The sequence below is a fragment of the Peptoniphilus lacydonensis genome (assembly GCF_900106515.1).
Lineage (GTDB): Bacteria > Bacillota > Clostridia > Tissierellales > Peptoniphilaceae > Peptoniphilus_A > Peptoniphilus_A lacydonensis.
This window is the reverse complement of record NZ_FNWF01000003.1, coordinates 461,374-576,716: the sequence shown is the minus strand read 5'-3', so window position 1 is coordinate 576,716 and position 115,343 is coordinate 461,374. Positions and strand designations below refer to the sequence as shown.

Sequence of the window (115,343 nt, the reverse complement as noted above, 5' to 3'; positions counted from 1 at the left end):
AAACTGACATCTTTTTCAATTTTATTTGCGAAGTTAAAGGGAGATATAGGAGAGTATGTAAGTGGTGCTAGTGCAATTAAAAATTTAAAAGAAGATTCCAAAATTTTAATTGCAGAATGTTGCACCCATGCACCAGCAGAAGAGGACATTGGAAGAATAAAAATTCCAAATATGATTAAAAAAAAGTTTGGTGAAAATATAAAAGTTGATGTAAGTAGTGGGGCGGTCTTTCCAGATAATATCTCTGATTACGATTTAATAATACAGTGTGGCGGATGTATGTTAAATTCAAAAAATATAAAAAATAGAATAAAAATTGCAAAAGAAAAAAGCATCCCTATTACAAATTATGGAATTGCAATTGCATATTTTAAAGGGATACTTGATAAAATTGATTTTTAACTGTGGTGTGAATCACAGTTTTTTTTAATTCGTATTATTTTCGATGTTTTCTTCATTTACTGAAAGTGTTCTAATTATATTATTAACCTTTGACGGCATTATAATTTCATGTTCTCCTGGGGCAAAGTTTGTAACTCCTAAATTGTTGCAAGCTGCTACGAAATCTTCAGGAGATTTTATTACTCCAAGGGTTTTTAGTGAATTTGCCACATCATTTGGAGTTGCACCTTCAGAAATATTTATATTGTACTTTTTAAGTTCGGTGTTAGAAATTTTTGCCAATATTTCTCTAACTGTCAAACCTTTTTCAAAGTTGTAAGTTCCTGGTACAATTGAATTTTCTATTTGCATGTCATCAACTAAGTATTTATAGGCATTTACATCTTTTATTAAATTATTTGAAAGCAAAATTTCTCCCAAAGTTTCTACATTTGTACCTTCAGGAATTGTTATTTTATTTACATTTAAATTTTCTTCTTTGTCTTTTTTATTTTCTTTATCTTCATCTAATATGACAATGGGCTTTACTGATTCTTTTTCTTTAAGACCAGTAGTCGCGAAAATTTCATCTCTTATTTTTTTAAATTCGTCAGTTACTCCAATTTTTAAATCTTTATGTGATATTGAATTTAAATAAAGAGAGTCAATTCTCCATTTTACGACAAAGATTAAGGCAAATAAAAATAAAATAGAAAATAGAACTTGCAAAAATTTAATTAAAAAAAGTTTGCCTCTGTTAAAATTTTTCAAAATAAACCTCTTTTCATCTCGTTTTGATATAATTATATCAGTAAAGTTAAAAAATGGAAAGTTTGGAGAGATCAATGAGAGAAATAATTGTTAATAAAAATGACGAGGGAAGAAGACTTGACAGATTTTTGAAAATTTATTTTGAAAAAGCACCGTTATCTTTTATTTATAAAAATTTGAGGAAAAAAAATATTGTCTTAAATGGAAAAAAAGCGAAACCAGAGGATATTATAAATGAAGGAGATATTATAAAACTATTTCTTTCAGAAGATACAATAAATAAATTTAAAAAGAAAATTAAAAAATCAAAGCATTCAAAATTTCCAGATATTTTGTATGAAGATGAAGATATTATTTTAGTAAAAAAACCTGTAAATATGCTCACTCACAATGATAGTAATATATATAAGGATAACGCTCTTGACAGGATGGTGGATTATTTGATTTATAAAAAAGAATATTCCCCAAGACTTGAAAAATCCTTTAGACCTGCTTTTGTAAATCGCCTTGACAGAAATACCTCGGGAATTTTAATTGGCGCAAAAAATTTAAAAACTTTACAAAATTTAAATGAGGCAATAAAAAATAGAGAGATAAAAAAATATTATCTAACTATTGTGTCTGGAAATGTAAAAGATGATTTTTCTGTGGATATTAATTTAAAAAAAGACAAAAATAATGTTGTGAAAAAGACTACAAAAAATGAAGGGAAGAAATCTTTGACAGAATTCCACTTATTAAAAAATATAAAGGGCTATTCTCTTCTATCTGTAAATTTGATAACGGGAAGGACTCATCAAATTAGAGTATCTCTAAAAGAAAAAGATCTATTTATAATTGGTGACAGAAAATACGGAGATGAAAGGATTAATAAAAAATTTAGGGAATTAGGTTTAGATAGTCAGTACCTTCACAATTATAAAATTGTATTTGAAACAGAAAAATTTCCGAATTTAAAGGGAAGGGAATTTATATATCTGCCTAACAAAAAAATGATGGATATTGCAGAAAATATTTTTGAAATAGATCTAGGTGAAAAATTAAATGAGAAAGATAATTTTTAGAAATCCAAAAAAGAGGCTAGATTTAAAAAAATTGAAGGGAGAGAATACACTTGTTATCTTGCCATCTCAAGCTGCAATAAATTTTTATATAAGAGATATGTTAAAAAATTCCGTTGATATAACTAAGACAGAATTTGAAACATTCGATGGAATTAAAGGAAAAGCTAAGAGAAAAAAACCAGATACGATTTTAAAATACATAGTGCTTTCAAAGATTTTAAAGGAAAGATTTCAAGAAAAAGAAATTTTTCCTGAAACTATTGATATTGTCCTAGATTTTTTTGACGATATAGTTGAAAAAAATTTAGGAAGTGAAGATATCCTAAAAATAGAAGGAGATTTATTTGAAAAACTTTCAGAAGTTTTTTTGCAATATAAAAGATTTTTTGAAAAGAGGTCTTACGAACTATATGATTATGTGGACAAAGAATTTTTAGAAAAAAGTAAATTTGACAGCATTATAATTTCTGGATTTTTGGAATTTAGAAAGAGTGAAATGGATTTAATAGAGGAACTCTCAAATTCTAACAGAAATATTTATGTAGATTTTCCTTTTAATTTCATCAAAAGTGATTTAATAAAAGATACAATAGATAGTCTAAAAAATGTTGGATTTGAAGTCTGTGAGGATAATTTTTTAAATTATCGAGAGTATTTAAAGGATAAAAAAATAGAGGCCATATCTACAAAAGATGATTTTTATAATTTATTTTTTTCTCAGTTAAAATTAACTCTTCTTGAGGAAAAAGTTTCTGATGTAAAAATTTTAACAGGATCCAAAAAACTTGCTGATGGCATAAAAAATCGCGAGAGTTTTGAAAAGCTTGAATTTAATTTTAAGAAAAAGGAAAATTCTCTTTTGTGTAGGGAATTTATAAATTTAATGGATTATTTTGTATTAAAAGACAAAACTAATACAATAAAAAGAGTGAAACTCAATTATTTTAAATTACCTGTGAATGAAAACAAACTGGAATCTGTTCTAATATCCTTTAATTTTAAAAATTTAGATGAAATAAATTTTGACAACATAAAAAATTTAAGCATAGAGGATGAAAATTTAGTCGATTTTTTATATGGTGTAGATTTTTTAAAGTCTGAAAAAATAGAAAAGAAAAATAGCATTGATTATTATACAGAATTTTTTTCTAAATATTTAAAAGATGCAGAAGAGGTTATAAATTCACAGCTTGAAGAAAGTCTAAATTTTATACTTTTCAGAGAATTGAGATTTATAAAAAAACTTAGAGAAAGTTTTGATAAAGTAAAAAGACTTGAGGAATTTTATCGCCAAATAACTTTAGAAGAATTTGTATTGATTATTAAAAAATATATTGAGAATTTCAAGACTGAAGAAGTTCAAAATCTAGAAGGAATAGAAATTTCTGATTACAGGTCAAATTATTTTGGATATTTTAGTAATCTATTTCTAATAGGATTTGACCACAATTTTGAAAATAATATGAAAAGTAATTTTATTTATAAACTAGAAACAGAAGGGTACATGACAAAAATTGGACTTATAAAGGACAATTTCCAAAGAGATTATATTTACTTGATATATGATTTAATTTTAGCTGATAAAATTTTTATATTGAATGAAGATGAAGAAAAGGGATTTTCAAAACTTTTAAATACTTTAATTTTTGATTTAAATTTAGATATAGAAAAAAGAGAGTTAACATATAAAACTTTAAAATTAAAAGAGAAGTTAGAAAATTCAAAGCATGATTATAACTTAGGTGCAGAATATATTAGTAGAATAAATGATAAAATTTGTAGTAGAGTTTATTCTGCGACAGATTTTGATATTTTAAAAGATTGTCCCAGAAAATTTCTTTTTGAGAGAATTTATAAAATTGAGGAATTTAGCAGAAAGTATGATGAAAAATTTTATCTAAACATGGGAGATAAATATCATCATATTTTAGAAAAATATTTTAAAAGAGAAAAAGATTTTAGAGAAAAAACATTGAAGGAAATTATTTTAGAAGAAGAAAATTTGGGAGATTTTGAAAGTCTTAATTTTCTTCAAAAAATTTCTGTAATAAATACTTTTAATATTTTAAAAAGATATATAGAAAAAGACTTAATAGAACAGAGAAAGTACGGATTTGTGCCAAAATATTTTGAAGAAAGTTTTGTAACGGAAGTTTCGGGAATAAAGATAAAGGGAAGAATTGACAGAATTGATGCTAGATCCGATGAAGAAATTTTAATTGATTATAAGAGGTCATCTGTAAAAAATAAAAAAGAAATTGAAGATTTAAAATCTTTTCAGATGCCAATTTATGCTATATCGAGGGTAAAAAAGGGTAAGAAAATAGCGAGTGCAAATTATGGATCTGTGAAAAGAGCAGAAATTGTTACAGTAATAAAGAATTCAGATATACTTCCAAAAGATGATAATAAAAAGTATTATTTTACTGAAGAAGAATTGCAAGACCTGCTAAAGAGAGTAGAAGATGAAATTATTTCCATGGTATCTAATATAAAAAGTGGCAATTATAATTCAGATAGCAAATGTAAAAATTGCAATTATAAAGAAATTTGCGAAAATAAGGAGAATTAAAATGGATAAAAAAGAACTTAGAAAGAAATATACAAAAATAAGATCAAAAATAAAAAATAAGAAAGAAAAAGATGAAAAAATTAGAGAAAATTTAAAGAACTTAGAAATTTATAAGAATGCAAAATCAGTTTTTGTTTTTATTTCTTATAGAACAGAAGTTGACACATTAAAAATAATTGAAATGATAAAAGAAGATGGCAAAAAACTTTTGGTGCCACTTGTTAAGGGAAAAGAAATGATCGCAGTAGAAGTAGAAGGGATTGAAGATCTAGAGCCAAATAAAATGGGAATACTTGAACCAAAGGAAGGAAAAGAAGAAATAGATGTTGATCTTACAATAACACCAGGTCTTGCTTTTGATAAAGAGGGATATCGCCTTGGATATGGCGGAGGATTTTACGACAGGTTTTTTGAAAAAGTAGATACAATAAAAATGGGAATAGGATATTCTGATCAGAAAGTCGATAAAGTAATTCACGAAGATTATGACAAAAAATTAGATTATCTTTTGACAGATGAAGGGTTTGAAAAATTTGACAAATAAAATGAATAGAGTTTATCCTAAAATTGAAGCCAAAACATATAAATGGATTTTAGCACTATTAGTTTCAATTGCATCTTTTTATGGAGTAGGAATAATTTTCTATGTATTTAATATAAAAAGCGAAATATTAGGTGCAGTAGCAGTGAGTGCACTATGTTTATTATCTCTTTTAATTGTAGATAGAGATTTTATAAAGAAAATATTTTTGCCTATGAAAAAAAAGGACATATTTTATATAATTTTGGGTCTTTTGTTTTGTGCAGTAGCTATTGTAATATCGAGCATAGTGATGCAACAATTTGGAATAGAAGGAAATACAAATCCTATTTTTGAAAGCTTAAATCCAGATAACTTTAAAGACTTTTTTGTTTCCACAATTATACAGTTTATTGCAGAAGAAATAATTTTTATAATTCCCTTTCTTTTTGTAATAAATAAAATGAAAACAGAAAATGAAACATTTAAAAATATATGTGCAATAATTTTATCTTCAGTAATTTTTGGAGCAATGCACATTACAACTTATAATTTTAACATTTTGCAAGCGGTTTTGATAATTTCAATAATACGAGCAGGCCTGTCAATGTCTTATGTGTTTTCAAAGAATCTGACAGTGACCTATTTAATTCACATAATATACGATTGGAGTTTAATAGGACTTTATATAACTGCTGGAAATATAATTAACTAAAGATAAAACCAATTGAAAACGATTACTGTGTAAGTAAATTAAAACTAAAAGAAAAGTATTTATAAATAGTTAAACTAAAAGAAAATAAAATTTATTTCTAAATAATTGTGAATATCTATTTGATGAATTTAAATTGAATAATTTACTGTTATAAATTATTTCCTAATTAAAATAATAAAATTATATTTGAAAAATGAAAACATTTTGATATAATATAGATATAAAAATATAAAGAGGTGATATTTATGACAATTGAAATGGACATGATCCAGACAATTGGGTTAGCAGTAATATTATTGCTAATAGGAAGGTATTTGAGAAGCAAAATTTATTTCTTTCAAAAATTTGCTATTCCAGCAGCTGTGATTGGTGGATTTTTATTTGCAATAATTCACTTGATTTTAAGATTAACTAATACAGCAGCGTTTGAGTTTGACACAACACTACAATCGTTTTTCATGACAATATTCTTCACAAGTATTGGTTTTGGGGCAAGTATTAAGATTCTGAAAATTGGTGGACCGAAAGTAATCAAATTTTTACTTTTGGCTAGTATTCTTTGCGTTTTGCAAAATTTCTTAGCTGTAGGATTAGCTAGACCTGTGGGAGTAGAACCAGGTTTGGCACTTATGACAGGATCTACACCTATGACAGGAGGACATGGAACAAGTGCAGGTATAGCACCGCTAGTTGAAGCATCTGGAGTTGTGGGAGCAGAAACAGTGGCTTATTCAGCAGCGACTTTTGGATTGGTAGTAGGTTCGTTGATGGGAGGACCATTAGCTAATAAACTTATACTTAAAAATAATCTTCTTGAAAAGAAGAAGAATGAAGAAGAAGTTGTTGTGGATGAGTCAATTTTAAAAGAAGAAGAAAAGGTTTTAGATGGTAAGAAGATTCAATTAGGGTTTTTTGCTATTTTAGTTGCGATGGGAATTGGAGTTTACATATCAAAGTTCTTTAATGGTCAAATTGCAAAACTCACAGATAAAGCAGCTTTACCAATTTATATTGGACCTATGTTGCTTGGAATACTTTTTAGATATATATCTGATAGAGGTTCGAACTTTCTTCCAAATGAAGAGATTTCAATTGCTGGAGAATTAGGTCTTAACTTGTTTCTATCAATGGCTTTAATGACATTAAAATTATGGGAATTAGTTGAGCTAGCAGTTCCAATGCTTATACTTTTATTAGCACAAACAATTTTAATGGCACTATTTGCTTATTTTGTAACATATAAAGTTATGGGAAATAATTATGACTCTGCTGTAATAGCTGGTGGACACTGTGGATTTGGTATGGGAGCCACACCTAATGGTGTCGCTAATATGGAATCTATTTGTGATAAATTCGTTTATTCAAAGATGGCATTTTTTGTATTACCAATAGTTGGTGGAATGTTTATTGATTTCACAAATGTTTTAATAATAACAATATTCTTAGGAATATTTGCTTAGCTAGAATGAATAAAAAGCATCAGATAATATCTGATGCTTTTTAAAAATTAAGAAGGAGTAAAGATGAAAAAAAAAGATCCGATAGGAGTTTTTGATAGTGGAGTAGGGGGATTATCTGTTCTAAGAGAATTATTAAAAGTATTTCCTAATGAAAATTTTAAGTATATAGGAGATACTCTTAGAATGCCTTATGGAGTGAGAAGCCCAGAAGATGTTAAAGATTCCACTTTTGAATGCTTGAAATTTTTAGGAAAAAATGACGTTAAAGCAGCAGTAATAGCTTGCAATACAGCAACTTGTTATGGACTCAAAAATGCTAAAAAAAATTTAGATTTTCCAGTGATAGGAGTAGTAGAACCAGCTTGTAGGTATGCCACATTGGTTACCAAAAATAATAAAGTTGCTTTAATTGCTACAGAAGGAACAGTAAAATCCAATGTTTATGATGAAACTATTAAAGAATTTAATAAAGACATAGAATTGAAGAGCATAGGTGCCCCGCAATTAGTTTTGGATGTTGAAAATGGAAACTTAAATAATGAAATTGTAGAAAGAACTATATCAAATTATTTAAATGGATTAGAAGATTTTGATTATGATACATTAATATTAGGATGCACACATTTTCCACTTGCTAGAGGAGCTTTCAAGAAGGTCTTAAAAGAGATGAATAAAAGTGTTGAATTAATAGATCCAGCTAAAAGAACAGCAATTGACTTAAAAGAAATATTAGACCAAAAGGATTTATTAAATGAAGAAGAAAGGCCTAGAATTGACTTTTATTCAACTAAAGATATTGACAAATTCAAATCAGTTGTTCAAACTGTTATAGTTAATAAAATTGATAAAACATTTAATGAGGTAAAGTTAAAATAAAAGGAGCTCTTCATGGTATTTTATAAACATAAACGTATATACAAAGTTCAGTAGTCTAGACTGGTTATGTGAAGAGTTTTGTGTATCAGCTCCGCCTGATAGGTTGTGAGCTGATATTTTTTTGTTTTTTTTTAATATACTTTTATTACTAAATTCTGATAGTTCAGATATTTGTAACCTAATTTTGGTACAATTAAACTAGAAGGTCAAAATTTTTCTAAAAATCTTCCTTTTTGCTAATTGTATATCTTCAAATTTTTTATTATGCTAATGGCAAAATTTAGATTCTGCATTCAAAAAATATTTATAGTTGTGATAATATTTGATCTCATCCTCTTATTCTACTTATCTATTTACTTGAAGCATCTACCATCGCTAGATACAAGCTTTTTTGTAGTGCGTAGTCGTTTGGAAATATTGTTTTGTTTTTAGTTACTTTTCTAAGCTGTATATTAAAATTTTCTATGGTAGTTGTTGTATATATTAGTTTTCTTATTCCTTCTGGGTATTTAAAATACGTTGATAATTCAGTCCAGTTGTTTCTCCATGAATTTACGCACGTTGGGTATTTTTTGCCCCATTTTTCTTCAAATATATCTAGATTATTTGGTATTAGTTTTTCTGTTGATGCTTTGTATACTGTTTTTTAAGTTTTTCATTAGTTCTTTTGTATCTCTATATTATATGAACTTTTTGGTTTTCTATGTTTGATATGTCTCTTTGATATTTTTCAATGCTTGTGGTTCAAAGGATCTTCTCTATATCATGAAATGTTTAGGTCTATGTTTCCGTATGATGATTTAACTGTTTTCTTACTTGATCCATTTCTTGTGTTTAATGATAGTAGTTTTTCACCATATTCATAATCTGGATATTCATCTAACTCTGCTTTTAATATTTATTCCATTGTGTCGCCTAGAAGGTCTTCCAAAGCTTTTTATAGGTTCTCAACTGTTTCTGGATGATATTTTTAAGTTAATATCTTGGATATTTTGTTTAATTTGGTTTCTGGTCTTTTTCTTGGCATTTTAAAATCCTCCTGCTTATTATTATACTATCAGGAGGATTATTCATATACAAACTATTCCACAATCCTAGATAATAATATGGCTACTATATTTGTGCTTTTTAATCTGATAGGTTTACTTGATATTTTTCTTTGCAAATAGATTCTTTAAATTCGTCTATACATAATACTTATAGAAGGTCTAGACTTTTCATTGGTTCTAGTAATATATGTTGAAGTATATTTTTTATCCCAACAGTTATTATAGAATCTTTATAAAATTCACTTGTGTTATTTAGTTTCTACTAGTTTTTTGTTTTTTAATATTGTAGTGGTTATGAGGTTTAAAATGATCTTTTTAAGAGTTTTATGCATTAAGTTTTGTTACTATCTGAAATTAAAATAATTAAAAAAAATATGAAAAAAATATAAATAATGAAAATGTAAACAATTAGTTAAAAATAAATTGATGGCTTGAACTTAATAAAAGTATTTGGTATAATTATTGTTGTAAGAAATGGTTATCATGATTATACATAAAGGAGAGTGTTAAAAATGACAGATACTTTAAATCCATTGGTAGCAGCTCAACAAAAAGTTAAGGCTGCATGTGACAAACTAGGTTGTGACCCAGCAGTTTATGAAATTTTAAAAGAACCTGAAAGAGTTATTGAAATTTCTATTCCAGTAAAAATGGATGATGGTTCAGTTAAGTCTTTTAAAGCTTGGAGATCAGCTCACTCAACAGCAGTTGGGCCTTCAAAAGGTGGATGTAGATTCCATCCAAATGTAAACCTTGACGAAGTTAAGGCTCTTTCGCTTTGGATGACATTCAAAGGTGGAGCACTAGGTCTTCCATATGGTGGAGGAAAAGGTGGTATTTGTGTAGACCCATCTGAATTATCCGATAGAGAATTAGAACAACTTTCAAGAGGATATGTAAGAGGTATTTATAAGTATCTTGGAGAAAGAATTGATATTCCAGCACCAGATGTTAATACTAATGGTCAAATTATGTCTTGGTTTATTGACGAATACATCAAATTAAATGGAGATAGACAAGACATAGGAACTTTCACAGGTAAACCAGTTGGACTTGGCGGATCTGAAGGAAGAAACGAAGCAACAGGCTTTGGTGTTGCAGTAGTAACTAGAGAAGCTGCAAAACGTGAAGGAATTGACTTTGCAACAGCAAAAATTGCAGTTCAAGGTTTTGGTAATGTTGGATCTTTCACAGTTAAGAATATTGAAAGACAAGGCGGAAAAGTTTATGCATTAGCTGAATGGGATAAAAAAGAAGGAAACTATGCTCTATATTCTGAAAAAGGATTAGATTTCAAAGAACTTCTTGCTTATAAGAATGAACACAAAACTCTTATTGGATTCCCAGGAGCAGAAAAAATTTCTGAAGAAGATTTTTGGACAGGCGAATGGGATATCTTAATTCCAGCAGCTCTTGAAAATGTAATCACAGGTGACGTTGCTAAAAAACTTAATGTTAAATTAGTTTGTGAAGCAGCAAATGGTCCTACTACTCCAGAAGGAGATAAAGCTCTTATGGAAAGAGGAATTCCTCTAACTCCAGATATCTTAACTAACTCTGGTGGAGTTCTAGTTTCTTATTACGAATGGGTTCAAAATCAATACGGAATGTACTGGACAGAAGCAGATGTAGAAGAAAAACAAGAAGCAGATATGATGAAAGCTATCGAAGGTGTATTTGGAATTTGTGACGAATACGATGTAGTTCCTAGAGAAGGAGTTTACATGTACGCTATTCAATCAATTGACAAAGCAATGAAACTTAGAGGATGGTATTAATCTGTTCTGTAAATAAATTTTACAAAAAATGAAGATAAAAGTCGCAGCTTGTAGTTGCGGCTTTTTATTTATTTTAGAAAAATTTAATGTATGTTACAAAAATAGTTTAAAAATATTTTAGTTTAAACATTAATATAGTAATAATAAATATATTGAGTTTATGATTTTATCAAAGATAAAATACACATATTGAAAGATATTTAAAAGATAAGTTTTTTGAAGAATTTATAACTATATGAAAAAGCTGCATTTCTGCAGCTTAATCTTTATATCTTTAAAGTTTTATTTTAAAATTCCAAATTCATAGCCTCTATCTTTAAAATATTTTATTACATCTCTTAGAGAATCGGCAGTTAGCTGTTTGTTTTTAGCATCGTGTGCTAGAACAACGGCAATTTTTGTATTTTTATTTTGGTTTAAACTTTTGTCGAGGTAGTTTACAAATCCTTCAACTGTAGTTGGTCTAACAGACTTTCTTTCTGCATCGCCGACTAAACAGTTCCAGTCAATCCAGTGAATTCCATTAGATTCTATTAATGAATTGGAAGCAATTGTATTATTCCAAGACATTTCTCCGCCAGGGTATCTAAATACACTGGAATGAAAGTTATCGCCCAAAATATTTTTTAGTCTGCCATTGGTTTTTTCTATTTCTTCATAAACTCTTGTGCCATTTACAGTTCTATTTGGATATAAATAGTCGTAATCATGACTAAAGGAATGAGTTGCAATAGCATTTCCATTAGATAAAATTTCACGTACTCGTTGAGAAGTTTTGTCGCCAATAGATTTTCCAACTAAAAAGAAAGTAGCACGAACATCTTCTTCTTTTAATATATCCAAAATTTGTGGAGTAATTACATTATTTGGACCATCGTCAAAAGTTAAGAATACAATTTTTTTATCACCTTTATAATTATTTTTCTTTATATATTCTCTAATTTCCTTAGCATCGTAAGCATATTTATCGACTTTTTGAAGGTGATTTGATCCTTTTACTATAAATTCTTTTCGAATATCTCTAAAAGGTTCTAGAGCTTGGTTAGAGATATAGTCGCTGTCGTAAAAATATTTTTTCGGTCTATCTGGCCAGATTTCATTTGTATAATACCACATAATAGATGGTGAAATTTCTTTTGCAGGTTTTTTAGAAGAAAGAATTTTTGAAAAAGTAAAAATTATGACAATTGCCAGAAGAGAAAGGGAAATAATTTGTCTAATTCTCTTTCTTCTTCTTGCCTTTTGTCTTCTAATTCTTTTTCTTCTATCGTAGTTTGAATCGTTCATAGTACCTCCCTATGATAATATACATCACAGGAATCTAAGTTGCAATTACAAAAGAATTACAATTTATTTATAGAATCATAGATAATATATAAAACATCTTCAAGATTTGGCTGAGAGTCTGGATCAACATCACAATTTAAAAATCCAAAGCCCTTTGCCACAATATAATATTTTTCGTAATCTTTTAATTCTCCTTTATTTTTAAATAAGTCTTCTTTAAAAATATCTTTGGCTTCTGTAAATTTTTCTAAATCATTATTTATCACAAGGCCCTTTATCACGTCTTTTTGTAAAATATTTTTATTTTTTAAATTTTCTATATCAATGCCAAATCTAGATTTATAATAAATATCTTTTCCCAAGTCTTCCCCTATGAGAGAATAAAATTCTTCATAAGTTACTTTGTCAGATAGATTTTTTCCAATTAATCCAATGCCCATTTCTTTTAAAGAATTTAGAGCTTCTTTATTTTTTGCATTGTCAAAATCTTGGTAATTAATTTGTTCTTTAAAATTAACTATTTCTCCAAAGGAATCTCTCAAAATTCTATCTTTTCCAATGATGGGCTCTATTTTTTTTACGGTTCCATATAAGAGTTTTGGACCTTTGTCAGAAATTTCATATTTTAAGCCAAAATTTTTGGAATTTAAATATATTTGATTTGCCTCTTCTTTTGTTAGATTAATTTCTTCTACCTTTTTAAAGTCATGTTCAGATGAAGTTCTATCATAAGTAGTTACTATTTTTTCATCATCTACAAAAATCCTAGCGCCTTCATCAATTACAGGAATTTTATTTACATATCTAGGGAAAAAGACATTTGTGCCCATTTGAGATTTTTCAACTATAATTTTTTCTAAATTTAATTCGCTCTTGTCGCCATACTTTTCAAGGAAGTTTTTTGCAATTTTTATTGCATCTTTTTCTTTAACATTGTTATTATATTCTTTTTTGTCAGACCAAGTGTCAAGGTTTATTAAATTTAGATTCTCTGCATTTAAAACAATTTGTCCTCCATTTTTTTCTTTTTCAAGATTCATTCTGTAATAATAATCTTTTTTGTCAGAGTAGAGAGAAATATTTGATATTTCGAAATCTTCTCCTACAATCTCAATTGCTTTTTTCTTTGCTGCATTTTTAGATTTAATATTTTTAAGTCCATCAATTTTTTTAATTTCAGTTTTAGTTAAATCACTGGAATCTTTTGCTTCTTCTACTCCTCCATAAGGCATAAAGTTTAAATCTGTTTTTTCTTTTACAATATCTCCTGTTTTTGCGTCAATGTCTGCTACTTTTGTGTGGTAAACTTTTTCTACGCTGTCATCTTTCTCATTAATTTTATAGGAAAGAACAAGGGGAGATTTTTCCAAAAATATTTTTTTAGCTTCATCTAAACTTATTTTATTGTCTTTTTTAAAATCAGAATTTTTTAGAAAAGAGTATGCATTAGAATTTGCTCCCAAAGAATAGATATCACTAACTTCTCCAAAGCGAGAGTCAATATTTACAGTCATAAAGGTATCAGCAAGAGGAACTCCATTTATAACTCTTTGATAAGTAATATTTATGTCATTACTTCCTTTAAAAACTTCATAGTCACAGAAAGTATATTTTTTGTCAAAATCTTTTATTAATTTTTGCAAAAGTTCTTCAGTCATTTTTTGTGCTTCAACCTTAGAAAGAGTCTTTGTACTTTTTTCTGGTTCATTTTTCCATTTTGAGTAAGAAATAAATTCACCGTCACTATTAAATGAAACGTCAATTCCACCTAGATTTTCATCGCTCCATTTATACATTTCAATGTATTTGTCCTTTACAAGTTTGTTTAAATAATCACTTCCAGTGTCGCCATCAACAGGTTCCTTTAAAATTGTGAAATTTTCATAGTTTTCTGTAATATTAAATATTTCTTTTATCTTTTTTACTTTTTCTTTTTCCTTTGCAGTAATTTCAACTGAAATTGCTTCATCAGGCATCGCATTGCTATTTTTATTTAGTTCACTTGCATATACAGGTGATAGAAGTAATAAAACTGATGTAGCAACAATTAAGTTTTTATTTTTCATAATTTCTCCTCGCATATAAAATATGTAAAAAAAGAAGAGGCCAACTGCCTCTTCAAAGTATTAAGCTTCTGCTTCTTCCTTATCATCTTTATTGAGAGCAGCTACTATAATATTAGGATCTATACCATGAACCATAGCAGCTTCTTCAAGAGTTTCCATTTGAGAAGAAGGGCACATTATACATCCCATTCCAAAACTCATAAGAGTGCCAATGGATTCGGGTTTCTTAGAAAGAATTTCTCCGATTAACATATCTTTTTTTATTTCCACTTTAACACCTCCTGTTGACATTATACCCAAAATTATTCGTAATTAAAAGATGAGTATTTAATAAAATTATCTTCTTTTTTTGAACCTAAACTAATTTCAAATTCTTTTGTAGAATCAAAACCCTTTGAAGTTAAAGTTTTTGCAACTTCAAATTCGCCAGAGTATGGGAAAGTTTCAGACTTATCACCTTGAGTAATTTCTATATAAGGTTTATAAGAAAATTTTCCGCTGTACTTAGTTGATTTTGGAATAATTTCTACAATATTTTCTGATTTCACATAAGTGGCCTCAGAAGTAATTTGCCCCTCATTTTGAGTGGCAAGGATGTTGTTTTTAACATTTGAGAAAAATTTATTTATATCTAATTTAGGATTTTTAATTATATCCAGATTGCTTTCATCGTAACTAGTTTTATAATCGACTATTTTGATTTCAACTTGATTGTTTACAAGAGATTTCCCATCTATAGCCTTTGAATCAATTAGAACATTATTATTTTTCTCGTCAAAAGTAACGTCAAACCCAATAGTTTTTCCAAGTTCACGAAGATTAAAGTAATTGTAGCCATCAATAGTGTAGACACTAAAGGAATGTCTAACTCCATTTACAAAAACATTGTGACTAGATTTTTTTATTTCAGAATCAGTGTCTTTAAGTGGAATTAAATCTTTTTCACCTTTTTTGTAATCAGATTTGCTATTAATCATGACAGCAGATCTATTTTCATCATAATTCACACTAAACTCGGCATCTTTGCCATCTAAAAGAGCGGCAACATCACGAAGCTTAAAATAATTGTTGTCCTTTATGTTGTAGCCCTTTATGCCAGTATCTTTACCATCTAGAACAATACTTTGACTAGAAACTTTTGCACTTGCAAAAACATTTACACTTGAAAATAAGATTAGAGAAGTAACAGCAACGCCAATAAATTTTTTCATAATATAACCTCCTATGACTATTGTATTTTAAAACATAGTTCTCGACAAGAGAAAAAGTTTCACATATAATTTTAATAGGTGATTAAATGGAAAATTTACTTATGGGATTTAATATAGTTTCTCCAGTTTTTTTAGTACTTTTGCTGGGATATTTTGCAAAACAAAGAGGACATATAGATGATAATTTTGTAGATAAGGGAACTTGGATAGTGTTTTACTTGGCGCTGCCCTTTAAATTATTTTACGATATAAAAAATGCTAGAATAGAATCTCTTCATCCTAAGTATGTTTTATACATACTTTTGGGAGTAATATTTGTAATTTTTTTATCGTTAATAATAGGAAAAGTAATAGGAATAAAAGACAAGAGAAAACTTTCTGCGTTTGTGCACTGTGCTTATAGATCAAACTTTGTCTATGTTGGTTTTCCTATACTTGATATATTGTATAATGGCGCACCATCAATGGAACATATGATAGTTATAGTTTCCTTTGGTCTAACTCTTTACAATATCTCTGCAATAATACTTTTGACATATTATAGCGAATCAGAAGAAAAAAGAATATCTTTCTTAGATATAATTGTAAAAATTATAAAAAATCCAATGATTATTGGAGTTGTTTTTGGAGCATTATTTAATTTTCTTCACATACCAGTTTATTCTGGCGTTGATAAGGCAATTGAAATGGTTTCAAAAATTTCAACTCCAATGTCTTTAATACTTATAGGAGCAAGTTTAAATTTTGAAAGTTCAAAGAGTGATTTTAAATTGATGTTCTTATCAGCATTTATAAAAACTGTTCTTGCACCATTAATTTTAATTCCAACAGGAAAGTGGCTTGGATTTACAAATATGGAGTTGGGAATAGCTTACGTTTTTTGGGCAACTCCTTGTGCAGCAAACTGTTTTATTTTTACAAGGCAAATGAATTCAGATTATGAATTTGCTTCAAAGATAATAACTCTTAGTTTTATAATGAGTATAGTTACTTATCCTGTTGGGATATCTCTTATGAATTATTTTAATTTGTTGCACTAAAAAATTATAAGTGCTATAATCACATTACAACTAAAAAAAAGAATACCTTATTGAGAGTGGTGGAGTGAATGGGCACTTTGAAACCCAGCAACCTAGTTGGTGCTAAATCCCACAGATTTTTTTATCTGAAAGATGAGGTTTAAGGGTCCTCGCTTTTTTTGTGAGGATTTTTTTATGAATTAAAAATGTTATTGCGTGAATTTTAAATTTTTACAATCTTATAAAAATCATAAAAGTTTAAAATCACAAATAAAAATATAAAAAGTAAAATAAATTCATAAAATTAAATCTAAGGGGTATTATAAAAAATGGAGGAATGAAAAAAATGAAAAAATGGCAATTTAGTTCAGAGTCCGTAACAGAAGGACATCCTGACAAAGTTTGCGATCAGATATCAGATGCCATATTAGATAAAATTTTGGCAGAAGATAAAAACGCAAGAGTAGCTTGTGAAACTATGGCTTCCACAGGCATGATAGTTATAACTGGAGAAATTTCAACAGACACTTATGTAGATTTTGAAAAAACTGCAAGAGAAGTTCTAGATGAAATTGGATATAATAGAGCAAAATATGGTTTTGATGGAAAGACTTGTGCTGTACTATCAGCAATAAAAGAACAATCATCTGATATTGCAATGGGAGTGGACAGATTCAAAGAAGAAGGCATAGATGAACTAGACTCTTTTGGAGCAGGCGATCAAGGTATTATGTTTGGATTTGCTTGTAATGAAACAGAAGAACTTATGCCACTTCCAATTTCACTTGCACATAAACTTGCAATAAGACTTACAGAAGTTAGAAAAGATGGAACGTTGGATTATTTAAGGCCAGATGGAAAGACACAAGTTACTGTTGAATATGAAGAAGACAAACCTGTTAGACTTAAAAATGTAATTGTATCATCACAACATTCAAAAGAAGTTCCAATGGAACAAATAAGAGAAGATATTATAAGAGAAGTTGTGGAAAAAGTTGTTCCAAAGGAATTAATAGATGATAAGACAGAATTCTTTATTAATCCAACTGGCAGATTTGTAATTGGTGGACCAATGGCAGATGCAGGATTAACAGGAAGAAAAATAATTGTAGACACTTATGGTGGATTTGGAAGACATGGCGGTGGAGCTTTTTCTGGTAAAGATCCAACAAAAGTAGATAGATCTGGAGCATATTATGCAAGATATATTGCAAAAAATATTGTAGCAGCAGGTTTAGCAGACAAGGTTGAAATTGGACTTGCTTATGCAATTGGAATAGCAAGACCAACTTCAGTATATGTAGAAACTTTTGGTACAGGTAAACTATCAGATGAAGAAATTGAAAAAATAATTATGGAAAATTTCGATATGAGGCCAGCTGCAATTATACGTGAGCTAGATTTATTAAGACCAATTTATAGACAAACAGCAGCTTATGGTCACTTTGGAAGAACAGATATTGACTTACCATGGGAAAAGACAGATAGGGTAGAAACTCTTAAAAAATATTTAAAATAAATTTATAGTGAATTAAAAGAGCAAAATCGGGTAGAAAATAATTAGCCGAGAAAAAACACTATCTTAATATGTTATAATATATTGAGAAAGTTTTGAGAAATAGAAGAGAAGAGGATGATTATGAGGAAAAGTTTTAATTATTTTAGAGCAAACCCATGTGGTAATATAACTGGATTTGTTGTTGCACCAGTTTATCCAGGATATAGAAAAGCTTACACTGACTGTATAATAAATCAAATTGATAAAGAAGTTGAACAAGTTGGTTTTATATCTCCAGCTTATGAAGGGGCACCACTTAGAATGGATATGATGGGTGGCGAATTTTGTGCAAATGCGACAAGAGCCTATGGACTTTATTCAGCAAGTTTTTATGACACAGATGGTCCTGTTGATATAGAAGTTTATGTAAGCGGAAAAGAAGGAACAACAGATGTAATAGCAGATGTAAAGAATAAAAAAGCTTATGTGGCGATGGAAGAACCTCTAGATAAAAAAACAGTTAAGGTAAAAGATAAGGAATATAAACTTATAGAATTACCAGGCATAAGTCATCTAATTGTAGAAGAAAAGGAAGACGAAGAATTTGTAGAAGAAGCTCTAAAGATTCTAAAAGAAAATTATAAATCTGAAGCCTATGCAGTTATCTTTTTAAATAGAGAAAAATTAGAAATTGTTCCCTATGTATTTGTTGAAGAAACTCAAACACTTTTCAGAGAAGGATCTTGTGGATCAGGGACAGCAGCTGTTGTTAATTTCTTAGAAGAGGATATAAAATCACTTGATGAAGATTACAAAATATCAATAAAGAATCCAGCTGGTGAACTAGAAGTTTTTGTCTATGAATTTGAAGATGGAAAAAAATTATGTGTCGGCGGAGAAATTGAACTATCCGATGTAGAAAAGAAATCAATTGACATTCCACAAGACGTAGTAGAAAAAGTCGTAGCAGAACATGACAAAATCGTTGCAGAAAGAAAAGAAAATGAATCAGAAGAAAAAGACGAGAACGACTTGACAGATGAAGAATTAAAGGTAATGAGAGAAAAATTTGGATTTGATTGATTAAAATATAAAAAAGGGAGGGAAACCTCTCTTTTTTTGTACTCAAAAATAAAAAAATCTACTGACCAAAATCAGTAGATAATTAATTATTATGGAGGCGACAACCGGATTTGAACCGGTGATAAGGGTGTTGCAGACCCGTGCCTTACCACTTGGCTATGTCGCCATAACAACATTAGTATAGCAAAAAATAATAAAAATTACAAGTAAATTTTACAACAATTTTATTTATGTAAAATTTCTAAAATAATAAATTTATTGCAAAAACTCTTTGAATACTGTCTTTACTAAGTTATTATTAGATTAAGATAAGAAATAAAAATTTGGAGGTTCAAATGAAATTATTAATTTTAGTTGACAACAACAATGCAATTGCAAAGGATGGAGAGCAAATTTTATTTGTAAAAAATGATCTTCATATGTTTAAGAATTACACTACTGGAAATATTATCGTAATGGGAAGAACTACTTTTGATTCTATTGGAAAGAAACTTCCAAATAGGATTTCTGTCGTTTTTACTCATTCTGATAGAGAAGATGAAGAAGACTTGTATTATGTTGATTCCATAGAAAAATTAAATAATATTACAAATAGATATAAAGACAAAGAAGTTTTTGTAATTGGCGGAGCTGAAATTGTAAAACTTTTGTGGGATGAAATTGATGAACTTATAGTTACAAGAGTTGACACTGTTGTAGAAGGTGCAGACAAATTTATTCCTAGTTTTGACGATTTTAAACTTATAGATAAGTTTGAAATAGAAGATCCAAATTATAAAGTTTTTCATGAAATTTGGAAGAGGAAGAAATGAAAATTTTAGTTGTTGAAGATGAAGAAAGGCTTTTGGAGTCCATAAGAGAGGGCTTGGTCCACTCTGGCTATGTTGTTGACACAGCCCTTGACGGCGAAGAAGGGTCCTTTATGGCCTTTACCAATGATTACGACCTCATTATTTTAGATATAAATTTGCCTAAAAAGGATGGGTTTGAAATTCTAAAGGAAATAAGAGGGGAAAACAGTGAAGTCAATGTAATTATGCTAACTGCTCTTTCTGATGTGGATGACAGAGTGCGTGGGTTTGACCTTGGTGCAAATGATTATATTATAAAACCCTTCCATTTTGAAGAACTAAAAGCTAGAATCAGATCACTTTTAAGGCGAAAGACAACAATAGAAAATTCCATTATTGAAAAAGAGGGGATTAAATTTGATACTACAAAAAGAATTTTTTATATAAATGATGAGGGATTAAAACTTACTGCAAAGGAAGCGGGGATTTTAGAATATTTATTTTTTAATATTGGAAGGTATGTAACAACAGAAGAGCTACTTGAACATATTTGGAATGACGATGTGGATTTATTTTCTAATGTAGTTAGAGTTCACATGTCTGCACTTAGAAAGAAATTAAAATCAAAACTTGGTAAAAATATTATTGTAAATGAAATTGGAAAGGGTTATATGATTAAATGAAAAAGTTTAAAAATTTTGAAAAAACTATTGTCTTTAAGCTTTTATTTTCTGTAATTTTAATTTTTGTGATTATGACAGCAACATCTAATTTTATTATTGGAAAATATCAAGAGAAGAGAATTCTTGACCTTGGTGAAGATATTATAGAAGAAGAAAAGGTTCATAAAAGTGGAGAAGATCTTTTTATTGTAATTGAAGATGCGAAGCTAAATTCAACAAAAGAGATAAAAAATTTTTCTAAAATTGTAATTGTATCTACAATTTTAATAGGCTCTCTAATTTATTACAGAGTAATTTTAAAAATCATAAGCCCTTTAAATGAATTAAAGGAAAAAGTTATTGAGATTGACATGGACAATTTAAAAGATAGAGAAGAGATTTGTATGAAAGGTGAATCACAGGAAATTGAAGAACTGTCCCTTGCCTTTGAGAAGTCTTTTGACACGATTTATTCTAGTTATTTGAGGGAGAAGTCCATGGCATCTTCTATTGCTCATGAGTTAAATACGCCTGTTGCCGTTATGAAGTCATCTCTTGAAATTTACTTAATGAAAAATAAAGTTAAAGATGAGGATTTGCGTGAACTTTTAGATAATTTCGAAGAAAATACTGATAAAATATCTAGTATAATTGAAACTATTTTATTTTTAAACAGAAGAGAAAATGTGAATTTTAGTGAATTTGATTTAAAGGATTTAATTGATGAGGTTATTTTAGATTTAGAGGACTTGGCAGATGAAAAAAATATAAAAATTATTTCAAATGTGGAAAGTGAGATTATCTATTCCGGTGATATTTTGCTGGAAAGAGTGCTATTTAATGTCGCAAAAAATGGAATAATTTATAATGTTTCTGGCGGAAGTCTTTCCTTTAACTTTAAAGAAAATGAGGAAGATTATTTTATTGAAGTAGTTGACACAGGAATTGGCATAAGTGATGAGGACAAGGAAAAGATTTTTGATTTATTTTACAGAGTAGATGAGTCGAGAAATAAAAAAAGTGGAGGCTATGGCATAGGGCTAAATCTTGTGAAAAATATTATGGAAAAATTAAAGGGAGATGTAAAAGTTTATGACAATAAAAATGCAAACAATGAAAAAATTGGAACTATTGTAGAAATAATTTTGCCCAAAATAAAAGATATTTATTGAGGCTTTTTTCGAAATTTATACATAGTCATTTTTGACATACAAAAAGAGATTCCATGTTGAATCTCTTTTTAAAGTGGCATTTTATGTATTATTTACTACTCCATAAATCCAGAACCATTGCAAATTTTATAGACCTTTAGATCAGAATTCATAGATCTATAATAAGTAAATTTAATTTCATTCATCCCAACGAAATGTAAATTGTCTTTATAATAATTAAATCCATCCTTTGTATAGAATACACCCCAAGGTACAGTTTTTTCTTGGTAGAAATTATAATCTTTTACGACATTATATAGTCCCATTCTAAGAGGAACCTCGTCATTAATATTCTCTTTAATAGAACTTGCTGAAATTTGACAAGGTAAAATTAATAGAGTCATTACTAAAAGTATAAATAAATTTTTTTTATTCATTATTATCAACTCCCATTAATAAATTTTTCTGAATTTAATGGGAATAATCTATAAAAGGGATGAGATCTTATGCTTTTTATATTAATTGGTCCAAAAGCCCTTGAGTCCATTGACCCATTTGGAGTCCGGTTATCTCCTAATACAAATAATTCATTATCTTTCAATACAAATTTATTTGTATTTGAAAGTGTGTAGGGTTTTTCATCAAAGTATTTTTCATCTAATTCTTTACCATCAATATAAATGGTACCATCATAAAATTCTACCACTTCTCCTGGAAGTCCAATAATTCTTTTTATTAAAAGCTTATTTTCATTAACTGATTTAAAAACAATAATATCTCCTCTTTTAAAGTCACCTTTAAATCTGTAAAGTGAACTAGAAAGAATTATATCATTGGGCTTTAATGTAGGATACATTGATGTTTGCTGAACTTTAACGGTATTAAATAAAAAAGTTTTAATGAAAAGAGCAATTAATATTGCAATTATTATAAATTTTAAGTCCGATAAATGTTTTTTCATAATAACTACTACATAAAACACCTATTTTTATAATACTCATTATTTAGTTTTTTATCAACAAAAGTTTCGTGATATAATGTTTTTGGTGAAATTATGATAATTTTAAGAAATATAAAGATTCCCTATGATAAAGACGAAAGTTTTTTGAGGGAAAAAATTGAAAGAGAAATAAATAAAAAGAATTTTAAATATAAAATTTATAAAAAGTCTATTGATGCAAGGAGAGGAATATTTTTTGTATATCAAGTTCTTGTGGATCTAGATTTAAAGGATATTGACAAAAAAATTGTAAAAAAACTTAGAAATAATATTGCAGAATTTCAGGAAGAAAAACTTGAAATTAAAAACAAAAATAATATAAAAACTGCAGTGATAGTTGGGACTGGACCTGCAGGTCTTTTTGCTGCCTATGCACTTTCAAAAAGTGGCGTAGAAGTTACTTTAATTGAGAGAGGTAAGCCAGTTGATGAGAGAGTAAAAGACATTGAAATTCTTCATAAAATTGGAAAGCTTGATGAGAATTCTAATGTGCAGTTTGGAGAAGGTGGTGCTGGGACTTTCTCTGATGGAAAGCTTACATCTAGATCGAAGGATAAAAGAGTTTCGCACATATTTGATATTTTTGTGAAAAATGGTGCACCAGAAGATATTTTATACGAACAAAAGCCTCATATTGGTACAGATATTTTGTGCGATGTTATAAAAAATATGAGAATTGAAATTGAAAAATGTGGTGCAATTTATAAATTTAGCGAAAAGTTAATTGATTTTAAAATAACAGATGGAAATCTAGATAAAATTATAACTGATAAAGGGGAATATCAAGCTGACGTTTATATTTTGGCAATTGGCAATTCTGCGAGAGATACTTTTGTTATGCTCGATAAATATAATTTAGTGGAGCAAAAATCCTTTGCAGTTGGCTTTAGAATTGAGCATAAGAGAAAAAATATTGAACTTTCACAGTATGGAATGATTTCAGAAAAACTTCCATCTGCAACTTATCAGCTAAACGTCACAGATAAAGATGAAGAGCATTCAGTGTATACTTTTTGTATGTGTCCTGGTGGTTATGTTATTAACTCGTCTTCAATGGAAGGAAAATTATGTATCAATGGCATGAGCTATCACGACAGGAGTGGAGAAAATTCAAACTCTGCTATTGTAGCAACAGTGGACTCGAAAATTTTTGGCGAGGGAAATTTAGCTGGAATGAATTTTCAAAATGAAATTGAAAAAAGAGCTTATGAACTTGGATGTGGGAAAGCACCAGTGCAAAGAGTTAAGGACTTTTTGGAAAATAGAGTGACAGAAAAACTTGGAGAAGTAAATCCAACTTTTAAACCAGATTATACTTTTAAAAACTTAAATGATATTTATCCAGATAGCATAAATCACGCTATAAAAAATGCACTAAATGTAATGGACAAAAGAGTTAATGGTTTTTGTGATGATGATGCAATATTAACAGGAGTAGAAACGAGGACATCTTCTCCAATTAGAATTGTGAGAAAAGATTATAGAAGTGAAAGAATTAAAAATTTATATCCCATTGGAGAAGGGGCAGGTTATTCTGGTGGAATAAATTCTTCTGCTCTAGACGGACTTAAATGTGCAATAGAAATTTTGGAAGGAGATAAAAAATGTTAAATATAGTATTTTATGAACCAGAGATTCCCTTTAATACTGGGGCAATCGCAAGAACTTGTGGACTTACTCATACAAGACTTCATTTAATTAAACCACTTGGATTTAAGGTTGATGACAAACATTTAAAGAGGGCAGGACTAGATTATTGGCACTTAGTGGATATAAATTATTATGATTCCTATGATGAACTTTTAGAAAAATATCCAGATAGCAATTTTTATCTTGCAAGTACGAAGGCAAAGAAAAAATATTCTGATGTAAAGTACAAAGATGGTGATTTTATTATTTTTGGGCCAGAAACTAGAGGATTGCCAGAAGACTTAATTTTTTCGAATTATAAAAATGCAATAAGAATCCCCATGCTAAAAGATTATGGAAGAAGTTTAAACTTGTCAAATTCAGCAAATATTATACTTTTTGAAGCTTTAAGACAACTTGATTTTTTAGATTTGGAATAAATTTTTATATTTATAGAGTTTTTGATTTTGTAAAAAGAGAGGGTTTATTGTGAAAGAAGTAAAAATCTCCGTAAGAAATTTAATAGAATTTGTCAAAAGAAGTGGCGATATTGACAGGAGATTTTTTTCCAATAAAAGAGCTATCGAGGGAATAAAGGCACACCAAAAGATTCAAAAGTCTTACACAAAAAATTATCTCACAGAAGTTTTTTTAAGAACTCATGAAGAAATAGAGGATATAAATTTCACAGTAGAGGGTCGTGCTGATGGCATTGAAGTTGCAGAATCTGTAACTATCGATGAAATAAAATCTACCACAAGGGATTTAGAAGAACTTGAAAAAGAAGAAAATCTAATGCATTGGGCACAGGCAAAGTGCTATGCTTACATATATGCAAAGGAAAAGGGACTAGACGACATAAATGTTATGCTCACTTACTATCAACTTGAAACAGAAGAAGTCATTCATATAAAAAGAGCCTTTAGTTTTGGCGAACTTCGAGATTTTTTTATTTCTACTCTTATGGAATATCTGGAATTTTCAAGAAGAATTGTTGAGTGGAAGGAAATAAGAGATGAGTCCATAAAAAGTTTAAAATTCCCATTTAAAAATTTTAGGAAAGGACAGAGAGAACTTTCTGTTGCAGTTTATAACACAATTGATGATAAGAATAAATTATTTGTAGAAGCACCAACAGGAATTGGCAAGTCAATTTCTACAATTTTTCCGACAATAAAGGCAATGGGAGAGGATAAGATTGACAAAGCCTTTTACCTTGTAGCAAGGTCCACTGGAAAAAATGCTGCGAAGGATGCCCTCGAGAAACTTTTAAACAAAAAATTGAAAGTGAAAATTACAATTGTAACTGCAAAAGATAAAATTTGTTTAAATGATAAAGTTTCTTGCAATCCCAAGGACTGTCCCTATGCCAAGGGACATTTTGATAGAGTCAACGATGCAATCATAGACATATTTGATTCCTGCGATAATTTTTCTAGAGAAAATATTGAAAAATTTGCAAAACTTCACATGGTTTGTCCTTTTGAATATCAGTTAGATCTTTTGGACTTTTCAGATTTTATTGTATGTGATTATAATTATATTTTTGATCCGACAGTATATTTAAAGAGATTTTTTGAAAATACAATGCTTAGATTTACCCTACTTGTAGATGAAAGTCACAATCTATTGGAGAGAGGTAGAGAAATGTATTCATCGGAAGTTTTTTTGGATGATTTAATAAATCTATATGAAATTCTTCCTAAAAAGAGAAAGACTGCGAGAAAACACCTTAATAATGCGATAGAAGAGTTTAAAAATTTGGGTGATAAAACTTTTTATTCTTATGAATCCTTTGTAAAGTTTAATGGAGAGATTGAAAAGACAGTTTTTGCTATGAATGATTTTTTGACTAAAGATAAGGAGGTAGAAAATTATGAAAAGGGGCTTGACATTTACTTTTCACTCTTCAAATATATAAAAATTTTGGAGTATTACAACGAAGATTTTGTATCCATAAAAGGTGGAGAGAGCGTGAAAATAAAATCTCTCGACATTGCACCAATTTTTCAAAATATTTTAAAAGTACCAAAGTCTTCTGTATTTTTTTCTGCAACCTTGAGTCCAATAAAATACTACGGTAAACTCCTTGGAGCAGATAATGATACAAATTATTACAAAATAAAATCGCCTTTTGATCCAAAAAATTTAATAGTTTTTCGCAATCAAAATATTTCAACTGTATATAGAGATAGAGAAAATGCAATTAATGAAATAGTAAAAAATTTAGAAATTTTTACAGAGGACGATGGAAATTATATTTTCTTTTTTCCGTCATATTCTTTTATGGAAAGCGTCTATAAAAAATATATAGAGGAAAATAAAGGCGCAATAAAACAAAATAGAGAAATGACAGAAAGGGAAAGAGAAGAATTTTTAAATAATTTTACATTTTCATCTAATACAACAGCCTTTGCAGTTATGGGTGGAGTTTTTTCTGAGGGAATAGATTTAATTGGTGAAAGACTTAAAGGTGTAGCGATAATAACTGTTGGATTGCCAGGACTTTCCTATGAAAGAAATATTTTAAAAGTTCACTTCCAAAAAAAGTACAATAAAGGTTACGAGTATGCCTACATCTATCCAGGCATGATAAAAGTTGTCCAATCTGCAGGAAGAGTTATAAGAACAGAAGATGATAAGGGGAAGGTTCTTTTAATAGATAAGAGATTTTCATATGAACCTTACAAATTTTTACTGCCAAATCACTGGAAAGTTTATGACTTTATGGACTCGGCTGAAATAAGTGAAATCTTAAGAGAATTTGAGGAAGAGAAAGACAAGTAAAGTCACAAAAGGAATAAAGAGGAGTTTTTAAAATGAATTTAGAGAGGAAAAAAATTATAGAAAAAATTGGATATGCAGTAATAGTTTCTTTTATTATTTTTGTTTTTTTGGCATCAGTTAAATTTAAAGGAACTTCATACTCTTTTTTTGTATTTAGGTCTCTTTTAAATCCTATTTCAATTTTTATTGGATTTAGTTGTTTCTTTGGTATCCATATTAGGGATTTTTTTAAAGATTTAATCAAGGGAATAAAAGAAATAAAAGTACAAGAGTTAATTTTATTTTTAAAATATGTTTTTATTTATCAGGGAATTATTATTTTAACAACAAATTTGGATGCTTTACAAGAAATGAGCAATGATTCCACTAGTTCTATTGATTTATATGTAAGCATTACAATGATATTATTTGTCTTATTTGAAGAGTATATCTTTAGATATATAGTACAAAGGAAGTTAATGAACGTCTCAAGAGATTATGGAATCCTAGTTATGGCAATAGTTTTTGGACTATTTCATTACGGAAAATATAAATCAGGTTTTTTATTTGGTATTGCATTAGGAATTATTTACGCAATAACAGAAAATATCTCTTATACCGTAATAATTCACTATTTTTTAAATTCAACAGTATCCATGAGGATTGCAGTATTTTGTCAAAATCTTTTTGCGGTAAATAACATTGAATTAGCCCAAATAAATAAGACTACTGGATTTATAAGTTTACTCTTGGGATTTATTTTAATTATTGGGCAATTTTTATTAAATAAAGATTTTGTAGCTACTTTTAATCAAAGGGAAAAAGAAACTCTTAAAAAAGTACTGCAAGAGATTAAATATTTACCTGAACTTATAAAGGCATTCCCACTTAATATAGGGTTTCTCTTTAGATTTTTTATTTTCTTACAAAAATAAATTTGAAATTTTAATTTTTTTAGCATAAATAAGGAACAAATAAATTTGTTAGAAAATTTTTAATAGGATAAATTGCACAAAAGTAGAGAAAATTATCGCAAATTGCTTTACAAATAGCTACATTTGTGGTAGTATTAGCTAGTAAATCAGAAGGAGCCAATGGCGGCTCTTTTTTTTAGCACTGGAGGTGTTTTTATGGCAGATAGAGTAGTTCTTGAGTGCACACAATGTAAAAACAGAAATTATGTGACATATAAAAACAAAAAGAACACTACTGAAAGATTGGAACTAAAGAAGTATTGTAAATTCTGTAAAGAACATACAACTCACAAAGAAACTAAATAAGGAGGATTTATGGCTACTAAAACTACACCTAAGACTGAAGAGAAAAAAGGCAGTTTAGGTAGATACTTTAGAGGTGTGAAATCTGAATTCAAAAAAGTTGTATGGCCTACAAAGGATACTGTAATCAAATATTCAATAATAGTAATTGTGGCAGTTATTTTGTCATCATTATTGTTATTAGCATATGATAAAATCGTAATGTTTTTATTTGGTTTTATTTTTTGATTGGAGTGTTTTAATTGGATACACAAGAACTTAATAACAATGAAGCTTCAAAATGGTATGTAATTCACACCTATTCTGGTTATGAAAAAAAGGTAAAGGATAATATGGAAGCCATGGTTCATAATCGTGGAATGGAAGATTTGATTTTTGACATTAGAATTCCCATGGAAGAATATGTTGAAAATAAAGAAGGCATTTCAAAGGCAAAGGAGAGAAAGATGTTTCCATCTTATGTCCTTGTAAATATGATTATGAATGATGAAACTTGGTATCTTGTGAGAAACACAAGAGGTGTTACTGGGTTCGTTGGGCCTGCATCCAAACCTGTTCCATTAACTGATGAAGAAGTATTACTTCTTGGAGTTACAGATAATAAGGAATTATTTGATAACTACGAGATAGGTGAAGTTGTTAAAGTTATTAATGGACCATTTAAAGATTTGGTAGGTAAAATTAACAATTTCAATTACGACAAAGCTAAGGTTAAGGTATGTATCTCAATGTTTGGAAGAGATACAATAGTTGAATTGGATTTCAATCAAATTATTAAAGAATAGTAAATGTGTGGGAGGGTAAACCCGCATTACCACAAGGAGGAAATAAAATGGCAAAAAAAGTCATAGCATTAGTAAAATTACAAATTCCTGCAGGAAAAGCGACACCAGCACCACCAGTTGGTACTGCACTAGGACCACATGGTGTAAATATTATGCAATTCACAAAGGAATTTAACGCAAAGACTCAAGATCAAGCAGGTATGATTATTCCTGTTGTTCTTACAGTTTATCAAGATCGTTCTTTCACTTTTATCACTAAGACTCCACCAGCTGCAGTTTTAATTAAGAAAGCTCTTAATATGTCTAAAGCAAGTGGTGAACCTAACAAGAAAAAAGTTGGAAAATTGACAAAATCTCAAGTTGAAGAGATAGCTAAAACAAAGATGCCAGATCTCAATGCAGCAAGCGTTGAAGCTGCTATGGAAATGATCGCAGGCACAGCTAGAAGTATGGGTATAGAAGTAGAAAGATAAGTGGGAGGCTGAGCCGAAAGTACCACGAAGGAGGTAAATATGCCAAAAAGAGGTAAAAAATATCAAGATAGCGTAAAGCTAATCGATAAATCAAATTTATATGATGTAAATGAAGCTCTTGACTTAGTTACAAAGACTGCTAAGGCAAACTTTGATGAAACAGTTGAACTTGCAGTAAGACTTGGTGTAGATCCAAGACATGCTGACCAACAAGTAAGAGGTACTGTAGTACTTCCTAATGGAACAGGTAAAGAAGTTAAAGTCCTTGTTCTTGCAAAGGGAGAAAAAATTAAAGAAGCTGAAGCAGCAGGTGCTGACTATGCAGGTGGAGAAGAATACGTTGAAAAAATTCAAAATGAAAATTGGTTTGATTTTGATGTACTTATTGCAACACCAGACATGATGGGCGTAGTTGGTAAGATTGGTAGAGTTCTTGGACCAAAGGGACTTATGCCAAACCCTAAATCAGGTACAGTTACATTTGATATAGAACAAGCTGTAAAAGAAACTAAAGCAGGTAAAGTTGAATATAGAGTAGACAAAGCTGCAATCATTAATGTTCCAATCGGAAAAGTTTCTTTTGGAGTTGATAAACTTGCTGAAAACTTCAAAGTAATTGCAGATGCTATAATAAAAGCAAAACCAGCAGCTGCAAAGGGTCGTTATTTAAAATCAGTGACAGTTTCATCAACAATGGGTCCTGGCGTTAAAGTTAATGGATCTAAATTAATGGAAAAATAAAAACACCAAAAATAAACCCCTCTTATTTCAAAAATTAAAAGAGGGGTATTTTTATGACCTTTTAAGAAAATCTTAAAGTTTTTTAGTTTTAAAGTTTTTGCAAATCACGTGTTAGAAAATTTTTTAGTAAAAATATAACTAGTACAGTGACTGCAAAATCAATTGATAAGAAAGATGCATTATAAGTTATAGAGTAAGCCCATGAGTTCATACCAGCTGGAGTATATTGCTTAAAGAAGATTACTCCAGATAGAACATGACAAATAAATCTACCTAGTACACCTACAAGTGATCCAAGTAAAATTGTTTTAATGGAATGAGTTTTTTGAAATTCATCCTTAAAAAGTCCTGCAAGGCCTAAAAGACCATATGCCAATGGATAATCTAAAATAGCTTGAACTGGATGGAAAATACTTCCGCCGAGTATCATAGATAATACTCCATAAACTGAACCAACTACAAATCCTTTGGAAGGTCCATACCTAAGAGCAAATATAATTAGAGGAATCATCTTGCCAGGAGAAATAGATCCGCCATTAGGTAGTTCATAAATTTTAATCGTACGAAGAATAAGGGCGAGTGCTATACACACAGAACCTTCAACTAACATTTTTGTTGTCCAATTTTTATTAATTTTTTGCATAAAAAATACCTCCTTTGCACATACTTAAAGAGGTTTAGACACTTCCCTCCACAAGCATTACCTTGATTGGTTTAAGGGTATAATCTCAGCCAAATGGCACCCCTAGTGCAAGTTAATTATAGGTTATTGGTCTTCTTTTGTAAAGTAAGTTACAGATTAAAAAGATAATATAAATTGTATATTTAAATTAGTCACCAAAGAACATAAAAAAATATTGACAAATTAAATAAAAGTATATATAATACTAATGTTACTAAGCCGCAGACAGTAGGTGGCATTGCCATAAGTCCTACCGAGGTTTGAAATTCGGATTTATTTGATTTTCACATCTCACGGCGGCGTGAGATTTTTTTATTTTGGGGGTGACAAATTGAAAGAAGAAAAATTACAATCAAAACAAGCCCTAGTTGATGAAATTAAGGAAAAAATTCAAGGAGCACAATCTATAGTTCTTGTAAATTACAGAGGTCTTACAGTTGAAGAAGTAACTGAACTTAGAAGTAAGTACAGAGAAGCAAATGTTGACTACAAAGTTTACAAAAATACAATGATGAAACGTGCTTTTGAAGAATTAGAAATTACTGGACTTGAAGAATTTTTAAAGGGACCAAGTGCCGTAGCTTTTGGTATGGAAGATCCAGCAAGTGCAGCTAAAATTTCATCAGAATTTGCAGAAGATCATGAAGCTTTAGAAATTAAAGCAGGTTACGTTGATGGAAAAGTATTATCACTTTCTGAAATTGACGATCTTGCTAAATTACCATCTAAAGAAGTTCTTGTTGCACAAGTACTTGGCGGCTTGAATGCACCAATCCAAGGATTCGCAAATGTATTAAATGGAACATTGTCAGGATTTGCTAGAGTTATTGCACAAATTGCTGATAAAAAAGAACAAGAAGCAGCATAATATTATGCTAAAAAATTAGGATTATTAAAATAACGGAGGAATAAAATGTCAGAAAAAGTAGAAAAATTAATTGAAGAAGTTAAAGAACTTACAGTATTAGAATTATCAGAAGTAGTTAAAGCTCTTGAAGAAGAATTCGGAGTTTCAGCAGCAGCACCAGCAGCAGTTGCAGCAGCACCAGCAGCAGGCGGAGCAGCACCAGCAGCAGAAGAAGAAAAATCTGAATTTGATGTAGTAATCACTGAAGCTGGACAAGAAAAAGTTAAAGTAATAAAAGTTGTAAAAGATATTACAGGACTTGGACTTAAAGATGCAAAAGCAGTAGTTGACGGAGCACCTAAAGCAGTTAAAGAAGGCGTTTCAAAAGACGAAGCTGAAGAAATCAAATCTAAGCTTGAAGAAGTTGGAGCAACTGTAGAAGTTAAATAATTAATGTGAAGTTAATTTGTTAAAACTACCTATCAGATGTAGGTAGTTTTTTTATAGATACATAGTAAACTAAAAATATAAATAGGATAACAAATGAAAATTAAGAAAATTACTATTATTCCAATTTTGGCAGTTATAATTATGCTTTCAAGTATAATAAAACTCCCCAGTGTTTTTCTGGGGGCAGAATTTCAAATGTCTGCACCAATTTCTGTATTTATAGCAATGTTATTTGGTCCACAAATTTATATTATTGCAGGAGTACTTGCATCTTTTTTATCCTTTTCCTTAGGTATTTCTAATATTTACGGAATTATTGTAGTTTTAGTTTTTAGATTTGGAGTTATTACATTTATATGGATTATAAAGAATAAAAATATCTGTCTAATTTTTTCAGGTGTCTTTGGATCTATATTATCTAGAATAGTATTGTCAAATTTATTGGGAGTATCTTTTATTAGTTTAATTATACCTGCTTTACCAGGAATGATTTTAACGGGAATATTTGCAAGACTTCTATATGAAAAATTGCATTTGATTTTAAATAATTATATAAAATTGGAGGAAATAAGTTGAAGTACAGTGTAAAAATGAGAGCTTCTAAAAATATTGATGATAAAGATTTGCACATTGGTGGAGCTGAAAAAATTATTGATGAAAGTGAACTTTTAAATGTTGTAAACAAACTTACTTTGCGTGGTTTAAATCATTCAAGGGGAGATGCTGACTTTATAAATTTAAAAATAAATAAAGTGTTTGAAGAAGATATTATAAAAGTTAAAGCTTTAAAAACAAGAACTATAGATGTCAAAGATTCTAATGAAGGACTTAGTGTAGTACGAGATCTTTTAACTTCAATGGGTATAAGTGATGCTCAAAAAGTAATCGACTTATTAGTAAATACAAATAATATGAGGGGAGCTATAATCTTAAATATTTTTGATTTTAAAAGAATGGAAAGTGATCACGAAAAAGGGATTAGAGTAACTAATATGGATTATGATAAAAATAAAGATGTAGAAGTTAAAAATCATAGAAGAGAGGCTTTGTGTTTAGCTACAAAAACATTAAATGCAAAAGCTATAATTGGTGAAGTTTGTATTTCTGATGATCCCAACTATGTAACAGGTTATGTTGCAAGTAAAAATGAGTACATAAGAATTACAAAATTAAAAGAAAAAGGCGACTACAGGGGAGGACGCATTTTTCTTTTTGATCCACGTTTGGATACAATTGAAAATACTATAAATTATTTAGAAAATCAGTTGGTGGTAGTTTATGAATAGATTTGATTTTTTAGAAGAAAAGCTTGATTTACTTGAAAAACAAAACTTAATAAGGGATGAAAGAGTATTTTCAACTCCACAACTTCCAAAAAGTAAAATAGGATCTAAAGAATATCTTTTATTTTCATCAAGCAATTATCTGTCCTTATCGGAAAATGAAGAAATATTGGATATAGTAAAAAGTAAGATGAAAAATATTGGAATGGGAAGTGGGGGATCAAGGTTAACTACTGGTACTCATAAATTACATATTGAACTTGAAAAGATGCTTTCAAGTAGTATTGGTTATGAAAATAGCTTACTCTATTCAAGTGGTTTTATGGGAAATTTAGGGTTTCTCAGTGCAATGTGCGACAAAAATACAATTGTATTTTCAGATGAGAAAAATCACGCTTCAATAATTGACGGTATAAAACTAAGTGGTGCTACTGTTCAGATATACAAACATCTTGATTTTTTAGACCTTGAAAACAAATTAAAAAAGCATCCAAATAATAGAAAAGTTGTTGTTTCAGACGGCGTTTTTAGTATGGATGGAGATATACTTCCTTTAGATAAATTTTGCTTAATTGCTAAGAAGTACGATGCAATAAGCTATGTAGATGATGCACATGGCTTTGGAGTATTGGGAAAAAATGGTTTAGGAATTACGGATATGTATGATACTTTACCTGATGCACTTTTAGTTACTTTCTCAAAAGCAATTGGAACTAGTGGGGCAGCTATTTTATGTTCTGATTTGATTAGAAAATATCTTTATAATAGTAGCAGAGAATTTATATTTTCAACTTCTTTAAGTCCTTTTGATATTTTGATGACAATGGAATCTTTAAATTATATTTTAGAGAATAATAGTAGGATAATAAAATTAATGAAAAATATTGATTATCTTAAAGAAAAATTAAAGGACAATGGATATGATATTTTGAGTAACTCTCATATAATCCCTATTTTTATAGGAAATGAAGAAAAAGCTCAAAAAATTTTTAAAAATTTATTAGAAAGTGGAATTTTTTTATCTATAATTAGATTTCCAGCTGTGCCTAGAAACCAGTCTATACTTAGAGTAACTCCTATGGCAGAACACAGTATTAAAGATTTAGATTTTTTAGTAGAAAAACTTAATGAATGTGTAAGATCTATTAACGACTGATATATTTTTATAGTTTATTTAAAAAAGTCCTTTTTGCTAGTTTTATAGTAAAAAGAACTTTTTTTATTGTTAAGAGTTTTTCAAAACTTTATTTATAATAATCTTATTTTCAAACCACAGGGAAGAAAATATTTATAAACTGTGGTAAAAATACCATTAATACTGTTGCGATTGGTTGAGTTGCAGCATAAAATGATGATACTTTGTCGTCATTTGTTACTTGAAGAAGTGCTCCAAGTGAAGGTGCAGATGTCATTGCACCAGTTGTTGCTCCAAGTGCTGCAAAAAGTGGCAGTTTAAATACTTTATATGAAATTATAAAGGAAATAAGAGCTGGCACTAAAGTCATAATTACTCCGGCAAAGAAAAGTTTTGCTCCGTATTTTGTTACTACTTCTACAAATCCACTTCCTGCACTTACTCCTGATTCTAGTAGGAAAAATGCAAGTCCAAGATCTCTTACAAGTGATAATTTTTCTTTTGAAACTGATAAATTAATTTTTTCAATTTTTCCATGGTGACCAAGAATTAGTCCTGCAATTAGTGATCCTCCTCCTGCACCAAGTGAAAGATTTACACTATCTCCAATAGGAATTTTTATTGATCCCAATAATATTCCCAAAACACATGTGAGTGCAATTGGAAATAGTCCATTTTTTTCAAAGTCAATTAATTTTTTAATTTCAATTTTTTCCCCAGCATTGTCGTTAACTGGAAGAATTAGCTTGTTGTTTTCTTCTTCGACATTTACTTTTAAAATTCGTGGAATAAGTTGAACAATAAGAACAACTCCAACAACTCCAAAAGCATAAGCAATTCCATATCCAACGCCTGGAAGATTTGAAGTAGTAAGACTTTTTACAGTTCCAAGCATTGACGTTGAAGTCATTGCTCCAGTTGCAAGTCCCATAGAAAGTGAAAGTTCGATATTAAATACTTTTGAAATAAATACTATTAAGAAACCACCTATGATTGCAGTTATAAGTGAAATTGCAATAAATGAAATTCCATTTTTCTTAATGTTCGAAGAAAAAGTTGGTCCAGCCATTAAACCTATTGGTGCAAGGAAAAGCACAAGACCAAGACTTGCCAAAAATTTTGGGACTGTATAGCCAAAGTGACCAAAGAAAAGTGCTATAATTAAAATTGCAGAAGCACCAAATCTAATCCCAAAGAAATTGATACGACCAAAGGCATAGCCTAAGACCATAATTAAAAATATAATTAGTAATTCATTCATACTAAACCCCCTTAGAATAAAATATAATAGCACTTTTAAATAATAAAGTAAAGCTTTTTTGCATTTATTTAATACACATAATAAAATAATTTAAACATAAATTTAAAAAATTTTACATATTATATAAAGTTATTACAATTATGAGATGATTTGTAATATAAAAGGTGATGTTGCAGAATAGATGATTCTACTCTGCGACATCATTTTTTTATCAAGTATTTAAGTTTAGCCATTGTGTTTTTTGCTTTTAAAATATTTTCTAGATAAATTTTTCTTGTTTCTCTTAAAAATGAGTGCACTTAATAAAGCTATACTTTTAAAAATTTTTTCTCAAGCAGCTTTGTATTTTATGATTTCTAAATTCTTATTTTCTATTTTTGATGCCAGTTTATTTAAGTTTAGTGCTATTGATAATAGACATATTTCACTTATTATGTTTTCTTTTCCTCTGTGGTGGAATCTGTTATAGTTTAAGTCTGACTTTATTTTGGAAAATGCTCCTTCGGCTTGAATCGATCTATTTAATCTTTCTTCTATTCCTTGGTCGAATATTATGTTTTTTAAGGTTTCTTCTCTATATTTTTGAAATGTTTCTGCTATGTAGATTCCCTTGCTTTTTTGTCCTTCTTTGTTCCAATCGAAACATCTGTAGACTTTTGTTGTTGTTACGTATCCACTTTTTCTTTTTCTGTATCTGTCATTACATCTTATGAATTCTTTGCCCTCTTGTGATATGTATTTGTCTTGTCTTTCATCGTATTTTAAGCTTTTCCTAAATTCTTGTTCTTTTTTGTATTTTCTTGTTTTCGACTTTTCATAGTTTGATGGTTTTATATAGGATGTTAAATTATTTTCTGCTAAGAATACATAGTTTTCTTCGCTTTCGTATCCTGCATCTGCGACTATCCTGTTTAGTTTATTTGGATATTTTTCTAAAAGGTCTTTTAAGAATGGTTTTAGTGTGTACATGTCACTTGGATGATGGGATATGTTTTCTCCTATGATGAAGCCTGATGCACTTGCTAATTGGATATTGTAGGCTGGTTTTAGTTGGCCGTTTTTCATGTGGTCTTCTTTCATTCTCATGAAGGTTGCATCATGGTCTGTTTTTGAATAGGAATTTCTATAGTCTCCCATTATTTCTAGATGTTTCCTGTAGCTTTCTAGTTTTTCTTTCCAGTCTTTTAAAAGTTCATAGTCCCTTTGTTCTTTTGTTTTTCTTTTTCCTTTTCCGTAAACAAATTTTATTTTTTTCTGTTTGCAATATTTTCTCAATTGATTAAAGATTGTTGTTACTGCTTGAAGTACTTGGTCTGGAATTAGACTTTTACTTAATCCTAGTTCTTCTTTCATCCTCTCTATTAATTTTTCTTGCCACTTTTCTATACTTCCTCGCCATACAAAACTATATCTGTTGGCATAGACTTCTATCTTTGTTCCATCTATATAGATACTTGATAGGTCTATCTGATTTTCTTCTATCAGTATTTGAACTATTTGATTTAGTAAATCTGGTGTTAGTTCTACAATTTTTTGTCTAAATCTGTTTATTGTGCTATGGTCTGGTGGTAGTTCTTTATCGAGTAAGTACTTAATTCTTAAATCATATTTACAAGCTTTTTCTATTCCTCTTGATGAAAATATTCCTTCTGAATAGCAGGATATTATTATTTGAAGCATAATTACTGGATTTACAGTAGGTTTTCTTCCAAATGATGAATAGACTTTTTTTAGCTCTGATAAGTTCATCCTCTCTATTATATTTTTTACAAGCCTTAGTTTAACATCATCTTGGATATATATTTCTGTATTAAAGTTTAATCTTAGTTGAATTGTATCATTAACTAGTGTATAGTTAGTTAATGATGATGTATTTGTAGTTGTTTTCATAAATACATTATATCAAAAAAGACGAGGATTTTTATGGTTCCTCGTCTTTTTTCTATATAGGGGACTTTTGCAACAACCTCTTGTTTTTTATAAAACTTTATTTTGATTTTAATTTTTTGTTTTCTTTATAATATTGAAAACATTCAAAGATGATAAATATACATGGAATTATAAAAAATAAATAATTGTCATTTTGAGAATAAGCAATATCCCCTGCAGTAGCTATTGCATCTATGACATTAAATGAAATTAAGATGAGATAGAAATCATGACCTATTATTGATTTTTTTATTAAAAACATTCCCACTATGTTAAATGTAAGTAAGCTTATGAAATAATTAAGAGTATGATTTTTTCCCTCAAATTCATTAAAAACTATGTGACTTCTGCTTGCATAAGATACTTTAAAAAGTAGATAAAGTATTACAAAAATAGCTAGATATTTTAAGACATTTTTTGTTTTGAAATTCATTCTAAATCACCTCTCTACTTTTAGATAGTTACCATTTAGGATAGCCATACCATCTGCTGACAACTATAGTATATCTATTAAGATCATTTCTATCAATTGATTCAATTATAAGACCTGGTAAGTTTTTTTCTTTTAAGTCATATAAAGGTTTTCTAACAGTGTAATCTTGAAGAATCCCAGTTAATCCAAAAGGTGATGAGAATGAACCCATGAGTGAACTAACAATAGATTTCTTTATGTCGGGTGCACTTAAAGCATCATAAAGTTGTGCTACTTCTGATGGAGTTAAATAAGTTTCTCTCATATCTACAGAGTCTTTTCTATATTGTCTTACCTTATTATTAGAACTAGCTCTTAATTGAAATGTTTCAATAGACTTCTGATTATCAGAAGAATCAAAATAGTTGTTTATAATGACATCTTCATACATTTGATATTGTTCTAAAGCATCTTGTTCTAATAATTGAAGTTTTACTAAATTTAAATCATTTAGTAATTCTTCTGGTAAAGTTCCTTTTTCATTTAAATCGGTTGGACTATTGGCATAAACATTTGAAATACTAAATAAAATTAGAAATGTTAATAAAATCTTTAAAAAATTTCTTTTCATAAAATATTACCTTCTATGTAATTCTAAAAAAAATTTGCTTTCACAGTTAAAAAATAATAAAATCACCCTCCTCAAATATAAATTATAAATATATACTATCACATAGTAACGTTATTTAAAAGTACATAAGAAAATTAAATTATATTAATAATTTATAGTAAGAATAAAAATATATTAAGATATGTGGTATACCATATTTTTGGTATAATAAAGAAAGGTGATTATATGTCTTTTAGCGAAGTTAAGAATCTTTGTCTGTTTTTGAATAGAAATTTCTATAGTCTCCCATTATTTCTAGATGTTTCCTGTAGCTTTCTAGTTTTTCTTTCCAGTCTTTTAAAAGTTCATAGTCCCTTTGTTCTTTTGTTTTTCTTTTTCCTTTTCCGTAAACAAATTTTATTTTTTTCTGTTTGCAATATTTTCTCAATTGATTAAAGATTGTTGTTACTGCTTGAAGTACTTGGTCTGGAATTAGACTTTTACTTAATCCTAGTTCTTCTTTCATCCTCTCTATTATATTTTTTACAAGCCTTAGTTTAACATCATCTTGGATATATATTTCTGTATTAAAGTTTAATCTTAGTTGAATTGTATCATTAACTAGTGTATAGTTAGTTAATGATAATGTATTTGTAGTTGTTTTCATAAATACATTGTATCAAAAAAGACGAGAATTTTTATGTTTCCTCGTCTTTTTTCTATATAGGGGACTTTTGCAACAACCCCTAATAATCAAAAATTTATTTCCTAAGATTTTTTAAAAGTTCTATTTCCCTTTTGTGCCCTTCAAGTTCATTTGGTGTTTCTAAATAAAAGGGAAGATTTCTTAATTTTTCGTGATTTATAATTTTTTCTATTGTGTCAAGACCAATTTTACCTTCGCCAATTTTTTCGTGGCGATCTTTTTTTGCACCAATTTTATTTTTGCTGTCATTTAAATGAATTGCGTAGAGTTTATCTAGTCCTATAACCTCATCAAATTCTTTTAAAACTCCATCCAAGTCATTTACTATATCATAGCCTGCTTCGTGAATATGGCAAGTGTCCATGCATACGCCAACTTTTTCTTTTAAGTTTACACCTTCTATTATTTTTGAAATTTCTTCAAAGGTGGAGCCAACTTCTGTGCCTTTGCCTGACATGGTTTCGAGTAAAACTATGGTATTTTGATCTTCGTGAAGGACAAAGTTAAGTTGTGCAGAAATTATTTCAATTGCCTTTTCTATTCCAAGCCCTGTATGTGAACCTGGATGAAGATTGTAGTAAGTGTTTTTAAAATATTTTAGCCTTTCTAAATCTTCTGCCAAAACAATATTTGCAAATTCTCTTACACTTTCTGTTTTTGAACAAGGATTTAGCGTGTAGGGTGCATGGGCAAGAAGTGGACCAAAATTATTTTTCTCTGCTATTTCCATTAATTTATTTATATCACTTTCGTCTAATTTTTTCATTTTTGATCCTCGTGGATTTCGAGTAAAAAATTGAAATGTGTTGGCAGAAATTGAAAGTGCAGTTTTGCCCATATTGGCATAGCCCTTTGATGTGGAAAGATGTGAACCAATTATAAACATATTACCTCCTGAATAAAATTTAGTGAAATTTGTTTTCTTTTGGATCGTGAAACTTCACGACTTTTGCAGGAACTCCAACAGCAGTTGAATTTGGTGGAATATTTTCCAAAACGAGAGCACCTGCTCCTATCTTTGCACCATCGCCAATCACAACTGGTCCAAGTATAGTTGCTCCTGTACCAATTATAACATTATCTCCAACTGTTGGATGTCTTTTCATTTCTTTTTCGTTGCCAGTCCCTCCTAGAGTTATGTTGTGATACATATGGCAATTATTTCCAATTTCTGCCGTTTCTCCAATTACCACAGACATTCCATGATCTATAAAAAGATTTTTTCCAATTTTTGCACCAGGGTGTAATTCTATTCCAGTTTTTTTTCTAGCCCTTTGCGAAATCCATCTGGCAAAAGTTGTGTGGCCTTTTTTATAAAAGTGATGTGCAATTCTATGACTTATCATGCAAGAAACAATAGGGTACATAAAGATTGCTTCAAATAAACTTTTACAGGCAGGATCTTTTTTTAAAATAAATTTTCCATAGGAATGTAATTCTTTAAAAAGATTATTCATTCTTAAATAAGTCTGTTGACATATACCTTTCTGCAGTATCAGGTGCGACTGTTACTATATTTCCACCAATTTCTTTTTGCATTTTTAACGCACCCAAAACATTTGCACCACTAGAAATTCCCACTGAAAGTCCTTCTTCTCTTGAAAGTCTTTTTGCCATTTTTATAGCTTCTTCTGATGGAACTGTAATAGTTTTATCAAGAATTTTTTTGTCTAAAACTTTTGGAATAAAGTTTGCACCGAGTCCTTGGATTTTGTGAGGACCAGCTTCTCCCTTTGTAAGAAGTGGAGATTCTTCTGGTTCAAGACCCCAAATTTTTATATCTTTATTTTGTGACTTCAAATATCTTCCAACACCGGTTACAGTTCCTCCAGTTCCAATTCCAGCAATGAATCCAGAGATATCTTTTAACTCTTTATAAATTTCTGGACCAGTAGTTTCTTCGTGAGCTACTGCGTTATACTTATTTTCAAACTGATTTGGCATAAAATAATTGCCTGTTGCTACAAGTTCTTTTGCTTTATCGACTGCAGTTTGCATTCCACCTTCTCCTGTCAAAATTAAATTTGCACCAAAGGATTCAATTAAATTTCTTCTTTCAACAGACATTGAAGAAGGCATTATAATATTTACTTTGTATCCAAAAGCACTACCAATCATGGCTATTGCAATACCAGTGTTTCCACTTGTAGGTTCCACAATTTCCATTCCTTCTTTAAGAGAGCCATCTTCAATTGCACCTTTAATCATATAAAGTGCGGCTCTATCTTTAACTGAACCTGCTGGATTTGATTTTTCAACCTTTACAAAAACTTTTCCATTTCCAATATTTTTAAGTTGTACAAGTTTTGATTTTCCAATTGTTTCTAATAATTTTGTCATTTTTTTCCTCCTAAATAAAAAAGAGAGTATATGCAATCATATACTCTCTAAATTCTTTTGCCTTAAAAAATTCTAAATATTGATTCGCATTCAAATAAGTTCTATAAAATTTTTTATAGAACAACAACAGAATGCTTGAGTTGTGAAATTTTTAAAGATTTTCATTTCAATACACCTCATTCAATATGACTCGACTATACTATTAAATTTTTGTTTTGTCAAGTCATATGAAAAATTTTTCATAGATAGTATTTGAAATTATATTTTATTTAAAGATAATTTTAGTTAATGAAGATGAAAAACATTATATTAACTAAAAATAAATAAAAAATTAATTTTAAAGTTTCTTTACAAATCAAAATTTTCAAAGGAAACAATGGAATTTTACAAAGGGTTTAAAAATAAATTAATTTGTGAAATTTTCTTGAATATAAAGTGCTTTGTTAGTTATAATGTAATAAGTAAATAAAAAGAGGTGTTTTATGAAAGTTTCAGTTATCCTGGCAGCAGGAGAAGGAACGAGAATGAAGTCCAAAAAACCTAAGGTACTTCATGAAATTCTTGGAAGACCTATGCTTTTTTATGTCCTGAATTCTTGCAAACATTCGCAGATAGAAAAAAATATTGTAGTAGTGGGACACAATAAAGAAAAAGTGCTGGGGGCCTTTGAAGAGGAAGAAAATGTAGAATTTATTGAGCAACCAATTGGTAAGGATGTGCCTTATGGAACTGGATTTGCTGTACTGAATGCTATTAATAAAATAAATGATGAAGATACGGTTATAATTTTAAATGGAGATACTCCTATTATCTCGGACTCAACTATTTCTTGTTTTTTGAAATTTCACGAAGAGAGAAATAATGATGTAACAGTTCTTTCGGCTGATTTAAAAGATCCAACAAATTATGGAAGAATTGTAAGAGATGGAAATGCAAAGGTAGTTGCAATTGTAGAAGAGAAAGATGCAAGTGAAAAACAGAAATTAATAAGAGAAATTAATTCTGGAATTTTTGCTTTTAAGGGAAAATCTCTTAAGTACGCACTTTCACAAATTAAAACAGACAATGCTGCAAATGAAATGTATATTACTGATGCTCTTGGTATTTTAGTAGAAAATGGAGAAAAAGTTGATTCTTTTAAGCTTAGAGATACAAGGGAAATACTAGGTGTAAACTCCAGATATGAGCTTTCCATTGCAGCAGAAATTCTACAAGAAAAAATAAATAAAGAATATATGTTAAAGGGAGTTGGTATTGTAGATCCAAAATCCACATATATTGAATTGGGCGCAGAGATTGAAAAAGATGTTATGATTTATCCTGGCACTTGCATTGACAAAAATTCTGTAATTAAAGAAGGTACAAGTATTTATTCTTCAACTATAATTAATTCGACAATAGAAGAAGATGTAACTATAAAATCTTCTGAAATTGAAGATTCAAAGGTAGGTTCTGGTACAACAGTTGGACCTTATGCACATCTTAGACCAAATTCTAATGTGGGCAAAAATTGTAAAGTTGGAAATTTTGTAGAGATTAAAAATTCTAATATTGGAGATAAATCTAAAATGAGTCATCTTGCTTATGTTGGTGATGCTGATGTGGGAAGTGGCGTTAATATCGGATGCGGTGTTGTTTTTGTAAATTATAATGGCAAAGAAAAATTTAGATCAAAAGTTGGCGACAATGCATTTATTGGTTCAAATGCAAATTTAGTTGCCCCAGTAGAAGTACAAGACAATGGTTATGTTGCAGCAGGCTCTACAATTACTAAAGATGTTTTAAAGGGACAGCTTTCTCTTGAGAGGGCACCTCAAAAAAATATAGATGGTTGGGTAAAACGTAAAGGATTTTTAAAATAGGAGGACATAATGAGTACAGTTAATGGAGATATTGTAGTATTTACAGGAAATTCTAATACTAGTCTTGTAGATAAGATATGTGAGAACTTGGGGATTGACAAGGGAAAGTGTACTGTTTCTACATTTTCAGATGGAGAAATTTCTATTGATATAGGAATTTCTGTAAGAGGTAAGGATGCTTTTATAATTCAATCAACTTCTTCACCAGTAAATGATAATTTAATGGAACTTTTAATTTTAATTGATGCACTTAAAAGAGCATCTGCTGGCAGAATTAATGCAGTGATTCCTTATTATGGTTATGCAAGACAAGATAGAAAAACTAAGGCGAGAGAACCTATTACTTCAAAACTTGTTGCAGATCTTTTGACCAAGGCTGGAGCAGATAGAGTTGTTGCAATGGATCTTCACGCAGGTCAAATTCAAGGATATTTTGATATTCCTGTGGACCACTTGACTGCAGTTCCTTATCTTGCAAGATATTTTAAAGATATTGTAAAAGAAGATGATTTTGTAGTAGTTTCACCTGATCTTGGCGGAGTTACAAGAACAAGGAAGTTTGCAAATGAATTAAATCTTCCAATTGCGATTATTGAAAAGAGAAGACCGAAGGCAAATGTATCTGAAGTTATGAATATTATTGGTGATGTTGATGGAAAATCTGTAATTTTAGTAGATGATATTGCAGACACAGCAGGTACTATTACTCAGGCAGCTGATGCACTAAAGGCTAAGGGTGCAAAATATGTTTATGGTGCAGCAACTCATGGAGTGTTGTCTGGCCCTGCCATAGAAAGAATTAAAAATTCATCTCTAGAAAAGTTTGTAATAACTGATACAATAGAACTTCCAGAAGAAAAAAATATAGATAAAATAGATGTTGTATCTGTTGCACCAATTTTTGCATCAGCAATTAGAAGAATCAACACATCAACATCAGTTAGCGAAATGTTTGAATAAGGTGAGAGAGTGTATATAATAGTAGGTCTAGGAAATCCTGGTAAGAAATATGAGGATACAAGACACAATATTGGTTTTAAAACTATTGATGCACTTGCCGATAAATTAAATATAAAAGTTAATAAGATGAAATTTAAGGGGCTTGTAGGAGAAGGGAGAATAGCTGGAGAAAAAGTTATTCTCTTAAAGCCTCACACTTTTATGAATAATTCAGGTGAGTCCGTAGTTGAAATTTTAAATTTTTATAAATTAAAACCAGAAAATTTATTAGTAGTAGTTGACGATATAGACATTGAATTTGCACAGCTTAAAATAAAAAAGAATGGTTCTGCTGGAACACACAATGGTCTAAAATCAATTGTAAATTTAATAGGAAGTAAAGATTTTGCCAGATTTAAAATTGGTGTTGGTAAAAAACATCCAAATGAAGATTTGGCAAGTTTTGTGTTGTCTAATTTTCCATCTAGGGATAAAAAACATATTGAAGATGCAGTAGATGCTTGTTCTGAATCAATAATAAAAACTGTTACAGATGGAATTGATGTTGCGATGAATTCTTATAATAATAATATTTATTGAGGTGCAAATTGAGTTTTTTAATAAATAGCGTAAAGAACTTGAAATCTTTTAAAGAACTTGAAAATTCAATAGAAAATTTTAAAAACACTGCTGTATTTGGATCTGATGAGGCAGTGATTTCTCTTTTTGCACCAGCTTTTTTATCTCAGGGGAAAAAAGTTTGTGTGATTTCACAAAATAGGGTCACTGCAAGAAAAACTTATGAAGATATACTAAGTATTTTCAATGAAGAATGTGTAATATATCCAGAGAAAGACGTCTTCCTTTATGACAGAGATTCAAAATCAAAGGAAAATACTAAAAAAAGGCTTGAAGCAATGGCAGAAGTTTCCACTGGAAATGCCAAAATTGTTGTGACAACTCTAAATGCTCTTACTGCGAAAGTATCAAATCCAGAAGTTTTTGCAAGTCACAAAATAAATATTAAATTAGGGTCTGTAATTTCAATAGAGGATTTAAAATTAAAATTGATGGAGATGGGGTACGAGAGGTTTCCAGGTGTTGAAGGCGTGGGACAATTTTCTATTAGAGGGTCAATTATTGATATTGCAACTTATGATGAAAATTATAGAATTGAACTCTTTGACGATGAGGTGGATTCAATAAGAAGTTTTGATATTGAAACACAAAGATCAATTGAAAAGTATGATGAGATAAATATTTTTCCGATAGAAGATTTGATCTTAAAAAGTGATGACAAAAACAAAATTCCAAAAAAAGTAAAAAAGGATATTTCAAAGACAAGATTAACTGGTAAGGAAAAGGATAGACTGACAGAAAAGTTTTTAAAATATGTAGATAGGCTTGAAAATGATGAAAGTATTTTAAATAAAGATTTGATTATTCCCTATGTTGAAGAAAGTGATTTGTCATCTTTTTTAGATTATCTTGATAATTTTATTTTTTTAATTGATGAGCCAAGTAGAATAATTGAAAGAGAAGATGAACTTTTTGTCCAAAATGGAGAAAAAATTTCTATGTTAATAGAAAAGGGAGAAGTTACAAAATCTCATGAAAAAACTTTTTATGATTATAAATACATTGTAGAAAGATTAAATGAAAATAAAATTGTAACCTTTAATTCTCTTTTAAAGCCACCGAAGATGTTCAGCCCTCAGGACATAGTGAATATGAAAATAAAAAGTGTCACAAATTATATGTCCAAGATAAAATTATTTAAAGAAGATTTAAATTATTATGGCAATAATAATTTTAAGGTGATTTTACTTGGTGCAACAGAAAAAAGAGCAAAAAGGCTTTTTGAACACTTAGTGGAGCTGGGATATTCTCCAGAATATGCAAGGGAAAAAGATGATTTAAAAAAGTTTTCAAATTTAATTGTAACCACAGGATCCCTAAATAATGGAATTGAATTTTCTGATTCAAAAGTTGTATTTATAAATTATTCAGAAATTTACGGTTCTTTTTCAAATAGAAAGAAAAAGAAAAAACCAAAGAAAAAAGAACTTAATTTTGAAGATTTAAAAATTGGAGATTATGTTGTGCATGAAGCACATGGTGTTGGGAAATATGTGGGCACAACTAGACTTTCTGTTTCGGGAATACAAAAGGACTATATAGTAATAGAATATGGCGGAGAGGACAAGCTATTTCTTCCAATTGAATCATTGGACTCAATTTATAAATATTTACAAGAGGGAAAAAGTGAGCCAAAGGTAAATAAATTAAATTCTTTGGATTGGAAAAAGAAAAAAGCTCGTGCCAAAAAATCTATTGACGATATGGCAGAAGAACTTATAAAACTTTATGCTACAAGAGAAAACACCAAGGGATATGCTTTTAGCGAAGATAATCAGTATCAAAGAGAATTTGAAGATGCCTTTATCTATGAGGAAACAAATGGGCAGTTAGTTTCATCGGAAGAAATAAAAGAAGATATGGAAAAAAATGTGCCTATGGATAGACTTTTATGTGCCGATGTTGGATATGGAAAAACAGAAGTTGCCCTTCGTGCAGCTTTTAAGGCAATTCTTGATGGAAAGCAAGTTGCTTTTTTAGTTCCAACAACAATTTTGGCACAACAACATTATAATACCATGAAAGAGAGATTTAAAAATTTTCCAGTAGGCATAGGTCTTCTATCGAGGTTCAGAAGTAAAAAAGATCAAAAAAATGATCTTGAAGGACTTAAAGATGGAAATATAGATATGATTGTTGGAACTCATAGGCTTCTATCAAAGGATGTTCACTTTAAAGATTTAGGTTTACTTATAATAGATGAAGAGCAAAGGTTTGGTGTTCGTCACAAGGAAAAACTTAGGATGTTAAAAGAAAATGTAGACACTTTGACTTTGACGGCGACACCAATTCCTAGAACTTTGCAAATGTCTATGATTGGAATAAGAGATATGTCTGTGATTGATGAGCCACCAGAAGAGAGATTTCCAGTTGAAACTTATGTGTTGGAATATAATAATTTAATGGTTCGTGAGGCAATTTTAAAAGAAATTGAAAGAGATGGTCAAGTATATTTTCTATATAATAAAGTTTCAAATATGGAAAATAAATTAGCAGAGTTAAAAAAGTTAGTGCCTGAAGCAACCTTTTCTATGGCAAATGGTCAAATGAGTGAAAAAGTTTTGGAAGATACTATGATTGATTTTATAGAAGGAAATATTGATGTATTAGTTTGTTCTACAATTATTGAAACTGGTATGGATGTTCCCAATGCAAATACAATGATTATAACTGATTCAAATAGACTTGGACTTTCACAACTTTATCAGCTTCGTGGAAGAATAGGAAGATCGTCAAGGATTGCTTACGCTTATTTTACCTACGACAGATCTACTTCTATTTCTGAAGTTGCACAAAAAAGACTTGAAGCAATAAAAGAATTTACCGAGTTTGGATCTGGTCACAAAATTGCAGAAAGAGATTTGGAGATAAGAGGATCTGGGTCAATTTTGGGATCAAGACAATCAGGGCATATAGAAAAGATTGGTTATGATCTTTATATGAAATATTTAAAAGACGCTATCATGAAATTGAAGGGAATTGAAGTTGAAGATAAAATTGAAACTACAATTGATTTGAAACTTGACTCTTTTATTCCAAAAGAATATATTGAAGATGACAAAACTAGGCTTGAAATTTATAAAAAGATTTCTGTAATTGATTCTGAAGAAGATTATTCAGATTTAGTTGATGAATTAATTGATAGATTTTCTGATTTTCCTGAAGAAGTTTCTAATTTGATGGATATTGCACTTCTAAAAAATAAAGCACAGATAGCAAGGGTAAGTTCAATTTCTCAAAAAGATAGCGAGTATAGAATAAAAGTTGAAGGTGAAGTTGCAATTGAAACAATTATGGAGTTAAATAATGAATTTGAAAATATTTCTTATTCTATGAGTGATGAAAATGAAATTGTAATTTCAGAATTAAAATATCCTTTAGATGAACTTAAAAAACTTGTAAGTATTTTGTATTTACACAAAAAAGACACAAAAACATCTAGAAATTAGTGTATAATAAAAATATTGACGAAAAATAAATATAATAAAGGAGAGAAAAATGGGTTTTAAAAAATTTGGAAAAGTAGTAGTGGCTGTTGCTCTAGCTGGGTCACTTATTGCTTGTAGTGGTAAAAAAGAAGGAGTAGCTGCAGAAGTTAATGGGACAGATATTCCAATGGAAGATTTTTATAAATCTTATGCAGCAAGAGTAAATCAACTTACTTCAATGTATGGTGAAGATATTCTTAAAAATGAAAATGACAAGCAAAAGAAATCTACTGATGAGCTTTTGAGAGAACAAGCACTTGAAGATTTGACAACAACTGAAGCTATAAAACAAGATGCGGAAAAGTCAAATATTACAGTTACAGATGATGAAGTAAATAAAAAAATATCTGATATAGAAAAACAACTTGGAGGCAAAGAACAATTTGATAGTTTCTTAAAACAAAATGGTCTTCCAAGGGACTATGTAACAGAAAATATGAAAAATCAGATGTTAGTTGGGAAATATACTGACGCAAAACTAAAAGAATTAGAACCGACTGATGAAGAAGTAAAAAAATATTATGAAGACAACAAAGATTCTTTCTTTAAAGCAAAAGCTTCTCATATTTTGGTTAATGATTTAAAAGAAGCAAATGTCCTTAGAAAAAAAATTTTAAAGGGTGAAGATTTTGCAAAAGTAGCTAAAGAAAATTCAAAGGACACAAGTAGCGCAAAAAATGGTGGATCACTTGGCGAATTTACAAATGGTCAAATGGTGGAAGCTTTTGATGAACAAATTGCAAAGATGAAAGAAGGAGAGATTTCTGAACCGATTAACACTCAATTTGGATATCACATTATAAAACTTGATGAAAAGAAAACTCGTGAGTTTGATGAAGTTAAAGATGAAGTAAAAGCCAATCTTCAACAAGAAAAATTCAAAGATTATATTGATAAAGTAAAAAAAGATGCAAAGATTAAAAAATATGTAGATACTAAAAAAGATGTAGAAATTCCTGAAGAATATAAGAACTTTGGAAGGATTGAAAAAGAAGGACAAGAACAAACATCTGAAGCTAAAGAAAATACAAACAAAGATGCAAATAAAAATTCAACAAAAGAAAATACAAAAGATAATAAAAAAACAAAATAATTTGAATATTTAAATTGTTTATCTTATAATTAAGAAGACTTGAGAGATGATAAAACCCTTGGGAACTAAAATTTTAGTAAGCCATCTCTTAGGTCTTTTTATTTTTAGTGTACATAAAATATTATTTTTAAAATAATTATAAAATTAAAGTATTTATCAATAAATCTGATATAATAAAATAAAATGGTTTTGCAGTAGAGGTGATATTATGAGCTTTTCTTCTCAAGTTAAAGATGAGGTTGCAAAGATAAAAGTAGATGATTACGAAATTATTCTCTCAGAACTTGCAGGAATCACGCCTATGTGTGCAGTTTTGAATTTTAAAAATAAAAAGATTTCTATGGAATATATAACTGAAAATGCTCCAGTTGCTAGGAGAATTTTTACATTCTTGAGAAGATCCTTTGGTTTTGATGTTGAAGTAAAAAATGCAAAGTCTGCTCAACTTAAAAAGAATTTATTTATTATATATATATCACAAGATGAGTCTTGCAGGTTGCTACTAGATGAGTTAAAATATATGAAGGGTGCAAGCGTATTTATGATAAATTATTCGCCTGTTGATCTCATAAAAAATAATAGACAGAAGAAGGCTTATATACGTGGTGCCTTTTTAGGTTCAGGCTCTGTTACAAATCCAGAAAAGTCTTATCACTTAGAATTTGTTTCTGAAAACGAATCCAACGCATATTTTTTAAGAGATACAATTAATGAATTTGGATTCTCCTCAAAGATTATTAGGAGAAAAGAAAAACACATAATTTATATCAAGGACTCGGAACAAATTTCTGATTTTTTATCTCTGATAGGTGCTTATAACTCTGTTTTAAAATATGAAAATATTAGAGTTATAAAAGAAATGAGAAATAATGTAAATAGAATTGTAAATTGTGAAACTGCAAATTTAAATAAGATAGTTAAATCAAGTTACAATCAAGTTGAGGACATTAAATTAATAGATAGAGAGATCGGGATAGAAAGTTTAGATGAAGATTTAAGAGATATTGCAACTTTAAGACTTCACAACAGGTCCATGAGTTTAAATGATATTGCAAATTCACTTGAGCCCAAGATATCAAAATCCACTGTTAATTATAGATTTAAAAAACTTAGAAAGATAGCAAATGAGTTGAGGGGTGTATAAAATGACAAATAAAGAAGTTGTACTTAACAATAACGATGGACTCCATGCGAGGGCAGCGGCTCTTTTTGTGAGGGAGGCAAATAAATTTGCAAGTGATGTAAATTTAGAAGCTCATGGGGAAAAAGTAAATGGAAAAAGTATTATAGGCATAATGTCACTAGGTGCATTTAACGGTGAAAAGATAATAATTGAAGCTGATGGTGCAGATGAAGAAGAAGCAGTTGATAAACTTGCTAATTTAGTAGAAAAAGATTTTGTAAATATTTAATGATTTTTTATTTAATAAATAGTTTTTAAAGAGTTTTGGGTTTTATCCAGAACTCTTTTTTCATGTTCTTTTATTTGTTTGATAGCTTTGATAAAATGTACTATATAAGTTATAAGTAAATAATTTTTATTTAAAAAGTTTTAATTAAAGTTATAAATTAAAGGATGATTTTATGAATAATTTTGTGCATCTACATTTGCACAGTGAATATTCTCTTTTGGATGGTTCTACGAGAATATCTCTTCTTCCAAAAAAAGTTAAGGAACTTAATATGGATGCAGTAGCGTTAACTGATCATGGGAATATGTATGGTGCTATTGCTTTTTATAAAGCTTGCAAAGATGAGGGAATAAAACCAATTTTGGGCTGCGAAGTTTATATTTCAAAAAAGGATCTTTCAATAAAAGATAAGTCAAACGAAAGATATCATTTAATTCTTCTTGCAGAAAATAATGAGGGTTTTAAAAATATTATGAAAATTGTATCCATTGGATTTGTGGATGGATATTATTACAAGCCTCGCATAGATAAGGAAGTGTTAAAAAAATATTCTAAGGGGATAATTGCAACTTCTGCTTGTTTAGGTGGCGAAGTGCAAAAATTAATTTTAAATAGAGATATTGAGGCTGCAAAAAAATCGGCCTTAGAATATAGAGGAATTTTTGGGGAAAATAATTTTTTCTTAGAACTTCAAGATCATGGGATGCCAGAGCAAGCTAGGGTAAATAGAGAACTTATAAATTTGTCAAAAGAACTAGAAATACCTCTTACTGTATCAAATGATGTTCACTATTTAAATAAGGATGATGCGAAAAGTCACGATGTGCTACTTTGTATTCAAACGGGGAAAACTGTAAATGATGAAAATAGAATGAAATTTCCTTCAGATGAGTTTTATTTAAAATCTCCCGATGAAATGGCTGCACTTTTTCCAGAAAATAAAGATGCACTTGAAAATACAGTTGAAATTGCAAATAGATGTAATGTGGATATAAAATTTCATGATCTTCACTTGCCAGATTTTTCTGTTCCAAGTGAGTACACCCACGAAGAGTATTTAAAAAAACTTGCTGTTGAAGGGATGTATAATCGCTATGAAAATGTTACAGATGAAATAAAAAATAGATTTGAATTTGAATTTAATACAATTAGAGATATGGGTTACGTAGATTATTTTTTAATTGTATGGGATTTTATAAGATACGCTAGAAAACATGAAATTCAAGTTGGACCGGGAAGAGGATCAGCTGCTGGGAGTGTGATTTCTTTTTGCCTTGGGATAACTGATGTTGATCCTTTAAAATTTGATTTACTTTTCGAAAGATTTTTAAATCCAGAGAGAGTTTCAATGCCAGATATTGATATAGATTTTTGTTACGAAAGACGAGAAGAAGTAATTGAGTATGTAAACAGAAAATATGGAGATTCTCATGTTGCACAAATTGCTACTTTTGGAACTATGGCAGCAAGAAATGCCATAAGAGATGTTGGCAGAGCTCTCGACATGAGTTATGCAAAAGTTGATTATATTGCAAAACAAATTCCTCAGGCACTTAATATGACAATAGAAAAGGCTCTTGAAATATCTGAAAGTTTTAAAAGCATTTACGAAAAGGAGGATGATTCAAAAGAATTAATTGATATGGCTATAAAACTCGAGGGCCTTCCAAGGCATACCTCAACTCACGCAGCTGGCGTTGTTATTTCTAAAGATGAGCTGACAGAATATGTTCCATTAACCAGAAATGATAAAATAATTGCAACGCAGTTTAATATGATTGAACTGGAAGAGTTGGGACTTCTAAAAATGGATTTTTTGGGTCTTAGGACATTAACGGTTATAAGAGATGCCATAAATTTAATAGAAGAAAATTATGGTAAGAAGATTTCTTTTGAGAAATTTGACTATAATGATCCTGATGTTTTAAAGATGTTTGCAAGAGCAGATACTCTTGGGGTTTTTCAATTTGAATCAAGTGGCATGAGAGCCTTTTTAAAAGAATTAAAGCCTGATGAATTTTCTGATCTTGTAGCTGCCAATGCACTTTTTAGACCAGGACCAATGAAGCAAATTCCAAAATTTGTTGGGTCGAAGCACGACAAAAGTAAAATTTCTTATCTCCATCCAAAGCTTGAACCTATACTCAAATCCACTTATGGTTGTATAGTTTATCAAGAGCAGGTAATGCAAATTGTGCAACAAATTGGTGGTTACTCACTTGGTAGGGCAGATATTGTTAGACGTGCCATTTCCAAGAAAAAAATGAAGGTAATGGAAGAGGAGAGAAAAAATTTTATTTATGGAAATGTAGAAGAAGAAGTTTCTGGAGCTATTGCAAATGGAGTAGATGAAAAAACTGCTAATGAAATCTATGATTTGATTATAGATTTTGCAGATTATGCATTTAATAAATCTCACTCTGTTGCTTATTCTGTTGTAGCTTATAGGACAGCTTGGTTAAAATATTATTATCCTAGAGAATTCATGGCTGCACAAACTTCTACCTATACAAATGATATAAAACAAGTAAGTCTTTATATTGAGGAGATAAAAAGACTTGGTATAGAAATTCTTCCGCCAAATATAAATTATTCTTTTAAAAATTTTACTGTTGAAGATGGCAAAATTAGATTTGGGTTAAAAGCAGTTAAAAATGTTGGAAATAATTTAATAGACGTAATTGTAAAAGCTAGAGATAATGGAAAGTTTAAATCTTTAAAAGATTTTGTGGATAGAATTAATGCGATAGATAAGTCTGCCTTAAATAAAAGAGCAGTTGAATCTCTTATAAGATGTGGAGCAATGGATGATTTTAGTGGAAATAGAGCACAGTATCTTGCAATTTATGAAAAAGTAATTTCATCTTCATCAAATACTGCAAAAAATAATGTTGCTGGACAATTTTCTCTTTTTGAAAGCTCAGATGTTCAAGAAGATTTGCCAAGTTTAAAGGACTTTTCACAAAAAGACAAGCTTGATATGGAAAAAGAAGTTGTAGGAATATATATTTCAGGGCATCCACTTGATCCATATAGAGAATTAATTGAAAAAAGTGCAGATACAGATACAAATGAAATTTTTGAAAAGTATAGAGAAAATATGTTGAATAATAGCAAGGTAAAAGTTGGCGGAATTTTAAAAGCAAAAAAGACCATGATTACAAAGACAAATAAAATGATGGCCTTTGCACAATTAGAAGATCTTTTTGGGACAATTGAACTTGTAATTTTTCCAAATGTATTTTCAAAGTATAGAGAACTAATTGAAGATGAAAATGTAGTTTTTGTTGAGGGACATTTTCAGGAATCAGAAATTGAGGAGCCAAAAATTTTGGTAGATAAAGTTTCTAAGATTAAAATGCCAACAAATAAAAAATTATATATTTCAGTAAATTCGATGAGAGATAAAAATTTGAGAGAAATAAGAAATATTTTAAAAGATTATAGTGGAAATACTCCAGTAATATTTTATGAAGAAGAAAGTAAAAAAGCTTTTGGAACGGAGAATAATTTGTGGATAGATGAAAATTTATTTGAAGAACTTAGGGATAAATTAATATTATTTACAGAAAATGATAAAGAGAAAATAATATTAAAGTAAAAGAAGTAGGTGTCTATGAGAATTGCAATTTTAACAAGTGGTGGAGATGCTCCAGGGATGAACGGCGCAATACGTGCAGTAGTTAGGACTTGTATATATGAAGGAATAGAAATTTTTGGAATAAATGGTGGCTACGAAGGGCTAATTGATGGAAAATTTGAAAAATTAAATCTTTCTTCTGTTGCAGATATAATTCAAAGAGGGGGAACAATTCTGTCAACTTCTAGGTCAGAAAGATTTATGACAGAAGAAGGATTTAAGAAGGCATTAATTTCGCTTGAAGTTTTTGAAATTGATGTCTTAATTGTTTTAGGTGGTGATGGAACTCTTAGAGGTGCAAAAAAACTTTGTGATCATGGTATTAATGTAATTGGAATTCCATGCTCCATAGATAATGACCTTGCATATACAGATTTTACTATTGGATTTATGACTGCTGTTGAAACTGTTACAGAGGCAGTAAGTCATATTAGAGATACCACTGAAGCTCATGGTCGTGCAAATGTAGTTGAAGTTATGGGCCGTGAGTGTGGAGATATTGCACTTTATTCTGGTGTTTCGTCGGGTGCAGAGTCAATCCTTATACCAGAAATAGAAACAAATATAAATGAAATTGCAGAAAAGGCAATTATGTGCAAAAACAGAGGTAAAAGACATCACATAATAATTATGACAGAGGGATGTGGTAATGCCTTTGATTTTGCAGAAAAGTTTGAAAAGTTGACAGATATTGACACAAAAGTAACTGTTTTGGGTTATATTCAAAGAGGTGGAGCACCAAGTGTTTTTGATAGAATTTTATCGTCAGAACTTGGCTATTTTGCAGTTAAGGAAGCAAAAAAAGAAAATTCTGTTGCCCTTGGTGTAAAAAATGGATCTGTAATAAAAATGGAGTATGATGAAATTTTTAAATGTAAGAAAGTTTTTAGACACGATCTATTAGATATACTAAAGACAGTTTCTATATGAGGTGTGAAATGAAAAAAACAAAAATTGTAGCAACAATTGGCCCTTCAAGTGAAAGTGAAGAAGTTTTAAGAAGTTTGTTTTTAGAAGGAGTAAACGTTGCAAGGCTAAATTTTTCTCATGGAAGCCATGAGGAGCATAAAATAAAGATTGATAGAATAAAAAAGATTAGAAAAGAACTTGACCTTCCCATTGGTATAATGCTTGATACAAAAGGACCAGAAATTAGACTTGGAGATGTGGAGGGAGAAATTTTTTTAGAAGTTGGAGAAAACTTTACCCTTACAAGTAGAGAAATTGTGGGCGATAAAAATATTGCTACAATATCCTATAAAGAACTTTATAATGATGTAGAAGTTGGCGGTAAAATTTTAATCGATGATGGTCTTGTGGAACTAAAAGTAGTTTCCATTGTAGATGAAGACATAGTGACTGAAGTTTTAAATTCTGGATATATTTCTTCCCACAAAGGAGTAAATGTGCCGGGAGCAAATTTAAATTTGCCTGCTCTTACTAAGAGAGATGTAGAAGATATAAAATTTGGCGTGAAAGAAGATGTTGATTTTATTGCCGCATCCTTTGTTAGAAGTAAAGAAGATGTTCTTAAAATAAGAAAAGTTTTAGAAGAAGAAAGGGACTACACAACAAAAATTATTTCAAAAATAGAATCTCAAGGTGCAGTGGATTTAATTGACGAAATAATTGAAGTATCTGATGGCATAATGGTTGCTAGAGGAGATCTTGGCGTTGAAATAGAAACAGAGAAAGTTCCAATTGTACAAAAAGAGATTATAAAAAAGTGCAATATATCTGGCAAAACTGTAATTACTGCAACGCAAATGCTTGATTCAATGATTAGAAACCCAAGACCAACTAGGGCAGAAACAAATGATGTTGCCAATGCTGTCTTAGATGGAACAAGTGCAGTGATGCTCTCAGGTGAAACTGCAAGTGGAAAGTATCCCTTAGAATCTGTTATAACTATGCGAAAAATTTTGGAGTACACAGAAAATACTATTGATCACGATGAAATTTTAGAAAATATAATTAAAGTTGTGGAAAATTCCATGACTAATTCCATTGGGAGAAGCGCCTGCGTAATAGCGAGAGATTTAGATGCTAAGGCAATTATAACAGCAACAACTTCAGGAAATACATCAAGGGCAATTGCAAAGTTTAGACCAGTTACGCCTATTATTGCATCTACACCTTTTGAAAAAATAAAAAATCAACTTAGTATCGTTTGGGGCATAAATCCAATAAAAGTTTTAAATTTTAAAGATACAGATAATTTAATCGATGCATCAATGGAAGCTTCTGTAAAAAAAAGATATTTAAAATCTGGAGATTTAGTTGTACTTACAGCAGGAGTGCCAACAGGAATTGCTGGATCTACTAATCTTCTAAAAATAGAAAATGTTTCGGAAATCTTGGGACGTGGTACTTCAATTGGAAAAAAGAAAAAGAAGGCTAGAGCCATAGTTGTAAATTCTATAAAGGATTTGGAAGGAAATTTCGAAACAAAGGATATTATTGTGTGCAAGAGTACAAATGAAAAAATGATTCCTTTCATGGAGAGATCTTCAGGATTTGTAACAGAAGAGGCAGGATTCACATCAAATGGAGCAGTTTCTGCAATATCTCTTGATAAAATGGCAATAGTTGGAGTGAAATATATAACTGCGAAAATAAAAACAGGGGATATCATAACAATTGATGGAATAGATGGAACTGTTAGAAGATAAATTTTTATAAGAAGTATTGTTTTTTGCTTAGTTTATAATAAATTTATTTTAAGCCTTTTAGATAATTAATTAGTGGTAAGGTAGAATTTATAGGATTTGGACTTGTTATTATGAAAGAAATAAAGAAAAATTTTGATTATATTTTTGGGGAATTTTTAAAATTTTCAAAAAAGGGAAATATAGCACTTTTAGTTAATGCTATATTTGAGCCTTTTCCCACTTTTTTAATAGCACTTTTAAGTAAGAATATATTGGACTTATTTAAAAGAGGTGCAGGTTTAAGATTTATAACTAGATATTTGTTGTATTTTACAATTTTATTATTTGCAATAAATTTAGTTGTGAATTTTTCTTACAATATTTTTTGGCCAATTGTTGTAAAATTCCGATTTAGCAAACTTACTCATTTGGGAGAACTTGCGATGAAGATGGATTATTCACTGTTAGAAAATTATAGTGTGATGGAAGAGTTTGAAATTGCAAAGTCATCTTCATCTGACAATCAAAAAGGATTTGCAGGGTATGTTTTAAATTCAAATAAGATATTAAAGGGAATAGTTGGATTTTTTTTAAATGGTGCAGTCTTGCTATATTATTTGCCATTTTTAATTGCACCTGCAATTTTTGTATTTGTATTTAGTCTTAAAAAAAGTGTTAAGAATAGCCTTTTTATTCATGAGAAAGAAAATTATATAATTAAAGAATGCGATAGAAAAGAAAATTATTTTAATGATGCAATATGGGACTTTAGCACAGGAAAAGAAATAAGAATTTTTTCAATGGAGTCTATATTAGTCAGAAAGCTTAATTGTATCTTTAAAGAAATTAATTTAAATGTGAAAGATATTCTAACGAAGGAAAATAAACTATTTTTCTCAAATGGGTTAATTTGGTTTATATTTGAAATAGCTACGTATTTATATATTTTTATTTTGCATATAAATGGAAAATTAAGCATTAATTCGATTGTAATGTTAATAATGTTAATCTCTTTATTTAGACAAGCTATGAGCCAGATGATTCACGATTTTAGCAATCTTTATAAAAATAGTATTGAAGTTTCAGATTATTTATCTTTTTTTAATAAATATTCTGAAAAAGAAGGTAAGGGTTGTAATATTAGTAATATAAAAATTAAAGATATATATGAAATAGAATTTAAAGATGTTTGGTTTAGATATTCTGATAGAAGTCCTTTTGTACTTCAAGGAATTAATTTCAAATTATCTAATAAAGAAAAGTTTGCAATTGTCGGTGTAAATGGAAGTGGAAAAAGTACAATTATAAAACTTTTACTTGGATTATATAAAACGAGCAAGGGTCAAATTTTAATAAATGGGTTTGATATAAATAATATTGAGAAAAAGAGTTTATATTCTGCACTTTCTGCAATGTTTCAAAAAACTATTATATATTCTTTTACTGTGGCTCAAAATGTAGCTATGGCATCTGAATTTAATAGAGAACGAGTAATTCTTTCTTTAAAGAGAGCAGATATTTATGATGTGATTAGTGGTTTTGATGAAAATGTAGGTAAGATGATGTTAAAATTAATAGATGACAATGGTTATGTTCCTTCAGGTGGACAAAGTCAAAAAATTAATTTTGCAAGAACGCTTTATAGAGGAAGTCCCTTATTTATTTTAGATGAGCCATCAGCTTTTTTAGACCCTTTTTCAGAAGAGAGAATGTTAAGAACAATAGTCGAAAATTCAATAGATAAAATTACGATTTACATTTCGCACAGACTCACAACAGTAAAATTTTGTGACAAAATAATATTACTTGAAAATGGAAAAATAAAAGAGCAAGGGAATTTTGACGAAATAATGGAAAAACAAGGCGAGTTTTATAATATGTATATGAGCCAGAAGATGCTATATTTAAAAGATTAAGATTACAATTAGGAGAAAAGAATTGTTTAGAAGGATTTACAAAACTATATGGGAAATGTCTAAAAAATATTTATATTTTTCTCTTATTTTAATAATTATAAAGAGTATATTGCCAATAATTACAGTTATATTTCCCAAAATTGTTATAGACAACATAACTTCTGGAAAGGGGTTTAAAGTAGTTGTAAGTACAATTATTTTTATAATCTTTATAAAGTATTTATTAGAAATATTAGTAAATATTTTTGACAATAAATTAGAATATATTGGGACAGAATTAAATCAAAAGTTTGAATTAAATATACTAAAGAAAATAATGCGAGTAGATTATGAAATTTTAGAAAGTCCAAAGATACTTGATATGAAAGATAAGGCACTTGAAGGAATTTCTGTAAATAATGGAAGTATATCTATTTACAATGAAAAAATTATAGAAATTATATCTTCTATTATTTCTATTTTTGGTGTCACATATATAATAACAAGAATTAATATAAGGTATTTATTGGCACTTGTTTTGATTTTAATTTTAGATTTTGTAATTGAAAAACTGATAGCGAATTTTGAAATAAAAAATTGGAATAAATGGATTCCAATTAATAGAAAATTTCGAATGGTATATGATTTGATGTATAATTTTAATAACGGATCTGATATTAGAATCTTTAATACATCTGATTTTTTTGGAAATACTGCAAAAGATACCAATAAAGATATGTATCAAGTTATGAGCGATGAGGCAAAAACTGTTTCTAAATATAATATACTTAATAATTTGTTAGAATCACTTAAAATTTTTTTGGTTTTTTATTTGGGATTAGAGGGTCTTACAAAAAAGAGCCTTTCAATAGCAGATTTTAGTTCATATTTAGTTTCAGTGAACGTGTTTTTGAATTCAGTTAAGACTATTAGTCATGCTATTGTAGATATTAGTAAAATTAATTGCTATGTAGAAAGTTATTTTGTATTTTTAGACTTAGATATTTCAGAAAAAGAAATTATAATTAAAAATAAAAATATTTTAAATTTAGATAAAAAAGGTTCTAAGATTGTATTTGAAAATGTATATTTTAAATATCCATCTCAGGATAAATATACATTAAAGAATTTGAGCTTTAAAATAGGAAAAAACGAGAGAGTTAGCTTGGTAGGTTCAAATGGTGCAGGCAAATCTACAATTATTAAATTACTAATAGGTCTTTATAAGCCAACTGAGGGAAGAATATTAATAGACGGTTGTGACTTAGAGAGCTATAAAAAAGAAGATTTATTTAAAAAATTTGGAGTAGCTTTCCAAGACTTTAATATTTTTCCTCTTTCAGTATCAGAAAATATAGATACGAATTATAAATGTGATGAGGAAAAGATAAATGAATTATTATCTGAGTTTGGCCTTTATGAAAAAATAGAGAGTTTGGAACATGGATTAGAAGAAAATTTGTACAAGGCTTATGATTCTTCATCTACGGATTTATCTTTGGGGCAAAAACAAAAAATTACTTTAATAAGAGCCTTATACAGTGATAGAGAGTTTTTAATATTAGATGAGCCAACTGCTTCTGTTGATGTATATACAGAGGTGGATTTCTATAAAAGTTTAGAAGAGTTCACTCGCAATAAAACTTCGATTTTTATTTCACACAGGCTTATAAGTTCAAAATTTTCTGACAAAATTTTTGTTTTAGAAAATGGCGAGATAATAGAAAGTGGAAGTTTTGAAGATCTTATGAGATAAAATAGTAGATTTAAGGAAATGTTTGACATTCAAAAGAAAAAATTTGTATAAAAAGGATCTCTAGACATTTTGTATTTATGTTTTAGAGATCTTTATTTTTGTGCTATTATTTTTTTTATGTTTTTTTCTCTTTCCTTTAAAATGGAATTAAAGTTTTCTAATTTTACCTTTACATTTTTAGATTCTGACATTAATTTTATTTTAGAAAATTTTTCTGATTCATTTAAGTAGTTGAAATTTTCTTCAATTTTTTGGGATAGAATCTTGTAAATTTTATCTAAAGTTTTAGAGGCTTTAGCTAAATTATTTAGTGTGAGCAGTATATCAATTGCAAATAAAACTCCCAATATAGAGGTGATTAAGTTTATTAATTTGTTGTCTGCAATAGATAAGAAAAAAATCATAATTGGGGTTAATTTTTTTACTATTGCAATATTTCCAAAACCAAAAATTATAAGACCATATAAGCAGACTCTACTTTTGATTTGGAAAGGATAGTTGCTATAATCCCACCATTTCTTGTGGAAGAATCTCTCAAGAAAATATCCTATCATATATTCTACAGTGCAACATAAAAAGGCAGAGTATATAAAAATGGATAGGCTTGATTGAAAACCTTTAAGTGTGAAGTAGGACAGAGTGGCACCTATGCCATAAATAGGGCAACAAGGTCCTAGCAAAAATCCTCTGTTGTGAATTTTATCAAGTTCAACGATAGAACAAGGGAAACTCTCCCATAACCAACCTAAAAATGAATAGATAAAAAATATTAAGTAAAATTCTGATATTTTCATAAATTTTCAAAACTCACTTTCGCAAATCTATGAGATACAGTTTCAACTGTTGACACCCATTTGTCTGCATAAGTTATAATCCATGATTCCAAATATTTTGGTGGAACTACAGTTAAAGGGAACATATGCTTTATTATTATATCTTTTTCAACATTGTTTAGATCAAGTTCACTCCTTGCATTTTTGTAAGCTTCTTTTGGATGAGTAAAGCCATGAAAACTTTTTTTATGTTTTTTGTCATGCCAATCGTATAAAAAGTAATCGTGAAGAAGAGCACCTCTTATTAGAGAATCCATGTCTACATTTAAATTATATTTTTCGGCGATTTCAATAGATTTTTTTGCAACGGAAATAACGTGAGAGTATACAGTTGTATTTCCATGCTGTATATAATTTTTTGTTTTTAAAAATCTAGTATTTTTATTTAATTCTTCTATAATTTCTTTAAGTCTTTTTTCATTATCCATCTTATTCTCCTCGAAAATTATTTTAGATTAAAAATGTAAAAAATTTTCTAAATTTATGTTAAAATTTAAAGAAAATTGCAAAAAAATAAAAGTCAAAAGTCATATTGCTATGACTTTTGACTTTTATTTTCTATTAGAACTTTGATTCAAAATAAATTCTATTTTCAGAAGAAACAAGAGCATCACTTAGTTCTATTAATTTTAAATTTTCTTTAGAAAAGGTCAGCATAGAAGTTGCCTTTTCAAAGTTTTTATCATTTAGTGAATATCTATTTTTTATAATTTCTATTTCACTTTCATTTTTTGTTGTAAATTCGTATACAATTTTGTCTTTTTTATTTAAAACTGTTGGATTTGTTTGAACTTGATTTAAAAATTCAACCAAATTATTTGAATTTATAGAATTTTTAATTTTGTCAATTGAAATATCTTCTAAAAAGTTTTTTTCCTTTGAATCACAAAGATTTGGATAAAGTTCTGTAATTTTTTTAGTCTTGGTATTTTCTTTTTTTATAGAAAATTTTTCTGGTTGTATTTCTTTTGAAGAATTATTTAAAGAATTTATAACATCTTCATATTTTTTATTTGTTGTAGGAGTTTTGTCTTTTTTATTCTCTTCTGAAGATTCATCTTTTTTGGATTCATTGATTATTTTTTTGACATTTTTATCTGTATCAGGACTTTTAATTTCCAAATCGTGAAGCTTTTCTTGGGAAGGTTCATTTCCTTCTTTTTTCAAATTTTTGTCTTGAGATTTTTCTCTATTAAGGTTAGTTTCGTTAGAAATTTTTACATTTTTCTTTGAATCTTCTTTATGTAATCTAGCCGAGCTTTTTGTAGTTTCATTTATATTTTTTTTATTAGCGGGAAGAGCTTTTTTATTACTTTTAGATTTCCACAAATAAAAGATAAGGACAATGACTACAATTAAAATAAAATATAGCATTTCAGCACCTCCAATTATTTATATTATACCACTTAAATATAAAATAACTACTTTAATTAATTAAAAAATTAAAAAGTTTTAAATTAAAAAGAACTCAGTTTCCCAAGTTCTTTTCAAAATATTAATTTTCTAACTTTCTTTGTTTCCTATTTTCTATTTTTCCTTTTAAAATAGGCACAACATCTCTAACTTCGCGAACACCCAAGTAATATAGACAAATTAAATAAATAACAGCGGCAATTGCTACTATAATTATTAAAAGAATCAAACGCAAAAGTGTTTGCATACCACCACTAGCAAAAGAAATAATTAATTTTTCATAAGGGAAGTAGGCAAGCGTAACAAGTCCCATAACAGAAGATGCCATTAATGCTTTAACAAGTGCTTTTATATAGGATTTTACTCCAAGATTTCCAATTTTTTTCTTTAAAAGTATAAATGAAATAAAAACTGCTATCATAGTTGCAATTGAAACTGATGCAGCAAGTCCATTTGTGCCAAAGTGTCTTGCAACTAAGAGGTTTAGCCCAACATTTATTGCCACATTTACAACTCCAACATAAAATGGAGTCTTTGTGTCATCAACGGAATAATAAATTCTATTTAATACATTTATTAATGATATAGAAATAAGTGAGAGTGAATAAAATCTAAGCGTAGAAGTTGCCGCAATCCCATTTTCTGGAGTAAAAGCTCCACGCACAAAGGCAATTTCTATAATTGGTCTTGCCAATACTATTAGCCCCACAGTTGCAGGAACAGTTAAAAATAAAACTGATTTTATTGATGCATTCATAACTTTTTTTCCGTCACGCATATTTCCCTGACCAAGTGTCCTTGTTAGTACTGGAAAAATTGTTGCAGTTATTGCAGTTATAAAAATACCAATAATCATTGTGTTCATTTTATTCGCATAATATAAAATTGAAGCAGCTCCTCTACCCATTCCAGAAGCCAAAGATCTATTTACAAGTGTGTTTATATCATTTATAGATACAGAAACAAAAACAGGAAGAGCAAGAGTTATTGCTTCTTTTACATATTCATCTTTAAAATCCAAGACAAATTTAGGTTTGTAACCGATTTTCATTGCATGAGGAAGTAAAAATAAAAATTCTGCAAGTATTCCTAGTACAGATGAAATTGTAAGCCCTATTATACCAACATGACGAGAAAATAATGCTAAATATATTATATATGTTAAGTTTAGAGGAATTGCTATTGCACCAGCTGCAGCAAATTTGCCACCATGTTGCAAATATCCTTCCATTACCCCAACCCATGATGAAAATAATACTACTGGCATCCCAACTTGAATTAATTTAACAACAATATCATAAGTTTCTTTATCAGCTTGGGATGCTGTTAAGTATGCAATTTGCCTTGGAAAAATTATACCAAGGATGATAAGTACAAAGGATACAAGTGAGGCAATTGATAATAAATTATTAGTAAAATAATTTTTTTGGTTTTTACCATAATCTAGTTCAGCTTTTTGAACTGATGGTATATAAGTTGTTGCAATAGCTTGAGTTACAAAACCTGCAATCATTGCAGTTGCAGCTTGTGCAAGAGAAAAGGCGTCCATTTCAGTTCCTGCACCAAAGACATTTGCAGTTAAAGACTCTCTAAAAAAACCAAAAAGTTTTCCTATTAATGAAAAGATTATTATTGCAAGAGTTGACTTTGCAATTTTTGAGCCTGTATTACTTTTATTTTCCAATTTAAAAACTCCTTTATATCTTCTCAAATTATAATTTGTTTAAAATTTTATGTCAAGTAAAGGGCTTCTTTCTAATTCAAAGAAAAGTTTTTTTGTGTTATTATGAATGTAAAATAGAAAATTAAAAAAATTACAAATAGGAGGAAAAATGAAGAATAGAAATTTAATAAAAAAAGTAATGCCATATTTTTATAAGTATAAATTGACTTTGTTTTTAGATTTATTTTGTGCAGCCTTTACAACTGCAAGTGAAATGATCTTGCCATTAATTCTAAGAGCACTTACAAATAGAGGGATGAAAGATTTAGAATCTATTACTTTTGATTTTGTATTAAAACTTTCTCTTATATATATTGCAATAAAAATTGTGGAAATAATTGCTCAGTATTTTATGACAAGTATTGGGCACATAATGGGTGCGAGAATAGAAACAGATATGAGGCGTGATTTATATTCGCATCTTCAAACTCTTTCTGATACTTTTTACAACGAAACAAAAGTCGGAGTTATAATGTCAAGAATTACAAATGACCTTTTTGACATAACAGAATTTGCACATCACTGTCCAGAAGAATATTTTATTGGGGCAATAAAAATACTAGTATCTTTAATTATTCTTTTAAATATAAATGTGAAGATGACTCTTTTGATTTATATTATGATTCCTCTTATGATATTTTTCTCAGGAAGATTTAGAAAGAAAATGCGTGAAGCACAAAAAGATCAAAGAGTTCACATTGGCCATTTGAACTCTTCCATAGAAGACTCTTTACTAGGAATAAAAGTTGTAAAATCTTTTGCCAATGAAGATGTTGAAAACGAAAAATTTATGAATGAAAATGATAAATTTTTAAACATCAAAAAGAGATATTACAAATCAATGGCAGGATTTAATACAATTAACAGAGTTTTTGATGGTTTGATGTATCTTATCCTGATAGCAAGTGGCGGATATTTCCTTATGAAGAGGGAAATTGGACCAGAAGATTTGATTGTCTATGTAATGTATGTGCAATCACTTCTTGCAACTGTGAGAAGAATTATAGAATTCACAGAACAGTTTCAAAAAGGAATGACTGGAATTGAAAGGTTTGCAGAAATTATGTCTGTTGAATCTGACATAAAGGATAGAAAAAATGCAAAAGAAATAAAAAATGTGAGAGGAGAAATTTCCTTTAAGAATGTTTATTTTAGTTATGGAGAAGGTGGAGAAAAAGTTTTAGAAAACTTTAGTGTTGATATAACTCCTGGAGAAAAGCTTGCAATTGTTGGACCCAGTGGAGCAGGAAAGACTACAATTTGTAATTTAATACCAAGATTTTATGATGTAGACAGTGGTTCTGTAAATGTAGATGGTATTGATGTACGTGATATAAAAATAAAATCATTAAGAGAAAATATTGGAATAGTGCAACAAGATGTATATTTATTTTCAGGAACTGTGAAAGACAATATTGGATATGGAAAAAGTGACGCAAGTGATGGAGAAATAATTGAAGCAGCAAAACTTGCAGGAGCCTATGAATTTATAAAAAATTTACCTGACGGATTTGACACCTATGTTGGAGAGAGGGGTGTAAAATTATCAGGAGGACAAAAACAAAGAATTTCTATTGCAAGAGTTTTTCTAAAAAATCCACCAATATTAATTTTAGATGAAGCAACGTCTGCTCTAGACAATAAAAGTGAAATAATTGTACAAGATTCCATAGAAAAACTTTCCAAAGGAAGGACTACAATTACTATTGCACATAGACTTACAACAGTGCAAAATGCAGATTTAATAATTGTAATGACAAAGGATGGAATTATAGAAAGAGGAAGCCATAAAGAGTTAATGGATAGAAAAGATTATTATTACAACCTTTATACAAAAGGAGGAAGATTAGAGTAAATGAAACTTTTGATATAAAAGTGATGAAGAAAAATTTTATAGATTTTATCAAGCAAAGTAACTGATTTAATTTTTATAAGAGAGATGCTATAAAGGACAAGAAAAAATATTCCACAATACAGAAAATTCTTTAAAATTTTAAAAGTAATTGGATAATTTAAAATAGAAAATATGAATTGATTTCCGAAAGTTGGTTTTTGAAAGTCGATTTTTTATAAAAGATTTATAAATATAGGTATATCTAATAGTATTAAATTAATAAAAGCTAAATAGAAATTAAAAAGCTTTTGCTTAAAATAAAAATTTAGATAAAAAACTACCAGAGATAGTTTATAATTTCTCTGGTAGTTAATCTAAGATTATAGGGCAGCGTAATTATACTGCAACAATTTTATTTTTAATAATACTAAATTATATTAAATTCTTTTAGCATTTCTTCTATATCTGTTCCCTTAATAAGTTTTGCAACTTTCATCTTTTGTAATGGGCTAAGTGGAAGTTCAGGTTTTTTACCATCTGATAAAGAAACCATTCCATTTAGAAGGTATCTTAAATCATATCTTGATGCGAATACTTCCGGTACAGCTTTTTCTACTCCGCAAAGAACATAAACTGCTTCCATAGCTGTTCTTCCAGAATATTCTGTTGTAAATACTGTATCTCTTCCTGGAGCATCAAGAGTTTCTGCAAATTGTCCTAAGAATGCAAAGTTTACTCCACCCTTTGGAACTACATATGGTCTATCTCCAGATTTTCTAGGCATAAATTGTGATGTTATATATGGCATCATAACTGGAACTGCTGTACATGTTTCAGCAAGTGCATCAATTTCATTTACGGGTACACCAATGTGGAATAACCATTCTTTTGTAATTTCTTTACCAGTACAATCTCTCATTTTCTTTTTGATGAAGTCACCTTCTACATCTGTAAATAATCCGTAAATCCAAACACAAACATCATTTTCAGGTTGTTCTGGATATTGGCCTTGTCTATTAATTGTCCAAGACATTAACCAGCTTGAATCAACACAAGTTACAATACCACCTGTTACAGTTTTTCCACCATAAGGGCTTCTCTTTGTAATTTTTTCAATATATTTTGGAACTGATTCATCGTGACAAGTTACTGTACAAGACTCCCAGTTACTCTTTTCTACATCAGAACAGAAAACTTCTGGATGTCCAAAATCATCAGATTTTTTAGCAATATTTTTCCACATTTCCCAACAACCACTTTGTTCATCTGAAAGTTCAGCTGCTGTGTTGTCATCTCCATAACTAGAATTTTCAGTCATAGAACCATTTGTAATGAATAATAAATCATTTTCTGTCAAATCAATTGACTTATCATTTCCATCTTTATCTTCAGCAATTATTTTTGTAGCAACCTTTTTATTTTCTGAAATATCAAAATCAACATCAGTTACCTTAATATTGTATTGGAATTTACATCCGTGATTTTCAAGATATTTAACCATAGGTTTTACAATTGAATTGTATTGGTCATATCTTGTAACTCTAAGTGCTGATAAATCAGTTAGACCGCCTACGTGGTGGATGAAACGATTTAAATATAATTTCATTTCTAAAGCAGAGTGCCAATTTTCAAAAGCAAACATTGTTCTCCATAAAGTCCAGAAATCTGAATTTAGAAGACCATCTGAAAAAATATCTTCAATAGCCTTATCTTCTAGTAGTTCATCTTGAGTCATGCAAAGTTCAGCAATTTCTTTAACTTGATCTTGAGTTAGATTAAATTTACCATCGTCATAACGTTCACCTTGTTTGTGAGTTATACGGCAATTACTAAAGTTTGGATCGTCGTAGTTAGTGTAGAAATAATCGTCTAAAACACTCATTTCTGGGTCTTCTAAGCTTGGGATAGAACTCCAAATATCCCATAGACATTCGAAGTGAGCTCCAGTTTCTCTACCACCACGAGCAACATATCCTCTAGTATCCATGTATTCACCGTCAAGTGAACCACCAGGGATATCTAATTGTTCTAAGAAAGTAATTTTTTTACCGTCCATATGTGCATCTCTAATTAAAAAGCAGGCTGCAGTTAAAGCTGCAATTCCTGTTCCAACTAGATATGCAGATTTTTCTTCAATACCTTCTGGTTTTCTAGCTTTAACTAATCTTTGAAAATCTCCATTAGTTAATTTAAGTCTTTTATCATGAGTTTTAAGTTCCATAACATCCTCCTTATATAGTCCTTTATCTTCCTTCTATATTCATTAAACCATTATTTTGATAAAGTATCATCTCTCAAAAGAGGACATTTGGGGTAATTTTACCCAACATCAAAGTTTTGGGTAAACTCTTTTAGCTTCTCACTTCTCTTTAAAGATAACAAAATATTACCGTCCATTAGCTCTCCTATTCTGCGTGCAATAGCCTTTGGATCTGTCTTCATGTCAGTCGCTACCCATTGAATCAAAGAAGAACTTAGAGCACATTGATAAAAATAAGCAATTAGTTTTATATCAATTTTCTTTGCCTTAGTATCCACAGCAACTCTTCTTACATATTTCCTCATTATTTCTCCTGAAATCGAAAAAATATATTTTTCCAATTCAATCTTATAATCAGATTCATACATATGCTTGACAACTTTTTTGTTATCTAAAATAAATTTAGCAGCTAAAATAAAACTCTCTTCCCATGATAAGGTCTCATTGAACTCCTCAATTACCCTTTCAAGTTCTTCATCAAAAATTTCCTTAATCAATTGAGGTAAATTTTCATAATGATAATAAAAAGTCTTTCTTTCAATTTTACATTGCTTAGCTAGTTCAGTTACAGTAATATTATGTAATTGTTTTTTATTTAAAAGATTTATAAATTCTTTTCGTATTAAATCTTTAGTATAATTTTTTGGCATATAAATTCCCCTTATTAGAATAAAGTTATATATTATATATTTTCCCAATTTATTAATTATTAAAAGAGATAAGATAATAAATAATTTTATAATTTTTAATATAACTATTTCTGTGAGTTAAAATCAATTTCAAATTCCTAGTTTTGAGATATAGGGTATTTTTATATGTATAATTGAAAAGTCAGGAACTTTATTTAACGGATACTCTTATAAATTACTTTATATATTGAACGTGTTCGGTGATATCTTTATAAACATCCATTTTTCTCTCGTTATAAATAACTTTATTTTGCTCGAAGATATTGTTTCCTTTACTATCAATAGAGACTATTAATGGACCAAATTCTTCCACATCGCAAACCCAAAGGGTTTCGGGCATTCCTAAATCTGTCCACTTTGCATCTACAATTTCTTTAACTCTAGTAGCTGCCCATACTGCGTTTCCTGCTGGGATAACAACATGGATTGCTTTATTTTTTTTACAACCTCTGGCAGTACCTTCGCCCATACCACCTTTGCCAATTATTATTTTGACGCCAGTCTTTTCTATAAATTTTTCTTCAAACTTTTCCATTCTCATTGAAGTAGTGGGGCCAACAGAAATCATTTCATATTTTCCATTTTTTTCTGATATTATTGGTCCTGCGTGTAGTATAGCTTTGTCTTTTATATCTACTGGAAGTTCTAGTCCTTCTTCTATTACTCTTCTATGAGCAACATCTCTACAAGTTACCATTCTTCCAGATAAATAAATTATATCTCCAATTTTTAAATGCTTGATATCTTCATATGATATCGGTGTTGTTAAAATTTTTTTACTCATAACTCTATCCCTTCGTGACTTAGTATTTCATAATTCATATCTTTATCTAATAAAATAATTCCTCTTCTGTGGGACCAACAACCTACATTAAGTGCAACTGAAAGAACACTTGGATGTCTAGCTGTATTTACAATATTTACACCCATTACAGAATTTTCACCACCAAAGCCCTGTGGACCGATTCCAATTTTATTAATTCCGTCTTCAAGCCTTTTTTCTAAATCTTTTGCTCTTTCATCATTGTTGTGATCACCAACTTTTTTCATAAGGGCAAGTTTAGAATTTATAGCAGCTGTTTCTATAGATGTTCCAATTCCAATTCCAACGAGAAGTGGAGGGCAAGCATTTAAGCCATAAGAAGTCATTCTATCTAAAACGAATTTAACAACTGCTTCGTACCCTTCGCCAGGCATAAGAGTAATCCCTGCTCCTGGGAGTGAACATCCTCCACCTGCCATATATGTGTAAATTTTTGCGGATGAACCTGGAACTAGTTTTGTAAATATTGTTGGCGTTCCCTTGCCAATGTTTTTGCCAGTATTATATTCTTTAAAAGTTTCAACGCTATTGTGCCTAAGTGGTATTTCTATTGTTGCTTTATAAGTTGCTTTTCTTAGAATGTTTTCTAAATTTGATTTGAAAGGGAAGTCTTCTCCGACTTCACAAAAGAACTGCAATACACCAGTATCTTGACAACTCGGTCTTTTCATTTTCCATGCAAGTTCTTGATTTTTTTTCATTGTTTCAAAAATAGTTTTTGCAAGAGGACTCGTTTCTTTTTCTGAAAGGTCCTTTAATTTGTCTTCAACATCTTTTGGAAGTTTCATGCTGACAATTCCAATAAAAGATGACATTTCATCAATAAATTTCTTTTCTAAATTTTCTTTGTTCATTTTTTACTCCTTTTTAATTTGGAAAGAAAGGAAAGAATATAGGAAGAAGAATAAGAGCAAGTGTTCCACAAATTAATATAAGTGGCAATCCTGACTTTACATAGTCTTTAAATCTATATTTTCCAATGTTATAAACCATAGTATTTGCTGGCATACCAATAGGCGTTGCATAAGCCATTGATCCTCCAATAACTGTTGCCATTAAAACTGCCCTTGGATCTGCTCCTATGGTCTGTGAAATTGAAAGCGAAATTGGGACCATGAGTGCAGTTGTTGCAGTATTTGACATAAAGTTTGTAAGTGTTGCACAAATTATAAAAATTATAATTAGAAGTGTAGTTGGAGATGGATTGTCTCCTAGCTTCGACACAATTGTAGTTGCTATAAGGTCTCCAGTTCCGGTTTCCTTTAATGCAGATGCAAGAGCAAGAGAACCTACATAAAGTAAAATAGTGTTCATATCAATTGATTTAATTGCATCTTTACTAGATATAACTCCCATAACTACAAGAATTAAAGCTCCAACCCAAGCAGAAATAAAAAGTTTAATACCTATTTGTTTTTCAAGAACCATTGAAAGTACTGTTAAAATCAATATTATAAGAGAAGTCCATTGTTTCCATTTTGGAATATCTTCATAGGATTTTTCTTGTGAATAAATGGAATCATTATCTTCATTCTCTGCATTGTCTGGCAAAAGTTTATAACCAATAGTTATAAAAAATATTATACCTATGATTAAAACTGGCAGACCAATTTTTGCGTATTCAAAAAATCCAAATTCAAGTCCAATTGTTTCAAGACCTGACTGAGCAATCATATTACCAGGGGCACCAATTAAACTTAAATTTCCACCCATTGCTGCTGCAAAAACAAGTGGCAGTAAAATTTTTGATTTTGGAAATTTTGTGGATTGTGAAATTCCAATAAGAACAGGAATTAAAACTGCTGCAGTTCCTGTATTTGATAAAATTCCAGACATTAACCCCGTTATAGTCATTACTGCAGCAATAAGTTGCCTTTCGGTTTTAGCAAATTTTGTAACTAGACTACCAACTTGTTGAGCCATTCCAGTTTCAAAAAATGCAGCTCCAATGATAAACATAGCCATAAACAGTAGCACATTTGGGTCTGTAAATCCAGAAAAAGCTTCTTTAGGTTCTAATATTTTTGTAAGTACAAGTCCAACAGCAACAATCATAGCTGTAACCCATAGTGGGATTTTTTCCCATGCAAACATTATTATTGCAAAAAGTAAAAATCCAATTGTGATAGTTTGTGTGTTCATAAAAGCCTCCATATGTAAATTTTGATTTCATTATATGGAAAGGGCTCTAAGAAGTCTATCTCATTATTAAGTAAAAATTTTGTTGTGAAAACAAAAAATCTTATTTATAAGATTATTTTTATTTAAAATTAAGATTAGTAATCTTAAAATATGACAACTTAATTTTTTTGATCTATACTGAAGTAGTAACTTCAAATTTCTAGTGAAATTTTTTATAAAATTCTATCTTAAAAAATAACTAGTCAAGATTTTAAGATATGAAAATTTTCTAATAAAAATATTGATAAACTCACATATTTTTATTAGAAAATTTCATAAAAAGACTTCGGATAGTCCGAAGTTAAATTTAAATAATTTTGTTCATATTTTTTTCTAAGTCGTCAATAATTTTTTTGTAAATTTCAATTTCAAGTTCTTTATGATTTATCTTAGCATCTTTAAAATTATCTTTTTCATTTTCACAATTCCATTCTCTTTTTACCCTTAACCAATGTATATTGTCTTCATTTAAAAAAACTTTTTTAAATTGAGAATCTATGTCGAGGGTTTCTTTATTAAGGCTTTCTCTGTATTCAGAAGGAGATCTTCCAAATTTTTCTCTAAATGCGGAGTTAAAACTTCTAACATTTGAAAAACCGTGATAGAAAGCTATATCAGATATTTTTTTATCACTCTGTTTTAAATCATTTGTAGCTTTAGCAAGTCTCTTCCTTTGCAAATATTCTGTAAAAGAAATTCCAAGAGTTTTTGATATAATTTCTGAGGTGTAATTTGGGTGATAACCTGCAATAGTAGCAATATCGTCTAGAGTTATCTTTTTCATGTAGTTTGCGTCAAGATAATTTATGATAGTTTTTATTATTTCATCTTTATTTGATGTAACATTATTATTTTCACATTTTTCTTCTTTTTTAGTAAAATTTTTGATAGAGTTTAAAATAATTTTATCAGTGGCAATAGATCGTTTAATTTTATTTTCAAAAGAACTATTATAAAAAGATTCGACGATTTCAGACATACTTGTTCTTAATTCAACAGCAAAATTTTTATTACGACTTAATTCATCTGTTGCACCTGACCAATGGTATTTATCTCTAACTACGTCGAATTGGTCTAAAAGCTTGGGACTAAAGTGAAGGACTATGGCTATAGTGTCTTTTTTCTTAGAGAGAGTAGCATGCCCTTCGTTGCTATCAAAAAAAATTATGTCATTTTTAGAAAGTTGAAAGATTTTTCCATTGGCACAGGCCTCTAAAGAACCGTTAATAACAATAAGGCATTCCACATCTTCGTGCCAATTATAATTAAAAGCTCCAATATAGTAGGCATAACATTTTATTTCAAACTTTTTATTTTGAATTTCTCTATAATAAGAATAATTTATTTCCTTCATATAAAGCACCTCTAATTTAATTTTAACAAATAGGAAAGGTAAATGGAAATATAAGGCTTGATTAAATTTCTAAATTTTTAATTAATTTGGAGAATATTATAGATTAAGATAAGAATAATATTATCTATTAATAATCTTGTATAAAGAGAAATTAATTATTATAATAATTATATCAGGGGAGCGTTTGCTGAGATTAGGTTTATCCTTAAACCCTTTGGACCGGGGCAGGTAATGCTGTCGTGGGAAAAGTATGTTCCCGCTATGGGAATTTTTTTATGCAAAAATTTGTACAAATTTATTTTAGGAGGTATATATGAAGATTTCAGTGGCAATACAGGTTTTGCCAACTACAAAAGAAGCTACATCTGAATCAGTAGTTGCTGTGGTTGACAAAGTAATTGAATATATTATTGATGAAAATGTGAATTATGTTGTTACACCTTTTGAAACTGTAATTGAGCTTGATGATTATGATAAGGCTTTTGAAATTTTGAAAAACTGTGTAAAAATTGCAGGCGATTTATCAGAACAGGTTGCTTGTTATAGTAAAATATTTTATTCAGAAAAGGGAATTTTGACAATTGAAGAAAAAACAGGTAAATATCAAGGATAATATCTCAGCAGCTTCTTTGATAATAATTATTTTAGCTCTTTGGCAATTTGTAACAACAAAGGGAATAGTCGGACCGTATCTTTTGCCAAAACCAATTGATGTTATAAAGGCTTTTGTAAATGATTTTTCTACTATATTGTCCCATTTGGGAACTACTCTTACGGAAGCTTTTTGGGGACTTTTTGTTGGTGTTACTCTTGGTTTTATTGTGGCACTTTTGATGGATTTGTCTGAAACAATTTATTCTGCACTTTACCCAATACTTGTAATTACGCAAACAGTTCCGACAGTTGCAATTGCACCACTTTTAGTTTTGTGGATGGGTTATGGGATTGCTCCAAAAATCACTTTGATTGTGATTGTGACATTCTTTCCAGTTGCAATTTCTCTTCTCGAGGCTTTTAAGCAAGTGGATCAAGATAAGATAAAACTTTTAAAGGCAATGGGAGCAAGTAAATACGAAATTTATAAATATATAAAACTTCCAGAAAGTCTTTCTAATTTTTTCTCTGCTTTTAAGATTGCGGTTTCATATTCTGTTGTTGGTGCAGTTATTGCCGAGTGGCTTGGAGGTTTTAAAGGTTTAGGAGTTTATATGATAAGAGTTCAGAAGAACTATTCCTTTGACAAGATGTTTGCAGTTATATTTTTAATTTCGGCAATTTCATTAATTTTGATGAAACTCGTTAGTTTTATTCAAAAGAAAATGATGCCGTGGATGGAGGAAAAATGAAAAATTTAAAAAAAGTACTTATTATATTTTTGGCTTGTGCCATGCTTACTGCTTGTGGAGATGGCGGCGAAAAAAGTAAAAATCAAAATAAAAATGAAAAAGAAGATGTAAAAACAGAAAAAGTTAGTTTCTTGCTAGATTGGGATCCAAATGTAAATCATGCAGGTCTTTACACTGCAATCGAAAAGGGATTTTTTAAGGATGAAGGTATTGAAGTAGAAATTAATCAACCGCCTGCAAATGGGGCAGAAGCTCTTGTGGCATCTGGCAAAGCAGATTTAGGGATTTCTTTCCAAGATACAATTGCACCAGCTTTTGCAAATAAGGATCCACTTCCAGTTACAGCAATTGCTGCAATTATTAATCACAATACTTCTGGTGTGATTTCTTTAAAAGAAAAAAATATTGAAAGACCAAAGGATATGGAAGGTCACAATTATGCAACATGGGGACTTGAAATTGAACAAGCTATTTTAAAACAAGTTGTAGAAGATGATGGAGGAGATTTTTCTAAAGTAGAAATGATTCCTGAAAATGTTACAAATGCAGTGCAAGCGATAAATGGAGATATTGATACAGTTTGGATTTTTTATCAAGTAGATGGAGTTTTGGCAAAAAATCAAAATGTTCCAATAAATTATTTTGCATTTAAAGATATAAGTCCTGTTTTTGATTATTACACACCTATTTTGATTGCAAATAATGATTTCTTAAAAGATAAAGAAGATGTTGCAAAAAGATTTATGAAGGCTTTTGTTAAGGGGTACGAATATGCGATTGAAAACCCTGATGAAGCAGCAGAAATTCTTGTAAAGGCAAATCCTGAACTTGATAAGGATCTTGTAAAAGGTGGAATGGAATATCTAAAAGATAAATATAAAGATGATGCAGAATACTTTGGTCAAATTGATTCAAAAAGATGGAATGATTTCTATACTTGGCTCTTTGAAAATGGACTAATTGAAAATGAAATTCCAAAGGATTTTGGTTTCACCAATGATTTTGTAAATCCAGAAAATTTAAAATGAGTGAAAAATTAGAGATTTTAAGAACAGAAAATATTAACAAATCTTTCGATGATAAGATTATTTTAAAAGATATAAATATTAAACTAAATAAAGGAGAATTAGTGTCTTTCGTTGGAGTATCTGGGAGTGGGAAGACTACGCTATTTAATATAATAGCAGGTCTTCTCGGGCCGGATAGTGGAAAAGTTTTTTTAAGAGGTAAAGAGATTACAAATAAGGCGGGGAAAGTATCTTATATGCTCCAAAAGGATCTTCTACTTCCATATATGACCATTATAGATAATGTATCTCTTCCACTTGTTCTTCGTGGAGATAAGAAAAAAGTTGCAAGAGAAAAAGTGAAAGATTTGTTTAAGGATTTTGGATTAGAGGGTAATGAATATAAATATCCATCACAACTTTCAGGAGGAATGGCACAGCGTGCAGCTCTTTTAAGGACTTATGTTTTTGGAAGTGAAGTTACACTTTTAGATGAACCTTTTAGTGCATTGGATGCGATAACAAAAGCTTCAATTCACAAGTGGTATAAAAATATTATAAATGAAATGAAAATTTCAACTATTTTTATAACTCATGATATAGAAGAAGCAGTGAAACTTGCTGATAGAATTTATATTTTAGGGAAAAATCCTGGTACAATTATTGATGAAATTAATATCAGGGAAAATTTCCATGATAATTTTTTTGAAGACGAAAATTTTATAAAATATAAAAAATACATTATAAATAAATTAGATAATCTATAAAAGTATTGTAAATATTTATATATGATCTGAAAAAGGAGGTGTGGAACCTCTTTTTTTAGCTTGAAACAATATTTTTATATAAAGATGGATAAAAAGTTTAATAATTTAGATTCAATAAAGATGTATAGAGTAGCTTAGAAGATTTATAATCTTTAGTAGTAACTATTGGTACTTTATTATGATTAATAAATAATAAGATATTTTGTGAATATAAATAAACGAGTGAGTTAATAAAACGATAAAGAGAGGAGTTAATATGAGTACAAAAAAAGAAATAAAATATTTCTTATTTATAGTTCTTTTTCTGGATTTTTTGATAGGAATTACATGTAAATATTTTTATAAAGCAGATAATACAGGGGTTATAACACTTGTTATTAGTTTAGTTCCTGCATTTATTGCAATTTTATTAGAAAAAGATTTTAAGTTAAAAGATTTATCTAAAGATAAATTTAGTTTGATATATTTCTTATACTTCATATTATTTATATTTTTTTACATATTGTCATTCTTTTCAGAAAAAGTTTTAAATAATATAAATTTTGTTGTGTATTTGGGTTGGCTAATTAGTCTTTATGTATTAACGATAGATGATAAAAGATTAAGAGGAAAATTTAATTTTTCTTTATTTCTTAAATGGGCTTTTATTGTAATTATAATAGATTTGTTTAGATTGGGAATATTAAATTTTTATTTTCAATCAGAAGTTGATTTTACTGATCTTCTTAATAGATTAGCTGGGACCTTTACAGTAGGATTATTTACTGCAACCTTTAATTTAATATTTACTATGGGTGAAGAATATGGTTGGAGATATTTTTCACAAACAAGACTTCAATCATTATATGGTAATAGAATAGGAGTTTTGTTAACTGGTCTTATGTGGGGCTTGACTCATTTTCCTTTATATTGTATGGTATTTTATTCTGGAACAGAAGGTATATATGCAGGTATAGAAATTACTGTATTTTGTATCGCCATTGGGATAGTGCTTGGACTCATCTACATGGAGAGTAGAAGTGTTATTATGGTAACCTTCATCCATCTTTTGCACAATATGTTTATGACTAATTTCACGAGTGCAGAATACAATCAAGATTTTATTTTTACAAAAGAATTTTTACTTGTATCTGTAATAATTAATATAGTTTTATATACTCCGTTTTTATTAAATAAAAAGTATAATATAAATTACAAGAATAAGTTAGCCACTTCAGGAAGATCTAAAGGACATTTATAATTAAACATCTTTCTAGGGTAATGATTCATCCATGATTCTATATCAGCCACAGCTTTAGAGAAAATATAACTTATAGTAATTTAAAGGTTATGAATGAAGATGAGAAAATAAAAAACATAGCTAATAAATTTAATTTTTTAGATTTAATCAATTCCTATGATAAGAGACTAGATACTCAATTAGGTATGTGGTTTGACGAAGGAATTAATTTATCTATGGGTCAGTGGCAAAAAGTGGCTCTTGCAAGGGCATTTGCAAAAGAAAGTAGTTTATATATATTAGATGAACCAAATGCTTCAATGGATTCTATTACAGAAAGAGAGATTTCAAGTTTATATAAAGATATTTTAGAAAATAAAATTGGAATTATAATTGCTCATAAATTTTTAAATATTGTAGGTTTTGTAGACGAGATTATTATTTTACAAGATGGAAAAATAATTGAGAGAGGAAATCATGAAAGTTTATTAAGAGAAGGAAAATTTTATAAGAAACTTTTAGGAATATAAAGAGCCTCTGTTTTAGAGATGTGGTACTTTTGTGAAAATTCCGTTCATTATAGAAAAAGATTATATAGATGGGATATATATTTAAGTGAAAAATTTTTGCCAAATATTGAATTTACAAGGAAGCGTTAAAGCAAAAAAATCTATAACTTGGATAATTTTAGAAAAAGAAGTATTAATATTATATTTGCATTGTATTCATAATTGACATAACTTGCAAATGCACATTTTGTTTAAGCTTGTTTTAAACCAACATCTATGATCAAAATATACAAACTAAAAACGACAAAAATATTGATATAAATTTTATCTTTATTGTGGATATAATCTATAACATAAATAGATATCGGAGGTTATGAAATATAAGGGTCATAGCCTTTTTAATTGCGACAATAGAATTTGTATTTCCAATGTGATAATGTTTGCAAGTTTTTTATTTTTTTAATATAATTGAATTACGTTATTGCAATAATTTATATGTAACAGGAGGAAGAAATGGAATATTTTGTAGATTTAAATAGTGATATTGGGGAATCTTTTGGTGCTTATAAAATGGGCATGGATTCAGAAATTATAAAATATGTAACAAGTATTAACTGTGCTTGTGGTTATCACGCAGGGGATCCACTTATTATGGATGCTACTTGTGCTGCAGCGGCTGAAAACGGTGTAGAAATTGGCGCTCATCCTGGATATCCTGATTTGACGGGATTTGGAAGAAGAAAAATGGATGTTAAACCTGAAGAAGCTAAAGCTTATATGCTTTACCAAGTTGGAGCTCTTGCTGCTTTTGCCAAGGCTCATGGAAAAAAACTTCAACATATGAAACTTCATGGTGCATTTTATAACACTGCTTGCAATGATGAGAAACTTGCAAATGCAATTTTAGATGCGGTAGAAGAATATGATAAAAATTTAATTTTAATGGTACTTAGTGGTTCTTATATTGCAAAAGAAGGAAAGAGAAGAGGGCTTAGAGTTGCTCAGGAGGTTTTTGCTGATAGAGGTTACAACGAAGATGGAACTCTTGTAAATAGATCCCTTCCAGGAGCTTTTGTAAAAGATCCAAAGGAAGCAATACCAAGAGTTGTAAAAATGATTAAAGAAAATAAAGTTGTCACAGCTGATGGCAAAGAAATTGATATTGTTGCAGATTCAATTTGTGTTCATGGTGATAATCCTGAAGCTCTTGAATTTGTAAAAAATATTAGAGATGGATTAAAAGCTGAAGGTATTATAGTGAAACCTTTAACTAGTTTCTTAAAATAAGGAGATAAAAATGGAAAAAAATAAAAGTAATTTATCTGTCTTATTAGGGGCAGCGTTCTTGATGGCAACATCTGCTATTGGGCCAGGATTTATGACGCAAACCGCTACATTTACGACTAAAATTGGGGCAGATTTTGCAGCAGTAATTTTAATTTCAATAATTTTTTCATACATAGCACAACTTAATGTGTGGAGAGTTATTGCAGTTTCTAAGATGAGAGGACAAGATATTGCAAACAATGTACTTCCAGGGCTTGGATATCTAATTGCACTTTTAGTTGCAATTGGTGGTTTGGCATTTAATATTGGAAATATTGGTGGAGCAGGACTTGGCCTTAATGTAATTTTTGGTATTGATGTAAAGATTGGTGCAGCTATTGGTGGAGTTATAGGTATTATCCTTTTCTCGTCTAAACAAGCAAGTTCAATTATGGATAGAGTTACACAAGTTTTAGGTGCTCTTATGATTATATTAATTGCTTTTGTTGCAGTTAAGACAAAGCCTCCAGTGGGAGAAGCTGTTCACACTGCAGTAGCACCCGTAGGAGGATTTAAAAGTATAGTTCAACCAACTCTTACTTTAATTGGTGGAACTGTTGGTGGATATATTATTTTTTCAGGTGGACACAGACTTATTGATGCTGGAATTACTGGTGAAGAAAATCTATCTCAAGTTAATAAATCAGCTTCATTAGGAATGCTTGTTGCTTTTATTGTGAGAGTTCTTCTTTTCTTAGCAATTCTAGGGGTTACAAAAATGGCAAATGCACAAATTGATCCTGATAATATTGCGGCATCTTCCTTTTTAGCTGCCAGTGGTGTTGTGGGATATAAAATTTTTGGATTTGTATTTGCAGCAGCAGCCTTCACTTCTGTAGTAGGTGCTGCTTATACATCAGTATCTTTCTTGAAAACATTATTTAAATTTGTAGAAGAACATGAAAATATGGTTACTATTTTATTTATTGTAATTTCTACAATTTTATTTATACTAATTGGAAAACCACAAACTTTACTTGTAGTAGTGGGAACATTAAATGGATTTATACTTCCAATTACACTTGCAGTAATTTTAGTTGCATCTCAAAAGAAAAAAATTGTTGGTGATTATGTTCACTCAAAGGTACTTTTTGTACTCGGATGGATTGTTGTTGCAGTTACTGCATTTATGGGAGTTCAAACTTTAATAACTAATATAATTAAGTAATATTTAGGAGTAAAAAATGTATGATAAAATAAAATTTTTAACTGCTGGAGATTCTGCAATAGTAATGGAATTTGGCGATACAATTGAAAAAGAAATAAATTCAAAAATCGCAACAGTTGTGGGAAATTTAAAAAATAAAGAGATTGATGGAGTATTAGATATTTTGCCAACTTACAGATCTATTTTAATTAATTATGATCCTGTAAAGATTTCTTATGGTGAGATGACTGACATTCTAAAGGGACTTAGCAAAGCTGATTCAAGTAAACAAAGTGATGAAGTTAGGTTAATTGAAATTCCTACACTTTATGGTGGTGAGTATGGACCAGATATTGACTTTGTAGCGGAAAATGCAAAATTATCAAAAGATGAAGTTATAAAGATTCATTCTGGTACAGATTATTTAGTTTATATGATGGGGTTTATTCCAGGATTTACTTATCTTGGAGGCCTTGATGAAAGGATTGCAACTCCAAGACTAAAAAGCCCAAGGCTTAAAATTGAGCCAGGTTCTGTTGGAATTGCAGCAAATCAAACTGGAATGTATCCACTTGAATCACCTGGAGGATGGCAATTAATAGGAAGAACTCCACTTAAACTTTTTGATGATACTAAGGAACCACCAGTCTTTATTCAAGCAGGGGATTATATTAGATATGTGCCGATTGATCGAAAAGAATATGATGAAATAGAAAAAGAAGTTGCAAATGATTCTTACAAAGTTTCAATAAAAAGGGTAAAGAGAGGTGAGCTTCATGAGTAGTATTGATGTAATAAATGGTGGGATTCTCACAACGATTCAAGATAGTGGTAGATATGGCTATCAAGAACTAGGGATTCCAACATCAGGTGTCATGGATGATTACAATTATAGACTTGCAAATATTTTAGTTGGAAATAATCTAGATGAAGCTGTGCTTGAGATGACTTATTTTGGACCTACATTTAAATTTAATGAAGAACTTACAATTGCAATAACAGGAAGTGATATGAATCCAAAGATAAATGGTGAAGTTGCTCCAATGTTTGAAACTATAAAAGTAAAATCAGGTGACACTCTTCAATTTGGAAAAGTTAATGAAGGTGTAAGGGGATATATTTCATTTGGAGGTTCTATTGACGTTCCTGTTGTAAATGGTTCTAAATCAACTCACATAAAGACAAAGATGGGTGGAATGAGTGGTAGAGCATTAAAATCTAAGGATGAAATTAACATTAAGAAGTCAAAAGATAAAACTATGAGAAAAATTCCTGATATGTATCTTCCAAAATTTTCTCACTGCAATATTTTGAGAGTAGTTCTTGGACCTCAAGATGATTATTTCACAGAAAAGGGAATACACGATTTGTTTAGATCTGGTGGATATCAAGTTACAAAAGATTTTGACAGAATGGGAATTAGACTTAAGGGGTCTGCAATAGAACACAAAGAAACAGCAGATATTATTTCTGATGGAACAAATTTTGGATCAATACAAGTTCCTGCAAATGGACAGCCAATTATATTAGTAGCGGACAGACAGACAACTGGTGGTTATACAAAAATTGGAAATGTAATAACGGCTGATCTTTATAAACTTGCACAGATGTCTTTTTTGGACAAAGTTTTATTTGAGGAAGTTAGTATTGAAGAAGCTCAAAGACTTGTAGTTGATTATAAAAATAAATTTGAAAAGATGAAGAAGGAGTCTATAATATGAAATTAAGTGAACTTGCAAAGATGCATCCAAAAGATGTAAGAGATCTCATAAGAAAAGGTGAAGTTGATCTTCCAACATCTGGAATGAGTGAGGGATATTTGCAAGCAAATCTTGCAATTCTTCCTAAAAAATACGCTTATGACTTTTTATTATTTGCTCAAAGAAATCCAAAGCCTTGTCCAATTCTTGAAGTTTTAGATGAAGGAAGTCCTATTACAAAAATCATGGCTGATGGAGCTGACATTAGAACGGATGTGCCAAGATATAGGATTTATAAAGATGGAGAATTTGTAGAAGAAGTTAAGGATTTAAAAGACGTGTGGCAAGATGATTTCGTGACTTTTGTAATTGGATGTTCTTTTTCTTTCGAAAAGGCAATGCTTGAGGCAGATGTGCCTGTTAGACATATTGAAGATGAACACAATGTTCCAATGTATATTACAAATATAGAAACAGAACCTGCTGGAATGTTTCATGGGAATACAGTTGTTTCAATGAGGCCTATTCCTTACAAAGATATTGTAAAGGCTACAACTGTAACCGCAAGATTCCCTGCAACGCATGGTGCACCAATTCATATAGGAGATCCATCTGTTATTGGAATAAAAGATATTGACAAGCCAGATTTTGGTGAAAGAAGTGAAATAAAAGAAGGGGAAGTTCCAGTATTTTGGGCTTGTGGGGTAACACCTCAAGCAGTGGCAATGGCATCTAAACCAGAAATTATGATTACTCATGCACCTGGAAATATGTTGATATTAGATAAAAAAGATGCTTACGTTTCAGTTTTTTAGAAATTAATTTTAATATCTGTTGGGGATACCTGACAGATATTTTTTTATCAAAAATTTTTATAATTAATCATCAATCTTTCACAAAACTGAATTAAGATTTAATTGAATATAAAATTGTTAGGAGGAAGATTATGGATAAAGATGAGATAAAAAAAATAAATAAAAAGAATAAAGGAGAAGGCAAGATTATAATTCTTATTGCAATTATTTTTTCTATGATTGGAGGAATTATAGGATCTTGTATCACAAGTTACAAAACGATTCCACAAAAGAGTTCTTCTTCTAGTGATAGTGGAAATAATTCTAATATTACAATTTCTGCAAAAGATAATGTAAGTGTTGCATCTGCTGTTGCCAAGAAATCAATGTCTTCTGTAGTGGGAATTACTACAAAAGGGGTACAACAATCTTTTTTTGGGCAAGTTGAAGTGCAAGGTGTTGGATCTGGTGTAATTGTCGATTCAAAGGGATACATTTTGACTAATGCTCATGTTGTTAAATTAAATAATCAAGTTGTAAAAGATGTTACGGTTAGACTTAACAATGAAAAAGACATTCAAGGTAAGACAATTTGGGCAGATGATATGATTGACCTTGCAATTGTAAAAATAGACACAAATGAAAAATTAAATGTTGCAACCTTAGGAGATTCTGATTCACTTGAAATTGGAGATACAGCAATAGCAATAGGTAATCCGATTTCACTTCAATTTTCACAAACTGTAACTCAAGGCATTATTTCTGGTCTTGATAGATATGTTGGGGCAGTAAGTGGCGGAGGCTATATGACTGGGCTTATTCAAACAGATGCTTCAATCAACGGAGGAAATTCTGGTGGACCACTTTTAAATGCTGAAGGAGAAGTAATAGGTATTAATACAGTAAAAGTTCAATCAGCAGAGGGGCTTGGATTTTCTATTCCAATTAATTTTATAAAGCCAGTTGTAAAACAAGTTATTGAAACTGGGGACTACAAAGAAATGTCTATTGGAATGTTGACAATGAATTTAGATGCAGCTTCTCAAGTGTTTAATGGCAAAGTTGGAACAGAAAAAGGAATCTTTGTTTATAAAGTTTATAATGGCTCACCAGCAGCAAAGGCGGGACTTAAAGCAGGAGATATAGTTACAAGAATCGGAAAGGATCAAGTAACAGACAACAATGCTCTTAAATCAATTTTATATAAGTATCAAGTGGGCGATACTGTTAACATAAGTTACTTGAGAAAGGGAAAAGAAGAGTCTACTGATATTACCTTTACAGATTATTCAATAGAAAACGACAAAGAAGCTCAAAAAGATATTGAGACTCAAGAACAAGAAAGAGCAAAAGAACAACAACAAAGAAGACAACAAGAACAAGAACTTTTCAATAGATTTAGACAAGAGTTTGAAAATGGATTTTAGATTTGATTAAAATATAAAAATTTTGATAAATTTTATCAAAAACTCTTTACAAATAAAAAAACATATATTATAATAAAAACAGTTAATGATAGTTAATGTCATTTAACAAAAATTTGATTTTGGGACACCCCATAACTAACTCCTAAGATTAATAATAAAATTATACCAATCTTCACTCTTTAAGAGAACAAAGGGACTGCTTATAGGCAGTCTTTTTTGTTTTATAAAAAGTTTTGATTTTCTTAAAAATCTTTTATAAAATATTTAATGTAGATTTTTACAGGTGAAAAATTTGTAGTTTTGTTTTATAGATAACATATAGAAGAAATTTTAAAGTGATAATAAAATTTATACAAGATGTATTAAAAAATAGGAGGAAAAATGAGAAAAGTTTCTATAATAGGCTTGGGAAATGTTGGTGCTACTGTTGCACATACAATTGTTGAAAGATCTCTTTGTGACACTCTCTTTTTATTTGACAAAAAAGAAGGTCTTGCAGAAGCTGAAGTAAGTGATTTGTCTGATGGATTTGTTAGAAGAAATGGGCATATAAATATAGTTGCTGGAGATTTGAAAGATCTAGATGAGTCAGATATTATAGTTTTTGCTCCAGGAGATATTTCCATTTTGCAAAAAAATGATGATAGATTAAAGGAGTTTGAATATACAAAAACTTGTGCAGAAGAATGGGGCAAGAAAATAAAAGATTCTAATTTTAAGGGAATAATTGTGAGTATAACAAACCCTTGCGATGTGATAGCGGAGTATTTGCAAAAACTTTCTGGCATTCCTAGAGAAAGAGTAATTGGAACGGGAACTATTTTGGATACGGCTAGGATGAAAAATTCTGTGGCAAGAAAACTAAATATTGATCCAAATTGTGTTGATGGATATGTTATAGCAGAACATGGCAATAGTCAATTTGTTGCATGGTCAAGTGTGTCAATTGCCACAAAACCAATTCTTGAAATTTTTGATAAAAATGTTTGCGATGAAATTGAAGAAGAAACTAAAATACGTGCTTTTGAAACTATAAAAGCCAAGGGATATACTTCTTATGGAATTGCAAATTCGACTTCAATTGTAATTGAGTCAATATTTCAAGATTCCAGAACCATCTTACCAGTATCTTCTTATTCTAAAAAAGACGGATGTTATATTGGACACCCAACAATTGTTGGACGAGAAGGAGTTCTTGGCGATTATGAACTAAAATTAAATGAAGAAGAAAATGTTAAGTGGAATAAGTCTATAAAAACTATAAAGGACACTTTGCCAAAAATTTAAAAGCCTCATAGGGGCTTTTTATTTTGCGATAAATTATTTCAATTAAAATTAAATATATGAATTGTAAAATATTTAATGAATAAATTTACAAAAACTTTTCCAAAAATTTACAAATTATTATATAATGGATTTCTGGAAGGTGATTGTATGTTTAAAAGGAATAAAAATAATAAGAGGAGAAGCTTTAATAAAGTTGATTTTATTTCACATATTGTGCTTGCTTTGATATTGACTTTTACAATGCTTTTATTAGCTCCTGATAATTCGGGATTTTCAAATAAAATTCAAAAAAATGTTTTAGTATTAATTTTAAACTTTATTCCAATTTTTTTAATGGGAATATTTTTTCAAGGTCTTTTTGGAAAGCGAAGATTTTCGATGATATTTAATACGGTTTTTTATTTAATACTCTACACTGTACATAGGACGAAAGTAATATATAGAAATGCACCCTTTAGAGTTTCGGATATTAGTCTTGGACTTGAAGCTGCTACTATGTCAAAAAATTCTTATTTTCCAGATAAATACTCTATTTTTATATTTGTGATTGTTTTGGTTTTGGTCATGACTGTTACTAAATTTTTTATGGATGATAAATTGAGAATAAAAGACAGAATTATTTCCATTTTTTCTGTTGTTATAGCTTGTGGGTTACTCTTTAATTTTGTGTATTCAAAAGATGCTATTTACAACTCTTTACCATTAAATGGAAACACTTATAATTTAATTGATCATTTTAATTCTAAGGGATTTAATTATACTTTTTTATTTAATTTAAAAAAATCCTTTGTGAGAGCTCCAGAGGGTTATGATAAAAAAGAAATGGAAAAGAGGGACAAAGTTAGTCATGGAGAAGAAATTTCTGTAATAAAATACAATGAAAGGCCAAATATTATTTGGATAATGGGAGAAGCCTTTACAGATTTATCTGAAAATCAACATTTTTCCTTTAGCAAAGGGAATGATCCAAATTATAATTTTAAGAAATTAAAGGAAAATTCTATAATCCATGGAAGAATTGTCACTCCTTCCTTTGGGGGAGGTACTGGCGATACGGAGTTTGATGTTTTGACAGGAACTTTAACAGTTGATTGTGCACCAGATGAAAGTTTTTCTTTTAATGCAATAAAGAGAGATATAAAATCAATGCCAAACCTCTTAAAGACAATTGGATATAAGACTTATGGATTTCACCCAGGCTATGCTTGGTTTTATGGAAGACAAGATGTCTATCCAAAGATTGGTCTTGACGATAATTATTTTTATGAAGATATAGAAAAGCCTGATATGAAAGGTGGATATGTGTCTGAAAAACAATTCTCAGAAATTTATAGAGAAAGATTTTTGGAAAAGGCAAAGAATTCTGATGAGCCAATTTTAAGTTATGCAGTTGACATTCAAAATCATGGGCCATATTTTTATGACAAGTATGGAGAAAATTTACCATATAGTTGCGATGTAAATTTGACAGAAGAAGCTGCAAATAATTTTGGATCCTACTTCTTGGGTGTAAAGGACATGGACATAATGATTGGTGAAGTCTATGATATGATGATGAATTTTGACGAACCTACTATTATGGTATTTTATGGAGATCATTTGCCAGGACTTGGGAATGAACCTAGTGCCTTTGATGAAATTGGAATAAATTTGAGTCATGATGATTTGGCAAAAGAAATTGAATTTTACTCAACTCCCTATGTAGTTGTTGCAAATGAAAGGGGAAGAGAGTTTTTAAATAGAGAAAATGTTGAAGTAAGAGATGGAAATGCTATTTCTGCAAATTACTTGTCTTCTATTATTTTGGATATGTTGGGTTACAACAAAGTGGACAATTTCTTTATGTATAATTCAGAACTTAGAAAGGAACTTCCAATTATTTCTAGAAATTTTATTTTTGATGGAGAAAATACTTATTCAAGACTAAACGTAGATGGCAAAACTAAAGATTTGTACGAAGATTATAAAAAGTATGAATATTACAGAATAAATGATTAGATGAAATTAGAATTTTGAAGTAGGGAATTTGCGAAAAGTTTTAAAATAATTCAAAGAAAGTATTAAAGATTATAAAATTATACACCATAATAAATTAAATAAGGATTAACTATTAAAAAACACTTTTGTTCTTGATATAATGTTAGGGATAGAGGTGTTTTTTTTGAAAACAGATATAATTAAGTTTAAAGGAAAGGAAAAAGATAAAGTTTATTTAAAAAAGATAAGTAAAACTTTAAGGGAAGGCGGTCTTGTTGTTCTTCCAACTGAAACTGTGTATGGACTTGGAGGAAATGGTTTAAATAAGAGAACTTGCAAAAAAATTTATGAGGCAAAGGGTAGACCAAGTGACAATCCACTTATATTACATATTGCAGAGAATTCACAACTTGATGATTTAGTAACAGAAATTCCTGAAGTTGCAAAAAAATGTATTGATAAGTTTTGGCCTGGTCCTTTGACTATTATTTTTAAAAGATCAGAAATAATTCCAGATGAAGCTACAGGTGGACTTCCCACAGTTGCAATAAGAGAACCAAGTAATAAAATAGCACACGAAATTTTGAAATCAGTTAATTTTCCAGTGGCAGCACCTTCTGCAAATTTATCTGGACGTCCATCTCCGACAAAGGTTGAACACGTAATAGAAGATTTAAATGGACGAGTGGATATAATTGTAGATGGAGGTCATTCTGTTGTAGGAATTGAATCAACTGTTTTAGATGTAACAGTTGATCCACCAATGATTTTAAGACCTGGAAAAATTACTTTAGAAGATTTACAAGAAATAGATAGGAATATAACTATTGATAGTGCCACAATTGATTCAAAAAGTGGCGAAGTGCCAAAATCTCCAGGACAAAAATATAGACATTATGCTCCAAAAGCAGATGCAATTTGTTTTGGTGGAAGACTTGATAAAGTTATAACTGAAATAAAAAAGAATGTAGAGGAAAATAAAGACAAAAAAATAGCAATACTTGCAACAGATGAAAGCTATGATGAGTATAAAAATCTAGATGTCAAGCTTCTCATAAATTTGGGATCTAGAGAAAACCTGGAAGAAGTTGCACAAAATCTTTTTGACGCACTTAGAAAGTGTGATGAAGAAGAAGTTGACATAATTTTTGCTGAAGGCTTTGAGCTTAGAGGAATGGGACTTAGTATTATGAATAGACTTCTCAAGGCGTGCAGCGGGAAAGTTGTAATGAGAATTTAGGAGGGAAAAATGAAGATAGCAATAGGCTCTGATCATGCAGGTTTTTATTTAAAAGAAGATATTAAAAAATATTTAGATGAAAAAAATATTGAAGTAATTGACATGGGTCCTTTTGATGATAAGCGAGTGGATTACCCAGACTATGGTCACGCAGTAGGTCACGAAGTAATTGACAATAATCTTGATTTTGGAATAGTTATATGCGGTTCAGGAATTGGAATCTCAATCTCTTCTAATAAAGTTAAGGGGATAAGAGCTGCACTTTGTTCTGAACCTTATTCTGCAAAGCTTGCAAGACGTCACAATGATGCAAATGTGCTTGCAATGGGAGCAAGATTAATTGGTCATGATATGGCAATTGAAATAGTAGAAGCCTTTTTGAATGAGAAATTTGAAGGTGGAAGACATATAAGTAGAGTAAAAAAAATCGAGGAGGAATAATATGGCACATACTATAATAAATCATCCCCTTATTGATCACAAAATGACAATAATAAGGAAGAAAGAAACTAGCTCTATGGAATTTAGACAAGTTGTAAATGAAATTTCAACTCTTATGGGTTATGAAGTCACAAGAGATCTTGAAACAGAAGACATTGAAATAGAAACTCCAATTGCAAAAGCGACAGGAAAAATGATTTCGGGTAAAAAAATTGGGATAGTTCCAATATTAAGAGCAGGGCTTGGAATGGTAGAAGGTCTTCTTACAATAGTGCCAGCCGCAAGAGTTGGGCACATTGGAATGTATAGAGATCCAGAAACTTTAAAACCAGTAACTTATTATTCAAAACTTCCAAAAGATATTTCTTCAAGACTTATGATTATAGTTGACCCAATGCTTGCAACAGGTGGATCACTTATAGAAGCAATTGATGAACTCAAGAGAAATGGAGCTACAAATATTAAAGCTATAAATCTATTAGCAGCACCTGAAGGATTAAAAGCAGTTGAAGAAGCTCATCCAGATGTTCATATTTATATTGCAGCATTAGATGAAAAGTTAAATGAAGATGGATACATTGTTCCTGGACTTGGAGATGCAGGAGATAGATTATTTGGAACGAAGTAAGAGGTTAATATGTATAAATTTTTAATTCCTTTTTTTGCAGCATTTGCCTTGACATTTGTTCAAATGCCCTTAACCATAAAACTTGCAAAAAAATGGAGTTTTATAGATGTGCCAAAGGATACAAGAAGAGTTCACAAAAAGCCAATTCCAGTTGGCGGTGGAATTGCCATGGTAATAACTGTGACAATTTTGATGATTGTATTTTTACCTTTGACAAAGGCACTTGTTATGACAATTTTAAGTTCTCTTTTAATTGCATTCTCAGGTCTTTATGACGATAAGCATGATCTAAGTCCAAAACTAAAATTTGTATTTCAAATAATTGCAGCAATATTACTTATAATTGGTGGAATAAAGATAGAATTTTTTACAAATCCCTTTGACTCACATGATGCACTTTTTATATTAAATATTTTGTCAATTCCTGTCACCATATTTTGGGTTTGTGGAATTACCAATACTATTAATTTAATAGATGGTCTTGATGGGCTTGCATCGGGAGTATCTATGATTTGTGCGATTTCTATGTTTTTTATAACTTATGAAATGGGAAGAGTAAATGTTAGTTTAGTTTGTGCACTTGTTGCAGGAGCTTGTCTTGGATTTTTGCCTTTTAATTTTAATCCTGCAAAAATTTTTATGGGAGATACTGGAGCATTATATCTTGGCTTTATGCTTTCATATATAAGTATTTCAGGTTTTTTAAAACAAGCTGCCATACTTACAATATTTGTCCCAGTTTTAATTTTAGGAGTCCCAGTTTTTGACACAGCATTTGCAATGCTAAGACGTAAATTATCTGGAAAGTCTATGGTTGAAGCGGACAAGGGCCATCTTCATCACAGACTTTTAAATATGGGTCTAAATCAAAGACAAACTGTTGTCATTTTATATTCTATATCTGCAATTTTTGGAATACTTGCAAATGTAATTTCAAAATTCCAGTCATCAATTGGTCTTATTATTTCAATAGCTGTTATTGTAATAATATTATTAACTGGAGTAGCAGCGGGAATGTTAAAAAACAAGGAGGAGTAGATTGAAGGTATTATTTGTATTTGGTACAAGACCTGAAGGAATAAAGATGGCACCAATTATAAAGGAAATTGAAAAGAGAAACAATATTGAAAGTTATACCTGCGTCACAGGTCAGCATAGAGAAATGTTAGATCAAGTTCTTGAAATTTTTGACATAAAGCCAGATTATGATTTAAATATTTTTAAAAAGGGTCAATCACTTACAGATGTGACTACAAAAACATTACAGGGTCTTGAAAAAATATTAGATGAATTGAAGCCAGATATTTTACTTGTGCAAGGAGATACCACTACAGTTTTTGCAGCAGCACTTGCAGCTTTTTATAAAAAAATTAAAATTGGGCATGTGGAAGCTGGGCTTAGGTCTGGGAATTTATATTCACCTTATCCAGAAGAGGCAAATAGAAAACTTACAGGTGTAATTGCAAATTATCACTTTGCGCCAACTAATTCAAACAAAGAAAATTTACTTCGAGAAGGCTATGATGAAAAGAATATTTTTATCACAGGGAATACTGTAATCGATGCACTGAAGTATTCTGTTAAAGAAGATTTTGTATTTGACGATGAAATTTTGAATAATTTAGATTATAATAAAGATGTAGTACTTTTAACTGCACATAGGAGGGAAAATTGGGGAGAACCAATGGAAAATATTTTTTCTTCAATAAGGCGTGTTGTTTTAGAAAGAGAAAATCTTGAAGTTGTATTTCCAATTCATTTAAATCCAATTGTGAGAAATACTGCTAAGAAATATTTTTCTGATTTGGACAGAGTTCATATGATAGAACCTCTTTCATATATGCCTTTTTCAAATTTAATGTCTAGAGTAAAATTTGTAGTTACAGATTCTGGAGGAGTTCAAGAAGAAGCTCCAGCGCTAGGAAAGCCTGTTTTGGTTCTTAGAAATGAAACAGAAAGGATGGAAGGTGTAAAAGCGAAAACAGCTAAGCTTGTAGGAACTGATTCAAAAAATGTATATGAAAATATAATAAAATTACTTGATGATAAAAAATTATATGATCAAATGGCAAAAGCTGTAAATCCATATGGCGATGGTCATGCTGCGACAAAAATTGTTGATATTTTAGAAGGTATGAATTAAATTAAAATATTTATTTATCTCACTAAATTATGGGTATATTTTTAATAAGAGGTTTTAGGAGGTATATCTATGGGAAAAACTATTAAGGAAATTAAAATTGGCGATACTGCCGAATTTACAAAGACTATTTCTGAAACAGATGTATATCTTTATGCCGGAATAACAGGCGATTTAAATCCTGCTCATGTTAATGAAGTTGAAGCTGGAAAGGGAAATTTTAAAACTAGAATTGCACATGGAATGCTAACAGCAGGACTTGTTTCTGCAGTTCTTGGAATGAAACTTCCTGGTCCTGGAACTATTTATATGGGTCAAGAGATGAAGTTTACTAAGCCTGTCTATTTTGGGGACACAATCACAGCTAAGGTTGAAGCAGTTGAGATAATTAAAGATAAAATTTTAAAACTCAAGACAACTTGTACAAATCAAAAGGGAGAAATTGTTTTAGACGGAGTGGCAACTGTAATGCCACCACGCGATTAATAAGGAGGAAAAAAATGGAAGATAGAATTGTTATAGCATCAGCGGCAAGAACAGCAGTGGGAAGTTTTGGAGGTCAATTTAAAAATACTTCAGCAGTAGATCTTGGAGTAGTTGCAGTAAAAGAAGCTTTAAAAAGAGCAAATGTAAAACCTGACATGGTTGATGAAGCTTACATTGGCAATGTTCTTCAAGCAGCGCAAGGACAAAATGTTGCAAGACAAGTTGTTCTTGGTGCAGGAATTGACATCAAAACTCCAGCAGTTACTATTAATGTCGTATGTGGATCTGGACTTCGTGCAGTAAGTTTAGCAGCTCAAGTTATTAAAGCTGGAGATGCAGAAATTGTTCTTGCTGGTGGTACTGAATCAATGTCAATGGCACCTTATGCTCTTACTAACGAAAGATGGGGAGCAAGAATGGGTGACAAAAAAGTTGTTGATACAATGATTAATGATGGACTTTGGGATGCCTTTAACGATTACCACATGGGTATTACAGCTGAAAATGTAGCTGAAAAATATGGAATTACTAGAGAAATGCAAGATGAACTTGCAGCAAGATCACAAAATAATGCCGAAAGAGCAAAAAAAGAAGGAAGATTTAAGGACGAAATTGTTCCAGTAGAAGTAAAAGATAGAAAAGGAAATGTAACTGTATACGACACAGACGAATTTATTAGAGATGGTGTTACACCAGAAAGCCTTGCAAAACTAAGACCTGCATTTAAAAAAGATGGCGGTACAGTTACAGCAGGAAATGCATCAGGTATAAATGACGGTGCAGCAATGCTTGTACTAATGAAAGAATCTAAAGCTAAGGAACTTGGTGTAGAACCTCTTGCATATATTATTTCTTATGCAACAGCAGGTGTCGATCCTAAAATAATGGGAACTGGGCCTATTCCATCATCAACTAAGGCTCTTGAAATTGCTGGACTTACAGTTGATGAACTTGATTTAATAGAAGCAAACGAAGCTTTTGCAGCTCAAGCATGTGCAGTTAATCAAGTTATGGGATTTGATATAGATAAAGTAAATGTAAATGGTGGAGCTATTGCAATTGGCCACCCTATTGGAGCAAGTGGTGCTAGAATTTTAACTACACTATTATTTGAAATGAAGAAGAGAGATGCTAAAAAAGGACTTGCAACACTTTGTATAGGTGGAGGAATGGGAACTGCCCTTGTTGTTGGAAGGGACTAATTCAATATGGAATATAAATTTTTAATTGAAGAAAAAAAATCCGATGGTATTGTTCTATTAACTTTAAACAGAGAAAGAAGTTTAAATGCACTTAATTCTGAGATGTTAAATGAACTTCACAAATTTTTTTCTCACATAGATGATGATGTCAGATGTATAATCGTGACAGGTGCAGGAAAATCCTTCGTAGCTGGTGCAGATATTAGTGAAATGGCAAACTTTTCTGCAAGTGAAGCTTATGATTTTGCAAAACTTGGAATGGATACATTTATGGAAATAGAAAAATGTAGAGTTCCTGTAATTGCGGCTGTAAATGGATTTGCACTAGGTGGAGGATGTGAAATCTCCATAGCTTGTGATATTAGAATTGCATCAACAAAGGCAAAATTTGGACAACCAGAAGTTGGACTTGGAATTACACCAGGATTTGGTGGAACTCAAAGACTTTCAAGAACTATTGGACCTGGATATGCTAAAGAATTAATTTATACAACAGAAACTATTGATGCCCAAAAAGCTTTGGAAATTGGTCTTGTAAATAGAGTCTATGAGCCTGATGAGCTAATTGACAAATCCATTGAAATGGCAAAAAAAATTGTGAAAAATGCACCGAAAGCTGTTGAGTATGCTAAACAATCAATTATTAATGGATCTCAAACAGATATAGATACAGCAATGCAAATCGAAAAAACTCACTTTGGGTTATGCTTTGCAACAAACGACCAAAAAGAAGGTATGAAGGCATTTTTAAATAAGGGAAAAACTGAGTTTAAAGGAGAATAAGGTGAAAAAAATGAAAATAGCAGTAGTGGGATCAGGTACTATGGGAGCAGGAATTGCTCAAGTACTTGCACCATATCATAGAGTAATAGTTAGAGATATTGCACCAGAAGCTCTTGAAAAAGCTATGGAAAGAATAAAAAAAGGTTATGAAAAAAATGTTTCTAAAGAAAGAATGACAAAAGAAGAAATGGAAACAGCCCTTTCTAATTTGACAACATCTTCTGATATTAAGGATGTTGCAGATTGTGACCTTATAATAGAGGCAGCAACAGAAAATCCAAAGATAAAAAAAGCAATTTTCACAGAACTTTGCGAAACTTGTGAAGAAAAAACAATTCTTGCATCTAACACATCATCCCTTTCAATTACAGATATTGGAGCAGCAACAAAAAGACCTGAAAAAGTTATCGGAATGCACTTCTTCAATCCAGTTCCAGCAATGAAACTTGTAGAAGTTATTTCAGGAAAGAAAACTGATCCAGAAGTTAAGAATACAATTGTGGAACTTTCAAAGGAAATTGGAAAAACTCCAGTAGAAGTAGAAGAAGCTCCAGGATTTGTTGTAAATAGAATTTTAATTCCAATGATCAATGAAGCAATTGGAATTTATGCAGAGGGAATTGCATCTGTTGAAGATATTGACACAGCAATGAAACTTGGTGCAAACCATCCAATGGGTCCTCTAGCTCTTGGAGATTTAATTGGACTTGATGTTGTGCTTGCGATTATGGAAGTTCTTTATACTGAATTTGGAGATCCAAAATATAGAGCTCATCCACTTCTTAAGAAAATGGTTAGAGCTGGACTTCTTGGAAGAAAAACTGGTGAAGGATTCTATAAATATTAAAATTTTTTTGAAAGCATCTACTATGGTAGGTGCTTTTTTAAGTTAATATTTATTTTTATTAAATACAATTGAATTGAAATAATAAGGTGTTATAATTATAAAATGTAAAATAAATTTTTAAGAGAATATATTGTTATAATAAATTTTAAGAAAATAATTTTTTAGATGATTTTTTAAAATTAAATAGTTTATAATAATTATTATAAATTTTATGCTATAACTTTTGATTAAAAGGGTAAAGATAAAATTGTAGTAATTGTTTTGAGATTTAATTTATTTATATAATTTTCTTTATGAAATATAAGAAATTTATAAAATATACAAAATTGTTATAAAATATCTTTAAAAATTTTTAAAAGTGTAGTAGAATAAGCATATAGGTAAAAATGAACAAAGTTCAGAAGATATAAGTAGAAATATATTTGTAAATTTTCTAATTTAAGTAATTGTAAAATTGAATTTTTATAAGAACTATTTTCATCTTATTAAAGGGTTTGAATTTGTTTATTAAGAAATAATTTTAATCTTTAAATTTAAGAATTTATAATTTTTTTGCATATATACAGTTTGCAGTATACTTTAAATTAATTTTTAAGTTATGAATTTTATGAAGTTTTAAAGAGTTTTGATAAAGTTAATTTTGTGTTAGTTTTATAATTAATACATTTTAATTCAAGGGGGTTTAATGATGAATACTTTACTTAAAGATAAAGAAAGAAATGATGTTTTGTTTTCGATGGCTGTCAACCTGGCGTACAAACGTATTAAGAAAGATCCACAAAAGGGAATGCTTGAAATAGTTAATGTTTTTGACAAATATTTGGTTTCAAATTCAAAGGATTATAACAGTGCCAGAAAGGGTTTGGAAAGAATAAGAGATGAGCTTGCTGATCCTAATTCTAAATGGGTTTCCTTTGGGACTGATATTGTAGAAGGAATTGACGAAAATATCGTAAAAACTTCAATTAAAAATATTGGATATAATGCAGCTTATAAGGGAAATACACTTAGAAATAAATTACAAAAAGAATATAATTGTAATATTCCTTGGACAATTTTATTTGATCCTACATCTGCTTGTAACTTAAAATGTACAGGATGTTGGGCAGCTGAATATGGATATAAAAACAATTTGACTTATGATGAGATGGCAAGTATCGTAAGACAAGGAAATGAACTTGGAGCATATTTCTTTATTTTAACTGGTGGAGAACCTCTTGTTAGAAAAGACGATATATTAAGACTTGCAAATGAATTTAACGACAGTGCATTTCACGTTTTTACCAATGGAACTCTAATTGATGCAGAATTTTGTGAAGAAGTTAGAAAGGCTGGAAATATTTCTTTTGCACTAAGTATTGAAGGTACAGAAGAATCTACTGACCTTAGAAGAGGTGATGGAGTTTTCCAAAAAGTTATGAATGCAATGTCTCTTATGAAAGAACATAAACTTCTATATGGTGCTTCAATTTGTTATACAAGTAAGAATTATGAATATGTAACTGATGATGAGTTTATTAAACTTCTTGTAGATCATGGATGTAAAATTGCATGGTACTTCCACTACATGCCAGTTGGAAAAGATGCGGATGTAAGTTTACTTTTAAATCCTGAACAAAGAGAACATGTATATCACAAAGTAAGAAAAATTAGATCAGGAGAATACCCACAAAATATTTACACAATTGACTTCCAAAATGATGGCGAGTTTATAAATGGTTGTATAGCTGGTGGAAAGAATTATTTCCATATAAATTCAATGGGTGACATGGAACCATGTGTATTTATTCACTATTCCGATTCCAATATTAGAGAAAAAACTATAAAGGAATGTTTACAAAGTCCACTTTTCATGGGATTTCACGAAAACCAACCTTTTAATAAAAATTTATTAAAACCATGCCCAATGCTTGAAAATCCTGGCAGACTTACTAAGATAGTAAATGATTCAGGAGCAAAGAACACTGACATGATTGCACCAGAAAGTGCTGAAGAATTGCAAGAAAAGACTACTCCATATGCAAAAGATTGGAATAAAAAGGCAAATGAATTGTGGAAGAAGAGCCAAGAAGCAAAAAATAAAAATAACTAAAAAATAACTAAAATTTTAGGAGGATGCATTAAATTTGATGCGTCCTCCTTTTATATTTGGGATTTTAAACTTTTACTTTAATTTAAATTAAATTTATAAATTCTAAGTGTCAACTGATTTTATAATTTTTAAGATTATAAAATTTTTAGAATTTCTTCAATGGAATCTATTTTATAGTTGGCGTCTTTGCCTTCCCTAATAGGTCCAAAACCGTAAGTTGCAAAGATGCTTTTTATATTGTTTTCTTTGGCGGCATTTATGTCGTGATATCTGTCGCCGACAAATATAATTTCTTCTTTTATATTTGGTCTAACTTTTTTTAAGATTTCTTTTTTGGGAATGTAGTCAAAACTCTCTGCTACAAAGCATTTTTTAAAATATTTTTTTATATTGTAAACATCTAGTGCTACATCAAGATACCTTTTACGACAATTTGATAAAATATACAGGTCATAATTATTATAAAGAGTTTCCAAAACTTTCGTTGTACCTTTATATAATTCGCCTAGACCTTCTTGCATATTTTTTTCCATATTTTTGCCAACTTGTTGCATTACTTCTTTTTTTAAATTTTCATCAGCATCCTTTGCTATTAAATCGTAGGCATAATTTGGTTTTTCTCCCAAAAATTTGGATACATTTTCTTCGTTTAATTCAAAGTTATTTGCAAAACCTTTAGCTTGCAATGTTTTTACGCCAGATGAAAAAGCTGGATAATAAATTTTTATTGTGTTGTGAAGAGTGCCGTCAAAGTCAAAGATTATGCTTTTTATATTATCCACGAATTTCTCCTAACAAATTTGCCATTTCAATTGCAGTTGTGGCTGCGTCAAATCCCTTGTTGCCAGATTTTGAGCCTGCTCTTTCAATTGCTTGTTCAATGTTTTCTGTAGTTATAACTCCAAATATAATAGGAACTCCAGTTTCGAGAGAAGATGCTGCAATTCCCTTTGCAACTTCAGCAGAAACAAGTTCGTAATGAGTTGTTGCCCCTCTTATGACTGCACCAAGAGCAATTACAGCGTCATATTTTTCTGTAAGAGCAAGGGATTTTGCAGTAAGTGGAATTTCAAAACTTCCAGGGACCCAGATAACCTCAATTTCATCGTCATTTACTCCATGTCTTTTTAGTCCATCTATACAACCATCTAATAGTTTTGAAACTATAAATTCGTTAAATCTTGCCAATACTATTGCATATTTTTTTCCTTCTGATTTTAAATTTGCACTGTAAATTTTCATATTTCCTCCAATTTTTATTTTTTAAATTACTATCATTAACCTTAAAATTTTTATACTAAAATTATTTTTTATTTACTAAATTCAGATAAAATGTGATTCATCTTCTCTGCCTTTGTTCTCAAATAAAATTCATCGTGCTTAGTTGAGTGAATTTCAATTGGGACTCTTTCTTTTATAATCATTCCAAATTCTTGAAGGGAATAGACTTTGTCAGGATTATTAGTTAGAAGTCTAAGTTCCTTTACGCCGAGGTCTTGCAAGATTTGTGCACCAGTTGCGTAATCTCTTGCATCTTCTGGGAAACCAAGGGCTAGGTTTGCTTCCACTGTGTCCATTCCTTCATCTTGAAGTGCGTAAGCTCTAATTTTATTAACAAGACCAATGCCACGACCTTCTTGACGCATATAAAGTAGGATTCCTCGACCTTCTTCATCAATTTGTTTCATTGCAAGGTGGAGTTGATTGCCACAGTCGCATCTTGAAGAGCCAAAACAGTCGCCAGTCAAACATTCAGAGTGAACCCTTGTAAGCACATTCATTCCATCGCCAATTTCGCCTTTGACAAGGGCAATGTGATGTTCTCCAGTGACTTTGTCAATGTAAGCGTGAGCTCTAAAACCCCCAAATTTTGTGGGGAGATTTGCCTCTGCAACTTTTTTTACAATTTTTTCATGTCTTTTTCTGTAAAGCAAAAGTTCTTCAGTAGTAGTTATTTTCATATCAAGTTTTTTGGCAAGAGCAAATAAGTCTTCACCACGCATCATGTGACCATCATCTTGCATAATTTCACAGCAAAGTCCAACTTCTTTAAGTCCTGCAATTTTTAAGAGATCAACAGTTGCTTCAGTGTGACCGTGTCTAACAAAAATTCCATCTTTTTTTGCAACAAGGGGGAACATATGGCCAGGTCTTCTAAAATCTTCTGGTTTGGCATCATCTTCAGTTAATTTTTTTGCAGTCAGTGCCCTTTCCCAGGCAGATATTCCTGTTGTTGTTTCCACATGATCCACAGAAACAGTAAAGGCAGTTTCGTGATTATCTGTATTTTCTGCCACCATTTGATTTAATTTTAATTTTTCTGCGTATTCTTTTGACATAGGCATACATATTAAACCCTTTGCAAGAGATGCCATAGTATTTAAACTTTTTCCAGTTGCAAATTCTGCAGCTTGAATCATGTCGCCTTCATTTTCTCTATCAGGTTCATCAGTTACAATTACTATTTCGCCTTTTTTTAGGGATTCTACAACTTCTTCTATTGTGTTAACTTTCATATTCTCTCCTTATTAAAATCCATTTTCTATTAAAAATTCTCTTGTAATTTTGCTCTTATTTTTTTTATTTACAAAACTATAAATATATCTGCCAATAATATCAGTTTCAATATTTATCTTGTCACCTATTTTTTTATACTTTAAATTTGTTTCAGAAATTGTTGTTGGAATTATTGAAACTTCAAAATAATTTTCATAAACTTTTGAAACTGTGAGGCTTATTCCATCAAGGGCAATAGATCCCTTTTGGACAATGTATTTAAAATTGTCACTTTCAAACTTTATTTTATAGACAATTTCATTTCCACTATTTAGAATATTTATAATTTCTCCAATTCCATCAATGTGACCTTGCACAATGTGACCATCAAGCCTTTTATTTGGACTAAGTGCTCTTTCTAGGTTTAAATTATCAAGTGGTTTTAAATTTTTAAAATTTGTAGAATTTATAGTTTCTACCATGACTTCTGCTTTGTAGAAATCATCTCCAAGTTCTGTTACAGTTAAACAAACTCCATTTGTGGCAATAGAGTCGCCTTTTTTTATATTTTCTAAAACTTTTTTGCAAGAAACTTTTAATGTGTAAAGATCTCTATCTTTTTTTATTTCAGAAAGTTTTCCAACTTCTTCAATTATTCCTGTAAAAATTTCAATCACACCTTCCAGTAACTAATATGTCATCAAATAATTTTTCACATTTCATATCTTTAATTTTTATTGAGTTTTTTAATTTGTCAATTTCTAAATCGCCAATAACAGGGATACCTTGAGAGCCAAGTAAGATTGGAGCTATAAAGAAATAAAATTTATCTACTAAATTATTTTTTAACATCTCTGCATTGAGAGTTCTGCCACCTTCAAGTAAAATCGAAGAAATATTATATTCTTTTAATTTATCCATTAAATCTATTAAGTCGACTCTACCATTTTTTTCCTTGCAAATTAAAACTTCTACATTTTTCTTTGCACTTAATACTTTTAATTTTTCTTTATCGCAATTTTCTGTAGTTGCAATTATAGAAATTGAATCTAAATCATCTCGAAAAAGATTTGACTCGATAGGTATTCTAAGTTTTGAATCTGTGACAATTCTTATAGGATTATTTTTATATTTGCCATGGCGAACATTTAAAGTTGGATTGTCTGATAGAACTGTTCCAATGCCAACCATTATTGCATCTAACTTTCCACGAAGTTCATGTGAGTATGACCTTGAAAATTCTGATGTTATCCACTTAGATTCTCCGCTTTCTGTTGCAATTTTTCCATCAATAGACATTCCAGCTTTTAAAACTACAAAGGGTCTTTTATTTTTCACATAAGTAAAAAATCTCTCATTTAAAATTAAACATTCTTCGCTGCAAACATTTTCTGTAATTTCTATGCCAGCATCTTCTAGAATTTTTATTCCATTTCCAGAAACTTTTTCAAAAGGATCAGCAGTTCCAATTACAACTCTTTTTATGCCTTCTTCGACAATTCTATTTGCACAGGGTGGTGTTTTTCCAAAGTGAGAGCAAGGTTCAAGATTTACATAAAGAGTTGCACCGCTTACGTCTTCTCCTCTATTTTTAGCATCTTCAATTGCATTTATCTCTGCATGATTTTCACCAAACTTTAAATGAGCCCCTTCTCCTATTATTTTTTCATCTTTTACAATTACACAGCCAACTAATGGATTTGTCTTTGTCTTTCCAATTCCTTTTTTTGCAAGCTCAATGGCACGTTCCATGTAAAAGCTGTCGTTAAAATTTTCAATATACATTTAATCACCTATAAAAAAAGAGCCCATGCAGGGCTCCAAAAATTTAAAAATTATCTTCTTTCATCCAGACTATACTGTCGGTATTGGAATTGCACCAATTCAGCTTTCGCTCGCGGACTTTACCGCCGGTGGGGAATTGCACCCCGCCCTGAAGAGTTTTATTAACTTATAAATTTATAATATCACTAAGAAAACATTTGTCAAGTATTTGTCAATCAAAATTTTTATGGAAGTTTTTAATAATTTTAAGAAAATCTTCCAAGACCAAGTCTATATTCTTAGAACCATCGACAATGTAATCGGCATAATCATCTAAATCTTCCATAACAGAAATTCTTTTTTCAATTTCTTTTTTGCTGTCCCTTCTTTTTTTCATTCTGGCAATTAAAATTTCTTTGGAACATTTTAAATAAATAGAAATTGCATTTGGAAAATATTTTTTTATTTCAATTACACCTTCTTTATCTACAATAATTATGCAGTTTTTATTTTTATTGTTGTTTTCTTCTAAATCTTTTTTTAATGTAGAGTAAAAATTTCCAGCATAACAAGTAGTTCCTATAAATAAATTTTTATTTTCAAATTTTTGAAAATTTTCTAAACTAATAAAATTATAATCAACGCCATCTATTTCATTTGGCCTGGGTTCTCTTGTGGTATAAGTTACAATTTTTTTAAGACCATGACTTGTTAAAATATCCCTAATTGTGCTTTTTCCAGAACCAGAGTGACCAAGTATTAAATAAATCATAATTGCTCCTTAAAAATCATTATTACAAGTATAACATAAAAATTGAGATACTTTACAAATTTTAAATTTTGAAGTAAGATTAATTAGATAAAAAATTAGGTGGAGGTCATGATGAAGCATTTAATAGAGCCATTAGATTTTACAATAGAAGAATACGAAGAAATTTTTAGTCTGGTTGATGACATTATTGCAAACCCTGTAAGTTATTCTCATGTTTGCGAAAATAAGTTGTTGGCCAGTCTTTTTTTTGAGCCATCAACGAGGACAAGACTTTCTTTTGAAACTGCAATGCTAAGACTAGGAGGAAGAGTAATTGGATTTTCTGATGCGGGAGTTAGTTCATCTACAAAGGGAGAAACTTTAGTCGATACAATTCGTGTAATAGAAAATTATGCAGATATTTGTGCAATGCGTCATCCAAAGGAAGGAGCAGCACTTTTGGCGTCAAAAGTTGTAACAACTATGCCCATAATAAATGCAGGAGATGGAGGACACCAACATCCAACTCAGACACTTGCCGATTTAATAACAATAAGACATTATAAAAAAAGTTTTGACAATTTAACAATGGGACTCTGCGGAGATTTGAAGTTTGGAAGGACAATTCACTCTCTTGTAAGAGCTTTAAATCGATATGAAAATGTAAAGTTTGTATTTATTTCTCCTGATGAATTAAAAATGCCAGAACAGTTTAAGAGTTTTATAGATGAAAATAATTATTCTGAAACTAGAGATCTCATGAGCGTAATAGATAGTCTAGATATACTTTATATGTCAAGAGTTCAACAGGAGAGGTTTGTTTCATCAGATGAGTACGAAAGACTTAAAGATTATTATATTTTGACAGAAGAAAAATTAAAATTTGCAAAAGACGATATGATAATCTTGCATCCACTTCCAAGAGTAAATGAAATTTCTAAAGAAGTAGATAAAGACCCACGAGCAGTTTATTTTGAACAGACAAAATTTGGAATGTATGGGCGGATGGCACTTATAATGAAACTTTTGGGGGTATCAAAATGATAAATGTTTCAAAAATAAAAAAAGGAATTGTACTAGATCACATTGAAAGTGGTCGTGCAAATGTGCTTTACAGAGCATTAAAATTAGAAGAAGTTACAGATGCAGTTGTACTTATGCAAAATATTTTCTCTACTTCTATGGGGAAAAAAGATTTAATAAAAATAGAAACAGATTATAATTTAGATTTTACAGTTTTAGGACTTATCGCACCTCACACCACAGTCAACTTTATAGAAAATGGCGAGCGAGTTAAAAAAATTAGGATGGAAATGCCAGAAGTTGTGGAAGGAGTTCTCACTTGCAAAAATCCTAGATGTATTACAAATAGCGAGAGAGAAATTGCAGGACACAAATTTCATCTCTATAATAGGGATAAGAAAGAATATAAATGTGAGTATTGTGACACAGTTACAACTTATGGAGAGTGAAAATGGCAAAGATTATTGAAAATATAGATGTTTGCAAAGATTATTTTATTTTGCGAACAGATTTAGACGTAAAAGTTTATCCAGGACAATTTTTTATGCTAAGAGCTTGGGAAAATTATCCAACACTTTCAAGACCAATTTCAGTTTACGACAAAACTGATGGTGTAGATTTTTTAATTGAAAGAAAAGGAGAAGGCACAGAAATTCTTGAAAAATTAGAAAAAGGTGACGATATAAAATTATTTGGACCATTAGGAAATTCCTTTTACGCAAATGTAGATGAAGTTGCACTAGTTGGCGGTGGAGTTGGGGTTGCACCTTTTCACTACTTAATAAAAGAAATTAAAAGATTAAAACCAGATTCAAAAATAACACTATATATTGGAGAAAGAGAAGAACTTGAACTGGAAAATTCATTTTTAGATGTAAATTGCGATATAAAAATAAAAAAAGGAGGATTTATAACAGATATAATAGATTTTGAAAATCATCCATTAATTTATGTTTGTGGGCCAGAAATAATGATGAAAAAAGTTGTGAAACTGGGGAAAGTTTACGATTGTAAAACCTATGTATCTCTTGAAAAGAGAATGGGTTGCGGAGTTGGTGCTTGCCTTTCATGTAGCGTTGATACAAAAAATGGAAGAAGAAGATCATGCAAAGAAGGACCAATTTTTAAGGGGAGTGATTTAATTGACTTCTAGAACAGAAATAAATTTATCGGGAATAAAATTAAAAAATCCAATAATAATGGCAAGCGGCACCTATGGATATGGCGAAGAATTTAAGAATTTTTACGATCCCAAGATTCTTGGAGGAATTGCTTCAAAGGGGATAACTAGATTTCCCAGAAAGGGGAATGAAGGCATAAGAGTTTGGGAAACACCTTCAGGGATTTTAAACTCAATTGGACTTGAAAATCCAGGAGTGGAAGAATTTGTAAAAGAAAAAATAAATTCTATGAATAATCTTGGCACAGAAATTTTTGTAAATCTTGGTGGCAATACAATTGAAGAATACGTAGAGTCTGCAAAGATTTTAAATGACTATGAATTTTCTGCAATTGAACTTAATATATCTTGTCCTAATGTAAAAGAAGGTGGCATGGCATTCGGAATGGAAAAAGATTCTGCCGCAAAAGTTGTAAGAGAAGTTATGAAAGTAACAAATAAAAAAGTTTTTGTAAAACTTTCTCCAAATGCAGGCGATATTGTGGGAATAGCAAAGGCAGTAGAAACAGAAGGAGCAGATGGACTTTCACTAATAAATACAATTCTTGGAATGGCAATTGACTTTGAAAGAGAAGAAATAGTATTCAAAAATACTTATGCAGGACTTTCGGGAGCAGCAGTAAAACCAATAGCACTTAGGATACTTCACCAAGTTGCAAAAAATGTAGAAATTCCAATTATAGGTATGGGTGGCATAACGAATTATAAAGACGTATTAGAATTTTTAATGGCAGGAGCAAGTGCAGTAGAAGTTGGAACTTATAATTTTATGAATCCAAATGCAGGATATGAAATAATTAGAGATCTTGAAAACTATTTAGAAGAAAAGAATAAAAATATAAATGATTACATTAAAAAATTAATTTAATTAAAGTAAAATAATTAAGGGCTTTCCTAGTTTAGGAAGGTCTTTTTTGTGGTATTAATTTATTAGATAAAAGGAGGGGTCATTATGTTTAATCTTTACAAGGATATATACGATGCACAGATGAATTTATTTAAGTCTTTTAATGGAGAAGAGAATAAAAAGGAAAAAATAACATTAGAAGATTATTTTAGAGAAATGGCTAGAATTAACGAAGCGATGATTGATAATGTTTCTGAAATACCAAAAAATTATATGAATATGATGAGTAATTACAATCCATTTTCAATTGATTACACAAAAAATTTTACTAACTTTTTTGAAATGAACCCTTACTTTGAAAATTTTATGGACTTTCAAAAATTTTTTGCAGATAATTTAAAAGAACCAGGAAAAATTTGCAATGAATTTATGAATAATTTTAAAAATTATTTCCCAATGTTAAGTGCAAATGGAAAATTTCTAGAAGATTATAGTGGTGCTATGTATGATTTATTCAATAGTTACAAAAAACAGCAAGAAAATTATATTAACATATTTATGCCAGAATCAATGAGAAGTAAAGCAAAAGATATAATGAATTTTAACGAAAAACTTTTCGACAACTTTAATATCATGAATCCAAATCATGGAAATATGTTTTTTATGACAGATAGCTTCTTTGGTAAAGTAGATTACTTAAAAAGTATGGAAAAATTTTCACAAGATATGTTTAAGAAGTTAGAAGAATATAAAAAGCTATTTGGAGATAATCCTTACCTTGCAAGCACTTCAAAGATATTTGAATATCAAAAAAGCTTTATAGAAAAATCAATTAAATATTATGAAGTTTATATTAGTTATTACAAAGAGATTTATGAAGAAATGGTCAAAATATCTGAGTTTACATTTGAAAAATATCAAAAAGATTTAGAAGAATTATCTCAAAAGAAAAATCCAGAAGAAGTTTACTTGTTCTTTGAAGAAAAAACAAAAGAACAGTACAAAAAATTATTTGACATAGACAAATTTAAAGAAGCTTACAAAAAGGCAGAAGAAGAAACAAAAAAACTTCGAGAAGAATTATTTAAATTAAACATGGATTATATGAATTTTATAGAACCATCAAATAAGGGCGATGTGAGAGATTTAAATGATGAAATAATAAAAATGTCAAATAAAATAGATAGTCTAAATAAGGAAATAGAAAGATTAAAGAGTAGATAAATTTTTAAAATTTATTTAAATCTCGGCTTATTGCCGAGGTTTTTTTATTATAGAGGACTATTAAAAATTAAGAATATAGAAATAGACAAATTCCTAAAAAGTTAATCCAGTCCTTAATTCCTATTTATTATCATATTTTTAAACAATATAATTATGAAAGATTTTTTCCACTTTATAATTTTTTAAAAAGTGTTATAATCATTCGAGAAGACGGTATTATTTTTAAACCGTACTTGAATATTTATTATTAAATATTTCTCTAAAATAATTTATAAGGAGAGAAGAATGAAAATTTTAAGAAATGTTGATGACGCTATGGAATTTACCAAAGGAAATTACCAAAAATCTGTAGGCTTAGTTCCAACTATGGGATTTTTGCACGCAGGTCACAGGTCATTAATAGAAGAAGCGAGAAAGAATAACAATATTGTTGTTGTGTCAATTTTTGTCAATCCAACTCAATTTGGTCCAAATGAGGATTATGAAAAGTATCCAAGAGATGAGGAAAGTGATTTTAAACTTTGTGAAAATGCTGGTGTTGATGCTGTGTTTGTGCCTGATGCCAATGAGTTTTATGATAATCACAAGACTTATGTAACTATTGAGGATTTAAAGGACAATCTTTGTGGAAAGACTAGACCTATTCATTTTAGGGGAGTTCTAACTGTGTTGACAAAATTATTTAATATTTTTAGACCAACTAATGCTTATTTTGGTAAAAAAGATGCTCAACAATTTTTAATTGTTAAAAAGACTGTCAAGGATCTTAATTTTGGTATTAATATTGTTCCCTGTCCTATTAAGAGAGAAGATGATGGACTAGCTATTTCGTCTAGAAATGTTTATCTTTCAGAAGAGGAAAGAAAAGCAGCGCCTGTTTTGTATAGGGCTTTGGAAAAAGGAAGGAGTTCCATAAAAAAAGGAATGAGGTCTGATGATTTAGTTAAAATTATTAGGGATGAGATAGAAAAGGAACAGCTTGCAAAAATTGAATATATACAAGTTGTTGATACTGATGAGATAAAAGATGTAGAAATTATTGATAGAGATGTTCTTGTGGCTTTAGCAGTTCATTTTGGAAATACAAGACTTATTGATAATTTCTTCTACGAAGTTTAATATGCTTAGAAAAATTTCATATTACATTGAAAAGTATTTGATTATCATAATTTTAATTTTGTCTGCTTTTGCTTTGAAATTTCCAAATAATTTTAAATTTATGACAAATTATACTTCTTTATTTTTGGCAGTTGCAATGTTTGGGATGGGAACGAGCATTGAAGTTGAAGACTTTAAAAGTTTACTAAAGGAGCCAAAATTGATGTTTTTGGGTGCTCTTTGTCAATACACTTTTATGCCTCTTTTAGCATTATTTTTGTCTATTTTGTTTAAACTTCCAAAGGATATAAGTTTAGGCTTGATATTAGTTGGTGCTTGCCCAGGGGGAACTGCGTCAAATGTTTTAAGTCATATTTCTGGTGGAGATGTGGCTTATTCAGTTCTTTTGACTATTGCATCTACAATTCTTGCACCTATTGTCACACCACTTATTGTATATTTAATGGCAGGGTCAATTGTTGAAGTTTCTTTCTTTTCAATGTTTATGTCAATAGTTCAAGTTATTGTACTTCCCGTTGGCCTTGGAATTATAGCAAATACTATTTTTAAAAAGGAGATAAAGAAGATCAATTATATTTTTCCTCTTATTTCATCTATTGCAATAGCTCTTATTATTGCTGCAATTGTTGGATTAAATTCAGAGAAGATATTGACATCAGGTCTTTTAGTTTTTGGTGTAGTTATTATTCACAATATTTGTGGAATTCTTTTGGGGCTAGGTGTTGCAAATTTATTTAAGCTAGATTATGATAAAAGTTCAACTCTTTCTATAGAAGTTGGCACGCAAAACTCAGGACTTGCAGTGGTCTTGGCAAATACAAATTTTGCACTAAATCCATTGGCAGCTCTTCCTGGTGCAATTTTTTCTGTAATACAAAATTTAATTGGCTCAATTTTTGCACATATTAGGGCGAATAGGAGAGAGTTAATAGAAAATAATATAGAATACAATGCGTAGTTATATAATTTGAATAAATTTATTAGAAAGTTAAATATGAGGCTGGAGTTTTTCAGCCTTTTAAAATCCAAATTTTTTTAAATTATCTTGAATTAATTTTGTGTTGTCTTCTCCACTAAATTTTATTTTTTCTTTTTCACAATTTATTAGTGATACATTTCTAACTCCCATAAGTGAGTTTGATATAAAACATTCTTCAAAGTCTGATAGTTCTCCAAAATTAATAGCTTTTTCTTTTATTTCATAGGTTTCTAACAAAAAATCTCTCATTGTTCCCTTTAAAATGCCTGAAGAAATAGGTGGAGTATAGATTTTATTTTCTTTTACGAAAAATATATTTGCAAAAGAAGTTTCTGCAACTTCATTTTTTTCATTAAAAAATAAAGAAGAGTCGTAGCCACTTTCATTTGCCAATTTGTGCTCTAATATATTTTCATAGTAGCAAAGGCTTTTGTGGTAAATTATTTTAGAGGTGCTATTTCTTTTTGCATCAGATATTTTAAGTTTAAATTTTTTATAGTTATTTTTGTAATGGTCTTCTCTTGATGTCAAAATAAAATTTTCATCTGAAACAATTATTTTAAGTGCAAAATTTTTTTCCTCTGATTTAGATAGATAATCGTAAATTTTATCGCACTCTATTTTTCTATTTATTCCAAAAAATTTTAAACTTTTTTCAAGTCTTTCTATATGTTCTTTTAAAAATAGAGGTCTTCCATCTACAACTTTTATTGTTTCGAAAGCACCTTTTCCAAAAGAATATCCATCGTCAAATTCTATTTTCATAAAAATCTCTCACATAATTTGAAATTTTTTCGTAAGTTTCATAGTCAATAGTTTGAGCTGCATCACTTTTTGAATCATCTGGGTTTGGATGAACTTCTATCATAACTCCATCAAAATCAAGAGCAAGACTTGCTTTAACCATTGGCTCTATTAATTCTCTTTTACCAGTTCCATGGCTTGGGTCAATAATCACAGGATAACTTGTTTTTTCTTTTAATATATATGCTCCAGCAAGGTCCAAAGTATTTCTTGTTTCTGTTTCAAAAGTTCTAATACCTCTTTCACAAAAAATTATATTTTCATTTCCCTCAAGTTCAATATATTTTGCAGCCATTTCCCATTCTCTTAGAGTTGCAGAAAAACCTCTTTTTAATATAACAGGTTTTTTAGTCTTTCCAACTTTTTTTAAAAGAGAGTAGTTGTACATATTTCGAGAACCTATTTGAAAAATATCTACATAATCTTTCATCATATCAACATGGTCTTCGCTTAGAACTTCTGTAACTATTGGAAGACTTGTCTTTTCTGATGCTTCTTTTAGGTATTCTACACCTTTAAAGCCAAGTCCTTGAAAGTCGTAGGGACTTGTTCTAGGTTTAAAGGCACCTCCTCTTAAAATATCTACGCCCATTTTTTTTAGTGATTTCGCTTCTTTTATTATATGATCGCGAGATTCTATGGAACAAGGACCAGCTATAAGTAGAGGCCTCCCATCGCCAATATTTAAATCTCTAACTTTTATAATTTTTCCTTTACTTAAATTATTTTTCATTTTACCTCTTGACTTCCCTCAATTTCTATTTCGTCAAAATTGTTATAGTAAGACTGAAGTGCCAATAGCGCCCCCTTAGCTTTTAAAACAATTTCGTCAAATTCATCTTCAGCATCAGATAGGAGTATGATTGCACCTCCAACTCCAATTGTAGTCATATCTTTTTCAATTATAGCAGTTCTTATGACAATATTAAAATCCATTGTAGAATTATTTGAAATATATCCAATTGTACCAGAATAAACTCCGCGAGGGACATTTTCCAAATCATCTATAATTTCGAGAGTTCTTTTTTTGGGAGCACCTGTCATGGAACCGCCTGGGAAAGTTTTTTCTAGGACATCAATTACATCAACATTTTCTTTTATTTTTCCAGAAACTGTTGTAACTAATTGGTGAAGAGTTTTGTAGGTTTCTACGTCCATTAATTTTGGGACATTGACAGATCCAATTTCACAGAATTTACCCAAATCATTTCGGAGGAGATCCACTATCATAAGATTTTCAGATTTTGTCTTTTCTTCATTTCTAAGTTCATTTATTAATTTTTGATCTTCTTCTTTTGAATTCCCACGTTTAATTGTACCCTTAATTGGTTTAGTAGTCACAATTTTATTCTCATCTACTTTTAAGAATCTTTCCATAGAAGATGAGGCAATTTTAATTTCATCTAAGGGAAGAAAGGCACTGTATTGTCCAGGACTTTTTTCTCTTAAATTCATATAATATTTTTTCCCATCAATATTGTCTAAAATATCTAATCTATTAGTAAGGCAAACTTCATAGGTTTCTCCTTCGCAAATAAGTTCTTTAATTTTTTTTATGTCGTTTAGATAGGTTTCTTTGTCTTTTACAAATTTTAATTTTGGAAATTCTTTTTTTATTTTATTATCTTTTTCTGTTTCTAATTTTTTATTTAAAATATTTTTGACTTCACTTAACCATTTCTTGTCGTCTTTATAAGAAAGGATATAGAGTTTGCCATCTTTGTGATCGTAGACTAAAGCCCTGTCGCAGTATTTAAAATAGGCATCTGGATATTTATAAGAGTGTTTATTTTTAACTTTTTCTGTATCATTTTTTAGTTCATAACCCAAGTAGCCAATATACCCAAGTTGAAAGTCGAAGGGAAGTGACTTGTCATAATTCCATTTTTTTCTATTTTCTTTTAAAAATGTGAAAATATCCTCATTATATTTTTCTGTTTTTTTAGAGTTTTCATTAATTTTTTCTACAACTTTATCATTAACATTGTATTTTAGATTGTAACCCCTTTTGGGACCACAAATTCCAAAAATAGAAAATCTTGATAGACCTTCTTCAACTTTGCTGCTGTCGAGCCAAAGAGTATTTTTGTCGTAATTATAAAGCTTTTCGTAAATCTCTTTTGTATCAAAAATTTTATCGATTATTTCATAGTAAAGTTCATCTTCATTATAAAAATCTTTACAAATATTTATAAAATTTTCTATTAATTTTTCTCCACATTCACTTGCTATGGATTCAGGGTGAAATTGCACTCCGTAAATTGGTTTATTTTTGTGAGAAATACCCATTACTACGCCATCAGATGTCACTGCATCAATATTTATATTTTCAAGTTCTTTGTTTTCACAAGTTAGTGAATGATATCTTGTGACCTTAAAATTATTTTTTATTCCCTTGAATAAATTTTTTTCGTTGTGATTTACTTCACTTTGTCTTCCATGCATTGGTATTTCTGCTTTTAAAATTTTGCCACCATTGTAATAATAAATTCCTTGATGTCCTAAGCAAATACCTAAAATTGGTTTGTCCAAATTTTCTATAATTTCTTTGCACACGCCAAAATCTTTTTCTTTTTCTGGACTGCCAGGGCCAGGGGATATTATTACATTGTCAAATTCTAAATTTAAGATTTCGTCATAAGTCATTTCATCATTTTTAATTACAATAGGTTCTGTCCCGCTGACTTTTCCAATTAATTGAAAAAGATTATAAGTGTATGAATCGTAATTATCTATTATAAGTGATTTCATTTTTGCTCCTTTAAATAATTCTTTAGATATATTATTGCTTTTTTGTATCCTAAAATTCCGCAACCTTCAAAAGATTTTATAGCAAAATTTCTTATAAAATTTATTTGCCTAAAATCTTCTCTTTCAGATACTTTTGATATGTGCACTTCAACAGTTGGAATGTCAACGGTTTTTAGTGCGTCAAGTATTGCCACACTTGTGTGAGTGTAAGCCGCAGGATTTATAACTATGCCATCAATTTTTTTGTAACTTTTTTGAATAACATCAACTATTTCACCTTCATGATTTGATTGAAAATGTTCAATGTCAATATTTTCAATTTCTGAAATTTCGTCAAAGGATTTTAGTAAGGTTTCATAATTTTCACTGCCATAGATGTCGACTTCTCTTATACCCAACATATTTATATTAGGGCCATCAATTACTAAAATTTTCATATTTTTCAAATTCCTCCAAAATTAATTCCAAAGTTTTTTCCTTGTCTTCGATTACATTTATTTTTATGTCAGAGAGATCACTGTATATTGGATTTCTTTTGTCATACATTTTTTCTAGAGTTTTTAAATTTTTAGATAGAGGTCTGCCAAAGGTTTCAAGTTTTTCAATATTTCTATTCAAATAAATTACTATGGAATTTTGCAAAATCATATCTCTATTTACTTCTTTAATAGGAGTTCCACCCCCAGTTGCAATTACTATGCCATTTTTTTTGCTGACTTCTTCTAAAATTTTTGTTTCTAGATCTCTAAAGTATTTTTCGCCTTTATTTTCAAATATTTCCGATACAGATAAATTTTCTTCCTCTTCAATTAAATTATCTGTGTCAAAAAATTCTCTATTTAATTTTTTTGAAAGAAGTCTTCCCATTGTAGTTTTGCCACTTGAAGGCATGCCAATTAATATAATATTTTCCATATTTCTTTTTATTTTAGAATACATTTCTTCTATTAAATTTTCATCTAATTTTTCATTTAGGAAAATTTCTGCTGCGTAAAAGGCTTGAGCTACTAACATTAATAGTCCAGACATTGTTTTTAGACCGAGCTTTTTTGCATCCAAAATTAATTTTGTGTTTAGAGGATTGTAAATTAAATCTACTACGCTCTCTAAACTTTTAAAAATATTTAAATCCAATTTGCATTCTAAGTTATCTGGATACATTCCAACAGGAGTTGCATTTATTATTACATTATAATCTTTAAACTTATTTAAATTTTCATAATTATTCTTAGAACTTCTGCTTATGACAGTGACATTTTTCGCAAGATTATTTTC

The 115,343-nt window shown here is 29.7% G+C and carries 109 protein-coding genes, 1 tRNA gene, 2 pseudogenes, 3 riboswitches and 1 other annotated feature (2 of these 116 only partly in view); of the genes and pseudogenes, 72 read left to right on the top strand and 40 right to left on the bottom strand.

The window, feature by feature from the left end; genetic code table 11:
• Nucleotides 1-402: the 3' portion of a [FeFe] hydrogenase H-cluster maturation GTPase HydF gene (gene hydF / locus BQ5450_RS04485; RefSeq protein ID WP_234346993.1), read on the top strand. It extends 393 nt beyond the left edge of the window; only the last 402 of its 795 coding nucleotides appear in the window; its start codon lies off the left edge, out of view; its stop codon occupies nt 400-402.
• Nucleotides 403-426: 24 nt separating this feature from the next.
• Here hydF and BQ5450_RS04480 read toward each other — a convergent pair whose 3' ends face one another.
• Nucleotides 427-1,152 (bottom strand): endolytic transglycosylase MltG, encoded by a 726-nt coding sequence (locus BQ5450_RS04480; protein WP_071126108.1) that lies wholly within the window; start codon nt 1,150-1,152, stop codon nt 427-429.
• A gap of 74 nt (nt 1,153-1,226) precedes the next feature.
• On the opposite strand from BQ5450_RS04480, the gene BQ5450_RS04475 reads away from it, so the two are divergent.
• The 6 genes from BQ5450_RS04475 to murI all read left to right on the top strand — a co-directional run bounded on the left by BQ5450_RS04475 (nt 1,227) and on the right by murI (nt 8,359).
• Entirely contained in the window at nt 1,227-2,216 is a 990-nt protein-coding gene (locus tag BQ5450_RS04475) for an RluA family pseudouridine synthase (RefSeq protein ID WP_010242666.1), read from the top strand.
• Nucleotides 2,197-4,788, top strand: a complete 2,592-nt coding sequence (locus tag BQ5450_RS04470) for a PD-(D/E)XK nuclease family protein (RefSeq protein ID WP_071126107.1) — start codon at nt 2,197-2,199, stop codon at nt 4,786-4,788. The genes BQ5450_RS04475 and BQ5450_RS04470 overlap by 20 nt, the downstream gene beginning before the upstream one ends.
• Before the next feature lies 1 nt (nt 4,789).
• The gene (locus BQ5450_RS04465; protein WP_010242664.1) at nt 4,790-5,332 is read left to right on the top strand and encodes a 5-formyltetrahydrofolate cyclo-ligase; all 543 of its coding nucleotides are present in this window, start codon (nt 4,790-4,792) and stop codon (nt 5,330-5,332) included.
• Nucleotides 5,313-6,023: a CPBP family intramembrane glutamic endopeptidase gene (locus BQ5450_RS04460; protein WP_010242662.1), complete on the top strand. Its 711-nt coding sequence runs from the start codon at nt 5,313-5,315 to the stop codon at nt 6,021-6,023. The genes BQ5450_RS04465 and BQ5450_RS04460 overlap by 20 nt, the downstream gene beginning before the upstream one ends.
• A 245-nt stretch (nt 6,024-6,268) precedes the next feature.
• On the top strand, nt 6,269-7,483 hold the full coding sequence (gltS, locus tag BQ5450_RS04455) for a sodium/glutamate symporter (RefSeq protein ID WP_071126106.1): 1,215 nt from the start codon (nt 6,269-6,271) through the stop codon (nt 7,481-7,483).
• Nucleotides 7,484-7,546: 63 nt separating this feature from the next.
• On the top strand, nt 7,547-8,359 hold the full coding sequence (gene murI, locus BQ5450_RS04450) for a glutamate racemase (protein WP_071126105.1): 813 nt from the start codon (nt 7,547-7,549) through the stop codon (nt 8,357-8,359).
• Between the two features lie 349 nt (nt 8,360-8,708).
• Here the strand turns inward: murI and BQ5450_RS08970 are convergent.
• Nucleotides 8,709-8,993: pseudogene (locus BQ5450_RS08970) on the bottom strand (transposase); the annotation flags it as partial.
• Between the two features lie 927 nt (nt 8,994-9,920).
• Between BQ5450_RS08970 and BQ5450_RS04445 the strand changes: the two are divergent.
• On the top strand, nt 9,921-11,186 hold the full coding sequence (locus tag BQ5450_RS04445; RefSeq protein WP_071126104.1) for a Glu/Leu/Phe/Val family dehydrogenase: 1,266 nt from the start codon (nt 9,921-9,923) through the stop codon (nt 11,184-11,186).
• Between the two features lie 282 nt (nt 11,187-11,468).
• Here BQ5450_RS04445 and BQ5450_RS04440 read toward each other — a convergent pair whose 3' ends face one another.
• From BQ5450_RS04440 to BQ5450_RS04425, 4 genes are read right to left on the bottom strand one after another with little or no spacing between them, the layout of a single operon-like run.
• Complete coding sequence (locus BQ5450_RS04440; protein ID WP_071126103.1) at nt 11,469-12,473, bottom strand: polysaccharide deacetylase family protein; 1,005 nt, start codon at nt 12,471-12,473, stop codon at nt 11,469-11,471.
• Nucleotides 12,474-12,529: 56 nt separating this feature from the next.
• Nucleotides 12,530-14,539, bottom strand: a complete 2,010-nt coding sequence (locus BQ5450_RS04435; protein ID WP_071126102.1) for a YcdB/YcdC domain-containing protein — start codon at nt 14,537-14,539, stop codon at nt 12,530-12,532.
• Nucleotides 14,540-14,599: 60 nt separating this feature from the next.
• Nucleotides 14,600-14,809: a DUF1858 domain-containing protein gene (locus tag BQ5450_RS04430; protein WP_010242653.1), complete on the bottom strand. Its 210-nt coding sequence runs from the start codon at nt 14,807-14,809 to the stop codon at nt 14,600-14,602.
• Between the two features lie 32 nt (nt 14,810-14,841).
• Nucleotides 14,842-15,750 (bottom strand): hypothetical protein, encoded by a 909-nt coding sequence (locus tag BQ5450_RS04425; RefSeq protein WP_071126101.1) that lies wholly within the window; start codon nt 15,748-15,750, stop codon nt 14,842-14,844.
• Nucleotides 15,751-15,836: 86 nt separating this feature from the next.
• On the opposite strand from BQ5450_RS04425, the gene BQ5450_RS04420 reads away from it, so the two are divergent.
• From BQ5450_RS04420 to BQ5450_RS04410, 3 genes are all read left to right on the top strand, one after another.
• Nucleotides 15,837-16,790, top strand: a complete 954-nt coding sequence (locus BQ5450_RS04420) for an AEC family transporter (RefSeq protein WP_010242648.1) — start codon at nt 15,837-15,839, stop codon at nt 16,788-16,790.
• A 44-nt stretch (nt 16,791-16,834) separates the two neighbouring features.
• Nucleotides 16,835-16,929: riboswitch (SAM riboswitch) on the top strand.
• A gap of 186 nt (nt 16,930-17,115) precedes the next feature.
• Nucleotides 17,116-18,288 carry a methionine adenosyltransferase gene (gene metK / locus BQ5450_RS04415; protein ID WP_010242646.1) on the top strand — a complete coding sequence of 391 codons (1,173 nt, stop codon included), beginning with the start codon at nt 17,116-17,118 and terminating at the stop codon, nt 18,286-18,288.
• 120 nt (nt 18,289-18,408) lie between these two features.
• Nucleotides 18,409-19,350, top strand: a complete 942-nt coding sequence (locus BQ5450_RS04410) for a histidine racemase CntK family protein (protein WP_010242644.1) — start codon at nt 18,409-18,411, stop codon at nt 19,348-19,350.
• 92 nt (nt 19,351-19,442) lie between these two features.
• Here the strand turns inward: BQ5450_RS04410 and BQ5450_RS04405 are convergent.
• Nucleotides 19,443-19,516: transfer RNA gene (locus BQ5450_RS04405), tRNA-Cys, on the bottom strand.
• Nucleotides 19,517-19,685: 169 nt separating this feature from the next.
• On the opposite strand from BQ5450_RS04405, the gene BQ5450_RS04400 reads away from it, so the two are divergent.
• Genes BQ5450_RS04400 through BQ5450_RS04390 form a run of 3 tightly spaced genes read left to right on the top strand, consistent with a single transcriptional unit; the run spans nt 19,686 to nt 21,975 of the window.
• Entirely contained in the window at nt 19,686-20,162 is a 477-nt protein-coding gene (locus tag BQ5450_RS04400) for a dihydrofolate reductase (protein ID WP_071126100.1), read from the top strand.
• Nucleotides 20,159-20,824 (top strand): response regulator transcription factor, encoded by a 666-nt coding sequence (locus tag BQ5450_RS04395; protein WP_071126099.1) that lies wholly within the window; start codon nt 20,159-20,161, stop codon nt 20,822-20,824. Before BQ5450_RS04400 ends, BQ5450_RS04395 begins: the two co-directional genes overlap by 4 nt.
• Complete coding sequence (locus BQ5450_RS04390) at nt 20,821-21,975, top strand: sensor histidine kinase (RefSeq protein WP_071126098.1); 1,155 nt, start codon at nt 20,821-20,823, stop codon at nt 21,973-21,975. Before BQ5450_RS04395 ends, BQ5450_RS04390 begins: the two co-directional genes overlap by 4 nt.
• Before the next feature lie 95 nt (nt 21,976-22,070).
• Here the strand turns inward: BQ5450_RS04390 and BQ5450_RS04385 are convergent, their stop codons facing one another.
• The gene (locus tag BQ5450_RS04385; RefSeq protein WP_010242636.1) at nt 22,071-22,391 is read right to left on the bottom strand and encodes a hypothetical protein; all 321 of its coding nucleotides are present in this window, start codon (nt 22,389-22,391) and stop codon (nt 22,071-22,073) included.
• Between the two features lie 5 nt (nt 22,392-22,396).
• Nucleotides 22,397-22,915 carry a signal peptidase I gene (gene lepB, locus BQ5450_RS04380; RefSeq protein ID WP_071126097.1) on the bottom strand — a complete coding sequence of 173 codons (519 nt, stop codon included), beginning with the start codon at nt 22,913-22,915 and terminating at the stop codon, nt 22,397-22,399.
• Between the two features lie 93 nt (nt 22,916-23,008).
• Here lepB and BQ5450_RS04375 point away from each other — a divergent pair, with 93 nt between their 5' ends.
• The 9 genes from BQ5450_RS04375 (at nt 23,009) to rplA (ending at nt 30,625) form a co-directional block, all read left to right on the top strand.
• Entirely contained in the window at nt 23,009-24,565 is a 1,557-nt protein-coding gene (locus tag BQ5450_RS04375; protein WP_071126096.1) for an NAD(P)/FAD-dependent oxidoreductase, read from the top strand.
• The gene (locus tag BQ5450_RS04370; protein WP_071126095.1) at nt 24,559-25,023 is read left to right on the top strand and encodes a tRNA (cytidine(34)-2'-O)-methyltransferase; all 465 of its coding nucleotides are present in this window, start codon (nt 24,559-24,561) and stop codon (nt 25,021-25,023) included. Before BQ5450_RS04375 ends, BQ5450_RS04370 begins: the two co-directional genes overlap by 7 nt.
• Nucleotides 25,024-25,072: 49 nt before the next feature.
• Nucleotides 25,073-27,370, top strand: a complete 2,298-nt coding sequence (locus BQ5450_RS04365) for an ATP-dependent DNA helicase (protein WP_010242630.1) — start codon at nt 25,073-25,075, stop codon at nt 27,368-27,370.
• 32 nt (nt 27,371-27,402) lie between these two features.
• A complete protein-coding gene (locus BQ5450_RS04360; RefSeq protein WP_071126094.1) occupies nt 27,403-28,284 on the top strand; it encodes a CPBP family intramembrane glutamic endopeptidase in 882 nt (293 codons plus the stop codon).
• Nucleotides 28,285-28,479: 195 nt separating this feature from the next.
• Nucleotides 28,480-28,629: a 50S ribosomal protein L33 gene (gene rpmG / locus BQ5450_RS04355; RefSeq protein WP_010242627.1), complete on the top strand. Its 150-nt coding sequence runs from the start codon at nt 28,480-28,482 to the stop codon at nt 28,627-28,629.
• A gap of 9 nt (nt 28,630-28,638) precedes the next feature.
• On the top strand, nt 28,639-28,854 hold the full coding sequence (secE, locus tag BQ5450_RS04350; RefSeq protein WP_010242626.1) for a preprotein translocase subunit SecE: 216 nt from the start codon (nt 28,639-28,641) through the stop codon (nt 28,852-28,854).
• 14 nt (nt 28,855-28,868) lie between these two features.
• A complete protein-coding gene (nusG, locus tag BQ5450_RS04345; protein ID WP_071126093.1) occupies nt 28,869-29,411 on the top strand; it encodes a transcription termination/antitermination protein NusG in 543 nt (180 codons plus the stop codon).
• A gap of 47 nt (nt 29,412-29,458) precedes the next feature.
• Nucleotides 29,459-29,884 carry a 50S ribosomal protein L11 gene (rplK, locus tag BQ5450_RS04340; RefSeq protein ID WP_010242624.1) on the top strand — a complete coding sequence of 142 codons (426 nt, stop codon included), beginning with the start codon at nt 29,459-29,461 and terminating at the stop codon, nt 29,882-29,884.
• Between the two features lie 39 nt (nt 29,885-29,923).
• Nucleotides 29,924-30,625 carry a 50S ribosomal protein L1 gene (rplA, locus tag BQ5450_RS04335; RefSeq protein WP_071126092.1) on the top strand — a complete coding sequence of 234 codons (702 nt, stop codon included), beginning with the start codon at nt 29,924-29,926 and terminating at the stop codon, nt 30,623-30,625.
• 88 nt (nt 30,626-30,713) lie between these two features.
• Here rplA and thiT read toward each other — a convergent pair whose 3' ends face one another.
• Nucleotides 30,714-31,268, bottom strand: coding sequence for an energy-coupled thiamine transporter ThiT (gene thiT, locus BQ5450_RS04330; RefSeq protein WP_199820671.1), 555 nt, complete (start codon nt 31,266-31,268; stop codon nt 30,714-30,716).
• 26 nt (nt 31,269-31,294) lie between these two features.
• Nucleotides 31,295-31,382: riboswitch (TPP riboswitch) on the bottom strand.
• Between the two features lie 126 nt (nt 31,383-31,508).
• Nucleotides 31,509-31,630, top strand: a sequence feature (ribosomal protein L10 leader region).
• Nucleotides 31,631-31,638: 8 nt separating this feature from the next.
• Here thiT and rplJ point away from each other — a divergent pair.
• From rplJ to BQ5450_RS04305, 5 genes are all read left to right on the top strand, one after another.
• Nucleotides 31,639-32,175: a 50S ribosomal protein L10 gene (gene rplJ / locus BQ5450_RS04325; protein WP_010242620.1), complete on the top strand. Its 537-nt coding sequence runs from the start codon at nt 31,639-31,641 to the stop codon at nt 32,173-32,175.
• A 45-nt stretch (nt 32,176-32,220) separates the two neighbouring features.
• Nucleotides 32,221-32,604: a 50S ribosomal protein L7/L12 gene (gene rplL, locus BQ5450_RS04320; protein WP_010242618.1), complete on the top strand. Its 384-nt coding sequence runs from the start codon at nt 32,221-32,223 to the stop codon at nt 32,602-32,604.
• A gap of 93 nt (nt 32,605-32,697) precedes the next feature.
• Nucleotides 32,698-33,180, top strand: coding sequence for a hypothetical protein (locus BQ5450_RS04315; RefSeq protein WP_071126091.1), 483 nt, complete (start codon nt 32,698-32,700; stop codon nt 33,178-33,180).
• Nucleotides 33,177-33,890, top strand: coding sequence for a 6-carboxyhexanoate--CoA ligase (locus BQ5450_RS04310; RefSeq protein WP_083379716.1), 714 nt, complete (start codon nt 33,177-33,179; stop codon nt 33,888-33,890). The genes BQ5450_RS04315 and BQ5450_RS04310 overlap by 4 nt, the downstream gene beginning before the upstream one ends.
• The gene (locus BQ5450_RS04305) at nt 33,883-35,043 is read left to right on the top strand and encodes an aminotransferase class I/II-fold pyridoxal phosphate-dependent enzyme (protein WP_071126090.1); all 1,161 of its coding nucleotides are present in this window, start codon (nt 33,883-33,885) and stop codon (nt 35,041-35,043) included. Before BQ5450_RS04310 ends, BQ5450_RS04305 begins: the two co-directional genes overlap by 8 nt.
• 109 nt (nt 35,044-35,152) lie before the next feature.
• Here the strand turns inward: BQ5450_RS04305 and BQ5450_RS04300 are convergent, their stop codons facing one another.
• The 8 genes from BQ5450_RS04300 to cysK form a co-directional block, all read right to left on the bottom strand.
• Nucleotides 35,153-36,283: an aspartate-alanine antiporter-like transporter gene (locus BQ5450_RS04300; protein WP_071126089.1), complete on the bottom strand. Its 1,131-nt coding sequence runs from the start codon at nt 36,281-36,283 to the stop codon at nt 35,153-35,155.
• A gap of 330 nt (nt 36,284-36,613) precedes the next feature.
• Nucleotides 36,614-38,173 (bottom strand): IS1182 family transposase, encoded by a 1,560-nt coding sequence (locus BQ5450_RS04295; RefSeq protein ID WP_071126088.1) that lies wholly within the window; start codon nt 38,171-38,173, stop codon nt 36,614-36,616.
• Nucleotides 38,174-38,270: 97 nt separating this feature from the next.
• Entirely contained in the window at nt 38,271-38,645 is a 375-nt protein-coding gene (locus BQ5450_RS04290) for a hypothetical protein (protein ID WP_071126087.1), read from the bottom strand.
• 28 nt (nt 38,646-38,673) lie between these two features.
• Nucleotides 38,674-39,255 (bottom strand): hypothetical protein, encoded by a 582-nt coding sequence (locus BQ5450_RS04285; RefSeq protein WP_071126086.1) that lies wholly within the window; start codon nt 39,253-39,255, stop codon nt 38,674-38,676.
• Between the two features lie 241 nt (nt 39,256-39,496).
• Complete coding sequence (locus tag BQ5450_RS04280; RefSeq protein ID WP_071126085.1) at nt 39,497-39,901, bottom strand: hypothetical protein; 405 nt, start codon at nt 39,899-39,901, stop codon at nt 39,497-39,499.
• Nucleotides 39,902-39,995: 94 nt separating this feature from the next.
• Complete coding sequence (locus BQ5450_RS04275) at nt 39,996-40,826, bottom strand: deoxyribonuclease IV (RefSeq protein WP_010242590.1); 831 nt, start codon at nt 40,824-40,826, stop codon at nt 39,996-39,998.
• A gap of 19 nt (nt 40,827-40,845) precedes the next feature.
• Complete coding sequence (epsC, locus tag BQ5450_RS04270; RefSeq protein WP_010242588.1) at nt 40,846-41,397, bottom strand: serine O-acetyltransferase EpsC; 552 nt, start codon at nt 41,395-41,397, stop codon at nt 40,846-40,848.
• Entirely contained in the window at nt 41,390-42,280 is an 891-nt protein-coding gene (cysK, locus tag BQ5450_RS04265; RefSeq protein ID WP_071126084.1) for a cysteine synthase A, read from the bottom strand. Before cysK ends, epsC begins: the two co-directional genes overlap by 8 nt.
• 482 nt (nt 42,281-42,762) lie before the next feature.
• Here cysK and glmU point away from each other — a divergent pair, with 482 nt between their 5' ends.
• The 12 genes from glmU (at nt 42,763) to BQ5450_RS04205 (ending at nt 61,655) form a co-directional block, all read left to right on the top strand.
• A complete protein-coding gene (gene glmU / locus BQ5450_RS04260; protein ID WP_010242586.1) occupies nt 42,763-44,142 on the top strand; it encodes a bifunctional UDP-N-acetylglucosamine diphosphorylase/glucosamine-1-phosphate N-acetyltransferase GlmU in 1,380 nt (459 codons plus the stop codon).
• 9 nt (nt 44,143-44,151) lie between these two features.
• Nucleotides 44,152-45,102 (top strand): ribose-phosphate diphosphokinase, encoded by a 951-nt coding sequence (locus tag BQ5450_RS04255; protein WP_010242585.1) that lies wholly within the window; start codon nt 44,152-44,154, stop codon nt 45,100-45,102.
• A 9-nt stretch (nt 45,103-45,111) separates the two neighbouring features.
• Nucleotides 45,112-45,681, top strand: a complete 570-nt coding sequence (pth, locus tag BQ5450_RS04250) for an aminoacyl-tRNA hydrolase (protein ID WP_071126083.1) — start codon at nt 45,112-45,114, stop codon at nt 45,679-45,681.
• 8 nt (nt 45,682-45,689) lie between these two features.
• Complete coding sequence (gene mfd, locus BQ5450_RS04245) at nt 45,690-49,169, top strand: transcription-repair coupling factor (protein WP_071126082.1); 3,480 nt, start codon at nt 45,690-45,692, stop codon at nt 49,167-49,169.
• A gap of 49 nt (nt 49,170-49,218) precedes the next feature.
• Nucleotides 49,219-50,301 carry a peptidylprolyl isomerase gene (locus tag BQ5450_RS04240; RefSeq protein ID WP_071126081.1) on the top strand — a complete coding sequence of 361 codons (1,083 nt, stop codon included), beginning with the start codon at nt 49,219-49,221 and terminating at the stop codon, nt 50,299-50,301.
• A 208-nt stretch (nt 50,302-50,509) separates the two neighbouring features.
• Complete coding sequence (gene whiA / locus BQ5450_RS04235) at nt 50,510-51,445, top strand: DNA-binding protein WhiA (RefSeq protein ID WP_071126080.1); 936 nt, start codon at nt 50,510-50,512, stop codon at nt 51,443-51,445.
• 1 nt (nt 51,446) lies between these two features.
• The gene (locus BQ5450_RS04230) at nt 51,447-51,713 is read left to right on the top strand and encodes an HPr family phosphocarrier protein (RefSeq protein WP_010242578.1); all 267 of its coding nucleotides are present in this window, start codon (nt 51,447-51,449) and stop codon (nt 51,711-51,713) included.
• A 172-nt stretch (nt 51,714-51,885) separates the two neighbouring features.
• Nucleotides 51,886-55,314 carry a DNA polymerase III subunit alpha gene (locus BQ5450_RS04225; protein ID WP_071126079.1) on the top strand — a complete coding sequence of 1,143 codons (3,429 nt, stop codon included), beginning with the start codon at nt 51,886-51,888 and terminating at the stop codon, nt 55,312-55,314.
• A 15-nt stretch (nt 55,315-55,329) separates the two neighbouring features.
• Nucleotides 55,330-56,283: an ATP-dependent 6-phosphofructokinase gene (locus BQ5450_RS04220; RefSeq protein WP_071126078.1), complete on the top strand. Its 954-nt coding sequence runs from the start codon at nt 55,330-55,332 to the stop codon at nt 56,281-56,283.
• Nucleotides 56,284-56,291: 8 nt separating this feature from the next.
• Nucleotides 56,292-58,025, top strand: a complete 1,734-nt coding sequence (gene pyk / locus BQ5450_RS04215; protein WP_071126077.1) for a pyruvate kinase — start codon at nt 56,292-56,294, stop codon at nt 58,023-58,025.
• A gap of 110 nt (nt 58,026-58,135) precedes the next feature.
• A complete protein-coding gene (locus tag BQ5450_RS04210; RefSeq protein ID WP_071126076.1) occupies nt 58,136-59,920 on the top strand; it encodes an ATP-binding cassette domain-containing protein in 1,785 nt (594 codons plus the stop codon).
• Nucleotides 59,921-59,942: 22 nt separating this feature from the next.
• On the top strand, nt 59,943-61,655 hold the full coding sequence (locus BQ5450_RS04205) for an ABC transporter ATP-binding protein (RefSeq protein ID WP_071126075.1): 1,713 nt from the start codon (nt 59,943-59,945) through the stop codon (nt 61,653-61,655).
• Nucleotides 61,656-61,747: 92 nt separating this feature from the next.
• Here BQ5450_RS04205 and BQ5450_RS04200 read toward each other — a convergent pair whose 3' ends face one another.
• The 4 genes from BQ5450_RS04200 to murJ all read right to left on the bottom strand — a co-directional run bounded on the left by BQ5450_RS04200 (nt 61,748) and on the right by murJ (nt 65,585).
• Nucleotides 61,748-62,449, bottom strand: coding sequence for a putative ABC transporter permease (locus tag BQ5450_RS04200; protein ID WP_071126074.1), 702 nt, complete (start codon nt 62,447-62,449; stop codon nt 61,748-61,750).
• A complete protein-coding gene (locus BQ5450_RS04195) occupies nt 62,446-62,916 on the bottom strand; it encodes an HD domain-containing protein (protein ID WP_010242564.1) in 471 nt (156 codons plus the stop codon). The genes BQ5450_RS04200 and BQ5450_RS04195 overlap by 4 nt, the downstream gene beginning before the upstream one ends.
• Nucleotides 62,917-63,049: 133 nt before the next feature.
• Nucleotides 63,050-63,862, bottom strand: coding sequence for a hypothetical protein (locus BQ5450_RS04190; RefSeq protein WP_010242563.1), 813 nt, complete (start codon nt 63,860-63,862; stop codon nt 63,050-63,052).
• A gap of 121 nt (nt 63,863-63,983) precedes the next feature.
• Nucleotides 63,984-65,585: a murein biosynthesis integral membrane protein MurJ gene (gene murJ, locus BQ5450_RS04185; protein ID WP_071126073.1), complete on the bottom strand. Its 1,602-nt coding sequence runs from the start codon at nt 65,583-65,585 to the stop codon at nt 63,984-63,986.
• A gap of 148 nt (nt 65,586-65,733) precedes the next feature.
• Here murJ and BQ5450_RS04180 point away from each other — a divergent pair, with 148 nt between their 5' ends.
• The gene (locus BQ5450_RS04180) at nt 65,734-67,479 is read left to right on the top strand and encodes an ABC transporter ATP-binding protein (RefSeq protein WP_071126072.1); all 1,746 of its coding nucleotides are present in this window, start codon (nt 65,734-65,736) and stop codon (nt 67,477-67,479) included.
• Nucleotides 67,480-67,885: 406 nt separating this feature from the next.
• Here BQ5450_RS04180 and BQ5450_RS04175 read toward each other — a convergent pair whose 3' ends face one another.
• From BQ5450_RS04175 to BQ5450_RS04150, 6 genes are all read right to left on the bottom strand, one after another.
• Nucleotides 67,886-69,679 carry an oleate hydratase gene (locus tag BQ5450_RS04175; protein ID WP_071126071.1) on the bottom strand — a complete coding sequence of 598 codons (1,794 nt, stop codon included), beginning with the start codon at nt 69,677-69,679 and terminating at the stop codon, nt 67,886-67,888.
• Between the two features lie 98 nt (nt 69,680-69,777).
• The gene (locus BQ5450_RS04170) at nt 69,778-70,368 is read right to left on the bottom strand and encodes a TetR-like C-terminal domain-containing protein (protein WP_071126070.1); all 591 of its coding nucleotides are present in this window, start codon (nt 70,366-70,368) and stop codon (nt 69,778-69,780) included.
• A gap of 214 nt (nt 70,369-70,582) precedes the next feature.
• Nucleotides 70,583-71,191 (bottom strand): L(+)-tartrate dehydratase subunit beta, encoded by a 609-nt coding sequence (ttdB, locus tag BQ5450_RS04165; RefSeq protein ID WP_071126069.1) that lies wholly within the window; start codon nt 71,189-71,191, stop codon nt 70,583-70,585.
• The gene (gene ttdA, locus BQ5450_RS04160; protein ID WP_071126068.1) at nt 71,188-72,084 is read right to left on the bottom strand and encodes a L(+)-tartrate dehydratase subunit alpha; all 897 of its coding nucleotides are present in this window, start codon (nt 72,082-72,084) and stop codon (nt 71,188-71,190) included. The genes ttdB and ttdA overlap by 4 nt, the downstream gene beginning before the upstream one ends.
• A 13-nt stretch (nt 72,085-72,097) precedes the next feature.
• Nucleotides 72,098-73,372 carry an SLC13 family permease gene (locus BQ5450_RS04155; RefSeq protein WP_071126067.1) on the bottom strand — a complete coding sequence of 425 codons (1,275 nt, stop codon included), beginning with the start codon at nt 73,370-73,372 and terminating at the stop codon, nt 72,098-72,100.
• A gap of 346 nt (nt 73,373-73,718) precedes the next feature.
• Nucleotides 73,719-74,765, bottom strand: a complete 1,047-nt coding sequence (locus BQ5450_RS04150; protein ID WP_071126066.1) for an AraC family transcriptional regulator — start codon at nt 74,763-74,765, stop codon at nt 73,719-73,721.
• A gap of 313 nt (nt 74,766-75,078) precedes the next feature.
• On the opposite strand from BQ5450_RS04150, the gene BQ5450_RS04145 reads away from it, so the two are divergent.
• From BQ5450_RS04145 to BQ5450_RS04125, 5 genes are all read left to right on the top strand, one after another.
• Nucleotides 75,079-75,378 carry a thiamine-binding protein gene (locus BQ5450_RS04145; RefSeq protein ID WP_010242558.1) on the top strand — a complete coding sequence of 100 codons (300 nt, stop codon included), beginning with the start codon at nt 75,079-75,081 and terminating at the stop codon, nt 75,376-75,378.
• On the top strand, nt 75,347-76,111 hold the full coding sequence (locus BQ5450_RS04140) for an ABC transporter permease (protein ID WP_071126065.1): 765 nt from the start codon (nt 75,347-75,349) through the stop codon (nt 76,109-76,111). Before BQ5450_RS04145 ends, BQ5450_RS04140 begins: the two co-directional genes overlap by 32 nt.
• Nucleotides 76,108-77,139, top strand: a complete 1,032-nt coding sequence (locus BQ5450_RS04135; RefSeq protein WP_010242555.1) for an ABC transporter substrate-binding protein — start codon at nt 76,108-76,110, stop codon at nt 77,137-77,139. Before BQ5450_RS04140 ends, BQ5450_RS04135 begins: the two co-directional genes overlap by 4 nt.
• Nucleotides 77,136-77,885 carry an ABC transporter ATP-binding protein gene (locus BQ5450_RS04130; RefSeq protein ID WP_071126064.1) on the top strand — a complete coding sequence of 250 codons (750 nt, stop codon included), beginning with the start codon at nt 77,136-77,138 and terminating at the stop codon, nt 77,883-77,885. The genes BQ5450_RS04135 and BQ5450_RS04130 overlap by 4 nt, the downstream gene beginning before the upstream one ends.
• A gap of 256 nt (nt 77,886-78,141) precedes the next feature.
• Entirely contained in the window at nt 78,142-79,125 is a 984-nt protein-coding gene (locus tag BQ5450_RS04125) for a CPBP family intramembrane glutamic endopeptidase (RefSeq protein ID WP_071126063.1), read from the top strand.
• On the opposite strand, the pseudogene BQ5450_RS09505 reads toward BQ5450_RS04125, so the two are convergent.
• A pseudogene (locus BQ5450_RS09505) lies at nt 79,077-79,184 on the bottom strand (IS30 family transposase); the annotation flags it as partial. The gene BQ5450_RS04125 and the pseudogene BQ5450_RS09505 sit on opposite strands and share 49 nt — an antisense overlap.
• Between BQ5450_RS09505 and BQ5450_RS04120 the strand changes: the two are divergent.
• The 19 genes from BQ5450_RS04120 (at nt 79,167) to BQ5450_RS04030 (ending at nt 99,130) form a co-directional block, all read left to right on the top strand.
• A complete protein-coding gene (locus BQ5450_RS04120) occupies nt 79,167-79,634 on the top strand; it encodes an ATP-binding cassette domain-containing protein (RefSeq protein ID WP_324609661.1) in 468 nt (155 codons plus the stop codon). The pseudogene BQ5450_RS09505 and the gene BQ5450_RS04120 sit on opposite strands and share 18 nt — an antisense overlap.
• Before the next feature lie 492 nt (nt 79,635-80,126).
• Nucleotides 80,127-80,900: a LamB/YcsF family protein gene (locus BQ5450_RS04115; protein ID WP_071126061.1), complete on the top strand. Its 774-nt coding sequence runs from the start codon at nt 80,127-80,129 to the stop codon at nt 80,898-80,900.
• 10 nt (nt 80,901-80,910) lie between these two features.
• The gene (locus BQ5450_RS04110) at nt 80,911-82,107 is read left to right on the top strand and encodes an NRAMP family divalent metal transporter (protein ID WP_071126060.1); all 1,197 of its coding nucleotides are present in this window, start codon (nt 80,911-80,913) and stop codon (nt 82,105-82,107) included.
• Between the two features lie 16 nt (nt 82,108-82,123).
• The gene (pxpB, locus tag BQ5450_RS04105) at nt 82,124-82,870 is read left to right on the top strand and encodes a 5-oxoprolinase subunit PxpB (RefSeq protein ID WP_071126059.1); all 747 of its coding nucleotides are present in this window, start codon (nt 82,124-82,126) and stop codon (nt 82,868-82,870) included.
• Nucleotides 82,863-83,807, top strand: a complete 945-nt coding sequence (locus BQ5450_RS04100) for a 5-oxoprolinase subunit C family protein (RefSeq protein ID WP_071126058.1) — start codon at nt 82,863-82,865, stop codon at nt 83,805-83,807. The genes pxpB and BQ5450_RS04100 overlap by 8 nt, the downstream gene beginning before the upstream one ends.
• Nucleotides 83,804-84,601 (top strand): putative hydro-lyase, encoded by a 798-nt coding sequence (locus tag BQ5450_RS04095; protein ID WP_071126057.1) that lies wholly within the window; start codon nt 83,804-83,806, stop codon nt 84,599-84,601. The genes BQ5450_RS04100 and BQ5450_RS04095 overlap by 4 nt, the downstream gene beginning before the upstream one ends.
• 131 nt (nt 84,602-84,732) lie before the next feature.
• The gene (locus tag BQ5450_RS04090) at nt 84,733-86,007 is read left to right on the top strand and encodes a S1C family serine protease (RefSeq protein WP_071126056.1); all 1,275 of its coding nucleotides are present in this window, start codon (nt 84,733-84,735) and stop codon (nt 86,005-86,007) included.
• A 381-nt stretch (nt 86,008-86,388) separates the two neighbouring features.
• Nucleotides 86,389-87,294, top strand: coding sequence for a lactate/malate family dehydrogenase (locus BQ5450_RS04085; RefSeq protein WP_071126055.1), 906 nt, complete (start codon nt 86,389-86,391; stop codon nt 87,292-87,294).
• Nucleotides 87,295-87,441: 147 nt separating this feature from the next.
• On the top strand, nt 87,442-89,292 hold the full coding sequence (locus BQ5450_RS04080; RefSeq protein WP_071126054.1) for an LTA synthase family protein: 1,851 nt from the start codon (nt 87,442-87,444) through the stop codon (nt 89,290-89,292).
• A 163-nt stretch (nt 89,293-89,455) separates the two neighbouring features.
• Nucleotides 89,456-90,511 (top strand): L-threonylcarbamoyladenylate synthase, encoded by a 1,056-nt coding sequence (locus BQ5450_RS04075; RefSeq protein ID WP_010248153.1) that lies wholly within the window; start codon nt 89,456-89,458, stop codon nt 90,509-90,511.
• 9 nt (nt 90,512-90,520) lie between these two features.
• Nucleotides 90,521-90,952, top strand: a complete 432-nt coding sequence (gene rpiB, locus BQ5450_RS04070) for a ribose 5-phosphate isomerase B (protein ID WP_010248150.1) — start codon at nt 90,521-90,523, stop codon at nt 90,950-90,952.
• A gap of 1 nt (nt 90,953) precedes the next feature.
• Nucleotides 90,954-91,580, top strand: coding sequence for a uracil phosphoribosyltransferase (upp, locus tag BQ5450_RS04065; protein WP_010248147.1), 627 nt, complete (start codon nt 90,954-90,956; stop codon nt 91,578-91,580).
• Nucleotides 91,581-91,589: 9 nt separating this feature from the next.
• Complete coding sequence (locus tag BQ5450_RS04060; protein WP_071126053.1) at nt 91,590-92,618, top strand: glycosyltransferase family 4 protein; 1,029 nt, start codon at nt 91,590-91,592, stop codon at nt 92,616-92,618.
• A gap of 1 nt (nt 92,619) precedes the next feature.
• Nucleotides 92,620-93,723 carry a non-hydrolyzing UDP-N-acetylglucosamine 2-epimerase gene (gene wecB / locus BQ5450_RS04055; RefSeq protein ID WP_010248141.1) on the top strand — a complete coding sequence of 368 codons (1,104 nt, stop codon included), beginning with the start codon at nt 92,620-92,622 and terminating at the stop codon, nt 93,721-93,723.
• A gap of 69 nt (nt 93,724-93,792) precedes the next feature.
• Entirely contained in the window at nt 93,793-94,206 is a 414-nt protein-coding gene (locus BQ5450_RS04050) for a MaoC family dehydratase (RefSeq protein ID WP_010248138.1), read from the top strand.
• Between the two features lie 14 nt (nt 94,207-94,220).
• Nucleotides 94,221-95,408 carry an acetyl-CoA C-acetyltransferase gene (locus tag BQ5450_RS04045; protein ID WP_071126052.1) on the top strand — a complete coding sequence of 396 codons (1,188 nt, stop codon included), beginning with the start codon at nt 94,221-94,223 and terminating at the stop codon, nt 95,406-95,408.
• 6 nt (nt 95,409-95,414) lie between these two features.
• Entirely contained in the window at nt 95,415-96,191 is a 777-nt protein-coding gene (locus BQ5450_RS04040) for an enoyl-CoA hydratase-related protein (protein WP_010248133.1), read from the top strand.
• Between the two features lie 10 nt (nt 96,192-96,201).
• Nucleotides 96,202-97,038, top strand: a complete 837-nt coding sequence (locus BQ5450_RS04035; protein ID WP_071126584.1) for a 3-hydroxybutyryl-CoA dehydrogenase — start codon at nt 96,202-96,204, stop codon at nt 97,036-97,038.
• A 685-nt stretch (nt 97,039-97,723) separates the two neighbouring features.
• Nucleotides 97,724-99,130 carry a radical SAM/SPASM domain-containing protein gene (locus tag BQ5450_RS04030; protein ID WP_234346992.1) on the top strand — a complete coding sequence of 469 codons (1,407 nt, stop codon included), beginning with the start codon at nt 97,724-97,726 and terminating at the stop codon, nt 99,128-99,130.
• A 134-nt stretch (nt 99,131-99,264) separates the two neighbouring features.
• Here the strand turns inward: BQ5450_RS04030 and BQ5450_RS04025 are convergent, their stop codons facing one another.
• The 6 genes from BQ5450_RS04025 to BQ5450_RS04000 form a co-directional block, all read right to left on the bottom strand.
• The gene (locus BQ5450_RS04025; RefSeq protein ID WP_071126050.1) at nt 99,265-99,912 is read right to left on the bottom strand and encodes an HAD family hydrolase; all 648 of its coding nucleotides are present in this window, start codon (nt 99,910-99,912) and stop codon (nt 99,265-99,267) included.
• A complete protein-coding gene (gene ribH / locus BQ5450_RS04020) occupies nt 99,905-100,372 on the bottom strand; it encodes a 6,7-dimethyl-8-ribityllumazine synthase (protein WP_071126049.1) in 468 nt (155 codons plus the stop codon). The genes BQ5450_RS04025 and ribH overlap by 8 nt, the downstream gene beginning before the upstream one ends.
• Nucleotides 100,373-100,440: 68 nt before the next feature.
• Nucleotides 100,441-101,646 (bottom strand): bifunctional 3,4-dihydroxy-2-butanone-4-phosphate synthase/GTP cyclohydrolase II, encoded by a 1,206-nt coding sequence (locus BQ5450_RS04015; protein WP_071126048.1) that lies wholly within the window; start codon nt 101,644-101,646, stop codon nt 100,441-100,443.
• Between the two features lie 12 nt (nt 101,647-101,658).
• Nucleotides 101,659-102,303 carry a riboflavin synthase gene (gene ribE / locus BQ5450_RS04010; protein WP_199820669.1) on the bottom strand — a complete coding sequence of 215 codons (645 nt, stop codon included), beginning with the start codon at nt 102,301-102,303 and terminating at the stop codon, nt 101,659-101,661.
• Nucleotides 102,296-103,411: a bifunctional diaminohydroxyphosphoribosylaminopyrimidine deaminase/5-amino-6-(5-phosphoribosylamino)uracil reductase RibD gene (ribD, locus tag BQ5450_RS04005; RefSeq protein ID WP_071126047.1), complete on the bottom strand. Its 1,116-nt coding sequence runs from the start codon at nt 103,409-103,411 to the stop codon at nt 102,296-102,298. Before ribD ends, ribE begins: the two co-directional genes overlap by 8 nt.
• 48 nt (nt 103,412-103,459) lie before the next feature.
• A riboswitch (FMN riboswitch) is annotated at nt 103,460-103,571 on the bottom strand.
• 51 nt (nt 103,572-103,622) lie between these two features.
• Nucleotides 103,623-104,162 (bottom strand): guanylate kinase, encoded by a 540-nt coding sequence (locus tag BQ5450_RS04000; RefSeq protein WP_071126046.1) that lies wholly within the window; start codon nt 104,160-104,162, stop codon nt 103,623-103,625.
• 111 nt (nt 104,163-104,273) lie between these two features.
• Here BQ5450_RS04000 and pyrB point away from each other — a divergent pair, with 111 nt between their 5' ends.
• From pyrB to BQ5450_RS03965, 7 genes are all read left to right on the top strand, one after another.
• Nucleotides 104,274-105,185: an aspartate carbamoyltransferase gene (pyrB, locus tag BQ5450_RS03995; protein WP_071126045.1), complete on the top strand. Its 912-nt coding sequence runs from the start codon at nt 104,274-104,276 to the stop codon at nt 105,183-105,185.
• The gene (locus BQ5450_RS03990) at nt 105,182-105,613 is read left to right on the top strand and encodes an aspartate carbamoyltransferase regulatory subunit (protein WP_010248372.1); all 432 of its coding nucleotides are present in this window, start codon (nt 105,182-105,184) and stop codon (nt 105,611-105,613) included. The genes pyrB and BQ5450_RS03990 overlap by 4 nt, the downstream gene beginning before the upstream one ends.
• A gap of 2 nt (nt 105,614-105,615) precedes the next feature.
• A complete protein-coding gene (locus BQ5450_RS03985) occupies nt 105,616-106,317 on the top strand; it encodes a dihydroorotate dehydrogenase electron transfer subunit (protein WP_071126044.1) in 702 nt (233 codons plus the stop codon).
• On the top strand, nt 106,307-107,212 hold the full coding sequence (locus tag BQ5450_RS03980) for a dihydroorotate dehydrogenase (RefSeq protein ID WP_083379714.1): 906 nt from the start codon (nt 106,307-106,309) through the stop codon (nt 107,210-107,212). The genes BQ5450_RS03985 and BQ5450_RS03980 overlap by 11 nt, the downstream gene beginning before the upstream one ends.
• 84 nt (nt 107,213-107,296) lie before the next feature.
• Nucleotides 107,297-108,415 (top strand): hypothetical protein, encoded by a 1,119-nt coding sequence (locus tag BQ5450_RS03975; protein WP_071126043.1) that lies wholly within the window; start codon nt 107,297-107,299, stop codon nt 108,413-108,415.
• 285 nt (nt 108,416-108,700) lie between these two features.
• Nucleotides 108,701-109,534 carry a pantoate--beta-alanine ligase gene (gene panC / locus BQ5450_RS03970; protein WP_071126042.1) on the top strand — a complete coding sequence of 278 codons (834 nt, stop codon included), beginning with the start codon at nt 108,701-108,703 and terminating at the stop codon, nt 109,532-109,534.
• Between the two features lies 1 nt (nt 109,535).
• Entirely contained in the window at nt 109,536-110,492 is a 957-nt protein-coding gene (locus BQ5450_RS03965; protein WP_071126581.1) for a bile acid:sodium symporter family protein, read from the top strand.
• Nucleotides 110,493-110,552: 60 nt separating this feature from the next.
• On the opposite strand, the gene BQ5450_RS03960 is transcribed toward BQ5450_RS03965, so the two are convergent.
• The 5 genes in view from BQ5450_RS03960 to BQ5450_RS03940 are tightly spaced (each overlapping or abutting the next) and all read right to left on the bottom strand, a layout consistent with a single transcriptional unit that may run on beyond the window.
• Nucleotides 110,553-111,278, bottom strand: a complete 726-nt coding sequence (locus BQ5450_RS03960; RefSeq protein ID WP_071126041.1) for an aminotransferase class IV — start codon at nt 111,276-111,278, stop codon at nt 110,553-110,555.
• Complete coding sequence (aroF, locus tag BQ5450_RS03955) at nt 111,262-112,050, bottom strand: 3-deoxy-7-phosphoheptulonate synthase (RefSeq protein WP_071126040.1); 789 nt, start codon at nt 112,048-112,050, stop codon at nt 111,262-111,264. Before aroF ends, BQ5450_RS03960 begins: the two co-directional genes overlap by 17 nt.
• Nucleotides 112,047-114,068 (bottom strand): aminodeoxychorismate synthase component I, encoded by a 2,022-nt coding sequence (gene pabB / locus BQ5450_RS03950; protein WP_083379712.1) that lies wholly within the window; start codon nt 114,066-114,068, stop codon nt 112,047-112,049. Before pabB ends, aroF begins: the two co-directional genes overlap by 4 nt.
• Entirely contained in the window at nt 114,065-114,505 is a 441-nt protein-coding gene (locus BQ5450_RS03945) for a type II 3-dehydroquinate dehydratase (protein ID WP_071126579.1), read from the bottom strand. Before BQ5450_RS03945 ends, pabB begins: the two co-directional genes overlap by 4 nt.
• A protein-coding gene (locus BQ5450_RS03940) for a shikimate kinase (protein ID WP_083379710.1) crosses the window boundary here: on the bottom strand, nt 114,486-115,343 show its 3' portion. It continues 654 nt past the right edge of the window; the window shows 858 of its 1,512 coding nt (coding positions 655-1,512); its start codon lies off the right edge, out of view — the gene reads right to left on this strand; it ends in the stop codon at nt 114,486-114,488. The genes BQ5450_RS03945 and BQ5450_RS03940 overlap by 20 nt, the downstream gene beginning before the upstream one ends.

Coding starts and splice junctions, on each gene's coding strand:
- BQ5450_RS04400 (WP_071126100.1), top strand. CDS start 19,686: ATGAAATTATTAATTTTAGTTGACAACAACAATGCAATTGCAAAGGAT.
- BQ5450_RS04110 (WP_071126060.1), top strand. CDS start 80,911: ATGGAAAAAAATAAAAGTAATTTATCTGTCTTATTAGGGGCAGCGTTC.
- BQ5450_RS04035 (WP_071126584.1), top strand. CDS start 96,202: ATGAAAATAGCAGTAGTGGGATCAGGTACTATGGGAGCAGGAATTGCT.
- BQ5450_RS04370 (WP_071126095.1), top strand. CDS start 24,559: ATGTTAAATATAGTATTTTATGAACCAGAGATTCCCTTTAATACTGGG.
- metK (WP_010242646.1), top strand. CDS start 17,116: ATGAAAAAATGGCAATTTAGTTCAGAGTCCGTAACAGAAGGACATCCT.
- BQ5450_RS04315 (WP_071126091.1), top strand. CDS start 32,698: ATGAAAATTAAGAAAATTACTATTATTCCAATTTTGGCAGTTATAATT.
- BQ5450_RS04470 (WP_071126107.1), top strand. CDS start 2,197: ATGAGAAAGATAATTTTTAGAAATCCAAAAAAGAGGCTAGATTTAAAA.
- pyk (WP_071126077.1), top strand. CDS start 56,292: ATGAAAAAAACAAAAATTGTAGCAACAATTGGCCCTTCAAGTGAAAGT.
- BQ5450_RS04175 (WP_071126071.1), bottom strand. CDS start 69,679: ATGGAACTTAAAACTCATGATAAAAGACTTAAATTAACTAATGGAGAT.
- BQ5450_RS04135 (WP_010242555.1), top strand. CDS start 76,108: ATGAAAAATTTAAAAAAAGTACTTATTATATTTTTGGCTTGTGCCATG.
- lepB (WP_071126097.1), bottom strand. CDS start 22,915: ATGAAAAAACATTTATCGGACTTAAAATTTATAATAATTGCAATATTA.
- BQ5450_RS04255 (WP_010242585.1), top strand. CDS start 44,152: ATGAGTACAGTTAATGGAGATATTGTAGTATTTACAGGAAATTCTAAT.
- aroF (WP_071126040.1), bottom strand. CDS start 112,050: ATGAAAAATAATTTAAGTAAAGGAAAAATTATAAAAGTTAGAGATTTA.
- BQ5450_RS04085 (WP_071126055.1), top strand. CDS start 86,389: ATGAGAAAAGTTTCTATAATAGGCTTGGGAAATGTTGGTGCTACTGTT.
- BQ5450_RS04100 (WP_071126058.1), top strand. CDS start 82,863: ATGAGTAGTATTGATGTAATAAATGGTGGGATTCTCACAACGATTCAA.
- BQ5450_RS04030 (WP_234346992.1), top strand. CDS start 97,724: ATGATGAATACTTTACTTAAAGATAAAGAAAGAAATGATGTTTTGTTT.
- BQ5450_RS04425 (WP_071126101.1), bottom strand. CDS start 15,750: ATGAAAAAATTTATTGGCGTTGCTGTTACTTCTCTAATCTTATTTTCA.
- BQ5450_RS04290 (WP_071126087.1), bottom strand. CDS start 38,645: ATGAATTTCAAAACAAAAAATGTCTTAAAATATCTAGCTATTTTTGTA.
- BQ5450_RS04360 (WP_071126094.1), top strand. CDS start 27,403: ATGAATTTAGAGAGGAAAAAAATTATAGAAAAAATTGGATATGCAGTA.
- epsC (WP_010242588.1), bottom strand. CDS start 41,397: ATGAATAATCTTTTTAAAGAATTACATTCCTATGGAAAATTTATTTTA.
- BQ5450_RS04060 (WP_071126053.1), top strand. CDS start 91,590: ATGTATAAATTTTTAATTCCTTTTTTTGCAGCATTTGCCTTGACATTT.
- BQ5450_RS04300 (WP_071126089.1), bottom strand. CDS start 36,283: ATGAATGAATTACTAATTATATTTTTAATTATGGTCTTAGGCTATGCC.
- pxpB (WP_071126059.1), top strand. CDS start 82,124: ATGTATGATAAAATAAAATTTTTAACTGCTGGAGATTCTGCAATAGTA.
- BQ5450_RS04145 (WP_010242558.1), top strand. CDS start 75,079: ATGAAGATTTCAGTGGCAATACAGGTTTTGCCAACTACAAAAGAAGCT.
- BQ5450_RS03985 (WP_071126044.1), top strand. CDS start 105,616: ATGGCAAAGATTATTGAAAATATAGATGTTTGCAAAGATTATTTTATT.
- BQ5450_RS04090 (WP_071126056.1), top strand. CDS start 84,733: ATGGATAAAGATGAGATAAAAAAAATAAATAAAAAGAATAAAGGAGAA.
- BQ5450_RS03965 (WP_071126581.1), top strand. CDS start 109,536: ATGCTTAGAAAAATTTCATATTACATTGAAAAGTATTTGATTATCATA.
- BQ5450_RS04195 (WP_010242564.1), bottom strand. CDS start 62,916: ATGGATAATGAAAAAAGACTTAAAGAAATTATAGAAGAATTAAATAAA.
- BQ5450_RS04410 (WP_010242644.1), top strand. CDS start 18,409: ATGAGGAAAAGTTTTAATTATTTTAGAGCAAACCCATGTGGTAATATA.
- murI (WP_071126105.1), top strand. CDS start 7,547: ATGAAAAAAAAAGATCCGATAGGAGTTTTTGATAGTGGAGTAGGGGGA.
- BQ5450_RS03975 (WP_071126043.1), top strand. CDS start 107,297: ATGTTTAATCTTTACAAGGATATATACGATGCACAGATGAATTTATTT.
- glmU (WP_010242586.1), top strand. CDS start 42,763: ATGAAAGTTTCAGTTATCCTGGCAGCAGGAGAAGGAACGAGAATGAAG.
- rplA (WP_071126092.1), top strand. CDS start 29,924: ATGCCAAAAAGAGGTAAAAAATATCAAGATAGCGTAAAGCTAATCGAT.
- BQ5450_RS04295 (WP_071126088.1), bottom strand. CDS start 38,173: ATGAAAACAACTACAAATACATCATCATTAACTAACTATACACTAGTT.
- BQ5450_RS04445 (WP_071126104.1), top strand. CDS start 9,921: ATGACAGATACTTTAAATCCATTGGTAGCAGCTCAACAAAAAGTTAAG.
- BQ5450_RS04115 (WP_071126061.1), top strand. CDS start 80,127: ATGGAATATTTTGTAGATTTAAATAGTGATATTGGGGAATCTTTTGGT.
- BQ5450_RS04130 (WP_071126064.1), top strand. CDS start 77,136: ATGAGTGAAAAATTAGAGATTTTAAGAACAGAAAATATTAACAAATCT.
- thiT (WP_199820671.1), bottom strand. CDS start 31,268: ATGCAAAAAATTAATAAAAATTGGACAACAAAAATGTTAGTTGAAGGT.
- BQ5450_RS04095 (WP_071126057.1), top strand. CDS start 83,804: ATGAAATTAAGTGAACTTGCAAAGATGCATCCAAAAGATGTAAGAGAT.
- BQ5450_RS04285 (WP_071126086.1), bottom strand. CDS start 39,255: ATGAAAAGAAATTTTTTAAAGATTTTATTAACATTTCTAATTTTATTT.
- cysK (WP_071126084.1), bottom strand. CDS start 42,280: ATGACAAAATTATTAGAAACAATTGGAAAATCAAAACTTGTACAACTT.
- rplK (WP_010242624.1), top strand. CDS start 29,459: ATGGCAAAAAAAGTCATAGCATTAGTAAAATTACAAATTCCTGCAGGA.
- secE (WP_010242626.1), top strand. CDS start 28,639: ATGGCTACTAAAACTACACCTAAGACTGAAGAGAAAAAAGGCAGTTTA.
- BQ5450_RS04395 (WP_071126099.1), top strand. CDS start 20,159: ATGAAAATTTTAGTTGTTGAAGATGAAGAAAGGCTTTTGGAGTCCATA.
- BQ5450_RS04200 (WP_071126074.1), bottom strand. CDS start 62,449: ATGAAAATATCAGAATTTTACTTAATATTTTTTATCTATTCATTTTTA.
- BQ5450_RS04240 (WP_071126081.1), top strand. CDS start 49,219: ATGGGTTTTAAAAAATTTGGAAAAGTAGTAGTGGCTGTTGCTCTAGCT.
- BQ5450_RS04015 (WP_071126048.1), bottom strand. CDS start 101,646: ATGAAAGTTAACACAATAGAAGAAGTTGTAGAATCCCTAAAAAAAGGC.
- BQ5450_RS04210 (WP_071126076.1), top strand. CDS start 58,136: ATGAAAGAAATAAAGAAAAATTTTGATTATATTTTTGGGGAATTTTTA.
- ttdB (WP_071126069.1), bottom strand. CDS start 71,191: ATGAGTAAAAAAATTTTAACAACACCGATATCATATGAAGATATCAAG.
- BQ5450_RS04125 (WP_071126063.1), top strand. CDS start 78,142: ATGAGTACAAAAAAAGAAATAAAATATTTCTTATTTATAGTTCTTTTT.
- BQ5450_RS04305 (WP_071126090.1), top strand. CDS start 33,883: ATGAATAGATTTGATTTTTTAGAAGAAAAGCTTGATTTACTTGAAAAA.
- BQ5450_RS04280 (WP_071126085.1), bottom strand. CDS start 39,901: ATGAAAACAACTACAAATACATTATCATTAACTAACTATACACTAGTT.
- pabB (WP_083379712.1), bottom strand. CDS start 114,068: ATGAAATCACTTATAATAGATAATTACGATTCATACACTTATAATCTT.
- BQ5450_RS04000 (WP_071126046.1), bottom strand. CDS start 104,162: ATGATTTATTTAATACTTGGTCACTCTGGTTCTGGAAAAAGCACAATT.
- BQ5450_RS04050 (WP_010248138.1), top strand. CDS start 93,793: ATGGGAAAAACTATTAAGGAAATTAAAATTGGCGATACTGCCGAATTT.
- BQ5450_RS03945 (WP_071126579.1), bottom strand. CDS start 114,505: ATGAAAATTTTAGTAATTGATGGCCCTAATATAAATATGTTGGGTATA.
- BQ5450_RS04475 (WP_010242666.1), top strand. CDS start 1,227: ATGAGAGAAATAATTGTTAATAAAAATGACGAGGGAAGAAGACTTGAC.
- BQ5450_RS04155 (WP_071126067.1), bottom strand. CDS start 73,372: ATGAACACACAAACTATCACAATTGGATTTTTACTTTTTGCAATAATA.
- BQ5450_RS04375 (WP_071126096.1), top strand. CDS start 23,009: ATGATAATTTTAAGAAATATAAAGATTCCCTATGATAAAGACGAAAGT.
- upp (WP_010248147.1), top strand. CDS start 90,954: ATGGCACATACTATAATAAATCATCCCCTTATTGATCACAAAATGACA.
- rplL (WP_010242618.1), top strand. CDS start 32,221: ATGTCAGAAAAAGTAGAAAAATTAATTGAAGAAGTTAAAGAACTTACA.
- BQ5450_RS04045 (WP_071126052.1), top strand. CDS start 94,221: ATGGAAGATAGAATTGTTATAGCATCAGCGGCAAGAACAGCAGTGGGA.
- ttdA (WP_071126068.1), bottom strand. CDS start 72,084: ATGAACAAAGAAAATTTAGAAAAGAAATTTATTGATGAAATGTCATCT.
- panC (WP_071126042.1), top strand. CDS start 108,701: ATGAAAATTTTAAGAAATGTTGATGACGCTATGGAATTTACCAAAGGA.
- rpiB (WP_010248150.1), top strand. CDS start 90,521: ATGAAGATAGCAATAGGCTCTGATCATGCAGGTTTTTATTTAAAAGAA.
- BQ5450_RS03990 (WP_010248372.1), top strand. CDS start 105,182: ATGATAAATGTTTCAAAAATAAAAAAAGGAATTGTACTAGATCACATT.
- pyrB (WP_071126045.1), top strand. CDS start 104,274: ATGAAGCATTTAATAGAGCCATTAGATTTTACAATAGAAGAATACGAA.
- whiA (WP_071126080.1), top strand. CDS start 50,510: ATGAGCTTTTCTTCTCAAGTTAAAGATGAGGTTGCAAAGATAAAAGTA.
- ribH (WP_071126049.1), bottom strand. CDS start 100,372: ATGAAAATTTACAGTGCAAATTTAAAATCAGAAGGAAAAAAATATGCA.
- BQ5450_RS04080 (WP_071126054.1), top strand. CDS start 87,442: ATGTTTAAAAGGAATAAAAATAATAAGAGGAGAAGCTTTAATAAAGTT.
- BQ5450_RS04420 (WP_010242648.1), top strand. CDS start 15,837: ATGGAAAATTTACTTATGGGATTTAATATAGTTTCTCCAGTTTTTTTA.
- BQ5450_RS04390 (WP_071126098.1), top strand. CDS start 20,821: ATGAAAAAGTTTAAAAATTTTGAAAAAACTATTGTCTTTAAGCTTTTA.
- ribD (WP_071126047.1), bottom strand. CDS start 103,411: ATGTATATTGAAAATTTTAACGACAGCTTTTACATGGAACGTGCCATT.
- BQ5450_RS04170 (WP_071126070.1), bottom strand. CDS start 70,368: ATGCCAAAAAATTATACTAAAGATTTAATACGAAAAGAATTTATAAAT.
- BQ5450_RS04465 (WP_010242664.1), top strand. CDS start 4,790: ATGGATAAAAAAGAACTTAGAAAGAAATATACAAAAATAAGATCAAAA.
- BQ5450_RS04225 (WP_071126079.1), top strand. CDS start 51,886: ATGAATAATTTTGTGCATCTACATTTGCACAGTGAATATTCTCTTTTG.
- BQ5450_RS04440 (WP_071126103.1), bottom strand. CDS start 12,473: ATGAACGATTCAAACTACGATAGAAGAAAAAGAATTAGAAGACAAAAG.
- rpmG (WP_010242627.1), top strand. CDS start 28,480: ATGGCAGATAGAGTAGTTCTTGAGTGCACACAATGTAAAAACAGAAAT.
- BQ5450_RS04230 (WP_010242578.1), top strand. CDS start 51,447: ATGACAAATAAAGAAGTTGTACTTAACAATAACGATGGACTCCATGCG.
- BQ5450_RS04040 (WP_010248133.1), top strand. CDS start 95,415: ATGGAATATAAATTTTTAATTGAAGAAAAAAAATCCGATGGTATTGTT.
- BQ5450_RS03960 (WP_071126041.1), bottom strand. CDS start 111,278: ATGAAAATAGAATTTGACGATGGATATTCTTTTGGAAAAGGTGCTTTC.
- BQ5450_RS04150 (WP_071126066.1), bottom strand. CDS start 74,765: ATGAAGGAAATAAATTATTCTTATTATAGAGAAATTCAAAATAAAAAG.
- BQ5450_RS04220 (WP_071126078.1), top strand. CDS start 55,330: ATGAGAATTGCAATTTTAACAAGTGGTGGAGATGCTCCAGGGATGAAC.
- BQ5450_RS04435 (WP_071126102.1), bottom strand. CDS start 14,539: ATGAAAAATAAAAACTTAATTGTTGCTACATCAGTTTTATTACTTCTA.
- BQ5450_RS04275 (WP_010242590.1), bottom strand. CDS start 40,826: ATGTTTATAATTGGTTCACATCTTTCCACATCAAAGGGCTATGCCAAT.
- BQ5450_RS04190 (WP_010242563.1), bottom strand. CDS start 63,862: ATGCTATATTTTATTTTAATTGTAGTCATTGTCCTTATCTTTTATTTG.
- BQ5450_RS04385 (WP_010242636.1), bottom strand. CDS start 22,391: ATGAATAAAAAAAATTTATTTATACTTTTAGTAATGACTCTATTAATT.
- gltS (WP_071126106.1), top strand. CDS start 6,269: ATGACAATTGAAATGGACATGATCCAGACAATTGGGTTAGCAGTAATA.
- BQ5450_RS04180 (WP_071126072.1), top strand. CDS start 65,734: ATGAAGAATAGAAATTTAATAAAAAAAGTAATGCCATATTTTTATAAG.